At 66.8% G+C, this 112,118-nt stretch carries 109 protein-coding genes (2 of these 109 cut by a window edge); 66 read left to right on the top strand and 43 right to left on the bottom strand.

Features of this window, described 5'->3' with window-relative positions:
• The 3 genes from BLV60_RS05235 to BLV60_RS05225 all read right to left on the bottom strand — a co-directional run.
• Nucleotides 1–1,285 carry the 5' portion of a SulP family inorganic anion transporter gene (locus tag BLV60_RS05235; RefSeq protein ID WP_093051015.1) on the bottom strand. The gene continues 437 nt to the left of window position 1, outside the view, so the window shows 1,285 of its 1,722 coding nt (coding positions 1–1,285); its start codon is at nt 1,283–1,285; its stop codon lies off the left edge, out of view.
• Nucleotides 1,286–1,367: 82 nt separating this feature from the next.
• Nucleotides 1,368–1,820: a DUF2501 domain-containing protein gene (locus tag BLV60_RS05230; RefSeq protein WP_256216807.1), complete on the bottom strand. Its 453-nt coding sequence runs from the start codon at nt 1,818–1,820 to the stop codon at nt 1,368–1,370.
• Between the two features lie 95 nt (nt 1,821–1,915).
• Nucleotides 1,916–3,271: a M20/M25/M40 family metallo-hydrolase gene (locus BLV60_RS05225; protein ID WP_093051009.1), complete on the bottom strand. Its 1,356-nt coding sequence runs from the start codon at nt 3,269–3,271 to the stop codon at nt 1,916–1,918.
• 124 nt (nt 3,272–3,395) lie between these two features.
• Here BLV60_RS05225 and BLV60_RS05220 point away from each other — a divergent pair, with 124 nt between their 5' ends.
• Nucleotides 3,396–4,304 carry a LysR substrate-binding domain-containing protein gene (locus BLV60_RS05220; RefSeq protein ID WP_093051005.1) on the top strand — a complete coding sequence of 303 codons (909 nt, stop codon included), beginning with the start codon at nt 3,396–3,398 and terminating at the stop codon, nt 4,302–4,304.
• On the opposite strand, the gene BLV60_RS05215 is transcribed toward BLV60_RS05220, so the two are convergent.
• The 4 genes from BLV60_RS05215 to BLV60_RS05200 all read right to left on the bottom strand — a co-directional run bounded on the left by BLV60_RS05215 (nt 4,301) and on the right by BLV60_RS05200 (nt 7,525).
• Nucleotides 4,301–5,509, bottom strand: a complete 1,209-nt coding sequence (locus BLV60_RS05215) for a beta-ketoacyl-[acyl-carrier-protein] synthase family protein (RefSeq protein WP_093051002.1) — start codon at nt 5,507–5,509, stop codon at nt 4,301–4,303. The genes BLV60_RS05220 and BLV60_RS05215 overlap by 4 nt on opposite strands.
• The gene (locus BLV60_RS05210; RefSeq protein ID WP_093050999.1) at nt 5,506–5,748 is read right to left on the bottom strand and encodes an acyl carrier protein; all 243 of its coding nucleotides are present in this window, start codon (nt 5,746–5,748) and stop codon (nt 5,506–5,508) included. The genes BLV60_RS05215 and BLV60_RS05210 overlap by 4 nt, the downstream gene beginning before the upstream one ends.
• A gap of 145 nt (nt 5,749–5,893) precedes the next feature.
• Complete coding sequence (locus tag BLV60_RS05205; RefSeq protein WP_371127348.1) at nt 5,894–6,580, bottom strand: phosphatase PAP2 family protein; 687 nt, start codon at nt 6,578–6,580, stop codon at nt 5,894–5,896.
• Between the two features lie 63 nt (nt 6,581–6,643).
• Nucleotides 6,644–7,525 carry an AraC family transcriptional regulator gene (locus BLV60_RS05200; protein ID WP_093050991.1) on the bottom strand — a complete coding sequence of 294 codons (882 nt, stop codon included), beginning with the start codon at nt 7,523–7,525 and terminating at the stop codon, nt 6,644–6,646.
• An 89-nt stretch (nt 7,526–7,614) separates the two neighbouring features.
• Between BLV60_RS05200 and BLV60_RS05195 the strand changes: the two genes are divergently transcribed.
• The gene (locus tag BLV60_RS05195) at nt 7,615–8,877 is read left to right on the top strand and encodes an MFS transporter (RefSeq protein ID WP_093050988.1); all 1,263 of its coding nucleotides are present in this window, start codon (nt 7,615–7,617) and stop codon (nt 8,875–8,877) included.
• A gap of 43 nt (nt 8,878–8,920) precedes the next feature.
• Complete coding sequence (locus tag BLV60_RS05190; protein ID WP_093050985.1) at nt 8,921–9,670, top strand: sulfite exporter TauE/SafE family protein; 750 nt, start codon at nt 8,921–8,923, stop codon at nt 9,668–9,670.
• Nucleotides 9,671–10,178: 508 nt separating this feature from the next.
• Here BLV60_RS05190 and BLV60_RS05180 read toward each other — a convergent pair.
• Nucleotides 10,179–11,096 carry an AEC family transporter gene (locus tag BLV60_RS05180; protein WP_176928722.1) on the bottom strand — a complete coding sequence of 306 codons (918 nt, stop codon included), beginning with the start codon at nt 11,094–11,096 and terminating at the stop codon, nt 10,179–10,181.
• Nucleotides 11,097–11,203: 107 nt separating this feature from the next.
• Here BLV60_RS05180 and BLV60_RS05175 point away from each other — a divergent pair, with 107 nt between their 5' ends.
• From BLV60_RS05175 to BLV60_RS05150, 6 genes are all read left to right on the top strand, one after another.
• Nucleotides 11,204–12,178 (top strand): tripartite tricarboxylate transporter substrate binding protein BugE, encoded by a 975-nt coding sequence (locus BLV60_RS05175; protein WP_093050982.1) that lies wholly within the window; start codon nt 11,204–11,206, stop codon nt 12,176–12,178.
• 70 nt (nt 12,179–12,248) lie between these two features.
• Nucleotides 12,249–13,157 carry a site-specific tyrosine recombinase XerD gene (gene xerD / locus BLV60_RS05170; protein WP_093050979.1) on the top strand — a complete coding sequence of 303 codons (909 nt, stop codon included), beginning with the start codon at nt 12,249–12,251 and terminating at the stop codon, nt 13,155–13,157.
• A gap of 50 nt (nt 13,158–13,207) precedes the next feature.
• The gene (locus tag BLV60_RS05165) at nt 13,208–14,200 is read left to right on the top strand and encodes a Bug family tripartite tricarboxylate transporter substrate binding protein (protein WP_093050976.1); all 993 of its coding nucleotides are present in this window, start codon (nt 13,208–13,210) and stop codon (nt 14,198–14,200) included.
• Between the two features lie 55 nt (nt 14,201–14,255).
• Nucleotides 14,256–14,831, top strand: coding sequence for a TetR/AcrR family transcriptional regulator (locus BLV60_RS05160; RefSeq protein ID WP_093050973.1), 576 nt, complete (start codon nt 14,256–14,258; stop codon nt 14,829–14,831).
• A gap of 94 nt (nt 14,832–14,925) precedes the next feature.
• Nucleotides 14,926–16,059, top strand: a complete 1,134-nt coding sequence (locus tag BLV60_RS05155; RefSeq protein WP_093050970.1) for a thiolase family protein — start codon at nt 14,926–14,928, stop codon at nt 16,057–16,059.
• A gap of 38 nt (nt 16,060–16,097) precedes the next feature.
• On the top strand, nt 16,098–16,577 hold the full coding sequence (locus tag BLV60_RS05150; RefSeq protein WP_093050967.1) for a MaoC family dehydratase: 480 nt from the start codon (nt 16,098–16,100) through the stop codon (nt 16,575–16,577).
• Between the two features lie 2 nt (nt 16,578–16,579).
• Here BLV60_RS05150 and BLV60_RS05145 read toward each other — a convergent pair whose 3' ends face one another.
• Nucleotides 16,580–17,266, bottom strand: a complete 687-nt coding sequence (locus BLV60_RS05145; RefSeq protein WP_093050964.1) for a pentapeptide repeat-containing protein — start codon at nt 17,264–17,266, stop codon at nt 16,580–16,582.
• Complete coding sequence (locus tag BLV60_RS05140; RefSeq protein ID WP_093050961.1) at nt 17,263–18,075, bottom strand: ferritin-like domain-containing protein; 813 nt, start codon at nt 18,073–18,075, stop codon at nt 17,263–17,265. Before BLV60_RS05140 ends, BLV60_RS05145 begins: the two co-directional genes overlap by 4 nt.
• A gap of 41 nt (nt 18,076–18,116) precedes the next feature.
• Here BLV60_RS05140 and BLV60_RS05135 point away from each other — a divergent pair, with 41 nt between their 5' ends.
• Both BLV60_RS05135 and BLV60_RS05130 read left to right on the top strand, forming a co-directional pair.
• Nucleotides 18,117–18,641, top strand: coding sequence for a gamma carbonic anhydrase family protein (locus BLV60_RS05135; RefSeq protein ID WP_093050958.1), 525 nt, complete (start codon nt 18,117–18,119; stop codon nt 18,639–18,641).
• Between the two features lie 37 nt (nt 18,642–18,678).
• Entirely contained in the window at nt 18,679–19,677 is a 999-nt protein-coding gene (locus BLV60_RS05130) for an Hsp33 family molecular chaperone HslO (RefSeq protein WP_093050955.1), read from the top strand.
• 25 nt (nt 19,678–19,702) lie between these two features.
• Here BLV60_RS05130 and BLV60_RS05125 read toward each other — a convergent pair whose 3' ends face one another.
• From BLV60_RS05125 to BLV60_RS05095, 7 genes are all read right to left on the bottom strand, one after another.
• Nucleotides 19,703–20,677: a hypothetical protein gene (locus tag BLV60_RS05125; protein ID WP_093050952.1), complete on the bottom strand. Its 975-nt coding sequence runs from the start codon at nt 20,675–20,677 to the stop codon at nt 19,703–19,705.
• 30 nt (nt 20,678–20,707) lie between these two features.
• Nucleotides 20,708–21,379 carry an AAA family ATPase gene (locus BLV60_RS05120; protein WP_093051829.1) on the bottom strand — a complete coding sequence of 224 codons (672 nt, stop codon included), beginning with the start codon at nt 21,377–21,379 and terminating at the stop codon, nt 20,708–20,710.
• A complete protein-coding gene (gene pnuC / locus BLV60_RS05115) occupies nt 21,376–21,969 on the bottom strand; it encodes a nicotinamide riboside transporter PnuC (RefSeq protein ID WP_371127352.1) in 594 nt (197 codons plus the stop codon). The genes BLV60_RS05120 and pnuC overlap by 4 nt, the downstream gene beginning before the upstream one ends.
• Nucleotides 21,970–22,134: 165 nt before the next feature.
• The gene (gene ftsB, locus BLV60_RS05110; RefSeq protein ID WP_093050946.1) at nt 22,135–22,413 is read right to left on the bottom strand and encodes a cell division protein FtsB; all 279 of its coding nucleotides are present in this window, start codon (nt 22,411–22,413) and stop codon (nt 22,135–22,137) included.
• Nucleotides 22,414–22,432: 19 nt separating this feature from the next.
• Nucleotides 22,433–23,716, bottom strand: a complete 1,284-nt coding sequence (gene eno / locus BLV60_RS05105; protein WP_093050943.1) for a phosphopyruvate hydratase — start codon at nt 23,714–23,716, stop codon at nt 22,433–22,435.
• A gap of 48 nt (nt 23,717–23,764) precedes the next feature.
• The gene (locus tag BLV60_RS05100; protein WP_093050941.1) at nt 23,765–24,055 is read right to left on the bottom strand and encodes a DUF1330 domain-containing protein; all 291 of its coding nucleotides are present in this window, start codon (nt 24,053–24,055) and stop codon (nt 23,765–23,767) included.
• A gap of 61 nt (nt 24,056–24,116) precedes the next feature.
• The gene (locus BLV60_RS05095) at nt 24,117–25,799 is read right to left on the bottom strand and encodes a CTP synthase (protein ID WP_093050939.1); all 1,683 of its coding nucleotides are present in this window, start codon (nt 25,797–25,799) and stop codon (nt 24,117–24,119) included.
• 122 nt (nt 25,800–25,921) lie between these two features.
• Between BLV60_RS05095 and coaBC the strand changes: the two genes are divergently transcribed.
• From coaBC to BLV60_RS05075, 4 genes are all read left to right on the top strand, one after another.
• Nucleotides 25,922–27,145: a bifunctional phosphopantothenoylcysteine decarboxylase/phosphopantothenate--cysteine ligase CoaBC gene (gene coaBC / locus BLV60_RS05090; protein ID WP_093050936.1), complete on the top strand. Its 1,224-nt coding sequence runs from the start codon at nt 25,922–25,924 to the stop codon at nt 27,143–27,145.
• Entirely contained in the window at nt 27,145–27,612 is a 468-nt protein-coding gene (locus tag BLV60_RS05085; RefSeq protein ID WP_256328867.1) for a hypothetical protein, read from the top strand. The genes coaBC and BLV60_RS05085 overlap by 1 nt, the downstream gene beginning before the upstream one ends.
• The gene (gene dut, locus BLV60_RS05080) at nt 27,613–28,059 is read left to right on the top strand and encodes a dUTP diphosphatase (protein WP_007835673.1); all 447 of its coding nucleotides are present in this window, start codon (nt 27,613–27,615) and stop codon (nt 28,057–28,059) included.
• Nucleotides 28,060–28,243: 184 nt separating this feature from the next.
• Nucleotides 28,244–28,744: a glycine zipper 2TM domain-containing protein gene (locus BLV60_RS05075; RefSeq protein ID WP_093050932.1), complete on the top strand. Its 501-nt coding sequence runs from the start codon at nt 28,244–28,246 to the stop codon at nt 28,742–28,744.
• Between the two features lie 77 nt (nt 28,745–28,821).
• On the opposite strand, the gene BLV60_RS05070 is transcribed toward BLV60_RS05075, so the two are convergent.
• Nucleotides 28,822–29,346: an FKBP-type peptidyl-prolyl cis-trans isomerase gene (locus BLV60_RS05070; protein WP_093050929.1), complete on the bottom strand. Its 525-nt coding sequence runs from the start codon at nt 29,344–29,346 to the stop codon at nt 28,822–28,824.
• Between the two features lie 14 nt (nt 29,347–29,360).
• Here BLV60_RS05070 and BLV60_RS05065 point away from each other — a divergent pair, with 14 nt between their 5' ends.
• The 3 genes from BLV60_RS05065 to BLV60_RS05055 all read left to right on the top strand — a co-directional run bounded on the left by BLV60_RS05065 (nt 29,361) and on the right by BLV60_RS05055 (nt 31,347).
• The gene (locus BLV60_RS05065; RefSeq protein WP_093050926.1) at nt 29,361–30,503 is read left to right on the top strand and encodes a JmjC domain-containing protein; all 1,143 of its coding nucleotides are present in this window, start codon (nt 29,361–29,363) and stop codon (nt 30,501–30,503) included.
• Complete coding sequence (locus tag BLV60_RS05060) at nt 30,493–30,999, top strand: hypothetical protein (RefSeq protein WP_093050923.1); 507 nt, start codon at nt 30,493–30,495, stop codon at nt 30,997–30,999. Before BLV60_RS05065 ends, BLV60_RS05060 begins: the two co-directional genes overlap by 11 nt.
• Before the next feature lie 93 nt (nt 31,000–31,092).
• Nucleotides 31,093–31,347, top strand: coding sequence for a hypothetical protein (locus tag BLV60_RS05055; protein ID WP_093050920.1), 255 nt, complete (start codon nt 31,093–31,095; stop codon nt 31,345–31,347).
• 79 nt (nt 31,348–31,426) lie between these two features.
• Here BLV60_RS05055 and BLV60_RS05050 read toward each other — a convergent pair whose 3' ends face one another.
• From BLV60_RS05050 to BLV60_RS05030, 6 genes are all read right to left on the bottom strand, one after another.
• Nucleotides 31,427–32,203 (bottom strand): MBL fold metallo-hydrolase, encoded by a 777-nt coding sequence (locus BLV60_RS05050; RefSeq protein WP_093050917.1) that lies wholly within the window; start codon nt 32,201–32,203, stop codon nt 31,427–31,429.
• Between the two features lie 5 nt (nt 32,204–32,208).
• Nucleotides 32,209–33,288 (bottom strand): outer membrane protein assembly factor BamC, encoded by a 1,080-nt coding sequence (gene bamC, locus BLV60_RS05045; protein WP_093050915.1) that lies wholly within the window; start codon nt 33,286–33,288, stop codon nt 32,209–32,211.
• A 140-nt stretch (nt 33,289–33,428) separates the two neighbouring features.
• The gene (gene dapA, locus BLV60_RS05040; protein WP_371127351.1) at nt 33,429–34,355 is read right to left on the bottom strand and encodes a 4-hydroxy-tetrahydrodipicolinate synthase; all 927 of its coding nucleotides are present in this window, start codon (nt 34,353–34,355) and stop codon (nt 33,429–33,431) included.
• Nucleotides 34,356–34,398: 43 nt separating this feature from the next.
• Nucleotides 34,399–34,968, bottom strand: a complete 570-nt coding sequence (locus BLV60_RS05035) for a class I SAM-dependent methyltransferase (protein WP_093050910.1) — start codon at nt 34,966–34,968, stop codon at nt 34,399–34,401.
• 13 nt (nt 34,969–34,981) lie between these two features.
• The gene (locus BLV60_RS34300; protein WP_176928714.1) at nt 34,982–35,122 is read right to left on the bottom strand and encodes a hypothetical protein; all 141 of its coding nucleotides are present in this window, start codon (nt 35,120–35,122) and stop codon (nt 34,982–34,984) included.
• A 24-nt stretch (nt 35,123–35,146) separates the two neighbouring features.
• A complete protein-coding gene (locus BLV60_RS05030) occupies nt 35,147–36,376 on the bottom strand; it encodes an MFS transporter (RefSeq protein WP_093050907.1) in 1,230 nt (409 codons plus the stop codon).
• Between the two features lie 179 nt (nt 36,377–36,555).
• Here BLV60_RS05030 and BLV60_RS05025 point away from each other — a divergent pair, with 179 nt between their 5' ends.
• The 8 genes from BLV60_RS05025 (at nt 36,556) to BLV60_RS04990 (ending at nt 44,876) form a co-directional block, all read left to right on the top strand.
• A complete protein-coding gene (locus BLV60_RS05025) occupies nt 36,556–37,011 on the top strand; it encodes a DUF2846 domain-containing protein (RefSeq protein ID WP_093050905.1) in 456 nt (151 codons plus the stop codon).
• 90 nt (nt 37,012–37,101) lie between these two features.
• Nucleotides 37,102–39,099, top strand: a complete 1,998-nt coding sequence (locus tag BLV60_RS05020; RefSeq protein ID WP_093050902.1) for a DNA topoisomerase IV subunit B — start codon at nt 37,102–37,104, stop codon at nt 39,097–39,099.
• 30 nt (nt 39,100–39,129) lie between these two features.
• Nucleotides 39,130–39,588, top strand: a complete 459-nt coding sequence (locus tag BLV60_RS05015) for a hypothetical protein (protein WP_093050899.1) — start codon at nt 39,130–39,132, stop codon at nt 39,586–39,588.
• A gap of 19 nt (nt 39,589–39,607) precedes the next feature.
• Nucleotides 39,608–40,516, top strand: coding sequence for a lytic transglycosylase domain-containing protein (locus BLV60_RS05010; protein ID WP_093050896.1), 909 nt, complete (start codon nt 39,608–39,610; stop codon nt 40,514–40,516).
• A gap of 14 nt (nt 40,517–40,530) precedes the next feature.
• Entirely contained in the window at nt 40,531–41,652 is a 1,122-nt protein-coding gene (locus BLV60_RS05005; RefSeq protein ID WP_093051823.1) for a Kelch repeat-containing protein, read from the top strand.
• Between the two features lie 55 nt (nt 41,653–41,707).
• Nucleotides 41,708–44,116: a DNA topoisomerase IV subunit A gene (parC, locus tag BLV60_RS05000; RefSeq protein WP_093050892.1), complete on the top strand. Its 2,409-nt coding sequence runs from the start codon at nt 41,708–41,710 to the stop codon at nt 44,114–44,116.
• A complete protein-coding gene (locus tag BLV60_RS04995; RefSeq protein ID WP_093050889.1) occupies nt 44,116–44,307 on the top strand; it encodes a hypothetical protein in 192 nt (63 codons plus the stop codon). Before parC ends, BLV60_RS04995 begins: the two co-directional genes overlap by 1 nt.
• 47 nt (nt 44,308–44,354) lie before the next feature.
• Nucleotides 44,355–44,876: a hypothetical protein gene (locus tag BLV60_RS04990; protein WP_093050886.1), complete on the top strand. Its 522-nt coding sequence runs from the start codon at nt 44,355–44,357 to the stop codon at nt 44,874–44,876.
• Here BLV60_RS04990 and BLV60_RS04985 read toward each other — a convergent pair.
• The gene (locus tag BLV60_RS04985; protein ID WP_093050883.1) at nt 44,873–45,994 is read right to left on the bottom strand and encodes an MBL fold metallo-hydrolase; all 1,122 of its coding nucleotides are present in this window, start codon (nt 45,992–45,994) and stop codon (nt 44,873–44,875) included. The genes BLV60_RS04990 and BLV60_RS04985 overlap by 4 nt on opposite strands.
• A gap of 220 nt (nt 45,995–46,214) precedes the next feature.
• On the opposite strand from BLV60_RS04985, the gene BLV60_RS04980 reads away from it, so the two are divergent.
• Both BLV60_RS04980 and BLV60_RS04975 read left to right on the top strand, forming a co-directional pair.
• Nucleotides 46,215–47,807 carry an esterase/lipase family protein gene (locus BLV60_RS04980; RefSeq protein WP_093050881.1) on the top strand — a complete coding sequence of 531 codons (1,593 nt, stop codon included), beginning with the start codon at nt 46,215–46,217 and terminating at the stop codon, nt 47,805–47,807.
• A 62-nt stretch (nt 47,808–47,869) separates the two neighbouring features.
• Nucleotides 47,870–48,406 (top strand): cysteine hydrolase family protein, encoded by a 537-nt coding sequence (locus BLV60_RS04975; protein ID WP_093050878.1) that lies wholly within the window; start codon nt 47,870–47,872, stop codon nt 48,404–48,406.
• Between the two features lie 80 nt (nt 48,407–48,486).
• On the opposite strand, the gene BLV60_RS04970 is transcribed toward BLV60_RS04975, so the two are convergent.
• Nucleotides 48,487–48,978, bottom strand: a complete 492-nt coding sequence (locus BLV60_RS04970; RefSeq protein ID WP_093050875.1) for a MarR family winged helix-turn-helix transcriptional regulator — start codon at nt 48,976–48,978, stop codon at nt 48,487–48,489.
• Between the two features lie 298 nt (nt 48,979–49,276).
• Here BLV60_RS04970 and BLV60_RS04965 point away from each other — a divergent pair, with 298 nt between their 5' ends.
• The gene (locus BLV60_RS04965) at nt 49,277–50,920 is read left to right on the top strand and encodes a tannase/feruloyl esterase family alpha/beta hydrolase (RefSeq protein WP_256328881.1); all 1,644 of its coding nucleotides are present in this window, start codon (nt 49,277–49,279) and stop codon (nt 50,918–50,920) included.
• Nucleotides 50,921–51,224: 304 nt separating this feature from the next.
• Nucleotides 51,225–51,566 (top strand): hypothetical protein, encoded by a 342-nt coding sequence (locus BLV60_RS34620; protein WP_256328864.1) that lies wholly within the window; start codon nt 51,225–51,227, stop codon nt 51,564–51,566.
• A 21-nt stretch (nt 51,567–51,587) separates the two neighbouring features.
• Here the strand turns inward: BLV60_RS34620 and BLV60_RS04955 are convergent, their stop codons facing one another.
• Nucleotides 51,588–53,282 carry a CorA family divalent cation transporter gene (locus tag BLV60_RS04955; RefSeq protein WP_256328863.1) on the bottom strand — a complete coding sequence of 565 codons (1,695 nt, stop codon included), beginning with the start codon at nt 53,280–53,282 and terminating at the stop codon, nt 51,588–51,590.
• A gap of 144 nt (nt 53,283–53,426) precedes the next feature.
• Between BLV60_RS04955 and BLV60_RS04950 the strand changes: the two genes are divergently transcribed.
• From BLV60_RS04950 to BLV60_RS04915, 8 genes are all read left to right on the top strand, one after another.
• The gene (locus BLV60_RS04950) at nt 53,427–54,098 is read left to right on the top strand and encodes an amino acid ABC transporter permease (RefSeq protein ID WP_093050872.1); all 672 of its coding nucleotides are present in this window, start codon (nt 53,427–53,429) and stop codon (nt 54,096–54,098) included.
• Nucleotides 54,099–54,122: 24 nt separating this feature from the next.
• Nucleotides 54,123–54,776 (top strand): amino acid ABC transporter permease, encoded by a 654-nt coding sequence (locus BLV60_RS04945; protein ID WP_093050869.1) that lies wholly within the window; start codon nt 54,123–54,125, stop codon nt 54,774–54,776.
• Nucleotides 54,777–54,837: 61 nt separating this feature from the next.
• Nucleotides 54,838–55,635, top strand: coding sequence for a transporter substrate-binding domain-containing protein (locus BLV60_RS04940; protein WP_093050866.1), 798 nt, complete (start codon nt 54,838–54,840; stop codon nt 55,633–55,635).
• A 29-nt stretch (nt 55,636–55,664) separates the two neighbouring features.
• Nucleotides 55,665–56,420 (top strand): amino acid ABC transporter ATP-binding protein, encoded by a 756-nt coding sequence (locus BLV60_RS04935; protein ID WP_093050863.1) that lies wholly within the window; start codon nt 55,665–55,667, stop codon nt 56,418–56,420.
• A complete protein-coding gene (locus tag BLV60_RS04930; RefSeq protein WP_093050860.1) occupies nt 56,421–57,164 on the top strand; it encodes a sugar phosphate isomerase/epimerase family protein in 744 nt (247 codons plus the stop codon).
• Between the two features lie 10 nt (nt 57,165–57,174).
• The gene (locus BLV60_RS04925; protein ID WP_093050857.1) at nt 57,175–58,128 is read left to right on the top strand and encodes a sugar kinase; all 954 of its coding nucleotides are present in this window, start codon (nt 57,175–57,177) and stop codon (nt 58,126–58,128) included.
• 5 nt (nt 58,129–58,133) lie between these two features.
• The gene (locus BLV60_RS04920; protein WP_093050854.1) at nt 58,134–59,123 is read left to right on the top strand and encodes a 2-hydroxyacid dehydrogenase; all 990 of its coding nucleotides are present in this window, start codon (nt 58,134–58,136) and stop codon (nt 59,121–59,123) included.
• 52 nt (nt 59,124–59,175) lie between these two features.
• Nucleotides 59,176–60,201 carry a LacI family DNA-binding transcriptional regulator gene (locus BLV60_RS04915; protein WP_093050851.1) on the top strand — a complete coding sequence of 342 codons (1,026 nt, stop codon included), beginning with the start codon at nt 59,176–59,178 and terminating at the stop codon, nt 60,199–60,201.
• Here BLV60_RS04915 and BLV60_RS04910 read toward each other — a convergent pair.
• Nucleotides 60,101–61,837: a GMC family oxidoreductase gene (locus tag BLV60_RS04910; protein WP_093050848.1), complete on the bottom strand. Its 1,737-nt coding sequence runs from the start codon at nt 61,835–61,837 to the stop codon at nt 60,101–60,103. The genes BLV60_RS04915 and BLV60_RS04910 overlap by 101 nt on opposite strands.
• 104 nt (nt 61,838–61,941) lie before the next feature.
• Nucleotides 61,942–63,441, bottom strand: a complete 1,500-nt coding sequence (locus BLV60_RS04905) for an FAD-dependent oxidoreductase (RefSeq protein ID WP_093051811.1) — start codon at nt 63,439–63,441, stop codon at nt 61,942–61,944.
• A gap of 79 nt (nt 63,442–63,520) precedes the next feature.
• Between BLV60_RS04905 and BLV60_RS04900 the strand changes: the two genes are divergently transcribed.
• From BLV60_RS04900 to BLV60_RS04875, 6 genes are all read left to right on the top strand, one after another.
• Nucleotides 63,521–63,976, top strand: coding sequence for a MarR family winged helix-turn-helix transcriptional regulator (locus BLV60_RS04900; RefSeq protein ID WP_256216930.1), 456 nt, complete (start codon nt 63,521–63,523; stop codon nt 63,974–63,976).
• Between the two features lie 155 nt (nt 63,977–64,131).
• The gene (locus BLV60_RS04895; RefSeq protein ID WP_093050842.1) at nt 64,132–65,694 is read left to right on the top strand and encodes a serine hydrolase domain-containing protein; all 1,563 of its coding nucleotides are present in this window, start codon (nt 64,132–64,134) and stop codon (nt 65,692–65,694) included.
• A gap of 83 nt (nt 65,695–65,777) precedes the next feature.
• Entirely contained in the window at nt 65,778–66,356 is a 579-nt protein-coding gene (locus tag BLV60_RS34295) for a hypothetical protein (protein ID WP_176928713.1), read from the top strand.
• 181 nt (nt 66,357–66,537) lie between these two features.
• On the top strand, nt 66,538–67,380 hold the full coding sequence (locus BLV60_RS04885) for a MurR/RpiR family transcriptional regulator (RefSeq protein ID WP_176928712.1): 843 nt from the start codon (nt 66,538–66,540) through the stop codon (nt 67,378–67,380).
• Between the two features lie 363 nt (nt 67,381–67,743).
• On the top strand, nt 67,744–69,198 hold the full coding sequence (locus BLV60_RS04880) for an MFS transporter (RefSeq protein ID WP_093050839.1): 1,455 nt from the start codon (nt 67,744–67,746) through the stop codon (nt 69,196–69,198).
• Nucleotides 69,199–69,219: 21 nt separating this feature from the next.
• The gene (locus BLV60_RS04875; RefSeq protein ID WP_093050836.1) at nt 69,220–69,885 is read left to right on the top strand and encodes an aspartate/glutamate racemase family protein; all 666 of its coding nucleotides are present in this window, start codon (nt 69,220–69,222) and stop codon (nt 69,883–69,885) included.
• Between the two features lie 25 nt (nt 69,886–69,910).
• On the opposite strand, the gene BLV60_RS04870 is transcribed toward BLV60_RS04875, so the two are convergent.
• The 6 genes from BLV60_RS04870 to BLV60_RS04845 all read right to left on the bottom strand — a co-directional run bounded on the left by BLV60_RS04870 (nt 69,911) and on the right by BLV60_RS04845 (nt 79,201).
• Complete coding sequence (locus BLV60_RS04870) at nt 69,911–70,507, bottom strand: nucleotidyltransferase family protein (protein WP_093051805.1); 597 nt, start codon at nt 70,505–70,507, stop codon at nt 69,911–69,913.
• 76 nt (nt 70,508–70,583) lie between these two features.
• Nucleotides 70,584–71,042 carry a RidA family protein gene (locus BLV60_RS04865; protein ID WP_093050833.1) on the bottom strand — a complete coding sequence of 153 codons (459 nt, stop codon included), beginning with the start codon at nt 71,040–71,042 and terminating at the stop codon, nt 70,584–70,586.
• Complete coding sequence (locus tag BLV60_RS04860) at nt 71,039–72,007, bottom strand: transglutaminase family protein (RefSeq protein WP_093050830.1); 969 nt, start codon at nt 72,005–72,007, stop codon at nt 71,039–71,041. The genes BLV60_RS04865 and BLV60_RS04860 overlap by 4 nt, the downstream gene beginning before the upstream one ends.
• Before the next feature lie 11 nt (nt 72,008–72,018).
• Nucleotides 72,019–72,840, bottom strand: coding sequence for a basic amino acid ABC transporter substrate-binding protein (locus BLV60_RS04855; protein ID WP_093050827.1), 822 nt, complete (start codon nt 72,838–72,840; stop codon nt 72,019–72,021).
• Between the two features lie 35 nt (nt 72,841–72,875).
• A complete protein-coding gene (locus tag BLV60_RS04850; RefSeq protein ID WP_093050824.1) occupies nt 72,876–75,626 on the bottom strand; it encodes a circularly permuted type 2 ATP-grasp protein in 2,751 nt (916 codons plus the stop codon).
• Between the two features lie 62 nt (nt 75,627–75,688).
• Nucleotides 75,689–79,201 (bottom strand): transglutaminase family protein, encoded by a 3,513-nt coding sequence (locus BLV60_RS04845; protein WP_093050822.1) that lies wholly within the window; start codon nt 79,199–79,201, stop codon nt 75,689–75,691.
• Between the two features lie 141 nt (nt 79,202–79,342).
• On the opposite strand from BLV60_RS04845, the gene BLV60_RS04840 reads away from it, so the two are divergent.
• From BLV60_RS04840 to BLV60_RS04825, 4 genes are all read left to right on the top strand, one after another.
• Nucleotides 79,343–81,790 (top strand): DNA internalization-related competence protein ComEC/Rec2, encoded by a 2,448-nt coding sequence (locus BLV60_RS04840; RefSeq protein WP_093050819.1) that lies wholly within the window; start codon nt 79,343–79,345, stop codon nt 81,788–81,790.
• Nucleotides 81,791–81,935: 145 nt separating this feature from the next.
• Nucleotides 81,936–82,784, top strand: a complete 849-nt coding sequence (locus tag BLV60_RS04835) for an oxepin-CoA hydrolase, alternative type (protein WP_093050817.1) — start codon at nt 81,936–81,938, stop codon at nt 82,782–82,784.
• Nucleotides 82,785–82,882: 98 nt separating this feature from the next.
• Complete coding sequence (locus tag BLV60_RS04830; RefSeq protein WP_093050814.1) at nt 82,883–84,379, top strand: circularly permuted type 2 ATP-grasp protein; 1,497 nt, start codon at nt 82,883–82,885, stop codon at nt 84,377–84,379.
• 14 nt (nt 84,380–84,393) lie between these two features.
• On the top strand, nt 84,394–85,350 hold the full coding sequence (locus BLV60_RS04825; protein WP_093050811.1) for an alpha-E domain-containing protein: 957 nt from the start codon (nt 84,394–84,396) through the stop codon (nt 85,348–85,350).
• A gap of 34 nt (nt 85,351–85,384) precedes the next feature.
• Here the strand turns inward: BLV60_RS04825 and BLV60_RS04820 are convergent, their stop codons facing one another.
• Nucleotides 85,385–85,807: an Lrp/AsnC family transcriptional regulator gene (locus BLV60_RS04820; RefSeq protein ID WP_093050809.1), complete on the bottom strand. Its 423-nt coding sequence runs from the start codon at nt 85,805–85,807 to the stop codon at nt 85,385–85,387.
• 146 nt (nt 85,808–85,953) lie between these two features.
• Between BLV60_RS04820 and BLV60_RS04815 the strand changes: the two genes are divergently transcribed.
• Together BLV60_RS04815 and ctlX are read left to right on the top strand one after the other, a co-directional pair.
• Nucleotides 85,954–87,003: an ornithine cyclodeaminase gene (locus tag BLV60_RS04815; protein ID WP_093050806.1), complete on the top strand. Its 1,050-nt coding sequence runs from the start codon at nt 85,954–85,956 to the stop codon at nt 87,001–87,003.
• A gap of 2 nt (nt 87,004–87,005) precedes the next feature.
• Nucleotides 87,006–87,947 (top strand): citrulline utilization hydrolase CtlX, encoded by a 942-nt coding sequence (ctlX, locus tag BLV60_RS04810; RefSeq protein WP_218132213.1) that lies wholly within the window; start codon nt 87,006–87,008, stop codon nt 87,945–87,947.
• Here the strand turns inward: ctlX and BLV60_RS04805 are convergent.
• The 3 genes from BLV60_RS04805 to BLV60_RS04795 all read right to left on the bottom strand — a co-directional run bounded on the left by BLV60_RS04805 (nt 87,944) and on the right by BLV60_RS04795 (nt 91,969).
• Complete coding sequence (locus tag BLV60_RS04805; protein ID WP_093050804.1) at nt 87,944–89,587, bottom strand: phosphoethanolamine transferase; 1,644 nt, start codon at nt 89,585–89,587, stop codon at nt 87,944–87,946. The two genes, ctlX and BLV60_RS04805, sit on opposite strands and share 4 nt — an antisense overlap.
• A gap of 95 nt (nt 89,588–89,682) precedes the next feature.
• Entirely contained in the window at nt 89,683–91,179 is a 1,497-nt protein-coding gene (gene glpK / locus BLV60_RS04800) for a glycerol kinase GlpK (RefSeq protein WP_093050801.1), read from the bottom strand.
• Nucleotides 91,180–91,198: 19 nt separating this feature from the next.
• Nucleotides 91,199–91,969: a DeoR/GlpR family DNA-binding transcription regulator gene (locus BLV60_RS04795; protein ID WP_093050798.1), complete on the bottom strand. Its 771-nt coding sequence runs from the start codon at nt 91,967–91,969 to the stop codon at nt 91,199–91,201.
• 122 nt (nt 91,970–92,091) lie between these two features.
• Between BLV60_RS04795 and glpD the strand changes: the two genes are divergently transcribed.
• From glpD to BLV60_RS04715, 16 genes are all read left to right on the top strand, one after another.
• Nucleotides 92,092–93,750: a glycerol-3-phosphate dehydrogenase gene (gene glpD, locus BLV60_RS04790; RefSeq protein WP_093050795.1), complete on the top strand. Its 1,659-nt coding sequence runs from the start codon at nt 92,092–92,094 to the stop codon at nt 93,748–93,750.
• Nucleotides 93,751–93,775: 25 nt separating this feature from the next.
• Nucleotides 93,776–94,849 (top strand): ABC transporter ATP-binding protein, encoded by a 1,074-nt coding sequence (locus BLV60_RS04785; protein WP_093050792.1) that lies wholly within the window; start codon nt 93,776–93,778, stop codon nt 94,847–94,849.
• Nucleotides 94,850–94,851: 2 nt separating this feature from the next.
• Complete coding sequence (locus tag BLV60_RS04780) at nt 94,852–95,922, top strand: ABC transporter ATP-binding protein (RefSeq protein ID WP_093050789.1); 1,071 nt, start codon at nt 94,852–94,854, stop codon at nt 95,920–95,922.
• On the top strand, nt 95,919–96,809 hold the full coding sequence (locus BLV60_RS04775; protein ID WP_093050786.1) for a carbohydrate ABC transporter permease: 891 nt from the start codon (nt 95,919–95,921) through the stop codon (nt 96,807–96,809). Before BLV60_RS04780 ends, BLV60_RS04775 begins: the two co-directional genes overlap by 4 nt.
• Nucleotides 96,806–97,618 carry a carbohydrate ABC transporter permease gene (locus BLV60_RS04770; protein ID WP_019656045.1) on the top strand — a complete coding sequence of 271 codons (813 nt, stop codon included), beginning with the start codon at nt 96,806–96,808 and terminating at the stop codon, nt 97,616–97,618. The genes BLV60_RS04775 and BLV60_RS04770 overlap by 4 nt, the downstream gene beginning before the upstream one ends.
• Before the next feature lie 12 nt (nt 97,619–97,630).
• Complete coding sequence (locus tag BLV60_RS04765; RefSeq protein ID WP_093050783.1) at nt 97,631–97,939, top strand: DUF2160 domain-containing protein; 309 nt, start codon at nt 97,631–97,633, stop codon at nt 97,937–97,939.
• 113 nt (nt 97,940–98,052) lie between these two features.
• Nucleotides 98,053–99,786: an ABC transporter substrate-binding protein gene (locus BLV60_RS04760; protein ID WP_093050780.1), complete on the top strand. Its 1,734-nt coding sequence runs from the start codon at nt 98,053–98,055 to the stop codon at nt 99,784–99,786.
• A 184-nt stretch (nt 99,787–99,970) separates the two neighbouring features.
• Entirely contained in the window at nt 99,971–100,951 is a 981-nt protein-coding gene (locus BLV60_RS04755) for a hypothetical protein (RefSeq protein WP_093050775.1), read from the top strand.
• Nucleotides 100,941–102,074 carry a beta-ketoacyl-ACP synthase III gene (locus tag BLV60_RS04750; protein WP_093050772.1) on the top strand — a complete coding sequence of 378 codons (1,134 nt, stop codon included), beginning with the start codon at nt 100,941–100,943 and terminating at the stop codon, nt 102,072–102,074. The genes BLV60_RS04755 and BLV60_RS04750 overlap by 11 nt, the downstream gene beginning before the upstream one ends.
• A gap of 2 nt (nt 102,075–102,076) precedes the next feature.
• Nucleotides 102,077–102,472 (top strand): DarG family dialkylresorcinol biosynthesis protein, encoded by a 396-nt coding sequence (locus BLV60_RS04745; RefSeq protein WP_093050769.1) that lies wholly within the window; start codon nt 102,077–102,079, stop codon nt 102,470–102,472.
• Nucleotides 102,469–103,449, top strand: coding sequence for a BtrH-related acyltransferase DarH (locus tag BLV60_RS04740; protein ID WP_093050766.1), 981 nt, complete (start codon nt 102,469–102,471; stop codon nt 103,447–103,449). The genes BLV60_RS04745 and BLV60_RS04740 overlap by 4 nt, the downstream gene beginning before the upstream one ends.
• Nucleotides 103,449–104,357: an ABC transporter ATP-binding protein gene (locus tag BLV60_RS04735; RefSeq protein ID WP_093050763.1), complete on the top strand. Its 909-nt coding sequence runs from the start codon at nt 103,449–103,451 to the stop codon at nt 104,355–104,357. Before BLV60_RS04740 ends, BLV60_RS04735 begins: the two co-directional genes overlap by 1 nt.
• A 5-nt stretch (nt 104,358–104,362) precedes the next feature.
• Nucleotides 104,363–105,520 (top strand): ABC transporter permease, encoded by a 1,158-nt coding sequence (locus tag BLV60_RS04730; protein WP_093050760.1) that lies wholly within the window; start codon nt 104,363–104,365, stop codon nt 105,518–105,520.
• Complete coding sequence (locus tag BLV60_RS04725; protein WP_256328860.1) at nt 105,517–105,792, top strand: acyl carrier protein; 276 nt, start codon at nt 105,517–105,519, stop codon at nt 105,790–105,792. Before BLV60_RS04730 ends, BLV60_RS04725 begins: the two co-directional genes overlap by 4 nt.
• Nucleotides 105,789–106,868 carry a beta-ketoacyl synthase N-terminal-like domain-containing protein gene (locus tag BLV60_RS04720; RefSeq protein WP_093050757.1) on the top strand — a complete coding sequence of 360 codons (1,080 nt, stop codon included), beginning with the start codon at nt 105,789–105,791 and terminating at the stop codon, nt 106,866–106,868. Before BLV60_RS04725 ends, BLV60_RS04720 begins: the two co-directional genes overlap by 4 nt.
• Nucleotides 106,865–107,353: a hypothetical protein gene (locus BLV60_RS04715; RefSeq protein ID WP_093050754.1), complete on the top strand. Its 489-nt coding sequence runs from the start codon at nt 106,865–106,867 to the stop codon at nt 107,351–107,353. Before BLV60_RS04720 ends, BLV60_RS04715 begins: the two co-directional genes overlap by 4 nt.
• Before the next feature lie 13 nt (nt 107,354–107,366).
• On the opposite strand, the gene BLV60_RS04710 is transcribed toward BLV60_RS04715, so the two are convergent.
• The 4 genes in view from BLV60_RS04710 to BLV60_RS04695 are tightly spaced (at most 53 nt apart) and all read right to left on the bottom strand, a layout consistent with a single transcriptional unit that may run on beyond the window.
• The gene (locus tag BLV60_RS04710) at nt 107,367–107,987 is read right to left on the bottom strand and encodes an HD domain-containing protein (protein ID WP_093050752.1); all 621 of its coding nucleotides are present in this window, start codon (nt 107,985–107,987) and stop codon (nt 107,367–107,369) included.
• 5 nt (nt 107,988–107,992) lie between these two features.
• Nucleotides 107,993–109,105 (bottom strand): lytic murein transglycosylase B, encoded by a 1,113-nt coding sequence (mltB, locus tag BLV60_RS04705; protein ID WP_093050749.1) that lies wholly within the window; start codon nt 109,103–109,105, stop codon nt 107,993–107,995.
• Nucleotides 109,106–109,158: 53 nt separating this feature from the next.
• Nucleotides 109,159–111,180: a transglutaminase TgpA family protein gene (locus BLV60_RS04700; protein WP_093050746.1), complete on the bottom strand. Its 2,022-nt coding sequence runs from the start codon at nt 111,178–111,180 to the stop codon at nt 109,159–109,161.
• 13 nt (nt 111,181–111,193) lie between these two features.
• Nucleotides 111,194–112,118, bottom strand: partial view of a DUF58 domain-containing protein gene (locus tag BLV60_RS04695; RefSeq protein WP_093050743.1) — the 3' portion only. 53 nt of this gene lie beyond the right edge of the window; the window shows 925 of its 978 coding nt (coding positions 54–978); its start codon lies beyond the right edge, outside the window — the gene reads right to left on this strand; its stop codon occupies nt 111,194–111,196.

Genomic DNA, 112,118 nt, shown 5'->3' with positions numbered 1-112,118 from the left:
TGATGCGCGGGTGCAGGTGCCGGTACATGTAGTGCGCCAGGGCGGCCAGCAGCCCGCCGAGCACGCCCCAGTAGATGCTGGGCGCGGTCGCGATGGTCAGCACGAAGGTACCGAAGGCAATGCCCGCCTCGATGCGCGAGATGCGCCACAGCGCGGTGAAGCTCGCCGGCTTCACCAGCCCGAGGATGGCCGTGACCACCACCGCAGCCAGCACCGCCTGCGGCACGTGATACAGCAGCGGCATCAGCCACAGCAGTGCGCCGGCCACGACGACCACGCTGAACAGCGTGGCCCAGCCGGTCTGCGCGCCCGCATAGAGCGTGATGGCCGAGCGCGAGAAAGACGAGCTGGTGGGAAACGCACCCGTGAAGCCCGAGGCCAGCTTGGCCAGGCCCTGGCCGATGAGGTCCTGGTTTTCGTTCCACAGCGTGCCGGCACGCGCGTTGTCGACCTTGGCGCTCGATGCGGTTTCAAGAAAGCTCACCAGCGTGATCATCAGCGCCGGCAGCACCAGCGCGCTGAAGGTGCTCACCGGCAGCAGGCCGGGCCAATAGAACGAGGGCAGGCCCGAAGGCAGGCTGCCCACCACCGCGCCGCCGCGCAACGCGTAGTCGATGACCCAGCTGATGGCGGCAGCGCCGGCCACCAACGCCATCGTGGTCGGAAAGCGCGGCAGCATGCGCTTGCCCAGCCACAGCACCGCGATGCTGCCGAGCCCGAAGGCAATGGCCACGAGGTCGGGCAGCGGGCCGCCCTGCAGTACCTGCGGAATGGTACGCCCCGTGAAGCCGAGCAGCGCGGGCAATTGCGAGATGGCGATCAGCACCGCCGCGCCCTGCGTGAAGCCGATGAGCACCGGCGAATTGACCAGCCGCAGCAGCCAGCCGAAGCGCCCCGCGCCCAGCACGATCTGGATCGTGCCCGACATCAGCGTGAGCCACACCGCCATTGCCACCCACTCGGCACTGCCCGCCACCGCCAGCGGCGCGAGCGAGGCGCCGACCAGCAGGCTGGTGAGCGCCGTGGGCCCGACCGACAGCCGCTGCGACGAGCTGAACATCACTGCGATCAGCGCCGGGAACAGCGCCGCGTACACGCCCGTGACCAGCGGCATGCCCGCCAGTGCCGCATACGCCACGCCTTGCGGAATGACCATCAGCGCCACGGTGATGCCAGCCATCGCCTCGTTGCGCAGCAGCGCGGCGGAAGGGCGCGGCCAGGCGAGACAGGGAACCCAGCGCGCGAGGCGCTGGCGCAGGGAGGGAGAGGGGGCAGCCGGGGTCATGGAGATTTGCGGGCGCACTGGGGAAAACTGCAAACGCATGCGCGGTGCGCCGCGCGGGAGCGATGTGGAATGCGGGTCGGGATCAGATCAGCGAACTCGCGTTCTTCAGAACGTAGTCGCAAGCCTTTTCCTTCACCTTCGACGACAGGCCCTTGAAGTTCAGCGACTTGCCGTCGCCGCCCTGCAGCAGGCCCTTGGCGCCGCTGGCGAAGCCGGTTTCCTGCTTCTTCTGCCCGGTGATCCTGGCGAGCAGCTTGTCTTTCACCGAGGCCGCGTCGCCGCCCAGGTAGTTGTTCTTCACGCAGTACTGCAGCACGCCGGCTGCGTTGCCCATGGTGCTGGAGCCGATGGCGGGCATCTTGAAGCCCAGGTTGCTGCCGAGGCTGCCGAGCGCAGATCCGCCTGCGCTGCCTTGCGAGTTGGAGGTAGCCGCTTCGCCGGCCTTTTCCTTCAATTGGTCGAGCAGGTCGTTGGCTTGCGCCGAGGCGCCTGCCGCAAGCAGAGCCAGGGCGATGAGGGTGGAACGGGCGTGCATGGTGTCCTCCTGTCGGTCAGCGTGATGGAAAGCGGCCACCAGCATACCGGAGACTTCCATGGGCGCACCCCCTCGGTGCACGCCCGCTTGCCTGCTTACTTCGTGCGGGGCGGGCGCTTCTCGAGCAAGGGCGTGCTGGTGCCCTGCACGCCGACCAAGCCGAGCACCGTCACCAGCGAGTTCTGCGCACCCTTCCAGCCGTCGGTCACGTCGATCCACTCGGACAGCGCATGGAAGCCGCCGGTCTTGCCGCCGCCGCCGATGATGATCGCCGGGATGCCCAGCGACATCGGCACATTGGCGTCGGTGCTCGCGCCCGTCAGCAGCGTCTTGTGGCCGAAGGCGCTGTTCGCGCGCGTGGCGGCTTCGACGATGACGGTGTCTGATTGCGTGCGGCCACCCGGACGGTCGCCGATGAGCTTGGTGCTCACGCTCAGCGTGCTCACGTTCCAGCGCTTGTTTTCTTCGACCACTGCTTCGTCGATGGCGGCCAGGATCTTCTTTTCGGTTTCGAGCAGCGGCGCCATTTCGTCGGAGCGGATGTCGACCGCCATGCGGGCATCCGGCGCGATGGTGTTGACCGAAGTGCCACCGCCCACGGTGCCGACGGTGAACGTCGTCTTCGGGAAACTCGGCGTGCGGATATCGGCGATCTTGGCGATGGCGCGGCCCATGCCGTGGATGGCGCTGGGCACCTGGCCGAAGGCACCGTAGCTGTGGCCGCCCGGGCCCTTGAAAGTCACTTCGTAGCGGTGGCTGCCCGTGCCCAGCATCAGCACCGAGCCGTCTGGTGCGGGCTCCAGGCCGACCATGCCGTCGATGTCGAGGTTGTCGCGAAAGATCGCCTTGATGCCGCGCAGGTTGCCGAGCTCTTCCTCGCCGACGTTGCCTACGAACAGCAGGTCGCCCACCGTCTGGATCTTGTTGTCGTTGAGCACCTTGAGCCACGACAGCAGCACCGACAGGCCGCGCGTGTCGTCGGAGATGCCGGGGGCGTAGAGCTTGCCGTCGCGCTCCTTCACCTTCACGTCGGTGCCGGCGGGGAACACGGTGTCGAGGTGGGCCGAGATCAGCAGCTTCGGGCCGTTGCCCGTGCCCTTGCGCAGGCCGACGACGTTGCCTTCGGCGTCGATCTTCGCGTCCGTCAGGCCCAGGGCCTTCATGCGGGCGAGAAAGGCTTCGGCGCGCTTCTGTTCCTTGAAGGGGGGCGCCTCGATCTCGGTCAGCATCTTCAGGTCTTCGACCGAGCGATCGTGGTCGGCCTTGACCGCGTCGAGCAGCTTCTGGATGGCGGGTGAGGCCATCAGCTGTGTGTAGGCCTTGTCCACATCGGGCCGCACCTGCGTGGGCGTGGCCGCGACGCTGCCGCTCTGGGCGTGTACGAGGCCGGCGACCGCGGAGGCCAGGGCAATAACGAGCGGGGCGAGACGAAGCGACACGAGGCGGGGCATGGTGCGGGGATGTCCTTGTAGGCGAGCAACGCCGACGCGGCGTCTTCAGCGATTCTTACGGCTGCGTTAGCCGAGCGCTCTGGTTTAATCTTCGGCGTCGTCAGTTTTTCTAACAAAGCCCGCCATGCGCCGCCACATCCCCAGCACCCGCGCGCTGCTGATCTTCGACGCCGTGGCCCGCCACCATGGCGTGGGCAAGGCCGCGGAGGAGCTGTGCCTCACTCACAGCGCGGTGAGCCAGCAGCTGCGGCTGCTGGAGACGCAGATCGGCGTGCGGCTGGTGCAGCGCACGGCGCGCGGCACCGAGCTCACCGAAGCCGGGCGGCGCTACCACGGGCAGATTTCAGGCGACCTGCTGCGGTTGCAGAACCACACGCTCGAAGCCATGGCACAGCGCACCGACGGCCTGCGCCTGCTGGTAGGTGCGGTGCCGGTGCTGGCCGAGGGCTGGCTGACGCCGCGGCTGCCGGAATTCATCGCGCGGCACCCGGGCTGCAGCCTGCATCTACAGGTGTTCCCGACGCACCTCTACATGGAAGACATGTCCTTCGACGTGGGCGTGCAGTACGACGATGCGGTGTGGCCCGGCGCGAATGCGCTGCCGTTGATGGGCGAGTCCTGCGTGGTGGTGTGCTCGCCACAGGCAAAGGGGCGAGCGGCCATGGCGCGGGGCGATTTCCGCGCAGCGTCGCTGCTGCAACTGCGCACGCGTGTGGGTGCCTGGGAAGAGTGGTTTGAGCAGACGGCACATGCGCAGCGGCCCGAAAACCTGGTGACGGGGCACCGCTTCGACCTGTTCTCGTCGCTGGTCGCGGCAGTGCGTGCCGACCTGGGCGTGGGGCTGGTGCCCGAGTACTTCGTCGAGCGCGAGTTGCGTTCGGGCGAGCTGGTGCTGGCCTGCCCGCATCGGGCGCCGTCGAGCCGGGGCTACAGCGTGTTCGTGGCGCCGAGCCGCACGGACGATCCGTTGGTCAGCGCTTTCGTGGCATGGCTGTGCGCGGCGGCCGCACTGCCAGAAACTTTGCCTGCCTAGGCGCGGCGGAAGAGAAGCACCGAGTTCGTGCCGCCGAAGGCGAACGAGTTGCTGATGGCGGCTTCGAGCGACGGCACCGCCGTGTCGTCCTGCGTCACCAGGTTCAGCCTGCAGTCCGCATCGATCTCGCGGCAGTTGGCGTTGGGCGGCAGTTGCCGCTGGTGCAGCGCCAGCACGGTGATGAGCGCTTCGAGCGCGCCCGCCGCGCCCAGCAGGTGGCCATGCAGTGCCTTGGTCGAACTCACGCGCAGCGTGTCGAGCTCGTCGCCCCACACATCGGCCAGCGCATTGCGCTCGACCACGTCGCCGATGCGCGTGGCCGTGCCGTGGGCGTTGCAATAGCCCACGTCGCGCGGCTGCAGGCCGGCCTGGCGCAGGGCGGTGCGCAGCGCTCGGGCCTGGCCCGGTGCATCGGGCTTGGTGAGGTGGGTGGCGTCGCTGCTCAGGCCCCAGCCGGCCAGCGTGGCGTAGCTGCGGGCGCCGCGTGCGCGTGCCCGCTCGGCGGATTCGAGGATCAGGAATGCCGCGCCTTCGCCGAGCGCAAAGCCGCTGCGGTCGGTTGCGAAGGGCCGCACCGCGCCGGCCGCTTCGCCGGACTGGAAGGTAGCCAGCGTCTGCATGGCCTGCCAGGCCACGATCACGCCAGGCACGATCAGCGCTTCGCTGCCGCCGGCAATGGCGATGTCGACCTCGCCGCGCTGCACGGCCTTGGCCGCTTCGGCAATCGCGGCCGAAGAAGAAGCGCAGGCGACCGAGTAGGTGAGCACCGGGCCCTGAACACCCTGGCGCATTGCCACATGGGCGGCTGGCGCGTTGGGCATGAAGGCGGGAATGGTGAGCGGCGACACGCGGCCGTTGCCGCGGTAGGCCGCTTCGAGCGCCGCCGCGCCACCCATGCCGCAGCCGGCAAAGACGCCCACGCGCTCCGGGTCGGCGTCGGCAACGGCCAGACCCGCGTCGCGCATCGCCATGTCGGCGGCGGCCACGGCCAGCTGGCTCACGCGGTCGACACCCGCCAGCTGCAGCTTGGTGAACCAGCGGGTTTCATCGAAGGCCACGGTGGCTGCGGCGGCCGGCTTGGGCAGATCCGCAAAGATGGGCTGGATGGCCGATCGGCCCTGCAGCAGGGCCTGGAACAACGCGTCGGGCTCGCCGCCGTGCGGCGCCATGACGCCCAGTCCGGTGACTGCGACCTCGTGGTTCACGCGACTTTCGCGGCTCGTACCTTGTCGACCAGCAGCGCGAGTTCGGCCAGGGTGTCGATGCTCGCGTCCTCGTCGGGCATGGTGATGCCGAAGTGGTCTTCGATGGCGAACAGAAACTCGGCGAGGGCCAGCGAATCGAGTCCGCCGGTTTCCCGCATCGAGGCGTGGGGGTCGAGCTTCGACGGTTCGATGCCGTACTTCTCGTGGATCAGGTCCTGCAATTCCTTCAGCGAACTCATCGTGCAATGCCTGTCGTCATGTGCCGTTGATCGATTGCCACCGTGTGGTGGTTGCCATTGAATCGATCCCTTCCTCGTCGGCCAGTGGTGAGTGTGGTCAGTGATTGCAGATGATATCCGCTCCGACCCGAGGGGCATCCCCTCGCTAACGCGCCCCCGGGCGCCAGCGCAACGAGGGTAGTGCGAAGGCCATACCCAGCAGCGCGCCGGCCACCACGTCCAGCACCACGTGCTGCTTGACCGCCAGCGTCGAATAGGCGATGGCGGCGAACCAGGCCCAGTTCAGCACGCGCCACAGGGCCGGCGTGCGCGCCTCGCGCAGCACGTGTTCGACGCGGATGGCGGTGAAGATGGCCACGGCCACGTGCATCGAGGGGCAGGCGTTGCCCGCCGCGTCCACGCCCTGCAGCATCGCGAAACCGGGGTAGCCGGTGCCGTCGATGGCCATAGGGGGTATCTGGGTCGGCCAGAAGTAGAAGAGGCTCAGGCCGGTGATGCACAGCCCGCCGATCCACAGCCCGTAGACCACCAGTTCTCGGAACGTGAGCTGCAGCCCCGGCGCGATGCCCACGTACACCCAGAGCGAGAGGTACGCGCCCAGCGTGTAGGGCTGGAACGGAATCAGGTGGTCCAGCGGCGTCAGCGGCATCACCGCCACCGGAAAGGCCGGGTTGCGCAGCAGGTGGAAGTAGCCGATGAAGAACAGCCACGTGAAGACGGTGGTGCCGACCGCCTTCAGCAGGAAATGGCGGCGCACGCGCAACCAGATCTCGGCGGTCCACGTGGGGGGCCGGGCGTCGGGCGCCATGTGCAGGGGGATCGGTGAGTGCATGGTGTTGTCGGTCGCCGATCTTGCCAGAGCACCATGAAGCATCCCCCGCGATGCCCCGCTGCATCAGGGGGTGGTGGGCCGCTTGCGGTGCTGGAACGAAGTGGGTGAGCGGCCCGTGGCGGCCTTGAACATCGCACAGAACGCGCTGTCGGTGGCATAGCCGCTGGCGGCCGCCACCTGGCTCACGGCCATGCCGCGCGCCAGCAGCGGCAGCGCATGTGCCATCACGGCTTGCTGGCGCCACTGCTGCCAGCTCATGCCGAGCTGGTCGCGGAACAGGCGCGCCACCGTGCGCTCGCTGGCGCCGATGGTGGCGGCGCGCTCGGCCAGCGTGGCGCGGTCGGCCGGGTTTCGCAGCAGCGCCTCGCACAGCTGGCGCAGGCGCTTGTCGGTGGGCAGCGGCACATCGATGCGGATCTGCGTGGCGCGCTCCACCTCGTCGACCAGCAGCGGCGCGATCATGCGTTCGCGCTGCGGTGCGTGCGGATCGGTCGGCGGCAGGCCATCGGGCGTGGTGTCGAGAGCCAGCATCAGCGCGCGCAGCAGCGGGCTGATTTCCAGCACTTCGCACTTTTCCCAGGTGGGCGCGATCCAGGCGTGCAGGTAGACGGTACGCAGTTCGGCGTCTTCGATCAGCGTGATGCTGTGCGGCATGTTGGCCGGCACCCAGAGCGCGCGCGAGGGCGGCACGATGTAGCTGCCGTCCTGCGTGCTCAGGCGGATCACGCCGCGTGTGGAAAAAGTGAGCTGCGGCCACGGGTGCTCGTGCAGTTCGACCAGCGTGTCCGCGCTCAGGAAATGCTCCTTGGCGCGCAGCGGACGCACCGCGTCGGGGGCGTAGAGGTGCGGCGTGAGAGAGGCAACGCTGGTGATCGGGGCGGGGAGCGCGCCGCGCGGCCTGGCGGGCGCGGCGCTCCTGGAGGTGGGTGAGGCGGCGCTTGGCATAGTTTCGACAAATGTTGTCGCTGTATCGCCATTCTGCCGCGTCCCCGGCGCATAGCATCGATGCCTGCCCCGTTTTTTTGTAGCAATCCATGTCTTCCACTTCGTCCGCGAGCGCTGGTTCTCCTCCTCACAACAACACCTTGCGCACCGACGCCAAGCTGATCGGGCTGGTCGGCCTGGCCCATGCGGTCAGCCATTTCAGCCAGCTCATCCTGGCGCCGCTGTTCCCGTGGCTGAAGGACGCGTTCAACGTGAGCTATGTGGAGCTGGGCGCGGTGCTCACGGTGTTCTTCGTGGTCTCGTGCATCGTGCAGGCGGCCTCGGGCTTCATCGTCGACAAGCTGGGGCCGCGGCCGGTGCTGTTCGTCGGGCTCGGGGCGCTGGGGCTGGCGGCTTTCGGCTACGCCGCGGCGCAGAGCTACTGGATGCTGCTGTTGTGCGCGGTGGTCGGCGGCATCGGCAACGGCGTGTTCCATCCGGTGGACTACACGCTGTTCAACCGCAAGGTCGCGCCGACGCGGCTGGGCCATGCCTACAGCGTGCACGGCATCACCGGCAGCCTGGGCTGGGCGCTGGCGCCGGCCTTCGTGGTGCCGATCGCCATCGCCTTCTCGTGGCGCGTGGCACTGGCTTCGGCCGGCGTGGTGGCTCTCGTGGTGCTGCTGGTGCTGTGGGCGTATCGCAGCGTGCTGTCGCTCGACGCGGCGGCCGTGCACAAGGCCACGGGGCAGGGCGAGCCCGCGCCGGTTGGCGGCGAGTTCGACTTCCTGCGCATTCCGGCCGTGTGGATGTGCTTCGGTTTCTTCTTCTTCTATGCCGCGGTGATCAGCGTGGTGCAGACCTTCGCGCCGGTGGCCGCGGGACACCTGCATGCGGTGCCGGTGGCGCTGGTGGCGGTGTGCCTCACGGTCTACATGGTGGCGAGCGCCGCGGGGATGGTGGTGGGTGGCTTCCTGGCCTCCGATCCGACGCGCTGCGAGCGCATCGTGGGCGCGGGCTTCGGCATTGCGGCCGCGCTGGCGCTGGTGCTGGCGTTCGCGAGCTTTCCGCCGGTGGTGGTGCCGGTGCTGTTCGGGGCCATGGGTTTCGTCTCGGGTGTCGCCGGGCCGTCGCGCGACCTGCTGGTGAAGAAGTCGACGCCGCCCAATGCGACCGGGCGCGTCTACGGCGTGGTGTATGCCGGGCTCGACATCGGACAGGCCCTGGCGCCGCTGGTGTTCGGGCGGCTGATGGACCATGGGCAGTACACGAGCGTGATCGTGGGGCTGGCGCTGGTGCAGGGTGTCCTGATCGCCAGCGCGTTCAACGTGCGCCGTGTGCGGCGCACGGCGCTGGTGCCTGCCTCGGCCTGAGTCCCTTCTTTTTGATCGAAGTGCGGTCGATATCATCGGCCGCATGCAAGCCTTGTATGTCTATGTGATCGCCGGTGCTGTACTGGCGGGTTTCGTGCAGGGCCTGTCGGGCTTTGCGTTCGGGCTGGTAGCCATGTCAGTCTGGGCGTGGACACTGGAGCCGCAACTCGCGGCGGTGCTTGCTCTCTTTGGCGCGTTGACGGGGCAGGTGATCGCGGCGGTCACGGTGCGGCGGTCTTTCGACAAGAGTGTTCTCTGGCCCTTTGTGCTCGGTGGGCTGGTCGGGGTGCCGTTCGGTGTCTGGCTGCTGCCGCACCTCGATCTTGTCGTCTTCAAGCTGTGTCTTGGCGTGCTGCTGGTGCTGTGGTGCCCGGCGATGCTGATGTCGCAGCATCTGCCGAAGGTTTCGTTCGGTGGGCGTTGGGCTGATGGCGTGGTGGGTGCCATGGGTGGCGCGATGGCGGGCATCGGCGGGTTCTCGGGGACTCTTCCTACGCTCTGGTGCACCTTGCGCGGTTTTCAGCGTGATACGCAGCGGGCTGTGATCCAGAACTTCAATCTTTCGATGTTGATGGTGGCGTTTGCCATTCATGTTTTCAGCGGGAGCATCGGGCGAGCTGTGGTGCCTCTGCTGGGGCTCGTTGCGCTGGCTGTTGCTGTGCCTGTGTTGCTGGGGGCTCGGCTTTATATCGGGATCAGTGAGGTGGCGTTTCGGAAGCTGGTGTTGGGGTTGTTGACTGCTTCTGGGGTGGCTTTGTTGGCTTCTGCAGTGCCTGCTTTGTTGCGGCGCTGAAGTTCTTTTTGAGTGGTGATGAGGGGTTGTTTCCCGGGGCCGGGACTCGCCCCGGCGGGCGACCTACTTTTCTTTGCTTCGCCAAAGAAAAGTAGGCAAAAGAAAGGCGACCCCACTGTCTGCGACCCCTTCGCTGTGCGAAGGGGCAACCTGCGGTGCTCGCGTTTCGCGGGGTCTCGCCCAAACTCGCTTCGCTCAGACAAGGGCGAGCCCTGATCCGCGAAACGCTGCGCTCCTCGGCGCAGCCAGAGGGGAGGGGAGACGGAACGGGCCTTTGCTTCGCTCGGCTTGGTAGCGGCTGTTCAGAGGCCGAGCGCAGCTATGGCCTGTTGGGCTCCCCCAATCCCTTCTGGCTGCGTCGAGCACCGCAGGTTGCCCGTAGCGAAGCGAAGGGACGCAGACAGCAGGGTCGCCTTTTCTTTGCTTACTTTCTTTTGGCGACGCAAAAGAAAGTGAGTCGGCCGCCGGGCCGAGACCCGGCCCCGGAACGCACTAAACCAGCAAGGCTTCACCGAGGCAGCGCCAAGGCAAACGGCAAACTAACAACCCCCAGCAAGGTAGACAACGTCACCAACCCCGCCACATAAGGCCCGTTGTACCCCATCCGAGCAGCCAGCACATAAGCACTGGAAGCCGTAGGCACAGCAGAAAAAGCCATCAACACGGCAGCATGCGTCGCATCCAGCCGCAACCAAAGCGCCAACCCCCATGCGACCAGCGGCAAGAACAGATGCCGTATCGCCAGTACCGAAACAGCCAGCACCTTCCCCGCCCCCAGCGTGGAGAACTTCATCCCAGCCCCCGCAGCGAGCAACCCCAACGCCAGCGACGCAGCCCCGATACGCGTCAACGTAGGCGTCGCCCAGGCAGGCACAGCCAAGCCCAGCACATTCGCCAGCAGCCCTGCCACCGTCGCGACGATCAGCGGGTTGCGCACCAGTTGCCGCACGAACCCGGTCTGCGCATGCCGCGTCATCGGCCACACGGCCGCGATGTTGAAGATGGGCACGCACACGCCGATCAGCACCGCGATCAGCAGCAGGCCCTCGGCCCCGGCCAGCCGCTCCGCCAACGCCAAGCAGATGAAAGAGTTGAAGCGGAACGCGACCTGCGCACTGGCCGCGTGGTCGCGCCGGTCGATGTGCGTGCGCAGGCCCGGAATGAAGGGCAGGGCATAGGCCATCGCGATGCCGCAGGCACCGACGCCGACGCCCGCCGTGAGCAGGCTCGATGTCGCACCGAAGTCGAGCGGGCTGCGCACGATCGAATGGAACAGCAGTACGGGAAAAAGAAAGTAGTAAACGAGGCTCTCGACCTGATCCCACACGCGGCGGTCGAGCGCGGTGTAGCGGCACAGGAGCCAGCCGATGGCGATGAGGGAGAAGTCGGGGAAAAGCAGCTGAGCGTAATTCACCGCTTCGAGGATAAACCCGCTTGACCATGGGTAATCCACAGCACGGAGAGCGCTCCTGAACCGCTAGCATCCGGGCTTCGTTTTTCGACATCATTCATTCAAATACCAAGGAGTTTTCGATGCAACGTCGTCAATGGAGCGCGCTGGTGGGAGGCGCCGCACTGGTCGCCATCGCGGGTCAGAGCTTTGCGCAGGGGTACCCCAACAAGCCCGTCGAGTTGAGCGTGCCCTTTGCACCGGGCGGCACGACTGACATCGTGGCGCGCGTGATCTCCGATCCGCTGGGCAAGGTGCTGGGCCAGCCCGTGGTGGTGATCAACCGCGCCGGCGGCGGCGGCATCGTGGGCGCGGCCGAAACGGCACGCGCCACGCCCGACGGCTACAAGCTCGGCATTGCCACCGTGTCGAGCACGGCGGCCAACCCGGCCATCAACCCGAAGACGCCGTACGACCCGATCAACGACTTCACGCCGATCATCAACATCGCGGCCACGCCGAACATCATTGCGGTCAACCCGAGCTTCCCGGCCAAGAACTACGCCGAGTTCGTGGCCGAGCTGAAGAAGAACCCCGGCAAGTATTCGTACGCCTCGTCGGGCACGGGCGGCATCGGCCACCTGCTGATGGAGCTCTACAAGAGCCTGACCAACACCTTCGTCACGCACATCCCCTACCGCGGCGCGGGCCCGGCGCTGAACGACGTGGTGGCCGGCCAGGTGCCGATCATGTTCGACAACATTCCCTCGGCCATGCCCTTCATCACCAGTGGCCGGCTGATCCCCATCGTGGTGTCGGCGCCGCAGCGCCTGGCCGCGCTGCCCAACGTGCCGACCTTCAAGGAAGTGGGCCTGGAGCCGGTGAACCGCATGGCCTACTACGGCATCCTCGGCCCCAAGGGCCTGCCGAAGGAAGTAGTCGAAAAGATCAGCGCGGGCGTGAAGAAGGCCGTGGAAGAACCGGCAGTGCGCAAGCGCATCGAGGACACGGGCTCGCTGATCGTGGCCAACTCGCCCGAGCAGTTCGCTGCGCAGATCAAGGCCGAGTACGAGGTCTACAAGCAGGTCGTGAAGAAGCAGAACCTGAAGCTCGACTGATAACTCTTCTTCGCACGAAAGAAAGCCGCCCGCATGCCGGGCGGCTTTTTCTTTTGTTATCTTGCAAGGCATGACCGAGGCAGCCACGCAGACACCCGACATCGACGACTTCATCGACGCTCTCTGGCTCGAAGACGGGCTGTCGAAGAACACGCTGGCCGCCTACCGCCGCGACCTCGCGCTGTTTGCGCAGTGGCTGCACGCGCAGCGCAGCGGCGCCGGGCTCGATGCCGCGAAGGAGTCCGACCTGCAGGCCTACATGGGCGCGCGCCTGTCCACCAAGGGCAAGGCCACTTCGGCCAACCGCCGCCTCACCGTGTTCAAGCGCTACTACCGCTGGGCGCTGCGCGAACGCCGTGTCGTGGCCGACCCGAGCATCCGGCTCGCGCCCGCGCGGCAGATGCCGCGCGCCATCAAGACGCTGTCGGAAAAGCAGGTCGACGACTTGCTGGCCGCGCCCGACGTCGAGTCGCCGCTCGGCCTGCGCGACCGCGCGATGCTGGAGCTGATGTATGCGAGCGGCCTGCGCGTGAGCGAGCTGGTGGCGCTCAAGGCCATCGACATGAGCCTGAACGACGGTGTGCTGCGCGTGCTGGGCAAGGGCAACAAGGAGCGGCTCGTGCCCTTCGGCGGCGAAGCGCGGCGCTGGATCGAGCGCTACCTGGAGGAGTCGCGACCCGCCATCCTCGATGGGCAGCAGACGCCCGACCTGTTCGTGACCGCACGCGGTGCGGGCATGACGCGCGTGATGTTCTGGATCATCGTGAAGAAGCACGCCACCGCGGCCGGCATCCACGTGCCGCTGTCGCCGCACACGCTGCGCCATGCCTTCGCCACGCACCTGCTGAACCACGGGGTCGACCTGCGCGCGGTGCAGCTGCTGCTGGGGCATGCCGACATCTCGACGACGACGATCTACACGCATGTGGCGCGCGAGCGCCTGAAGCAGCTGCATGCGCAGCACCATCCGCGTGGATGAAGGCGGACAATGAGAAGCGACGCAACCCTCGCAGACGAACGACAGACACCATGAATTTCCTTGCTTCCTCGAAGCCCTCGCACCGCATGGCGACCCGCCTTCTTGCCGCCGCCGCGCTGTGCGCCGCTTCCGGCGCGCACGCGCAGGCCGTGCCCAAGACGGTTCGGCTCATCGTCGCCTATCCGGCGGGCGGCGTCAGTGACGTGGTCGCGCGCGCACTGGGTGACCGGCTCGCCGCGCAGATGGGCATCACGGTGATCGTGGACAACCGCGCCGGCGCGAGCGGTGCCATCGGCATGGACGCTGTCGCCAAGGCCGCGCCCGACGGCGCAACGCTGGGCTTCTCGGCCATCAGCCCGCTGGTGCTGAGCCCGCACCTGGGCAAGCTGCCCTTCGACCCGCTGAAAGACGTGGCACCGGTGGCGAGCGTGATGTATTCGCCGGTGCTGCTGATTGCCACGCCGGCCAGCAAGGCGAAGGATTTCCGCGCGCTGATCGACGACGCCAAGGCGCATCCGGGTGCGGTGCGCTGGGCCACGTCGGGGCCGGCTTCGCTCGGGCACATCGTGCTGGAGCAGCTGCGTGCGGCGGTGGGCGTCGACATCACGCACGTGCCCTACAAGGGCGGCGGCCAGCAGCTCAACGATGCGATCGGCGGGCAGTTCGAGATCCTGTCGACCAACGCGAGCCCGACGCTGTCGTCGCACATCCAGTCGGGCAAGCTGCGTCCGCTGGCGGTGGGCGCGCCCGCGCGCCTCGAGAGCCTGCCCCAGGTGCCCACGCTGGGCGAGCTGGGCTACAAGGCGGCCAACATCAATTCACTGTTCGGCGTGTTCGCGCCCGCAGCCACGCCGAGCGCTCTGGTTGCGAAGTACAACGCCGAGATCAACAAGGCGCTGGCCAGCCCCGAGCTGCGCGCCAAGCTCACGGCCACCGACAACGTGCCGACCGGTGGCAACGCGGCCGCGTTTGCGAAAGAGATCGCCAGCGAGTTCGAAAGCAACGGCCGCATCGTGAAGGCCGCGGGCATCAAGGCCGACTGACGCCTGAATGACACCTCGGCTTGTGGTTTGATTTTCCCTACCTTATAGTAGGTAGATGACCAGCGCCACAGCCCTTGCCACCGGCAGCACCCGCGAGCAGATCCTCGCGGTGGCGCGCGGGTTCATCGAAACGCGCTCCTACCTGGGCTTCAGCTTCCAGGACGTGGCCGACGCGGTCGGCGTGCGCAAGGCCAGCCTGTACCACCACTTCCCGACCAAGGAGGCGCTGGGCGTCGCGGTGATCCGCGCGGCCACGCAGGGCTTCAAGGACTGGGACGCCGCCCGGGCGCGCGAGCCGAAGGACGCGCTCGAATCGTATTTCCGCATGTACCGCAACACGCTGAGGGCTGGCTCGGGTATGTGTCCCGCCGGGGCGCTGGCGCCCGGCTGGGGCGTCATCAACGACGAATTGCGCCAGGCCGTGCAGGAGTTGCGCAATACGCAGGTGACCTGGCTCACCGGTGTGCTCGGCGCGCTGATGCCGGCGCGGAAGAAGGGCACTTCAGTCGCTTCGCTGGCCGCCTATGTGTTTTCGGTCTGCCAAGGCGCGCTGCTGTCGGCGCGCATGACAGGGCGCGTGGACGACTTCGACGAAGCCGTCGCGCAACTCAGGAGTTCTCTGCCCGGCTGACCGCCAGGCCTGATGCAGGTACGTTTCGGCGTGCCTATTTTTTGACCTCGTAGCCTACCGATTGGATGGTAGACAAACCTGTTGGAGCACACCCATGAAAGCCGTCATTTCCGCCTACGCCCGTTCCCCCTTCCACTTCTCGAAGAAAGGCGCGCTTGCCGAAGTGCGGCCCGACACGCTCGCTGCGGGCGTAGTGCGTGGCCTGCTGCAGCGCACCGACCTCGACCCTGCGCTGCTCGAAGACGTCATCCTGGGTTGCGCGTACCCCGAAGCCTCGCAGGGCAACAACCTCGCGCGCATCGTCGGGCTGCTGGCCGGCCTGCCGCATGAGGTGGGCGGCATGACGGTGAACCGCTTCTGCGGCTCGTCGATGCAGGCCGTGCACATCGCCGCCGCGCAGATCGAGGCGGGCATGGGCGACGCCTTCCTGTGCGTCGGCGTGGAGTCGATGACGATGGTGCCGCAGGGCGGCTTCAACTTCTCGCCGAACCCCGAGCTGAAGGAGAACACCGACGCCTACATCTCGATGGGCGAGACGGCCGAGAACGTGGCGCAGCGCTGGAACGTGAGCCGCGCCGACCAGGAGGCCTTTGCGGTCGAGTCGCACCGCAAGGCGGCCGAGGCGCGCACGCAGGGGCGCCTGGCAGGCGAGATCGTGCCCGTGCGCCTGGCATCGGGCGACATCGTCGATGCCGACGGCTGCATCCGGCCCACGACTTCGGCCGAGGCACTGGCGAACCTCAAGCCCGCATTTCGCCCCGATGGTGTCGTGACGGCCGGCACCTCGTCGCCGCTGACCGACGGCGCGGCCGTGGTGCTCGTTACCAGCGATGCCTTCGCTGCCAAGCACGGCCTGCAGGCGCTGGCGCGCATCAGGTCGTTCGCGACCGTGGGCGTCGACCCGGCGATTATGGGCATCGGCCCGATTCCCGCGACCCGCAAGGCGCTGGCGCGCGCCGGCCTGAGCGCGGCCGACCTTGATGTGATCGAGATCAACGAGGCCTTCTCCTCGCAAGCGCTGGCTTGCATCCGCGACCTCGGGCTCGACCCGGCGAAGATCAACCTCGATGGCGGCGGGCTTTCGATCGGCCATCCGCTGGGCGCGACGGGTGCGCGTATCACCGGCAAGGCTGCATCGCTGTTGGCGCGCGAGAAGGGCCGCTATGCGCTGGCCACGCAATGCATCGGGGGCGGGCAGGGCATTGCGACGATTCTCGAGCGGGTCTGAACGCCTGAGAATGCGGGCAGGAAGCACAAGGAGACCCGATGACTGCAAGCACTGAGGCCGGCGCGAAGCGCAAGCTGTATCTCGAAGACCTGGCGGTCGGCGACCGCTTCACCAGCGGCGAGCACGCGCTGGATGTGGCGCAGATCAAGGCCTTCGCGCAGCAGTTCGATCCGCAGCCTTTCCACACCGACGAAGAGGCCGCCAAAGCCACCTTCTTTGGCGGCCTTGCCGCGAGCGGCTGGCACACGGCCGCGCTCACGATGAAGCTGCTGGTCGACAGCGGCATCCCCCTGGCCGATGGCATCATCGGTTCGGGCGGCGAACTCCAATGGCCCAGGCCGACGCGCCCCGGCGACGTGCTGCACGTGGTGAGCGAGGTGGTCGAGATCATGCCCTCGCGCTCCAAGCCCGGCCGCGCGATGGTGACGATGCACTGCCAGACGCTCAACCAGCGCGGCGAAGTGCTTCAATCCTTCACGCCGAAGCTGGTGGTGCACAGCAGGCCAGCATCGGCCTGAGTTCAGACCACGCGCAGGCCCAGTTCCTCGACCAGCGAGGCGGCCTGCCGGTGTGAGATGGTGGCGCCCTTGAACTGGGCCGCGTTCGCGAGCCGCAGCCCGCCGAGATCGACCTCGCGCAAGTCCGCGCCTTCGAAGCGCGCAAGCTTCAGGTGCGCGTTGCGCAGGCTGCCACCCTCGAACACGGCCTCGCGGAAATCGCAGCCCGACAGGTCGGCCTCGGAGAAGTCGAGTTGTTCGAGCTTCTGCTTGCGGAACGACATGCCGCGCAGGTGCGCATCCACCAGCAGCGAATCCTTGAAGCCGATGCCCAGCGCTGAGACTTCACCGAAGTGCGCGCCCGTGAGCTTCACGCCGGTGAAGAACGCCGAAGCCAGCTTGGCGCGCGTCCATTGCGTGTTGTTCAGGTCGCAGTCCTGGAAGCGCGCGTTCGTCAGGTCTGCCAGGCCGAAGTCGGCCTGGCGTGCCCTGCATCCGGCCCAGCGCGTCTCCGACAGCAGCGCGCGGTCGAACGAGGTTTCGGCGAAGTTGCAGAGCGTGAACTGCGCACCGCGCAAGTCGAGTCGCGACAGGTCGGCTTCATCGAAATTGCAGCGCTCGAAATGCAGCGGCTCGGCGCCCTTGCGGTCTTGCAGGCAGGCCAGCAGGTCGGGGCGTGACCAGGCCTGGTCGGAAATCACGTTGCTCATTCGGGGCGGGAGTCGGTCAGCGCACGCAATTCTTCGGGGCTGAAGCCCGCCCGGCTGCGTGCCTCGAGGTTGAAAGGCGGCTTGTGGCGCGGTGCGTCATAGCGCGCCACAAGCGCGGGGTAGGTCGCCTCCGCATCGAGGCCCGCGCCATCGCACAGCCAGCGGTACCAGTGGTTGCCGATGGCCACGTGGCCCACTTCGTCGCGCAGGATGATGTCGAGGATCTCCACCGCGCGCAGCGCATCGGGCGTGTTCACGCGCTTGAGCTTGCCCTGGATGAGCGGCGTGGCGTCGAGGCCGCGTGCCTCCAGCGTGCGCGGCACCAGCGCCATGCGGGCGAGCACGTCGTCCTTCGTTTTCTCGCACATGTTCCACAGGCCGTCGTGGCCGGGGAAGTCGCCATATCGCCATCCCATGTCCTGCAGGTGCGTGTGCAGCAGGGTGAAGTGCAGAGCTTCTTCGTCGGCCACGCGCAGCCAGTCGCGGTAGTAGGCCTCGGGCATGCCGTCGTAGCGCCACACGGCGTCGAGCGCGAGGTTGATCGCGTTGAACTCGATGTGGCAGATCGAATGGATCAGCGCGGCACGGCCTTCGGTGGTGAAGGGCGAGCGCTTTTGCACGGCGGTAGCGGCCACGCGCAGCGGTCGTTCCGGGCGGCCCGGCACGCCAACATCGTCGCCGGCGGTGCGGATCGGGTCGGTTGCTATGGAATCGGTAGCGCCGGACAAAGATATGGCGCGCGTTGCAGCCACCTTTTCGTCGGGGTCTGTCAGGCGTAGCGCGGCGAGCGCGCTCAATCGGGGGTGCATCCCTACAATTCTAGTTTTTGACCTTCCATGGACTGAAAGCAATGGCGCTCTACGAACTCGACGGCGTGGCCCCCCAGATGGGCGAAGGAGCATGGGTGGCCGACAGCGCTGAGGTCATGGGCAACGTCAAGCTGGCGGACAACGCCAACGTGTGGTTTGGCGCCGTGCTGCGCGGCGACACCGAGCTGCTGACCGTCGGGCGCAACAGCAACATCCAGGACCTGTCGGTGCTGCACGCCGACATCGGCTGCCCGCTGACCGTCGGCGACAACGTGACCATCGGCCACCAGGTGATGCTGCACGGCTGCACCATCGGCGACAACACGCTGATCGGCATCCAGGCCGTGGTCTTGAATAACGCGAGGATCGGCCGCAATTCGATCGTTGGCGCCGGCAGCGTCGTGACCGAGGGCAAGGAGTTTCCGGACAACTCGCTCATCATGGGCTCGCCGGCCAAGGTAGTGCGCACCCTCGACGACGCCGCGGCCGCCAAGCTGCGACAGGGCGCCGAGCACTATGTGTTGAACGCCCGTCGCTTCGCGAAGGGCCTGAAAAAGATCGCCTGACCGTCACGGTCGCAGGCACACAGAGAAAGAAGACGTTTTGAGCGAGCTGCACAAATTCCTGTTCGATGGCCTGCCGGTGCGCGGCATGATCGTGCGCCTGACAGATGCGTGGCAGGAGATCCTTGCGCGGCGCGCCTCCAACACCGCCACCGGCGCCTATCCGCCGCCCGTGGCCGAATTGCTCGGCGAGATGACGGCTGCGGCCACGCTGATGCAGGCCAACATCAAGTTCAACGGCGCGCTGATCCTGCAGATCTTCGGCGACGGTCCCGTGAAGGTCGCGGTGGCCGAGGCCAAGCCCGACCTGAGCCTGCGCGCCACCGCCAAGGTGATCGGCGACCTGCCGGCTGATGCGCGCCTGCCCGACATGGTCAACGTGAACAACAAGGGCCGCTGCGCCATCACGCTCGACCCCAAGGACAAGCTGCCGGGCGCCACCCCCTACCAGGGCGTGGTGCCGCTCTTTGGCGACGAGGGCGAGAAGCTCGGCAAGCTCAGCGACGTGCTGCAGCACTACATGCTGCAGAGCGAGCAGCTCGACACCACGCTGGTGCTCGCGGCCGATGACAAGGTGGCTGCTGGCCTGTTGATCCAGCGCCTGCCTGTGAAGGGCGAGGGCAACCTCGAAGGCACCTCCGACAAGGATCACGACCAGGCCAACGAAGACCAGATCGGCCGCAACGAGGACTACAACCGCATCTCGATCCTCGCGTCGAGCCTGACGCGCGACGAGCTGCTGACGCTCGACATCGAGACCATCCTGCGCCGCCTGTTCTGGGAAGAAAAGCTGCTGCGCTTCGAGCCGCAGGCCGGCCTGCTGGGCCCGCACTTCGCGTGCACCTGCGGCCGCGAGCGCGTGGCGCAGATGATTCGCGGGCTGGGCGTGGAGGAGGCCGAGAGCATCCTCGCCGAGCGCGGCGACATCGAGGTGGGCTGCGACTTCTGCGGCAAGCAGTACCGCTTCGACGCGGTCGATGCGGCGCAGCTGTTCAAGCCGCTGGGCGACCAGATTCCGGGTAGTCCGGTCGTTCAGTAGTCCTGGGTGCCCGGGCTGGGCAGGCTCAGCGCGCGCCGTCGTCGAATTCGCTGAAAGCTATGTCGGGCGCGCTCGTGTTGTGCTTCGACGGCAGGCTGCGGCCGAAGCGCACTTGCGTGGCCTGCAGCGTCTTCACCTCGGGCAACGGCAGCACCTGCAGCGCCGCTTGAGGCGATGCCTGCCAGCGCACTTCGCTCACGTCGGCGTTGTCGGGCGTGACGTACATCGAGCGCAGCACAGCGAAGGGCTGTGCGCCCGCGGTGGGCTTCGACAGCGTCACGTCGAGCGCGGTGCGCGCGCGGCTGATTTCGTTCACGCGCACCGCGGCGCTGCCGCCGTCGGTGAAGCGCACGTTAATGGCCAGCGGCCGCGGCACGATGCGGATCGACGCGATGTTCACCACCGGCCGCGCGGCCGCCTCGACCGGGCCGAGCAGGAACGACGAGCCGTACACGCCATCGCCGAAGCGGGCTTCGGGCAGCGGCTTGATGCGCCAGTAGCCGTCGGACGGGTAGAGCACGATCGCTTCGAGCGCCTTGCCGTTTTCCTTCTTGAACACCTGCAGCAGGTGAAAGCCGCTGTCCTTGCGCTTGCCCACCTGCACGGGCACACGCTGCGGCCGCCAGAAGGTCGGCAGCGTCATGCCGACGATGCGCCACTGGGCGTTGTCCATCAGCACCACGGTGCGCTTGCGGAAGCGGTGCGCCGGGTCGGTCGGGTGCGCGCCGCCGTCGAAATTGCAGCCCGAGAAGTCGGGCTTGGTGACGTCGTTGCCGATCTTGTCGAGATAGTCAGGCTGCAGCGCCTCGATGCGCATGTGGCGGATGCCATCCCCGCGCAGGGTCAGCGAGACGTTGTCTTCCTCGGCGCAGGCGGTGGTGGTGGTGCCGTTCTCGACGGTGGCGGTAACGGGGGCTGCGGTGGCCTGGCCAGTGGCCAGCAGCAGGGCGGCCAGAACGCCGGGAAGAAGCGTGACGCGCGCGACGGTCGAAAGGGGCATCGGGTCTCCGGTAAGAAGTGAGGCGCGCCGCTACTCGCGGCGCGCGATCAGGTCGCTGAAGAGCTTATGTTCGCATTCCGGGTCGGAGCATTTCTCGCAAGGCCACGACCACGAGGCGGGCTTCGCGTCGGACTGGACGCGCGTACGCGGACGGCCTTCGCTGCCCGCGATGGAATTGATGGCGTTCCAGGCATTGGCAAGCCGTTCGCCGCCCGTGCCGTGCACCACGGCATACGAGAGCTTCGCGCCCGTGAGCGCGGCGCGCACCAGTGTGTCGGTCGGCTGGCGAGCATGCGGGCCGTCGCGCATGTCGTCGGCCACCCAGGGCAGGTCGAGCGCGGTGAGCAGCGTGATGGCATAGCGCCGTTGCGCGGCCAGGGCGCTTTCGTAGAGCGTGGTGTCGGCGAACAGCTGCTCGCTGTAGACGGCCGTCATGAGTGCGGTTGTGTCGGCCACCACCACGCCGGTGGCGGCCGCGGCATCGATACGGCGGGTCTGCTCGTCGGCGATGGCCTGCTGCTCGTCGGGGCGTGGCGTGCGGCCTTCGCGCTCGCACCATTCGCGCAGGTATTCGCCCACCAGCGTGGTCGGCGTGCCGCGGTCCTGCAGGCGCTGCGCGATGGCGCGGGCCAGCTCGGTCTTGCCAGTGCTCTCGGCGCCCACGAGTGCGATGACACAGCCGGTCGGCAGCACTGGCGTCATGCACGCACCGCCTGCGCGGGCATGCGCTGCCGCCACGCGATGTAGCCGGCCACGCTGAGCACGGCGAATACCGCGTACAGGCCCACGGTGAGCCACAGCCCCTTGTGGATGAACAGGCCCACGCTCACGACGTTCACGGCCAGCCAGATCAGCCAGTTCTCGATGAACTTGCGCCCGAGCAGGAACTGCCCGACCAGGCTCAGGCCGGTGGCGAAGCCATCCCACCAGGGCACGTCGGTGTCGGTGAAGCGGCGCAGGAAGAGGGCGACGGCCGGCCACGCCAGTGCGCAGGCAGCAAGTGTGAGCGCGATGCCGCGCGGCGAGAGCCGGGTGACATGCAAGGCGCTGCCGTCGGCGCGATGGCCACGCAGCCATTGCGACCAGCCCCATAGCGCGACGAAAGCGAAGAAGACCTGGAGCGAGGCGTCGCCGTAGATGCGCGCCTTGGCGAATACCGCCACGTAGAGCAGTGAACTGACGATGGCCAGCGGCCATCCCCAGTGAATCTCGCGCATGTTGCAGCCGACCATGGCGAGCGCCAGGAGCGAGGCCACGAGCTCGAGCCAGCTGACAGGAGAGCCCCAGAGCAGAAATGCAGGGGCCGAGAGAAGCTCGAGGATCAGGTTCTCCCCCGGAGGGCACCGTCGCAGTCTGTGCGTGGGACACCGCGGAACCGGCTTTGCCGGGCCGCTGGTGTCGCCCCCTGGAAGGGGGTTGGCGAAGCGACACGAAGTGCGCGAAGACTGGGGGTCATCCTAATGTGCGATCTGTACGAACACTTCGTTCGGCTTCACCATGCCGAGTTCCGCGCGTGCACGCTCCTCGACCATTTCTAGGCCGTCCTTGAGGTCGTTGACCTCGGAGGTCAGGCGCTCGTTGGTCAGCGCAGCCTTGGCGTTGGCTTCCTTCTGGTCGGCCAGCTTGGTGCGCAATTGCGTCACGTCGCGCACGCTGCCGCGCCCGTTCCACAGCTGCCACTGCAGGATGGCCAACAGGAGCAGCAGGACGATCGGTGGAACGAGGCGGGCGCGCATGCCGCGTGGCGTCCGGGCGTTACTTCAGGTTGTAGAACGCGCCGCGGCCGGGGTAGACGGCGATGTCGCCGAGGTCTTCTTCGATGCGCAGCAGCTGGTTGTACTTGGCGATGCGGTCCGAACGCGACAGCGAGCCGGTCTTGATCTGGCCGGCGTTGGTGCCCACGGCGATGTCGGCGATGGTGCTGTCTTCGGTTTCGCCCGAGCGGTGCGAAATGACGGCCGTGTAGCCCGCGCGCTTGGCCATCTCGATGGCAGCGAAGGTCTCGGTCAGCGTGCCGATCTGGTTGATCTTGATCAGGATCGAGTTGGCGATGCCCTTCTCGATGCCTTCCTGCAGGATCTTGGTGTTGGTGACGAACAGGTCGTCGCCCACCAGCTGCACGCGCTTGCCCAGGCGTTCGGTCAGGTGCTTCCAGCCGTCCCAGTCGCCTTCGTGCATGCCGTCTTCGATGCTGATGATCGGGTACTTGTCGACCCAGGTCGCGAGCATGTCGGTCCAGCTTTCGGCCGTGAGGGAGAGGTTTTCGCCCGACAGCACGTACTTGCCGTCCTTGTAGAACTCGCTGGCCGCGCAATCGAGGCCCAGGGCGATCTGCTCGCCGGCGGTGTAGCCGGCCTTGTCGATGGCTTCGAGGATCAGCTGGATGGCCGCTTCGTGGCTCTCGACGCTGGGGGCGAAGCCGCCTTCGTCGCCAACCGCCGTGCTGATGCCGCGGTCGCCCAGGATCTTCTTCAGTGCATGGAACACTTCGGCGCCATAGCGCACGGCCTCGCGGAAGCTCTTGGCGCCCACGGGGATGATCATGAATTCCTGCAGGTCGAGGCTGTTGTTGGCGTGCGCGCCGCCGTTGATGACGTTCATCATCGGCACCGGCATCTGCATGCCGCCCATGCCGCCGAAGTAGCGGTACAGCGGCAGGCCCGACTCTTCGGCTGCTGCGCGGGCCACGGCCATCGAGACGGCGAGGGTGGCGTTGGCGCCCAGGCGGCCCTTGTTGTCGGTGCCGTCGAGGTCGATCATCGTGCGATCGAGGAAGGCCTGTTCGCTGGCGTCGAGGCCGAGCACGGCTTCCGAGATCTCGGTGTTGATGTTCTCCACGGCCTTGAGCACGCCCTTGCCGAGATAGCGGCTCTTGTCGCCGTCGCGCAGCTCGATGGCTTCGCGCGAACCGGTCGATGCGCCCGAAGGCACGGCCGCGCGGCCCATGGTGCCCGATTCGAGCAGCACGTCGCATTCGACGGTGGGGTTGCCTCGGCTGTCGAGAATTTCGCGGCCGACGATGTCAACGATTGCACTCATCTTTTGTCTTTCTCTTTCTGGTCTCTTTGGCGGATGAACAAATTGGGATCAGAGGCCTTCGACGGCGATCATGTTCATGATTGCCGCGCCGGCACGCGCTTCGCGTGCCTTGAGGTACTCGGGTGTCTCGTAGAAGGCCTTGGCCTTCTCGAAGCTGGCGAACTTGAGGATGACGATGCGCGTGGGCTTCCAGTCGCCTTCGAGCGGTTGAATCTGGCCGCCCCGCACGCACACTTCGGCGCCGTGCGCCTGCATGGCGACGGTCGACCACTTCTTGTATTCCTCGTACTGCGTCGGGTTGGTCACCTCGACGTGGGCGATGACGTAGCCGCTGCTCATTCGAATACCTCCGTGCTCCGCACTGCGGCGCGAGCTTGCTTGGGGCGGCCCGGCGCGGCGCTCATGCGACCGCCTTCAGTGTCTTGTTGGTGCTGCCGGCGCCCTTGTCCTTGTGCTCGAGCGCAGCCTTGATGAAGGCGTTGAACAGCGGGTGGCCGCCCCACGGGGTCGACTTGAACTCGGGGTGGAACTGCACGCCGATGAACCACGGGTGCACGTCCTGCGGCAGCTCGACGATCTCGGTCAGGTGCTCGCGCTGCGTGAGCGCGGAGATCACGAGGCCGGCGTTGCGCAGCTCGTCGAGGTAGTTCACGTTGGCTTCGTAGCGGTGGCGGTGGCGCTCCGTGACCACGTCGCCGTAGATGCTGTGCGCCAGCGTGCCGGGAGCCACGTCGGAGCTTTGCGCGCCCAGGCGCATCGTGCCGCCGAGGTCGGACTTCTCGTCGCGCGTCTTCACCGTGCCGTCGCGGTCCTTCCACTCGGTGATCAGCGCGATCACGGGGGTAGGCGTCTCGGGGTCGAACTCGGTGCTGTTGGCGTTCTTCAGGCCGGCCACGTGGCGGGCGTATTCGATGGTGGCGACCTGCATGCCCAGGCAGATGCCGAGGTAGGGCACCTTGCCTTCGCGGGCGAAGCGGGCAGCCGAGATCTTGCCCTCGACGCCGCGCTGGCCGAAGCCGCCGGGCACCAGGATGGCGTCGTACTTGGCCAGGCGCGACACGTCTTGTGCCGAGATGGTCTCGGAGTCGATGTAGTCGATCTTCACGCGGGCATGGTTCTTCATGCCGGCGTGGCGCAGTGCTTCGTTCAGCGACTTGTAGCTGTCCGACAGGTCGACGTACTTGCCGACCATGGCAATCGACACTTCCTTTTGCGGATGCTCGACTTCGTACACCAGATCGTCCCAGCGCTGCAGCTTGGCGGGCGGGGTGTTGATGCGCAGCTTGTCGCAGATCAGGCCGTCCAGGCCCTGTTCGTGCAGCATGCGGGGCACCTTGTAGATGGTGTCCACGTCCCACATCGAGATGACGCCCCATTCGGGCACGTTCGAGAACAGCGAGATTTTGGCGCGCTCGTCGTCGGGAATCGGGCGGTCGGCGCGGCACAGCAGGGCGTCGGCCTGGATGCCGATGGCGCGCAGTTCCTTGGCGGTGTGCTGCGTGGGCTTGGTCTTGAGCTCGCCGGCGGCGGCGATCCAGGGCACGTAGCTCAGGTGCACGAAGGCCGAGTTGTTCGGGCCCATGCGCAGACTCATCTGGCGCACGGCTTCGAGGAAGGGCAGCGACTCGATGTCGCCCACGGTGCCGCCGATTTCGACGATGGCCACGTCCACCTCGTGCGCCGTGCCGATGCCGGCGCCGCGCTTGATGTATTCCTGGATTTCGTTGGTGATGTGCGGAATCACCTGCACCGTCTTGCCGAGGTAGTCGCCGCGGCGCTCTTTTTCGAGCACGGTCTTGTAGATCTGGCCAGTCGTGAAGTTGTTGGCCTTGCGCATCCGCGTGTTGATGAAGCGCTCGTAGTGGCCGAGGTCGAGGTCGGTCTCGGCGCCGTCATCGGTGACGAACACTTCACCATGCTGGAAGGGCGACATCGTGCCGGGGTCGACATTGATGTACGGATCGAGCTTGATGAGGGTGACTTGGAGGCCGCGCGATTCGAGGATCGCGGCGAGCGAGGCGGAGGCGATTCCCTTGCCAAGGGAAGAAACGACACCACCGGTGACGAAGACAAATTTGGTCATGCCAGTTCCGGACCATAGATCCGGGCAGTGGGAAATTGCGATTATAGGTGTGCCCTTCGCGACACCTTTCGCCAAGGGCTTGTTGCCGCTTGTTCGATGGCATGTGAGCAACAATACGCCCCATGCAAGATCTCGCCGGCAAACACATCGTCCTGGGCCTCACAGGGGGCATCGCCTGCTACAAGTCGGCCGAGCTGTGCCGCCTGTTCGTCAAGGCGGGCGCGACCGTCCAGGTCGTCATGACCGAGGCGGCGGAGCAGTTCATCACTCCCGTGACCATGCAGGCGCTCTCCGGGCGCACCGTCTACACCTCGCAGTGGGACACGCGTGAGCCCAACAACATGCCGCACATCAACCTGAGCCGCGAGGCCGATGCGATCGTGCTGGCGCCCTGCAGCGCAGACTTCATCGCGCGGCTGGTGCAGGGCCGCTCCGACGACCTTCTGAGCCTGATGTGCCTGGCCCGCCCCATGGACCGCGTCCCGCTGCTGATCGCGCCGGCCATGAACCGCGAGATGTGGGTCCATCCCGCCACGCAGCGCAACCTGATGCAGGTGTCGGCCGATGGCGCGACCGTGCTGGGCGTGGGCAATGGCTGGCAGGCCTGCGGCGAAACCGGCGACGGCCGCATGCTGGAGCCGGCGCAGCTGCTCGAGGACATCACCGCCTTCTTCAGCCCCAAGCTGTTGGCGGGGCAGAAGGTGCTGGTCACGGCCGGCCCGACCTTCGAGGCGCTGGACCCGATCCGCGGCATCACCAACCATTCGTCCGGCAAGATGGGCTTTGCCATTGCCCGTGCGGCCCGCGAGGCGGGCGCCGAGGTCACGCTGGTGGCCGGCCCGGTGCACCTGCCGACCCCGCGCGGCGTGACGCGCGTCGACGTGCTGTCGGCGCAAGACATGCTCGAAGCGACCACCCGTGCTGCGCAGTCTGCTAGCATTTTTGTAGCTACAGCCGCCGTGGCCGACTGGCGGCCCGCAACGCACAGCGACCAGAAGATCAAGAAGGACGGCAGTGGCAAGACACCGGTGCTGAATTTCGTGGAGAACGCCGACATCCTCCTCACGGTCGCCAAGAGCGAGCGGGCCCAGTCGAAGAAGCTCTTCTGCGTTGGCTTCGCGGCCGAGAGCGAGAACCTCGCCGAGCACGCCAAGGCCAAGCGTGAGCGCAAGGGCATTCCGCTGCTGGTCGGCAACATCGGCCCACTGACCTTCGGGCAGGACGACAACGCGCTGCTGCTGGTGGACGCCAACGGCGTGCGTGAGCTTCCGCGCGCGCCCAAGCTCACGCTGGCGCGCGAACTGATGACCGAAATTGCAGCCCGGCTTACCGACTGGAGGGTCTGATGAACCTGAATCCCCAATGGAACACGCCGCCGAACGGCGACTTCGCTCGCTATGTCGAGCGGCTGTCGGCGCAGGCCGCGTTGCCGAAGAGGGCAGCGCAGCCCGGCGAGCCCGGGCTCGATGTCGGCATCACGACGGCACCCGGGCAGCAGGGCGGCCCCGTGACTGCCGCCATGCAGCAACGCAACGAGGCAGCGTCGAACGGCGAAGTGCCGAAGTCACAGCCCGGGTCGTTCGACCCCCTGACCCTCAAGGTGCTGGGCGTCGGCGGCGCACTGGCGTTCCTCGTGCTGTGGGCGGCCGGCGTGCCGTTCGGCGTGCTGGTCCTGCTGGCGGGCCTGGCCGTCTGGTTCGGCAAGAAATTGAAGGGCGTGAAGCTCACCCCCGGCGTCGCCAAATGGCAGCAGGTGCTAGAGGAAGCCGCCCGCAAGCAAAAAGAACAGCAACAGAAGCAAGGCAGCAAGTAAGTGAAAGTCGACGTTCGTATCCTCGATCCGCGCATGGTGGATCAATTGCCCGCGTATGCCACTCCCGGAAGCGCCGGCCTCGATCTGCGGGCCTGCCTCGATGCCCCCATCACGCTGGAGCCCAATGGCTGGCAGCTCGTGGGCACCGGCATTGCCATCCACCTGGCCGACCCGGCCTATGCGGCGCTGATCCTTCCGCGCTCCGGGCTGGGCCACAAGCACGGCATCGTGCTGGGCAACCTCGTCGGCCTGATCGACAGCGACTACCAGGGCGAGCTGAAGATCAGCGCCTGGAACCGCAGCGACACGCCTTTCGTGCTGCAGCCGATGGAACGGCTCGCGCAACTGGTGATCGTGCCGGTGGTGCAGGCGCAGTTTCGGGTGGTCACAGACTTTGCACCTTCGCAACGGGGCGAGGGCGGCTACGGCTCCACGGGCAAGCACTGAGCCGATCTGGGAGGGAAGTTGGGTTTCCGAGCGGTAAAGAGCGGAACCGGCAAAGGCCGGCCGGCCTCGAAGGTATCAGTGTGTGTTCTGACGTCATCGCAGCGGGCGCTGCGGCGTTAGTCAGGCAGACACAAGCCGATGCATGCATTCTTCATGCATCGTTCTATTCGAGGAGCCTCCCAACATGAAGATCTCAATGCGCTTTGTTTCCGTCACCGCTTCCGTGCTGGCCGTGGTCACGCTTACGGCATGCGTGGCACCGGCGCCGGTCTACCAGACCTCGCGCTATCCGTACCAGGCGCCCCCGCAGGCCATTCAGTACCGCGAAGCTTCCTACGTCGAGTATGGCCACGTGGCCAACATCGAGGTGCTGCGCAGCGAAACCGCTGGCACCGGCACCACGGGCGGCGGCGCTGTCGCCGGCGGCGTCATCGGTGGGGTGGTGGGCAACCAGTTCGGGCGCGGCAATGGCCGTGCCGCAGCCACCGCGCTGGGCATCGTGGGCGGCGCCTTGCTGGGCAACACCATCGAGGCCCAGCAGAACGGCCCGCGCGCCTATGAAACCTATCGCGTGTCGGTGCAGACCGACCGTGGCGGCTTCCGCGCCTTCGACGTGCAGAGCCCGGGCGACCTGCGCATCGGCGACCGCGTGCGCATCGACAACGGTCAGATCTCGCGCATGTAAGTCGCTTCGTCCTTCGGGGCGTGAAAAAGCCGGGCGCCGCCCGGCTTTTTTGTGGGCACTCGCTGGCGGCCCTTTGGTCAGTGCAGCGTCTGGTTGCTTGGCGCCATCGGCGACACCTTGAAGAAGCCCGTGCCCGCCGAACCGCGGCCGACTTCCTCTTCGGTGGCCTCGCGCACCGAACGCACCGTGATGTCGAGCCGGATCGCGATGCCGGCCAGCGGATGGTTGCCGTCGAGCACCAGGTGATCGGGATAGATCTCGGCCACGGTGTAGATCGCGTCTTTTGGAATGTTGCTGTTCACGCCCTTGGGCAGGGCGGAGCCGTCGAAGGTCATGCCTTCTTCCGTGCCTTCGGGAAAGAGCGAGCGGGGTTCCAGAAAGAGCAGCTGGTCGTTGAAGTCGCCGAAGCCCTGTTCGGGTTCAATTTGCAGCTGCACCCGGGCGCCGGGCTCATGGCCTTGCAGGGCCGCTTCGATCACGTCGAAGAGATCGTCGCCGCCGACCATGAATTCCACCGGCTCGTCGAGCACATCCAGCACGTCGCCGAGCGTGTCTTTCATGGTCCAGGTCAAGCCGACCACGCATTGTTCAGAGATTTCCATTGCAGAATTCTCCCATGGAGATTAACCAACCGCTGCCGTTGCTCGGCGGCCTGAGCGCCGCGCAGTTCATGCGGCGGTACTGGCAGAAAAAACCTTTGCTCGTCCGCCAGGCGATACCCGCGATGGTGCCACCGATCGAGCGTACTGAGCTGTTCGCCCTGGCCGAGCGTGAGGACGTCGAATCGCGCTTGATCCGCCACGGCAAGGCTGGCTGGTCGCTCAAGCATGGGCCGCTGGCCCGGCGCGCCCTGCCGCCGTTGAAGCAGCCGGCCTGGACGCTGCTGGTGCAGGGCGTCGACCTGCATCACGAGGGTGTGCACGAACTGTTGCGGCAGTTTCGCTTTCTACCTGACGCCCGCCTCGACGACCTGATGATCAGCTACGCGAGCGACACCGGCGGCGTGGGCGCGCATTTCGACAGCTACGACGTTTTCTTGCTGCAGGCACAGGGACGCCGCCGCTGGTCCATCGGCAAGCAGAGCGATCTGCGCCTGCAGCCGGGCGTGCCGCTCAAGATTCTCGAGAACTTCGAGCCTGAGCAGACCTTCGTGCTCGAGCCCGGCGACATGTTGTATCTGCCTCCGCGCTATGCCCACGACGGCGTGGCCGTGGGCGACGATTGCATGACTTGCTCCATCGGCCTGCGTTCGTCGGCCCTGGGCGAGCTCGGCGCAGACCTGCTGGCGCGCATGGCGCAGGCGTACGCGGAAGACCTGGAAGATGCAGGCCCGGCCGAGCTGGCGCGCTACCGCGATCCGGCACAGCCCGCGGTCGATGCGCCGGCCGCAATGCCTGCCGCGCTCCAGGGCTTCGCGCGCAAGGCCATCGAGGCCGCACTGCGCGACCCTGACGCCGTCGATCGCGCACTGGGCGAGTCACTCACCGAGCCCAAGGCCAACGTCTGGTTCGGCGAAGGCGGCGAGGCGCCCGATGCGATGCAGCACGTGGCGCTCGACCGCCGCACGCGCATGCTCTACGACACGCGGCACATCTACATCAACGGCGAGAGCTTTCGCGCGGGCGGTGCCGACGCGACGCTGATGCGCCGTCTGGCCGACCAGCGCGCGCTCGGCGCACGCGAACTGGCGCGCGCGAGCGAAGGCGCACTCGCGTTGCTGGGCGAGTGGTGCGAGGCAGGGTGGCTTCATGCCGAATGACGACGCGCCCGGCCTATCGTTGCCCGAAGGGCGCTTCGATGGCCGCGAGGCCTTCGATGCACTCCTGCGCGGCGCGCTGTCGGTCGCGGCGCAGCAGGGCTGGAAAGAGGTCGTCTTCAGCGACCCCGACTTTGCCGACTGGCCCCTGGGCGAGCGCGCGACCATCGAAGCACTGCAGGCCTGGTCGGCCAGCGGCCGCCGCCTGATGTTGCTCGCGCAGCGCTTCGATGTTCTCGAACGAGGCCACGCGCGCTTCGTGCCGTGGCGCCGCATGTGGGACCACATCATCGAATGCCGCGCCACCGGCAAGGCCGCGGGCTCCGAAGTGCCGAGCGCCATCTGGACGCCCACGTGGTTCGTGCACCGCATCGACCCCGAGCGCAGCAGGGGCGTGAGCGGTGACGACGCGCGTGCGCGCCGTGCGTTGCGCGAGGCCATCGACGAGTGCTGGCGCCTTGCGCGGCCCGCCTTTCCGGCATCGACACTCGGCTTGTAAGCCAATGCCGCGAATGCGGCCGCGAGACATATTCGGGCGGGTATGCAGGTCTAGAATTTTTTCGTCCAGACCTTCATTGCCAAAGGAGATTCCATGAAGAAGTCATCGTCCGTCCTGATTGCCTCGCTGATTGCCGCTGCCGCGCTCGTCGCCTGCGGAAAGAAGGAGGATGCAGCGCCGGCTGTCGTGACGCCGCCTCCTGCGCCCGTGACCGAACCTGCGCCCGCTCCGGCCCCTGCGCCTGCCACCGATCCCGCCGCAGCGCCTGCACCCGGTGCTTCGTCGGCACTCGATGCCGCGAACGCAGCTACCGAGGCCGCGAAGAAGAATGAAGCGCCGAAGCAATAAGCAAGGCCTCGGCATTCGCCATGCAAAAAGCCGCCATGAGGCGGCTTTTTTTCTTAGGAGAGAGTGAGGACGCTTCGGCTCACACGTCGAGCCAGGGCGAGCCCTCTGATGCGGTGGCGGTAAGCATCTCGGCTTCATTACCGCCGAGCGCTTCGGCCATCAGGCGCCGCACGATCTCGGGCCGATTGTTCTGCTCGCTCAAGTGCGCCGCGACCACATGGCGCAGGCCGTCGTGCAGCACCGCGCGCGCGATCTCGGCCGCGGCCGTGTTCGACAAGTGCCCGTAGTTGCCGCCAACGCGGTGCTTGAGAAAAGGCGGATAAGCCGAGTTGGCCAGCAGATCGCTGTCGTGGTTGAACTCCAGCAACAGCGCATGCACACCGCTCAGGCGGGCCAGCACGTGGGCCGTGGCGTGGCCCAGATCGGTCAGCACGCCCAGCGTGCGGTTGCCGTCGGTGCAGCGCAGTTGCAGCGGCTCGCGTGCATCATGGGGAACGGTGAAGGGCTGCACGCAGATGTCGCCGACCGCAAACTCCGCATCGTCGCGCGCCAGGTTCAGCAGGCCCTCGAAATCGCGGCCGCCGGTGGCGAGCCACGTGCCTTCGCTCATCCAGACTGGAATGCGGTTGCGCCGCGACAGCGAATGGGCGCAGCCGATGTGGTCGCCGTGCTCATGGGTCACGAAGACCGCATCGATGTCGCCGGCGGCAAGGCCCGCCTGGGCCAACCGCAGATCGAGCTGCTTGAGGCCGAAGCCGCAGTCGATCAGGAGGCGGGAGGTGCGGCCGCCGCTGGTCGCTTCGACCAGCGCGGCGTTGCCCGTGCTGCCGCTGCCGAGACTTCGGAAGCGGAGCATGCGGGTTACTTCAGGTCGTCGGCGATGACCTTGACGATGCGCTCGGCATTCGCCGAGGTTTCGGGCGCACCGGTTTCGTTGAGCACCGACACCGTGGTGGCTTCGCCCTGGCCCTTGACCGAGATGCGGAACTTGAGCGGCGCTTCGGTCTTGCTCGAGCCGCTGAACAGCTTGCCGAAGAAGCCGGGCTCCTTCTTGTCGGGATCGGGCGTCACGTAGCGCACGTAGTACAGGCCGGCGCTGCGATCGCGGTCTTCCACGGTGAAGCCGGTGCGGTCGAGCGCGAGGCCCACGCGGCGCCATGCGCGGTCGAAGCCTTCGCTGATCTGCACGACCGGCTGGTTGCCGACCTTGGCGATGGTGGCGGTCTTGGTCGGCGCGGTGGTGGCGGCCAGGATCTTCGACTGCTCTTGCGAGACGCCGAGCTTGACCATCAGGCGGCGCAGGAATTCGGTCTCGAGTTCAGGATCGCTGGGGCGGGGCTGCCACACGGTCTGGTCCTGGCGCGAGTTGTTGTAGACCTCTTGCATGCCGCGGTGGCTGATGAAGATCTCGGTACCGGTCGGCGTGCGCTCCAGGCGGGTGCGGAAGCGGTCGAGTTCGCCGGTCGAGTAGACCGAATCGACCAGCTTGCCCAGCGTGCCGCGGATGATGTCCTGCGGGAGCTTGGCGCGGTTTTCGGCCCAGTCGGTTTCCATGATGCCCAGGTTGCGCTGGTCGGTGGTCAGCAGGAAGCCGCTTTCCTGCCAGAAGTCTTTCACCGGGTCCCAGAGCTGGTCAGGCGTGCGGTTGACGATGATCCAGCGCTGCGTGCCCGAGCGCTCCATGCGCACGTCGCCGATGTTGCTCACGGCGGTGGGGATGCCGGGGGCGTTGGCGATGCCGGCCTGGTAGGCATTGGCAGTCACGGCGCCGCCGGGAATGGCATAGCGGTTGTCGCGCGAGAGTTGGGAGAGATCGGGTGGGACTTCGAGCGTCGGGGCCTTGCCTGCGCTCTTGTAGTCGATCTTGTCGCTCTCGAGGACGGAGCAGGCGGCGAGGCTGGCAACGAGGGCCAGCAGTGCAAGTCGCGAAAGGTTCTTCAACGTCGTCTTCCTTGTTGGAATGGTTCGGTCTATCTATGGGCCGCAGTGCCCGCCATCTCAGAGCACGGTTCGGGCAAAAGGTTGCTTAACCTTGCTGCGACCAGGGAAAAGGCAGTTCCGGAATGTAGGGGGAGGGGTGCTCAGCCCTTCAGCAGGCCGGTGGCGCGCAGGGCGCCTTCGACTGCGGGGCGGCTCGCTTCGCCGAGTTCGGTGAGCGGCAGGCGCAGCGCGCCGCCACAAAGGCCGAGCCGGGCCATGGCCCACTTCAGCGGAATCGGGTTGGGCTCGACGAAGAGGTTGCGGTGCAGCGGCATGAGCTCGAACTGGATCTGCATGGCGCGCTTGACGTCGCCTGCCAGCGCCGCCACGCACAGCTCGTGCATCTTGCGCGGCGCAATGTTGGCCGTGACGCTGATGTTGCCCTGGCCGCCGCAGAGCATGAGCGCGACCGCGGTCGGGTCGTCGCCGGAGTAGACGGCAAAGTTCTTCGGCAGGTCGCGGATGAGCCACTGGGCCCGCTCGATGTTGCCGGTGGCTTCCTTGATGCCGATGATGCCGGGCACCTGCGCCAGGCGCAGCACGGTGTCGTGCGCCATATCGGCAACGGTACGGCCGGGCACGTTGTAAAGCACGATGGGCAGGTCACCCACGGCCTCGGCAATGGCCTTGAAGTGCTGGTACTGGCCCTCTTGCGTGGGCTTGTTGTAGTACGGCACGACCTGGAGCTGCGAATCGGCGCCAACGCCCTTGGCGAACTTGGCGAGCTCGATGGCTTCCTTGGTCGAATTCGCGCCGCAGCCGGCCATCACGGGCACGCGGCCCTTGGCCTGCTCGACCGAGACACGGATGATTTCGCAGTGCTCTTCGACATCGACCGTCGGCGATTCGCCGGTGGTGCCGACCACGCCAAGGCAGTCGGTGCCTTCTTCGATGTGCCAGTCGATGAGCCGCCGCAGGGCGGGGTAGTCGACACTGCCGTCGTCGTGCATCGGCGTGACGAGCGCGACGATGCTGCCTGTCAGTTGCTCCAAGGGGGAATCTCTTTGTCGGTGGACGAAAGCGCCGATTCTACTTACTCCGGCGCCCCGCAAGACAGCCGCTCCGGCCCCCTCAGTTTCCCTTAAGGAGGTGGCGGGCCGGCTGGCCGGCGTCGGGTGCGGCCGGGCGTATGGCCGCGATTCGCTGCACGAAGCGCGCCGGTTCGGGGATGAAGCCGTCTTCGTAGGCCACCACCCGCAGGCCGGCACAGGCCGCCAGCAACTCGCCGGGCTGCAGCAGGAAGTCGGGGCGCGAGGGCTTGCCGACGGTCTCGTTGCCCGCGGCAAAGGTTTCGTAGAGCAGCACGCCGCCCGGCGCCACAGCGCCCACGATGTCGGCCATGCGCGGGCGCCAGAGGTAGTTGGTGACGACGACAGCGCCGAAGGCCTGGCCGGTGAAGGGCCAGGGGCCGGATTCGATGTCCGCCTCGACGGTGCGGCCGAAGGCGCCGGCTGCCTCGATGGCTTCGGGCGAGCGGTCGACACCGGTGACCGGGTGCCCGCGGCCCGCGAACCACTGCATGTGCCGCCCGGCGCCGCAGGCCACGTCGAGCACCGTGGCGCCAGGCGCGAGCAGGTGCGACCAGCGGACGATCCATTCGGAAGGCGCGGACAGGCCGTGCATGGGTGCTACGTCTTTCATGGCCGGCCCGGCCTCAGAAGCAGGACCAGATCTGATCGACCAGCGTCACCAGAAAGTCCGGGTGCACGTAAAGCGCGAATACGCCACCCAGCACAGCCAGCGCGGCGGCCAGCCAGCCCGCGTGGATGATGTGGTGGCGCATTTGCGGAGTCATGGCCCTGGTTTATACGCAATCCCGTCAGCCTGCGACACCGGCAGGCTGCGGCGACGAGCGCGCAATGGCGCTTTCCTTCACCGGCAGGTTGATCAGCGCCGCGAACACGCCCAGCGCGATCGCGATGTACCAGACGATGTCGTAGCTACCGGTGGTGTCGTACAGGTAGCCACCGAGCCACACGCCCAGGAACGAGCCGACCTGGTGGCTCAGGAACACGAAGCCGCTGAGCATCGATAGATGCGCCACGCCGAAGATGCCCGCCACGATCGCATTGGTCGCGGGCACGGTGGACAGCCACAGGAAGCCCATTGCCGCCGAGAACACATACACGCTGAGCGGCGAGATCGGCGCCATCAGGAACAGCGCGATCGACACGGCCCGTGCGAAGTAGATCGCCGCGAGGATCTTGCGCTTGGCCAGCTTCTGCCCCAGCAGCCCCACCGTATACGTGCCGAACACGTTGAACAGCCCGATCAGCGCCAGCGCGTAGCCTGCCACCTCGGCCGGCAGCGCGCGGTCGCGCAGGTAGGTCGGCATGTGGATGCCGATGAACGCCAGCTGGAAGCCGCAGACGAAGTAGCCCGCCATCAGCAGCCCGAAGCTCGGGTAGCGGAAGGCTTCGCCCACCGCCTGCAGCACCGACTGTTCGCGGTGCCCGGCCAGCGCTGCCGTCTTCGGTTCGCGCAGGCCGAAGGCCAGCGGGATGATCACCAGCACCAGCACCGCCACAACGGCCAGCGCTGTCTGCCAGCCCAGGTGGCCGATCAGCCGCCCCTCGATGGGCGCCATCAGGAATTGGCCGAACGAGCCGGCCGCCGCCGCCACGCCCATGGCCCACGATCGCCGCTCGGCCGGAATCTGCCGCCCGATCACGCCGTAGATCACCGCATAGGTCGAACCTGCCTGCGCCGCGCCGATCAGCACGCCCGCACTCAGTGTGAAGAGCAGCGGCGTCGGCGAATGCGCCATGCCGAACAGCCCCAGCGCATAGAACACCGAGCCGCCGATCAACACCCGGAACGCGCCGAACCTGTCAGCCAGCATGCCCGCGAACACGCCGAAGATGCCCCACGAGAGGTTCTGGATGGCCAGCGCGAACGAGAAGGTCTGCCGGCTCCAGTCCTGCGCCTGCGTGATCGGCTGCAGCCAGAGCCCGAAGCCGTGGCGGATGCCCATCGAGAGAGTGACGATCATTGCCCCGCAGAACAGGACTTGCTTGACCGAGAGAGCAGGGGCGGCGGGGGATTGCATGACTTCGAATGTAACGATTCGCCTGCTTTGGCAGGTGGCACGGCGGCCAAAGCCATTGATGATTTATCAGGGCGGCTTTGATGCAATCGGCGCATCAAGCTGACGCGGGCCTCGTAAATCCGTGTTTGTAATTCGTTACATTCATCTGCAGTGCTTTTTCCTCACGAGGAATTCAAACAATGAGAAGAACCGCCCTGAAGCTTGCCGTACTCACGGTGATGACGATCGCGACCGCGGGCTGCGCCGTTACCGGCACCAAATATCAGGACATGTCCGGCACCATTCCCAAGGTGAAGCCCGGCGAAGGCCGCATCTTTTTCTTCCGCGCTGCAACCCCCTACGGCTCGGCATTGCAGCCGCTCATTCGCCTCGACAAGGTGGTGGTGGGAGCTTCGAAGTCCGGTGGCTTCTTCTATGTCGACCGTCCCGCCGGCACCTACCAGGCTGCGACCATGAGCGACCTGAGGAAGACGCTCGGCATTTCCCTCGAAGCCGGCGAAACGAAGTACGTGCGCATGTCGCCGTCGTTCGGCCTGGTGACCGGGGGCATCGTTCTGGACATGGAACCGGCTGAAAAGGCCAGGCCCGAGCTTGCCTCGCTGGCTTACACCGGTCAGGTCATCATCGACAAGTAGGCCCGGCCATCATGCAAACCTCCGGCTGCGGCCGGAGGCTCCTGTATGGGTATCCAGTCATTTGGCGGCGACTGACTACAATCCGCCCCCATGGCGACTCCCCCCAAGACTCCCCCCAATTCACCGTCCGCATCCTCCGGCTACTCGGAAGGCTCCATCCGCGTGCTCAAGGGCCTTGAGCCCGTCAAGCAGCGCCCGGGCATGTACACCCGCACCGACAACCCGCTGCACATCATCCAGGAAGTGCTCGACAACGCGGCCGACGAGGCGCTCGCGGGCTACGGCAAGAAGATCAAGGTCACCCTGCACACCGACGGCTCGGTCAGCGTCGAAGACGACGGCCGAGGCATTCCCTTCGGCCTGCACCCTGAAGAAAAGGCCCCCGTGATCGAACTCGTGTACACCCGGCTGCATGCGGGCGGCAAGTTCGACAAGGGCTCGGGCGGCGCCTACAGCTTCTCGGGCGGCCTGCACGGAGTGGGCGTGTCGGTGACCAATGCGCTGTCGAAGCGGCTCGAAGTCACCTCGCACCGGGAGGGCTCGGCCGCCAAGCTGGCCTTCAGTGCCGGCGATGTGATCGAGGCGCTCGAAATCCGCAAGCTCGAAGCGGGCGAGCGCAAGCAGGGCACCACCGTGCGCGCCTGGCCCGACGCCAAGTACTTCGAAACCGCCGTGCTGCCCATGGGCGAGCTCACGCACCTGCTGCGCAGCAAGGCCGTGCTGATGCCCGGCGTGAGCGTCACGCTCACGAACGAGAAGACCAAGGAAACACAGCAGTGGCTCTACAAGGGCGGCCTGAGCGACTACCTGATGCAGACGCTCAACGGCGACCCCGTCATCCCGCTGTTCGAAGGCAGCGGCCATGCCGACAAGAACGCCGACAACTTCGCCGAAGGCGAGGGCGCCGACTGGTGCGTGGCCTTCACCGAAGACGGCCAGCCAGTGCGTGAGAGCTACGTCAACCTGATTCCCACCAGCGCCGGCGGCACGCACGAAAGCGGCCTGCGCGACGGCCTCTTCACCGCGGTGAAGGGCTTCATCGAACTGCACTCGCTGCTGCCGAAGGGCGTGAAGCTGCTGCCCGAAGACGTGTTTGCGCGCGCTTCGTACGTGCTGAGCGCCAAGGTGCTCGATCCGCAGTTCCAGGGCCAGATCAAGGAACGCCTGAACTCGCGCGATGCCGTGCGCCTGGTGTCGAGCTTCGTGCGTCCCGCGCTCGAGCTATGGCTCAACCAGCATGTCGACTACGGCAAGAAGCTGGCTGAGTTGGCCATCAAGGCCGCGCAGACGCGCCAGCGCGCCGGCCAGAAGGTCGAGAAGCGCAAGGGCTCCGGCGTGGCCGTGCTGCCCGGCAAGCTCACTGATTGCGAGAGCAAGGACATCAGCCACAACGAAGTCTTCCTGGTCGAGGGCGACTCCGCTGGCGGCAGCGCCAAGATGGGCCGCGACAAGGAAAGCCAGGCGATCCTGCCCCTGCGCGGCAAGGTGCTCAACACCTGGGAAGTGGAGCGCGACCGGCTGTTCGCCAACACCGAAATCCACGACATCTCGGTCGCCGTGGGGGTCGATCCGCACGGCCCCAACGACACGCCCGACATGAGCGGCCTGCGCTACGGCAAGGTCTGCATCCTGAGCGATGCCGACGTGGACGGCTCGCACATCCAGGTGCTGCTGCTCACGCTGTTCTTCCGTCACTTCCCGAAACTCATCGAAGCCGGCCACGTGTATGTCGCAAAGCCGCCATTGTTCCGGGTCGATGCGCCCGCGCGCGGCAAGAAGCCGGCCTCCAAGGTCTATGCGCTGGACGAGGGCGAACTGACCGCCACGCTCGACAAATTGCGTAAAGATGGCGTGCGCGAAGGCGCCTGGAGCATCAGCCGCTTCAAGGGCCTGGGCGAAATGAGCGCGGAACAATTGTGGGAAACCACGCTCAATCCTGACACCCGGCGCCTGATGCAGGTCCAATTGGGCCGGTTCGACTTCACGTCCACCCAGGGCGAGATCACCAAGCTCATGGGCAAGGGCGAAGCGGCAGCCCGGCGCGAACTCATGGAGTTGCGCGCCGACGATGTCGACATCGACGTCTGATTCCGACCGGAATATTCCTCACGACAGGGCATGAACGGGCACAAGATCATTTGCGGTTCGCTGGCAGGGGCTTGCGTTGCAGGCGCGATTGCCATGCTGGCGCGCGCCCATCCGGCCATCGCACCGCCGGACCTGTTCTTTTCCGGGCTGTTCGTGTTCTTCGTGTTCGTGTTCCTCTGGGCGGGCTGGTGGGACGAGGCGGTCAACGACAACGCCCAGCCCAGCCTGGCGGAGCGGACCGTCGCCACTGGCTGGCTGTGGATGCGCCGGCTCGTCTGCTGGGGCGGTGCGTTCGTCTGCCTCCTGATTGCCGCGTCAATGTTCGTCGAGGGTATCCAGCCCGGGCAGGTGCCAGCCGTTGTCCTCGCTGTGTCGGTTGGCGGCGTGCTGATCTGGGCCGGTCTGAAGGGCTTCGGGCGTGTGCGCGGCATGAGCGACGACGCTGCGGTTCACGCCGAGCGCCGCAAGCGCTACGGCTGGTGGTTCTGACGACAGGACACGCATTGCCATGACACGCTGGTTTCGCCCCTTCATGCTGTGTGCAGGCCTTGTGCTGTCGCTGCAGGGCGCGCACGCCGCTGACATCTACGGCTACATCGACAGCAAGGGCATCGCGCACTTCGCTTCCGAAAAGATCGACGAGCGCTACCAGATCTTCTTTCGCGGCGGCCAGAGCTTCGACACGGCGCAAGGCATTTCTCCGCTGGGCCGTGGTGGCCGCAAGCTCGACGGCAAGGTGTCACCTGCCTCGCAGAGCCTGCTCGCCATGTTCGAGGCATCGCCCGGCTACAAGACCGCCAAGACGGCGCTGCGCGACGCATCGAACAAGCATTCGATCGACTACGAACTGCTGCAGGCACTCATCGCGACCGAGTCGGGCTTCGACGCGCAGGCCGTCTCGCCCAAGGGCGCCATGGGCCTCATGCAACTGATGCCCGCGACGGCTCAGCGCTACGGCGTGTCGGCGGACAAGCGCGCGACCATCGAGAAAAAGCTGTTCGACCCGCGCATCAACATCGCTGCCGGCTCGCGCTACCTCGGCGACCTGATCGCGATGTTCCCGGGCCAGATCGAGCTGGCGCTGGCCGCCTACAACGCGGGCGAGGGGGCGGTGCAGCGCGCGGGCAACAAGATCCCGAACTACAAGGAAACGCAGAACTACGTGCAGACCGTGCTGCAGCTGTATGCGTACCTGAAGCCGTCCGTGGCAACGGGCGGTAGTGGCGGTGGTGCCGTGCGTGGTGGCAAGACGCCGGGCCGCATCCGCATGGAACTGACGGTGCCGCAGGGCGGGGCCATCGGCCGCGGCAACATGCCGTCCGACGCGCCGCGCAACATGCCGACCATGCCCGACATTCCCGAGCCTTCGGCGGTGCCGACCGGCGCGGCCGATGCGCCCGGCGCACCGCTGTCCTGATGAAGAAGTCCGGCATGCACCGTCGAAGCTTCGTTCTCGCGACCGCTGCCGGCATGGTGGCAGGCACCGTGCGTGCACAGCATCCGGCCACGCACGACACGCTGCCGACGGCGCCTTCGTCCACCGAGCCCTATGCCAAGCTGCAGGGCGGCGTGCCGCACCACATGACGCCCGACCAGGAGGCGCAGCGCTTCACCGAGAGCACCGCGCCGCCCGGCCCGCAAGGCCGCTGGGAGCCGCGCGCGGCCTTGCCGATTCCGCGCAGCGAGATGGCCTGGGCCACCGCCGCGATGGGGCGCATGCATGTGGTCGGCGGATATGGCGAGGGCAAAGTCAACCGCGACTACCACCACATCTACGACCCGAAGGCCGACCGCTGGCTCGACGGCGCGCCCCTGCCGCGCGGCGCCAACCATGTCGCGGTGACGGCCGAGGGTGGCCGCGTCTATGCGCTCGGCGGTTTCGTCGAGCAGAACCGCCGCTCCGACACGAACGCCTACGTCTACGACATCGCCGCCAACCGCTGGACTGCCATCGCGCCGCTGCCGCGACCGCGCGGCGCGGCGGCTGCGGTAATGCTCGACGGCGCGCTTCACCTGATCGGCGGAGCGTCGGAGCCTGCTGCCGAACGCGCGAGCGTCAGCTGGCACGAGGTCTACGACCCCAAGGCCGATCGCTGGTCCACCGCCAAGCCGCTGCCCGGCGCACGCGACCACGTCGGCTGCGTGTCGCATGGCGGCCAGATCCACGTGATCGGCGGACGCTTCAACACCTTCGAATACAACACCGACCTGCATCACGTCTACCTGCCCGCACGCGACACCTGGGAGCTGCGCTCGCCGCTGCCTACCGCGCGCTCGGGCCATGGCCTCGTGGTGTATCGAGGCCGCTTCTTCGCCATGGGCGGGGAGGGCGGCATTCTCGTCAGCGGCGTACCGCGCCAGGCCAAGGTGTTCGGCCAGATGGAAAGCTACAACCCCGTGGACGACACCTGGCAACGCCACGCTCCCATGGCCACGCCGCGCCACGCCGTGGGCGCGGCCGTCATCGGCGACTGGATCTACGTCGCGGGCGGCGGCGCGGTGCTCGGCGGGGCCGTGCAGTCCGCGGTGCACGAGGCATTCACACTGGGCTGATCGCGACTACCCTCGCGCACGGCCCGCAGCAACTGTTTTTCTCACCTTCTCTTTCATGGATTCCCAACCTCCGCTCGATCTCCAGGGTCCTACCGACGGCGACACGACCCTGACCCTCGCCGACTACGCCCAGACTGCCTACCTCGAATACGCGCTCAGCGTGGTCAAGGGCCGCGCGCTGCCCGATGTGTCCGACGGCCAGAAGCCGGTGCAGCGCCGCATCCTGTACTCGATGTCGCGCATGGGCCTGGGCTTCGGCGGCACCAACGGCACTGTGGGCGCCAAGCCCGTGAAGAGCGCGCGCGTGGTCGGCGACGTGCTCGGCCGCTTCCACCCGCACAGCGACCAGGCCGCGTACGACGCGCTGGTGCGCATGGCGCAAGATTTTTCGCAGCGCTATCCGTTGGTCGATGGCCAGGGCAACTTCGGCAGCCGCGACGGCGACGGTGCCGCGGCCATGCGCTACACCGAAGCTCGCCTGGCGCGCATCACCAGCCTGCTGCTCGACGAGATCGACGAAGGCACGGTCGATTTCATTCCCAACTACGACGGCAGCACCGAGGAGCCGCGCCTGCTGCCCGCGCGGCTGCCGTTCACGCTGCTCAATGGCGCGAGCGGCATTGCCGTGGGCCTGGCCACCGAAATCCCGAGTCACAACCTGCGCGAGATTGCCGATGCCTGCGTGGCGCTGATCAAGTCGAACGGCAAGCTCAGCGAAGAAGAGCTCTTCGCCATCGTGCCCGGCCCCGACTACCCGGGTGGCGCGCAGATCATCAGCAGTGCGAGCGACATCGCCGACGCCTATCGCACCGGCCGCGGCTCGCTCAAGGTGCGCGCGCGCTGGAAGATCGAGGACCTGGCGCGCGGGCAATGGCAATTGGTGGTCAACGAGCTGCCGCCGGGCGTCAGCACGCAGAAGGTGCTCGAGGAAATCGAGGAAATCACCAACCCGAAGGTCAAGACCGGCAAGAAGGCGCTCTCCGCCGAGCAGACCCAGTTGAAGGCCGCGATGCTGTCGGTGCTCGACGTAGTGCGCGACGAGTCCAGCAAGGACGCTGCCGTGCGCCTGGTGTTCGAGCCCAAGACCTCGCGCATCAGCCAGGACGACTTCATCACCACGCTGCTCGCGCAGACCTCGCTCGAAACCTCGTCGCCGATCAACCTCACGATGGTCGGTATCGACGGCAAGCCCACGCAGAAGTCGCTGCGCCAGATGCTCAACGAGTGGATCGCGTTCCGCGAGATCACCGTCGAGAAGCGTTCGCGGTTCCGGCTCAGCAAGGTGATGGACCGCATCCACATCCTCGAAGGCCGGCAGCTGGTGCTGCTGAACATCGACGAGGTGATCGCGATCATCCGCGCGGCGGAAGACCCGAAGGCGGCGCTCATCGCGCGCTTCAATCTCAGCGAAGTGCAGGCGGAGGACATCCTCGAAATCCGGTTGCGCCAGCTTGCGCGGCTCGAAGCCATCAAGATCGAGCAGCAGCTCAAGGAACTGCGCGAGGACCAGAAGAAGCTCGAGGACATCCTCGGCAGCCCGGCCGCGCTGCGCCGCCTGCTGGTGAAGGAAATCGAGTCCGACGCCAAGACTTTTGAAGACGCGCGCCGCACGCTGATCCAGGCCGAGAAGCGCGCAGTGGCCGAAGTGAAGGTGGTCGACGAGCCCGTCACCGTCATCGTGTCGCAGAAGGGCTGGGTCCGTGCGCAGAAGGGCTGGGCCAGCGAGAAGGCCGCGGGCAACGGTGCGAATGGAGAAAAGGGCGCAACGCCCGAATACAGCTTCAAGTCGGGCGACTCGCTCTACGGCGCCTTCGAGTGCCGCAGCGTCGACACGCTGCTGGTGTTCGGCAGCGCCAAGGACAAGAGCGTGCGCGTCTACACCGTGCCCGTGGCCTCGCTGCCCGGCGCACGTGGTGACGGCCAGCCCGTCACCACGCTCATCGAGCTCGATGCCGGCACGCACGTCACGCATTTCTTCGCGGGCCCGGTGGGCGCCAGCGTGCTGCTGGCCAACACCGGCGGCTACGGCTTCATCGCCACGGTCGAGAACATGATGTCGCGCCAGCGCGGCGGCAAGGCCTTCATCGACGTGGGCGAGGGCGAGCAGCTGTGCCGTCCGTCGCTGGTGGGTGGCGCAAGTGGCGCTGAGCCGATGCTCCCGGCCACGCATGTGGCCTGCGCCTCGACCGGCGGCCGCATCCTGACCTTCGACATCACCGAGCTCAAGAGCCTGCCGAAGGGCGGCCGTGGCCTCACGCTGATCGACCTCGAGGCCAAGGACACCCTGGCCGGAGCCGCTGCCTACACGCGCAGCGTGAAGATCGAAGGCATCGGCCGCGGTGCCAAGGAGCGAGAAGAGACGCTGGAAATCCGCACCCTCAACAACGCGCGCGGCAGCCGCGCGCGCAAGGGCAAGGCGGCCGACCTGGGCTTCAAGCCGACGAGCATCGTGCGGGTGCTGTGATGGGCGGCATCGACATCAGCGTCATCGGGATCTTCATTGCCGTGGTCACGGGCCTTGGCAGTTATGTGCTGGGCCGTCGCATGCGCGAGAAGCGGGCGGCGAAGAAGCGCGAGAAGAACCGCATTGCGTCGCAGGCCAACGAGACGCGCCAGGTGCGGCGCGCGCGGGAGCGCAAGGAGCGCGGCGAGTAAACATGGCCGCTTGCGCTTGGAGTCGAACAGCAGGAGGAGAGAGCGTTATGGCAGTAGCTGAGGGACTGCTCGGTTGCGTTCGCTATATCGCGTTCGCAGGCGCAGCGGCTGTGTTGTCGGGGTGTGCGAGCGTCGAATACAAGGACGCGACGGGCGACAGGACTGCAAGGCTGCGTGTTGTCCAGAATGCGTCGGCCCGGGTGATCTCTTACTCCTTCGCGGTGCGCGAGAGTTGCCGCAGGGAGGGACCCAAGGGCGGTGTGCTCTTCAACGAGCGATCGGAGTCCAGGAGGGTAGGCATGGCGCCCCGTCTGAGTACCGACTTCATGAGCTCTGAGCGGATCATTCCGGCGGACGTTGAAGTGGTGCTGCTGGCTGGCGGCAGCACCGTGTGGTCGAATTGCGTGGGAACCGTTCGCTTCGTCCCTCGCAGTGGTGAACAGTACGAAGCGATTTTTCTCTGGCCTGCATCGGCGCCTCGTTGCACCATTCAGTTGCGCAGGATTGCTCTGGCCGGAAACGGCGAGGTTTCACGTATCGAGGAGCCCAGCGCCTCGCGTTGCGACTAGCGCAACCCTTGCCACCACCGCGTGTTGGTCCGCGCCTGCCCCACCGTCACCACTTCGCCGATCACCGGCGTCGCCAGCTCGATCTTCTTCGCCTCCGCCAGGTCAGCGATGCGGTCCAGCGGGTCGTGCCAGGTGTGGAACGCCAGGTCGAAGGTGCTGTTGTGCACCGAGAAGAACACCTTGCCGCGCAGGTCTTCGAAGGCCTGCACGCTCTGCTCGGGCGTCATGTGCACGGCGGGCCACATGGTGTCGTAGGCGCCGTTTTCCATCAGCGCGATGTCGAAGCCGCCGAAGCGTTCGCCGATCTGCTTGAAGCCCGGGAAGTAGCCCGAGTCGCCGCTGTAGAAGAGGCGCTGGTCGCCGCTTTGCACCACCCATGAGGCCCACAGCGTACGGTCGCGGTCGTTCAGCGTACGGCCCGAGAAGTGCTGTGCGGGCGTGGCGGTGAGCTTCACGCCGTCGTGTTCGCCGCCTTGCCACCAGTCGAGCTCTGTCACGCGCTCTGCCGGCACGCCCATCACTATCAGCCGCGCGCGCACGCCCAGCGGCACGAAGTAGCGCTGCACGCTCTTCGAGAGGTATTCGATGGTTGCCACGTCGAGGTGGTCGTAGTGGTCATGCGAGAGGATCACGCCCTCGATGGGTGGCAGTTGTTCGAGCGTGATCGGCGGCTGGTGAAAGCGCTTCGGCCCGGCCCATTGCACGGGTGACGCGCGTTCGCTGAACACGGGGTCGATCAGCCAATACTTGCCGCGCAGCTTCAGCAGATGCGACGAATGGCCGAGGCGCACCACGTGGTTGGCTTTGACGTCGAGCGAATCGAGCGCACCGCGGTCCAGCGCCTTCACCGGAATTGCATCGACCGGCACGGTGTCGACCTTGCTGCCCACGATGAAGCGCGACCAGATGCGCCATGCGCTGGCTTGGGCGGGCAGGTCGGGGTTGGCCATGTTGTGGAAGCCGCCGTCCTTGAATTGCGGCGAGCTGTCATAGCGCGTCTCGCCGCTGCCGGCGGCACTGCAGCCCGCGACGAGGGCGCAGCCGGCCGCGGCCAGCACGGTGCCGCGGCGCAGCAGTTGGGGCAGGTAGGAGCCCTGGGAGCCCGAATCGTCAGCCATGAGAAAACCCTCTGGATCTTTGTTTGCAGGATGGCGCGAGAGTAGCCCCGGCGAACGTTTCAATGGTTTCAGCGGTAGAAACATTTGGGGCGCGGGGGTATATCGGTCTCCCCTGCGCGAATGTCCCCCGGCCTTCCTATGCCATGAGCCGTATGGCGGGCCCCTGCCAGGTTCGGCACACTGGAAAGCTTCATCGACTTTCGACGAGGCGGCAGATTCCATGAGCAGCAATCGCTATCCCATCATCTACGTGCGCGGCTACGCCATGACCGAGTCCGAGCGGGACGAAACCGCGGCCGATCCGTTCTGCGGCTTCAACATCGGCTCCACGGTGTATCGCGCCACCGTCAAGAAGGAAGCGCCGGCGCAGAAGTTTGTTTTCGAATCGCCCATGGTGCGTCTGCTGGCCGACTTCCAGTACCAGAGCGTCTACCAGAACGGCCTGGACATCCTCGACCCCGACTGGAAGCCCTCGCCGGACGAGAACGGCAGGGACGTCGACGGCATCCCCTCGGCCTCGGTCATCATCTACCGCTACTACGACTCGGGCTCCGAGCTGCTGGGCGACGGCCAGGCCAAGGACGTCAAGGTGTATGCGCAAGGCCTGAGCCAGCTGATATTGCGCGTGCGCGAGCTCGTGGCGCTGCGCGAGGGGCCGGGCTACTCGCCCGCCGACTTCCGCTGCTACCTCGTCGCGCATTCGATGGGCGGCCTGGTGGTGCGAGCCTTCCTGCAGAACGCTGTACTCGGTGATGCGGCCGCGCGTGCCTGCGTCGACAAGGTGTTCACCTATGCCACGCCGCACAACGGCATCGACATGGGCGGCATCAACGTGCCGGCCTGGCTCACGGTGAACGAGATGAACACCTTCAACCGCGAGAAGATGTCCGAGTTCCTGGCCACGCAGCCGATCAACGGCCGCATGGACTACCTGCCGGCCACGGCCTTTCCGGCCGAGCGCTTCTTCTGCATGGTCGGCACCAACCGCGGCGACTACGAGAGCGCCAAGGGCCTGTCGCGCATGTTCGCGGGCCACGGCAGCGACGGGCTCGTGCGCATCGAGAACGCCTCGCTCTGGTCCACCGATGCCGCAGGCAAGACGCAGCCGGTGGCCACTGCCTTCACCTACCGGTCGCACTCGGGCTTCTTCGGCATCGTCAATTCCGAGGAGGCTTACCAGAATCTCACGCGCTTCCTGTTCGGCGACGTGCGGGTCGACCTGTGGTTCGACATAGACGGCGTTACGCTGCCGCCCGACCTGCCGGCTGGCGCCGACGTCGATGCGCTCTACCAGGTCGAGTTGCTCGCCGCGCCGCGCGGCAAGCGCTGGTACCTGAGCAGGCGCGTGGCCGAAGAAGACTCGCCCGCCTGCCGCACGCACAAGGAGCTGACCGACCCGGCCAAGGCCGACCGCCGCTCCATCTACCTCTCGACCGTGTTCCTCGCCAACAAGGCCCGCGTGAAGCAGGACCGCCCGACGCTGGCCTATGCCATGACGCTCGGCGTGCGCGTGCCCGACTACCAGGTCAACAACAAGTTCTGGCTCGACGGCCACTACGAGGGCAGCTCGCTGTTCCGCGACACGCTGATCATCGAGATCGCGCCGCCCCAGGCCGACGACCCGGCGCAGAACTGGAACGTCAAGTACGGCTGGCAGACCGACACGGCCGGGCGGGCCTCGCTGCCGATGAGCCCGAAGCAGCTGGCCGGCGGCAAGCTGCAGTTCGTGGTGCCGCTGTCGAGCCTTGGCGCTGCACCGGCCGCGCCCGGCATCAGCGGCAAGGTGCGGCTGGAGGTGAGCGCCTGGCAGTAGGGCGCAGGTCAGGCAGCGTGGGGCACAATCGCGCCGGTCAAGAACCCGCCGATTCCGGACCCATGAAAACTGCCGTTCTCGTCATCGACGTCCAGCGTGGCCTTTGCGACGATCCGCCGCGTCCCCATCAGGCCCACGAGGTGATGCAGCGCATCAACGCGCTCACCGAACGCGCCCGCGCGGCCGGCGTGCCGGTGGCCTTCATCCAGCACGAGAACGCGATCGACCTCGAATTCGACTCCGAGCGCTGGCAGCTTGCGAGTGCGCTCAAGACCGACTCGCGCGACGCGCGCATCCGCAAGACCACGCCCGACTCCTTCCTTCGCACGCCGCTGGAAGCCTGGCTCTCCGGGCACGGCGTGAAGCGCGTGGTGGTCTGCGGCTATTCGTCGGAGTTCTGCGTCGACACGACAGTGCGCCGCGCTGCCGCCCTCGGCTACCACGTGGTGCTCGCGGCCGATGCGCACACTTCGCACGACAAGCCGCACGCCACGGGCGCGAAGATCCGCGAGCATCACAACGCCACGCTGTCGGACATCACGAGCTTCGGCGTGCCGATCCGCGCCGTGGCCAGCGCGGAAGTCGCCTTCGGCGACTGAACGCAGCCTGCACGAACCGCGCGCGGCACGGGCGTGCGCCCGCAGGCGAAAGAGCCTGCATCGAATGGATGCCTGAATGCTCACACCCTGCGTGACACGGCAACCTTGTGCAGGAGCTCGATCAAGATCAACTGCTCGCCCTTGGAGAGGTTGCCGAGCACATGCTGCTCGCCTTCGATCACCGACCGTGTAGCGCTGCTGGCAAGCGTTGCGCCGGTCGGGGTGGTTCGAAGGTACTGGGCCCTGCGATCCGTTGCATGCGGGGCGCGCTTGATCAACTCTCGCCTCTCGAGCCGTTCGAGCCATGCCGCGATGTTGGGCGCCGTGACCGCGAGTGCCTTTGCCAGGCGGGCGGCCGACACGTCGGGATTTTCGTGAATCAGGCACAGCACCGTGAACTCGACGGGGCGAAGGTCGAAAGGTGTGCCTACTCGCTCGGCGAACACTGCGTCGGTGACGATCGTCGCCTGCGCGAGCTGATAGCCGAGCACGTGATGCAGGGACGCTTCGACCAGCCGGCCGGCTGGTGTGGCATCTACCGGATTGCTTCTGTTCTTGGGCATTCCGGGCATTGTCGTTCTGCCTCCAAGTGATTCACTGCCTGATCTAACTGGCTCAGGGGATCGTCGTGGGAGTGCAAACTGCTTAATGGAAAACCATAACTGGTTATCTTTGATAGTTAAGTAGATTAACTATAGGCGCTGCATCCAGGCGTCGAAGGAGACATTCTTGAAGACCCCCGCATCCCTGATCTTTGTCGCTTCATTGCTGACCGCCTGCGGCGGAGGAAATGGTGGTGGCGGCTTCGTCGGCTCGTTCCCGACGACCGGCACGTCGACGAGCGCCCCGCCGGCCGGCAACGGCAATCCCGTGACTCCTCCCGACAATCCGCTGCCGCCTGTCGAGACACTGCCGGTGCTCGGCGCGGCCACCGGCGCGGCGCTCATCGGTTGCGCCTCGCTCGCCGGCTTCACCTTTGCCAACACGACGATCACTGCAGCCAATTCGATTGCCGCCGGCACCCTGAGCGTCGCCGGCAAGCCGGTGGGGGCGCATTGCCAGGTGCGCGGATCGATGTATCAGCGCACGAGCCCGGTCGACGGCCAGAGCTATGCGATCGGCTTCGAGATGCGCTTACCGGTGAACTGGAACGGGCGGTATTTCTATCAGGCCAACGGGGGGCTCGACGGCAGCATCGGCACAGCCACCGGGCCGGTGGGCGGAGGCGGCGTTCTGGACAACGCGCTGAACAAGGGCTTCGCCGTGATCAGCTCCGACGCGGGGCACCAGGCGCCCACGCCGTTCTTCGGCATCGATCCGCAGGCCCGCCTCGACTACGGCTACCAGGCGGTCGGCAAGCTCACGCCGATGGCGAAGGCGTTGATCGCGTCGGCCTATGGAAAGGGCCCGGACCGCTCCTATATCGGCGGCTGCTCCAACGGCGGGCGCCACACGATGGTTGCCATGTCACGCTATGCGGACGACTACGACGGCTTCCTGGTGGGCGACCCCGGCTTCCGGCTTCCCCTTGCGGCCTCCGCAAACATCGTCGGCGCCCAGAACTACAACGCCCTGGCAACCACCCCGGGCGATCCGGGCACGGGTTTCACGCTGGCCGAACGTACCTTGGTCTCCAATGCAGTCCTCGCCAAGTGCGACGCCCTCGATGGCACGATCGACGGCATCGTCCAGTACACCGGCGCATGCCAGGCGGCTTTCTCGCTCGACCGCGACGTTCCCACCTGCAGCGGCTCGCGCGATGGCACATGCCTCTCGGCCGACCAGAAGCTTCGCATTGCGCAACTCTTCGCGGGTGCGCTCGACGGCAGTGGAAAGAAGATCTACGCGAGCTTTCCCTTCGATGCGGGCCTGAACACGACCGGCTGGTCATCGTGGAAGTTCTCGAATTCATTGAACCTCGACTCGGGCGCGGTCGCCTTCGTCTGGCAGGTGCCGCCCGAGAACCCGACCGGCTTCAATGGTCCCAATTTCACGCTCACGGCCAACATCGATTCGATCCTCTCGAAGATCACGTCGACCGACGGGCTCTACACCGAGAACTCGCTTTCGTTCATGACGCCGCCGAACCCTACCGATCTGAGTCGCTTGAAGAAGCGCGGCGCCAAGGTCATGGCCTACCATGGAACGAGCGACCCCATCTTCTCGAGCGACGATACGCAGCACTGGTACGACCAGCTGACGGCGGCCAACGGCGGCGATGCGTCCAACTTCGCACGGTTCTATCGGGTGCCCGGAATGAACCACTGCGCCGGCGGCCCGACCACCGATCAGTTCGACATGCTCGCACCGCTCGTCAATTGGGTGGAGAAGGGCGAGGCCGCCGATTCCGTCGTCGCTTCGGCGCGCGGTGCGGGCAACGCAGGCGGCGTGAACGGGGATGTTCCCTCCGGCTGGTCGCCCACCCGCAGCCGGCCGCTCTGCGCCTACCCGAAGGTTGCGCGCTACAAGGGCACGGGCGATATCGAGAAGGCCGAGAGTTTCAGCTGCCAATGAAAGGCTTCGCGCCTGGTAGCACTCGGCCGCGAGCGAAGTGCGTGGCTATACTGCGCCCGTCATGCCGAACAAGGCGTGATCGGGTTTAGCAGCCCGAAGCAATCTCTGCGACGTGAGCCGCAGTTTCCCCGCAGGACCTGCGGCTTTGTCATTCGCGCTTCCAGTTTTGGCGGCTCGGATGGGAGGGCTCGCGCCCTGCCGGTTTCTCGCAAGAGGTTGCCCGGTCTGCTAACCCGTCCGAGCTGCCGCCCCGTTTAGCAGCGGGTGTGGCGGTTTCTGAAATCGCAACCTCTGGAGGTCGTCCGTGACCAAGTCTGCTCGCGTGCTCAAGCACGCGCCGAAAACCGATGCCGCCTCAACGCCGAAGTCGGCTCATCCCCATTCAAATGCCGAGTCGGTTGCCCTGCAAGCAGGCGACGACGTCAAGGGCATTCGCCAAGTGCACAGCGCCTACGTATGCCTCGAAAAGCTCGTCGTTCCGATGCAGGTGAATGAGCGCGAGGAGATCTATCCAACCCGATCCGAATTCGGCGCACTGTTCCGCCTGGTCAATGAGGAGCTGCAACGGCGGATCGACGCTGCGGACGGCACGATCGGCTCCTTGCGCGACACTTTGAGCAAGCAAGTCTGCGAACCTGATCGATGAGTGGCTCGGGGCAAGCGCCGGTCAATCCGCCCCAGGCCGCCACACTCGCGCCAGTGCGGCCATCTTGCCCCTGAATCCCAGCCGGTCGTTCGACAGCGCATCGATGAAATCCGACAGCCGCTGCGACTTCACCATCGTGTAGATCGTCAGCCACGTCGTCGCGACGAACACCACGCCGAACCACACTGCCTTGCGCCACAGCGGCGCGTCGGCCTCGGCCAGCAGGTTCATGCCGAGGAAGCCGGTGGTGATGGTGCCGATGAGGCCGAACAGCGTGACCACCGTGAGCCGCACGACAGTGCTGGCCTGCCTGCGCAGGCTGTCGGCGTCGAGATACGTGTTCATGTCGGCGATGCGTGCCTTGACTTCGTCGTAGAGCGGGTCGAGCCCGAGGTGCGTGGCGCACATGTGCGAGAGCGCGCGCACCTGCGCCTGCTCTGAAATTTCGTGGAACCAGTAGCGGTGCGTGAAGCGCAGGAAGCGCTCGAAGCTCGCTCGGATGGCGCGCTTGAACTGCTTCACGCTCGGCGTGCTGCGGATGTCCAGCCGCTTGAGCGCCTCCACCAACTGGTCGGAGAACATCAGCAGCGAGGCCTTCTGGAAATGCGCAATGAGGAACAGCAGGAAGTGCTGATGCCTGAACTGCGCGAGCACGCCGCGGTCGCGGCAGCAGAAGAATTCGGAGTTCGCATCGCCCACCACGATGAGCGCATGGCCGTTGCAGAGGTAGCGCGTGTTGGGCGCTGCGCCCGCGTTCACCCAGAAGCGGTCGTAGCAGTACTTGTGCTCGAAGTCCGCTAGGTGATGTTCCGCGTAGGGCAGGTGGGCGTCGGTGGCGCCTGCGCCGGTGACCAGCGCGAGCCGCACGAAGTCGTCGCGCGTGAGGCGGCGCGGGTCGTCCAGCGACAGGTAGGCCATGACCGGCATGCGGTAGTACTCGATCTGCCGGTAGCGCAGCACGCCAGGGTCTTCCGAATGGTCGCTTACCAGCGGCTGCATCAGGTAGGCCCAATGGGCGGAGATGCGCGGCGCGCGATGCTGCGCCACGTGCGAGAGAAAGGCCTCGCGCTGCTGCGCGTCGGAACTCGCGAGCACGTGGCCGTCGGCGGCCAGCCATTCGACGCTGGCCATGCAGTGCAGCGCCGAGCCGTCGGGTTCCCAACCTGAGGGGTAGGCGCGGCCGAAGCGGTAGAGGATGTCTTGCGCCTGCGCGAGGCCCAGGTTGTTCGCACCGACTTCGAGGTTGAGCAGCACCACGTCGATGTCGAAGAAGAAGTACAGGTCGCAATGGATCACATCGAGCGTGACCGGCGCGTCGCCCGGCTGCGCCACCATGCGCACGGCCGCAATGTCGTGGCGGCGGAAGATGCGCATCGGCGAATCGCCGTCGCCGCCCATGCCGTCGCCACGCGAGCGGCCTTCGCCGTACAGGAAGCGCTGCACGTACGGCAGGAAGCTCACGAACTCGTTGTAGTGCCGCTCGTGAAAGCGGCTGCTGTCGCCGGTGTATTCGTCGACCTCTTCGCGCCATGGCGAGGCATCACCCATCTCGCGCAGCACGTGCCAGGGCCCGTGATGGTGCGCGGGGCTGGCGTGCGGCGCAGGCATCAGCCGCAAGGGCCAGAGAAGGGCCTGGCGGAAATGCTGCACGGTGGGGGCGCCCGTGAGGGGCGTATGTGCCTCTGTGGGCATGGTGGCCGCGGGTGGGTTCAGCATGGACTTCAGTGTAGGCAGAAGGTGAGACAAAACGACCACCTAGGGGAATCCCTATATGAGCCTGAAACCGGTTTCATATAAGCTGCAAGCCTTGCTTTCGGGGCACGCACGCGCCCACCCGGCGCGCATTCGGGTCCGCCCACCATGAACTACCAGTTTCAATTCGACGCCGTCTTTGCCGCCTGGCCGCTGCTGCTCAAGGGCACGTGGATCACGGTCCAGCTCTCGCTCATTGCCACGGTGCTGGGCCTGGTGGTGGCCATCTTCTGTGCCTGGGGCAAGACCTCGGGGCCGGGCTGGCTGCGCTTTCTGGTCAATGCCTACATCGAGGTGATCCGCAACACGCCGTTCCTCGTGCAGCTGTTCTTTTTCTTCTTCGCGCTGCCGGCCATCGGGCTGCGCTGGTCGCCGCAGACGGCAGCGCTGGTGGCCATGGTGGTGAACCTGGGCGCCTACGCCACGGAAATCATCCGCGCGGGCATCGAGTCGATTCCCAAGGGGCAGATCGAGGCGGGCAGGGCGCTGAACCTCAAGCCCTGGGAAATCTTCCGCTTCGTCATCATCAAGCCCGCGCTGAAGGCCATTTACCCGGCGCTCACGAGCCAGTTCATTTTGCTGATGCTGAGCTCGGCAGTGGTGTCGGTCATCTCAGCCGACGACCTGACCTCGGTGGCCGCCAACCTGCAGTCGCAGACTTTCCGCAGCTTCGAGATCTACATCGTCGTGGCCGCCATCTATCTCGCGCTGGCGCTGGCCTTCTCGGCCATGTTCAAGCTGATCTACAAGCGCACGCTCAACTACCCGGACCGCCGGTAAGAGACGACGGACGGAGACAACAACATGCGCACCTTCGGCTTTCCCGAATTCCTTTTCATCCTCGAAGCGGCCAAGTGGACGCTGGCGCTGTCGGCCATCGCCTTTGTGGGCGGCGCGATCCTGGGGCTCATCATTGCGCTGATGCGCACGTCTGAATCGACGTGGGCGCGGGCCGTATCGACCACCTTCATCCAGATCTTCCAGGGCACGCCGCTGCTGCTGCAGCTGTTCCTGGTGTTCTTCGGCGCGCCGGTGCTGGGGCTGGACATCAACCCGTGGGTTGCCGCCGGCGTTGCGCTCATCCTGAACAGCGCGGCCTTCCTCGGCGAGATCTGGCGCGGCTGCATCGAGGCCATTCCGCGCGGACAGTGGGAAGCAGCAGAGGCGCTGAGCCTGAAGTACAGCTCGCGCATGCGCGACGTGGTGCTGCCGCAGGCCTTCAAGATCGCGCTGGCGCCCACGGTGGGCTACGTGGTGCAGATCATCAAGGGCACCTCGCTCGCGGCCATCATCGGTTTTGTCGAGGTCACGCGTGCGGGGCAGATCGTCAACAACGCCACCTTCCAGCCGCTCATCGTGTTCTCGGTGGTGGCAGCCATCTACTTTGCGATCTGCTGGCCGCTTTCATTGCTGGCCGCGCGCATGGAGCGCCGCCGGGCCCGCGCTCTCGCGCGCTGACCCTTTTCGTTGTTCTTTTTCTTTCTCGTCGCTTCCTTCTTTTATTCAGGAGACACATCCAATGACCGTCATCACTTCCCGCCGCGCAGCGCTCGCAGCCCTCGGCCTCGGCGCCGCCCTCACCGTGTTCGCACCCTTCGCCTCGGCGCAGACGGTTGCCGACATCAAGAAGAAGGGCGAGATCACCATCGGCATGCTGGTCGACTTTCCACCCTACGGCACCACCGACGCGAAGAACCAGCCCGACGGCTACGACGCCGACGTGGCCAAGCTGCTGGCCAAGGACTGGGGCGTCAAGGCCAACATCGTGCCGGTGACGGGTCCGAACCGCATTCCCTTCCTGCTGACCAACAAGGTCGACCTGCTGGTGGCTTCGCTGGCCGTCACGCCCGAGCGCGCGAAGCAGGTGCAGTTCTCGCAGCCCTACGCAGCCGCCACCATCGTGCTGTACGGTGCGACCAAGACCTCCATCAAGGCGGCAGGCGACCTGAAGGGCCTGCGCGTGGGCGTGGCTCGCGCTTCGACGCAAGACGTGGCCGTGACCAAGGCCGCGCCGGAAGGCACTGAAATCCGCCGCTTCGACGACGACGCTTCTGCCATGCAGGCGCTGATCTCGGGCCAGGTCGATGCCATCGGCTGCTCGGTGACCGTGGCAGCGCAGATCGCCAAGCGCGTACCCGCCAACACCTTCGAAAACAAGTTCACGCTGGTGCAGCAGTCGATGGGCATCGCGATGCGCCCGGGCCAGGAAGAGCTGCACAAGGCGGTGAACGAATTCGTGCAGAAGAACACCGCCAACGGCGAGCTCAACAAGCTGTATCAGAAGTGGCTGCAGGCCGACCTGCCCAAAATGCAATAAGCAACCCCCGAGGCTGAAGGAATCCTGGCATGACGACGGAATCGATCATCCGCATGGAAGCGGTCAACAAGTGGTACGGTGAATTCCAGGTGTTGACCGGCATCGACCTGTCGGTGCGCCAGGGCGAGCGCATCGTGATCTGCGGGCCCTCGGGCTCGGGCAAGTCCACGCTCATCCGCTGCATCAACCGGCTCGAGACGGTGCAGAAGGGCCGCATCGTGGTCGACGGCATCGACCTCACGGCCGGCGGCAAGAACATCGACGCGGTGCGTGCCGAGGTCGGCATGGTGTTCCAGCAGTTCAACCTGTTCCCGCACCTCACCATCCTCGAGAACTGCACGCTCGCGCCGATGCGTTCGCGCGGCATGACGAAGGCGCAAGCCGAAGAGGTAGCCATGAAGTACCTCACGCGCGTGCGCATTCCGGAGCAGGCCGGCAAGTATCCGAGCCAGCTCTCGGGCGGCCAGCAGCAGCGTGTGGCGATTGCGCGCGCGCTGTGCATGACGCCCAAGATCATGCTGTTCGACGAGCCCACTTCGGCGCTCGACCCCGAGATGGTCAAGGAAGTGCTCGACACCATGATCGGCCTGGCCGAAGACGGCATGACCATGCTGTGCGTGACGCACGAAATGGGCTTTGCCCGCAGCGTCGCTGATCGCGTGATCTTCATGGCCGAAGGCAAGATCGTCGAGCAGGCGCCGCCCGAAGAGTTCTTCGGCAACCCGAAGGACGAGCGCACGCGCCAGTTCCTGGGCCAGATCCTCAGCTCCCACCAAGCACACTGAATGTCTTTCTCCGTTCTGATTTCTCTGTCGTCCTTCGGCGCGGCCGAGGTGGGGCGGCATGGCCAGCTCTGGTGTTCGCAGCTGGCACGCGCGGCAGGTGCCGATTCGGTGGAAGTGCGCGGCGAGATGTTGCGCGACGCCGATGCCGAGCTGCCCGCATTGAGCGGGCTGGCCTCCGTGTACTCCAGCCCCGAGGGCCTTTGGGCTCAGGGCGGCTGGCTCGACAGCGCCGCGCTCAAGCGCGGCATCGCCGCCGCCACGCGCGTGGGCGCGAAGCGGCTGAAGATGTCCATCGGCGACTTCCAGGCTTCTTCTCACGGCTCACTCTGGGGCCTGAAGGTGGAGCTTGCCGAAACCCGCGTCGAGCTGCTCATCGAGAACGACCAGACCGTGCGCGCTGGCACGCTGCCCGCGCTGCAGACCTTCTTCGACGTGGCCGACCGCGCCGGCGTGCCGCTGGGCATGACCTTCGACATGGGCAACTGGCACTGGCTCGGCGAGTGCCCGCTGCAGGCCGCTCAGGCGCTCGGCCACCGCGTGCGCTATGTGCATTGCAAGGGCGCGCAGCGCCTGCCGCACAAATGGGTGGCGGTGCCGCTGGGTGACTCCGTCGCGCCATGGCGCTCGGTGCTGCGTGCGCTGCCTACCGACGTGCCGCACGCCATCGAATACCCGCTCGTGGGTGACGACCTGCTGGCCGTTACCCGCGCGCAGATCGACTTCATCCGCGCCGCGCGGGCGTAGGAACAAACACATGACAGAACCAACCGCCTTCGACGTTGCACTCTTCGGCGAAGCCATGCTGCTGCTCGTGGCCGACCGGCCCGGCCCGCTGGAAAACGCAGAGGCGTTCCATAAGCGCACTGCCGGCGCCGAGACCAACGTGGCCATCGGCCTCTCGCGCCTGGGCCTCAAGGTGGGCTGGGCCAGCCGGCTCGGCACCGACTCGATGGGCCGCGCGCTGCTGGCCGCGATGCGCGCCGAAGGCATCGACTGCTCGCACGTGATCACCGACGCAACGCAGCGCACCGGCTTCCAGTTCAAGGGCCGTGTCACCGACGGCAGCGACCCGCCGATCGAATACCACCGCAAGGGCTCGGCCGCGAGCCACATGGGCCCGGCCGACGTCGACGAAGCCTGGCTGCGTTCGGCGCGTCACCTGCACGCCACCGGCGTGTTCGCCGCTATCTCCGACACCAGCCTGCAGGCTGCGCTCAAGACCATGGACGTGATGCGCGCCGCCGGTCGCACCATCTCGTTCGACACCAACCTGCGCCCCACGCTGTGGTCGTCCACCGAGACCATGCGCCACTGGATCAACGAACTCGCCTCGCGCGCCGACTGGGTGCTGCCCGGCGTCGAAGAGGGGCTGCTGCTCACCGGCCATGACAAGCCCGAAGACGTGGCGAAGTTCTATCGCGATCGCGGCGCGAAGCTGGTGGTCGTCAAGCTCGGCGCCGAGGGCGCCTACTACGACAGCGATGTGGCCGGCACCGGCCGTGTCGATGGCTTCCCGGTGAAGGAAGTGATCGACACCGTGGGCGCGGGCGACGGCTTCGCAGCCGGCGTGGTGAGCGCGCTGCTCGAAGGCAAGAGCGTGCCCGAGGCCGTGCGCCGCGGCGCATGGATCGGCGCGCGTGCAGTGCAGGTGCTGGGCGACACCGAAGGCCTGCCGACGCGGGCGCAACTCGAAGAAGCGGGGCTCTGAACACCATGACGAATGTGTCGAAGAAGAACGTGCTCGTCTTCCGGCCGTTGCCCGAAGACCAGCTGGCGCGCCTGCAAGCCGTGCACCACGTGGTCGTGGCCGATCCGCGCAAGGAACCCGAGGCCTTTGCCGCCGCGCTGCGCAGCGCGAACGGGCTGATCGGGTCGAGCCATACGGTCGATGCCGCTCTGCTCGACGGGGCGCCGCAGCTCCAGGTGATTTCGAGCGTGTCGGTCGGTGTCGACAACTATCCGCTGGCCGAGCTGCACAAGCGCGGCATCGTGCTGTGCCACACGCCCGACGTGCTCACCGAAACGGTGGCCGACACGGTGTTCGCGATCCTCATGGCCACGCAGCGCCGCGTGGTCGAACTCTCTACGCTCGTGCGCGAAGGCCGCTGGACGAAGAACATCGGCGAAGAGCTCTTCGGCACCGACGTGCATGGCAAGACGCTGGGCATTCTCGGCTTCGGCCGCATCGGGCAGGCCGTGGCGCGCCGTGGTGCGCTGGGCTTCGGCATGCCGGTGCTGTATCACGCACGTCGCCCGGTCGACCTGGCAACGCAGGCGCCCGAATTGCAAGGCCGCGCCACGCACACGCCGCTGGACGACCTGCTCGCGCGCGCCGACATCGTGCTCGCGATGCTGCCGCTGACCGACGCGACGCGCGGCATGATCGACGCCGCCTTCTTCGCGCGCATGAAGCCCGGTGCAGCCTTCATCAACGGTGGCCGTGGCGCCACCGTGAACGAAGACGCGCTGCTCTACGCACTCGACCACGGCACACTGCGCGCCGCCGGCCTCGACGTGTTCGCGAAAGAGCCGCTGCCGGCCGATTCGCCATTGCGCACCCATCCGCGCGTGACGCCGCTGCCGCACATCGGCTCGGCCACCCACGAGACGCGACACGCCATGGCCGAGCTCGCCACGACGAACCTGCTGCAGGTGCTGGCCGGAGAGAAGCCGACTGCGCCGTACGACACGGCATCCGCATGAGCACGAGCCGGTTTTTCTCCCTCCCCCGCTGGGGGAGGGCGGGAGCAAAACCATGAAGCCGACCGGCCGCGCCACCATCGCCGACGTCGCCGAAGCCGCTGGCGTCTCCAAGGCCACCGTCTCGCGCTTCCTCAATCACCGCGAGCGGCTCCTGAGCCCCGACATCGCCGCGCGCGTCGAAGTCGCCATCGCGGCGCTGGCCTATTCGCCGAGCCCGATGGCGCAGGCGCTGAGCCATGGCCGCTCGCGGCTCATCGGCCTGATCGTGGCCGACATCACCAATCCGTACTCGGTGGCGGTGCTGCGCGGCGCCGAGAAGGCCTGCCAGGACGCCGGCTACCTTGTGATGCTGTTCAACCTCGGCAACGAGAGCGAACGCGAGCGCGAGGCCATCGACGCGCTGGCGGGCTACCAGGTCGACGGCTTCATCCTCAACACGCTGGGCCGCGGCAGCAATGTGGTCGACGCGGTCACGCTGCACGGCAAGCCGGCGGTGCTGGTCGACCGCCGCCACACCGGCATGCACACCGACTTCGTCTCGCTCGACAACCACGCCGCGATGCAGGCCACCTGCGGTCATCTGGTCGAGGGCGGGTATCGCGAGCTGCTCTACGTCACTGAGCCGCAGAAGGGCGTGAGCTCGCGGCGCGAACGCACGGCCGCCTTCGGTGCCTGCGTGGCCGCGCACGAGCCGCGCGTGGCGGGCGAGGTGTTCGAGTGCGTCGAGGGCGAGAGCGATGCGCTCGACGAGGCCTTGCGCGCTCTGCGTCAGCGCGCCAAGCGCGGCCGACGGGCCGCGGTGGTCGCGGGCAATGCCGTGGTCACGCTGCGCATCGCGCAGGCCATGGCGCGGCTGGGCTGGCAGTTTGGCGCCGACCTCGGCTTTGTCGGCTTCGACGATCCCGAATGGGCCTCGCTCATCGGCCCCGGCCTGAGCACCGTGGCACAGCCTACCGACGCCATCGGCCGCACGGCCGCTACCTGCCTGATCGAGCGGCTGCGTGGGCTGGATGCTGCGCCGCGCCAGTTGCTGCTGCCTGGAGAGCTGGTGGTACGAGGCTCGTCGCAGGCGCTCTAGCATCCTGCTGCGCGCGGTCGAAGGTGATCGGCCCGCGCATCCAGTCGGCCGCGCGTTCGGCAATCATGATCGTTGGCGCGTTGGTGTTGCCGCCGATCAGCGTCGGCATGATCGAGGCATCGACCACGCGCAGGTTTTCGATGCCGTGCACGCGCAGCTTCGCGTCTACCACCGCCATAGCATCTGTGCCCATCTTGCAGGTGCCCACGGGATGGTAGATGGTGTCGGCGCGCGCGCGAATGTGCTGAACGAGTTCTTCGTCGGTGTGCGCGTCGGCCGTGTAGAGCTCGTGGTGGCGGTACTTTTCGAGCGCCGGCGCGCGCAAGATCTCGCGCATCTTCTTCACGCCCTGCAGCAGCAGCGCCATGTCCTCGGGGTCTGACAGAAAGCGCGGATCGATGCGCGGCGGCGAGCCTGGGCCGGCATCGTTCAGGCGCACGTCGCCGCGGCCCTTGGGGCGCAGCACGCACACGTGGCACGAGAAGCCGAAGCCCGCGTGCAGCTTGCGTGCATGGTCATCCGTGATCGCGATCACGAAGTGCAGTTGCAGGTCGGGCCGCCGCAGTTCGGGCGACGACTTGATGAAGGCGCCGCCCTCGGCGAACGGCGTCGCGATCATGCCCTTGCCGCTCTTGCGCCACTCGGCAATCGCCTTCACCAGGTGCAGGCCACCTACCACGCCGATGCCGAACAGGTCGGTGTGCTTCGAGGTGTAGGCGAGGATGAAGTCGGTGTGGTCCTGCAGGTTCTGGCCGACGCCCGGCAGTGCATGCTGCACGGCAATGCCGTGGCGGCCCAACTCGGCCGGGTCGCCGATGCCCGAGAGCATCAGCAACTGCGGCGAGTTGAATGCGCCGCCGCACAGCGCCACCTCGCGCCGCGCGTGAAGGGTCTCGATACTGCCGTCTTTGCGCCGCACCTCCACGCCGGTGGCGCGCCGGTCTTCGAGCACCATGCGCAGGGCCTGCGTGTCGGTCAGCACTGTGAGGTTGGGGCGCTGGTTCATCACCGGATGCAGGTAGGCGGCGGCCGCCGAGCAGCGCTCGCCGTTGCGCACGCCATCGTGGAACTGCGTGACCTGGTAGAGGCCCGCGCCTTCCTGTTCGGCGCCATTGAAGTCGTCGTTGCGCGGAATGCCGCACTCCGCAGCGGCCCGCACGAAGTCTTCGGCAATGGGGCGCGGGCTCTGTTGCTCCGAGACCTGCAGCGGCCCGTCGGCACCGTGCAGTGCGCTCGCGCCGCGCTGGTTGCCCTCGGCGCGCTTGAAGTAGGGCAGCACTGCGTCGAACGACCAGCCGGTGCAGCCCGCGCGCTCCCAGTCGTCGTAGTCGTCGCGATGGCCGCGCACGTAGAGCATGGCGTTGATCGCGCTGGAGCCGCCCAGGCAGCGTCCGCGTGGCTGGTAGCCGCGGCGTCCATTCAGGCCAGGCTGCGGCACGGTCTGGTAGGCGTAGTTGTTGATGCGCGGGCGGCCGGGCAGCATCGCCACCGTACCGGCCGGCGCCCGCACCAGGATGCCGCGGCCGTCGCCGCCGGCCTCGACCAGGCAGACCTTCACGGCGGGGTCTTCGCTCAGCCGCGAGGCCAGCGTGACGCCGCCGGAGCCGCCACCCACGATGACGTAGTCGAATTCCATGGCGCTTCTTCCTTTTGTTCTGTGCTGCCTGCGTCCGCGCGGACGGATTCGACTGTAGGAATGAACGTGCAATCAGGGCTTGGCGTTTTCCCTTGTCTCCGAAGTCAGGTCGAGGTCATGCCGAGGTCGTGCAGATACCTCTGCAGCTCTTCGATGTGGGCGGAGTCGACGATGGCGCCGACATAGCCGTCCGGGCGCACCAGCACCCAGTCGCCCGACGCGAGCCCATAGGCTTCGCGGAAATGGCCGCCATGGTCGCGCAGGTCGCCTCTTTCGCCGAAGGTGTGGATGTGCAGGCCTGGGCGCGGTGCCACGTCGCGACGCTCGACCTCGCAGCCCAGCAGCGTCCACTGCGCGCCCTTGAACAGCTCGAACAGGCGCGTCGGTTGCCCGGCGGCGCCGGTGACCGGCGCATCGGGCGCGCGGTCACCCGCACGCAGGCCGCCAACGCGTGCCGGCTTCTCCATCGCGAGGGACGATTCGGCGTACCCGAGGTCGAGCTGATGCACTTCCCGCCCACGCCGCATCTCGCCGCGCTTGGCTTCGCCGAGCAACTTCGTGGCAAGCCCGAGCATGTCCGCGGCAATCGGGCGGCGCTCTTCCTCGTAGCTGTCGAGCATGGTGCCGGGTGCACCGGCGGCAACTGCCGCCAGCTTCCAGCCAAGGTTGTAGGCGTCTTGCACGCTGGTGTTGAGCCCCTGCCCGCCGGTGGGGGGATGGACGTGTGCGGCGTCGCCGACCAGCAGCACGCGACCTGCCCGGTAGCGATCGGCCAGACGCGCGTTCATGCTGAAGGCCGAGGCCCACGAGACCGAGTGGATACGGATGTCGTCGCGGCCGGTGCGTTCGGCAACCATTGCTGCCAGCCCCTGTGCGGAGAGGTCGATGTCGCCCTCCAGCGGTATCGGTGCCTGCAGCTGGAACAGCTCCGTTCCGGCGAGCGGGCACAGGGACATCTGTGCATTCATCTCACCTTCGTTGAAGCGGTGCCATGCTTCGCGCCCCAACCCTGACAGGACGACATCGGCCACCACCGCACGCACGCCCAGCGTCTTGCCCGGAAAGCCGATGTCCAGCGAATGCCGCACGAAGCTGCGGCCACCGTCGGCGCCGACGAGAAAGCGCACGCGCAGCGTTTCTTCACCCGCCGCGCTGGCCAGCCGCGCCGTCACGCCGTCCTCGTCCTGCTCGAAGCCGATCAGTTCGCGGCCGAATGCAGGTCGATGCCCGAGCTCGGTCAGGCGCTCGCGCATCACGCCCTCGGTCAGGAACTGCGGGACCATCAAAGGAGAGCCATAGGGTTCAGAAGGTGTCGGTGCTTCGTGCGCCATCACCAGCGAATCGGCATGGCTGCCGTCAGCGCGGTATTCCCGCGAGGGCGGATACAGGCCGCCGGCCGCGACGATCCGCTCGAGGATGCCCAGATCCTCGAAGACCTCCTGCGTTCGCGGCTGGATGCCCTTGCCGCGCGAGCCCCGGAAAGGCGCGTCCATCTTCTCGATCAGGCGGAAGGAAACACCTCGCCGCGCCAGGTCGATGGCGAGCGTGAGGCCGGCTGCGCCGGCGCCGCAGATCAGGACGTCGGCGGAAAACTGCTGTGTCATGGCAAACTCCAATATGTGTAATATGCACTTAATAGGAGCGGATGCTATGCCAAAGAAAATAAATGTGCAAGATACACATATGTCCGCGCAATTGCGGGCGTTGCACGGTGCGCTGCTGACCGTGGTGAGCGTCATGAATCGCCCGCAGCGCGACGAGGCGATGGTGCGCGAAGCGGGCATCTCGCTCGACCGCGCCTTGTTTCCGCTGCTGGTGGGCATCGAACGCGTAGGACCGATCGGCGTGGTCGAGCTCGCCGACCGTGTCGGGCGCGACTACACCACGGTCAGCCGGCAGGTCGCGAAGTTGGAGAGTCTTGGCCTGGTGGAGCGCCAGGGCGGCGTTCACGACCGGCGCGTGCGCGAAGCGATCGTGACGCCGAAGGGCAAGGTCATGACCGATGCCGTGGATGCAGCAAGGGAAAGGCTGGGGCGCGCCATATTTGCCAAGTGGGAACAGCAGGATTTCGAGGAGCTGGTGCGGCTTCTGCAGAAGTTTGCGGTCGATATCGAGGCGGGCCCTGCAGGCGAGCGTTGATCGGGTTGAGGGGCGCTGCCTCGCTGACCTTTGAACACATGGCGCGCGACCGGGGCCTCATCGGGTTTCCTCTGCCGCTGCGGACAGGCGATTGACAGCCACCGGCGCGACACTGTCGAAACCGGTCCATCCCGCAAGACAAGGAAGCCAGGAACATGGAAGAGACAACAACAACGACCCCCGCCATCTCGCGCCGCGGCCTGCTGCGCCTTTCCCTTGGCGGCACCGCCATGGCCTCGCTGCCCGGCATCGGCTGGGCAGCCACCGGCGCCGCCGCGCCGGCCTTTGCCGACGGCCTGACGCGCAGCCGGCCCGAGGCGCAGGGCATCTCGTCGGCGTCGATCCTCGCCTTTCTCGACGATGCCGAGCGCGGCGCGTTCGAGCTGCACAGCTTCATGCTGTGGCGCAACGGCCATGTGGTGGCCGAGGGCTGGTGGGACCCCTACAAGCCCGAGCGCCGGCACATGACGCATTCGCTGACCAAAAGCGTCACCGTGTGCGCGGTCGGCATGGCCATTGCCGACGGCAAGTTCGGACTCGACGACAAGGTCGTGTCCTTCTTTCCCGAGCACCTGCCGCCCACGGTCAGCGCCAACCTCGCGGCAATGACCGTACGCGACCTGCTGACCATGCGCACCGGGCACGAGTCGATGGTGTCGGGCTCCGTGTGGCGGCCCATTCGCACAAGCTGGATCGCCGAGTTCTTCAAGATCCCCGTGGTCTACCCGCCGGGCAGCAAGTTCGTCTACACCAGCGCGGCTACCTACATGCTGTCGGCCATCGTGACGAAGACCACCGGGCAATCGACGGCCGACTACCTCAAGCCGCGCTTCTTCGAGCCGCTGGGCATCACCGGCTACGAGTGGGACGTGGGCCCCGAAGGCATTTCGCCCGGCGCCAACGGCCTGAGCTGGAAGACGGTCGACTCGCTCAAGCTCGGCATCCTGCATGCGCAGAACGGGCAGTGGAACGGCAAGCAGATCCTTACGAAGGCCTGGGTCGATTCGGTGCACGCGCCGCACACCAAGGACCGATACGGCTACCAGTGGTGGCTGGGCCAGCACGGCGCCTACAACGCCGATGGCCTGTTCGGGCAGTATTCAGTGGTGTTCCCCGAGCAGAACGCGGTGCTCGCGCTCAATTCCGCGCTGCCGCCCAAGGCGGGGTTCAACGCGGGCATTCTGTACAAGCACTTTCCCGCGGCATTCGGCGCTACTGCCGTGGCCAGCGAGAAGGACTACGCCGCGCTCAAGGCCCGCACGCGCACGCTGCAGCTGCTCCCACCGGTGAAGCCGACCAGCTCGCCCGTTGCCGCGAACGTGTCGGGCCAGCGCTTCGACTTTGCGGAGAACCCGGAGAAGATCAAGTCCATGCGGCTCGACTTCTCTTCCGCGGAGTCGTGCGTCTTCACCATGGAGGACGACCGCGGCACGCACAAGGTGCAGGTCGGCTTGCGCAAGCCCTTCGAGGGCGACACAACCATCACCGGCAACAAGCTGCACCACGAGTACCAGCCCGAGGTGATGCGCGTGGTGGCCAGCGGCGAGTGGCGCGACGCGCGCACCTTCGTCATGACGTGGACCTTCGTCGAGTCGGCCTTCCGCGACACCGTGGAGTGCCGCTTCTCCGGACCGTACATGCGCTTCGACCGCAGCGTGAACGTCAATTCCAGCGCAACCGACATGCCTACGCTCACAGGGACGCGCGCGAAGACTTAGCCCACACTTTTTGAGAGGCGCTTTTACCGGCGCTTCACTTCCCGGACAAATTGACGGGCGCGGTTCGTGGCTCAATGTCCGTCATGCACATGCTTTCGGACGCCACGGTCTTCACGCAGGTGCGCTTCTGGGTGCTGGTGCTGTGTTCGCTGGTGTGCCCGGCCGCGATCTTCGTCACGCTGTTCGTGCGGCGCGAGTTCTCGAAGAAGGCTGTGCTTGCCTTCGGCCTGCTGCTGATCCTGCTCGCGGGCGTGGACATCTTCGTGCTGCGAGCGCTTTCGCTGGAGGCGCAGGCCACGCCTTCGCTGGCTGACGACATCGTCTTCTCGTCAGAGCTGTCGATTGCGCTTTACATCATTCCCGCTGCGTTCGGCACCTTCGGGCTCAATATGGTTTCGCATGTGCTCATGCATTACCTGAAGCAGAAGGAAGCGCGCTTCGAGGCGCACCGGCAATCGGCGCAGCCGCTGCCCATCGTCAATGGGGCGCATCGGAATCGCCCGAGGGCGCCGGGCGGGCCGCGGATGCGGCCGACCGCCGTGGTGCGTCGTCGGCGCGAGGCGGTGCAGGTCGTCGCCAACGCGCTGCCTCGCGATCCGTCAGCGACGGAAAGACGTCGCGCAACTCCGCGAGCGGTACGCAGCCCGATTCGCGGTTCATGATGACCCACGTCGGTTCTGCCGCATGGCTCGACATTGAATGCGCTGCAACGACCAGTGCGGCCAGGGCGACGAGGGTGCGGGATGCTGCGATCAAGTCCGTGATCTCCAGGGAAGAGGAGGGACGTACATCCTGCTGCGGGAAGGGGACGGCATGGCATCATCGTGCGCCTCTCCCACTCGCATGCCCATGTCCGCAGATTCCTTTGTCCGCCGCGTCCGCAGCCAGCTCGACCAGTTGTCCGCAACCGAGCGGCAGCTTGCCGATTTCGTCCTGGAGTTTCCGGGCGAGCTGGCCAGCTATGCGGGCAACGAGCTGGCGGAACTGGCGGGGGTGTCGCCTTCGACGGTGAGCCGCTTCATCCGTCGCATCGGCTACGAGAACTACGAAGAGGCCCGGCGCCAGGTTCGCGAGGAAAAGCAGACGGGTTCGCCGCTGTTCCAGAACGCGACCGAGGCCTCGAAGCGCGGCCACCTTGTCGCCACGCATTTCCAGCAGTCGCAGGCCAACCTGGCCAGCACCTTCGACCGGCTCAACGACAGGCAGATGGCCGGCATCGTGAAGGCGATCATCGGCGCGGGGCAGGTGCTGATCTTCGGCAGCCGCAGCAGCCATGCCTTTGCCCTTTACCTGCGTTGGCAGATCGTGCAGGTGGTGCCGCGCGTCACCGCCATTCCGGGGCCCGGCGAGACGTTGGCCGAGCACCTGGCTGGCCTGACCGGGCGCGACTGCGTGATCGTCTTCGGCACGCGACGGCAGACGCGGCAGATGGACATCCTGCTCGCGGGCGCCAGCAAGGCCGGCGCGAAGATCGTCTACATCAGTGACAAGGCCTCGCCGGACTTCGCTGGGGCCACCTGGTCGCTGCAGTGCGATTGCCGGGGGCCGGGGCTTCTGGACAATCACACTGCCGTGATGGGCATCTGCGACCTGATCGCCACGATGGTGATCGAAGCCTCGGGCTCCGCCGGTCGCAAGCGTCTGGCCGCGATCGAGCTCGAGCACGAGGAAAACGGCGAGCTTTGAGCGGCAGCGGCGCTCGACTGGCCTGACCTGGTCGGAGTGCACTGAAAAGACGCACGACCGTAGTGCGCATCTGCCCATCCAAGGTGCATCCGCAGAGACTGCAACAGGTCTCGGATGCGCCCGCCTGTGACGGTCATTCCACGCTTTCCCCCTCTGAAAAGTACCCCTGCGGCACGTGGCTTACGTGCGTCACGCGCAGGCGGGCATGTCGCTTGCATAGGGATGTTTCGCATGAAATTAAGATTTCACAAAAACAAACTAGGTGAAATCGATATGTCATGCCGATGGAGTCGCCGATAGCATGCGAAGCGATTCCGGACTGCGCCGAGCAAAGCACTTCATACCTTTCTCAAGGGGTTTCCTATGGCTGGACCTGCACTCTCTTCCGGACCCGACTCGCCCCGGGTCGCCGAACTCGACAGAGCGCTCGACAAGATCGGCGTCACGCGATCGCACCACACGATCATCTTTTTGATCCTCATCGGCTGCCTGTTCGACAGCTTCGAGCAGAATGCCGTGGGTATCGTGGGACCGATGCTGCGCGAGCAGTGGGGGCTCAGCGCTTCCGACATCGGCTTGCTGAACACCGTCACCTTCGCCTGCGCGGCGGTGGGGCGGATCATCTCGGGCTTCATTGCCGACCGCTACGGCCGGCGCGTGATGCTGTCGATCGACCTGCTGCTGTTCACCCTCGGCGCAGGCATCTGCGCGATGGCGCCCAACCTGGCGGTGATGGCGCTGGGCCGCGCGGTCGTGGGTTTCGGGCTGGGCGGCGAGATCGCGATCGCCGTCACCATGCTGGCCGAGTTCTGCTCGACCAAGTTCCGCGGCACCGCTGTCGGGCTGGTGAACGTCGGCGCGGGTGGGCTCGGCAACTTCCTGGCGCCGGGCTTCGGCCTGCTGGTGTTCTGGATGTTCCCGGGCGACAACGCATGGCGCTGGCTGTTCGCCTGCCTGATGGTGCCGGCGCTACTCGGTGCTTTCTATCGCCGCTACATTCCTGAGACGCCGCGCTTCCTCATGTCGCAGGGCAAGGTGAAGGAAGTCAATGCGGTGTTGTCGCGACTGGCGTCGGGCAGGCTTTCGAAGAAGAACGTGCCGCAGCATCAGTACATCACCGACGATGGGCTGGCCGCGCCGAATGCCCGCATCAAGGTACGCGTGACCGAGATCTTTCGCGGCGCACTGGCGCGGCGGACCATTCCGCTGTGCATCACGATCTGGATGACCTACGGCGCGCAGATCTCGGTGCTCACGCTGATGCCGACCATCCTTGTTGCCCTGGGCTACAGCATGTCGAAGAGTCTGCTCTTCACGATGGTGATGCAGGGCGGGAGCCTGCTGGGGGCCATCGCAGCCTCGCTGCTGGGTTTTCACTTTCCGCGCAAGCGCGTGCTGACGGCCGGCGCCGTGTGCGCCTGCCTGGCGGCGTTGACCATCGGCTTCGTTGCCAAGAGCATCGTGGTGATCCTGATTGCCGGCGCGGTGTTCCAGTTCTTCGTGCTGCTGCTCAACACGACGATCTGGATCTTTGCGCCCGAGCTGTACCCGACCCGGGTGCGAGCCTTCGGCACGGCCTTCATTCTTGCCACTGGCACAGCGGCAGGCGCGCTGATGCCGCTGGTGGCGGGCCGGCTCTTCGATGCCTTCGGCCTGGTCGGCGTGTTCGGCCTTGCGGCCGGTATGTACGCGGTCTTCGTGGTCAGCGTGCAGAGCGTGCCCGAGACCTATGGCCAGTCGCCCGATGCGTTGCCGCTGCCGGGTGAAAGCCCCGGCGACGACGCTGCCCCGACCACGAAGATCGTGCAGCCGGGTTGAATTTTCAGAGAGTCCTCACGCATGCAAGAAATCCTGCTCATCAACCCCAACTCGTCGTCGTCGACCACCGCAATGATGGCGAAGATCGCCAGCAGCGAGGCACCTGCCGGATGCCGCGTGACAGGCATCACCGCGGCCGGCGGGCCGCCCATGATCGTCAATGAAGACGAGCTGAATGCGGCTGCGACGGAGGTGTTGAAAGCCTGGCGTTCCGTTGCCGGCGGAAGGTGGAATGGCGTGATTGTCAGCGCCTTCGGCGATCCGGGCATCGAGTTGCTGCGCCGTGAAGCAAGCGTGCCGGTGGTCGGCATCGCCGAAGCATCGATGCTCGCGGCCAGCGAGGGTCGTCGCCGCTTCGGCATTGCCACGGTCACGCCCGAACTGGTGTCGCCCATCGAGGGCAGGGCGGCCGCGCTGGGACTGCGCGCTCTCTACACCGGCATCCGCCTGACGCAAGGCGACCCGCGCGCGCTGGCAGCCGATCCGCAGGCGCTGGAAGAAGCGCTGGCAAAGGCCGTGCAGTGCTGCATCGACGAAGACGGCGCCCAGGCGGTGATCATCGGCGGCGGTCCGCTGGGGCAGGCCGCACTGGCGCTGGCCCCACGGTTCGACGTGCCGGTGATCGCGCCCATCTCGGCCGCCATGCGACTGCTGTGTTCGCGGTTCGCAGCAACCCGGGGAGCATGAGGAATGAGCACCGTGGACGTGTTCATCACAGTGTCGAACTGGAAGCGCGAGTAGCCGCTTCTGGCTGCACGATCCGCAGCCACGGCCATCGCGCCTGGTAGTCCGCCGCCTTCTTGAGGAACAACTCGCGCATCGGGAGCAGCGGGTTCATGCGCAGAATGCCCGCTGCCAGGTCGTCCAGCCCGTCGGGCGCATAGAGCGTTCCGTCGGCCAGGTCGATGCCGACGCGGGTGCATGCGATGAGGTAGCGGTCGATCCCGTCGCGCGCGGACCCGAGCCGGGGGTAGGGCGACTTGAAGCGCTGCTCATACCAGAGGTGAACGCGCGCCTGGTTCTTGACCTCCACGCTCACGCCCAGGTCGGCCACCGCTTTCTGCACGCGCTGGATCACGATGTCTTCGGCTTCCCACGACAGGTCGGTGTCGTCGAAGTAGAAGACGTCGTAGTCCTTCACGCCCCAGCCGGGCGGTTTGTCGGAAAGACGGTTCCACGTCGCCTGGAACAGGCAGCCGGCGGTCAGGAAGCCCTGGCGAAGCCCGAGGCCGGGCAGGCGTGAAAGCAGCGCGGCGTTGGCCGGGTCCTGCATGGCTTGCTCGATCAAGCCGGTGGGTGTCAATGGCATGGTGTCGACGCAATGCAAAGAGGCCTGACGACCATCGCCGTCAGGCCTCGAATCGTGGAGATGCGAAAGAAGCGGATCAGCCGACTTCAGCAATCAGCTCGATTTCCACGCAAGCCCCCATCGGCACCTGCGCCACGCCGAAGGCGCTGCGTGCATGCGCGCCCTTTTCAGGCCCGAAGACTTCGGCGAAGAACTCGCTCGCGCCGTTGGTCACCAGATGCTGTTCGGTGAAGGTGCCGACCGAGTTGACCAGGCTCATCACCTTGACTATGCGCTTGACCTTGTTGAGGTCGCCCACGGCCGCATGCAGCGTGCCGAGCAGGTCGACGGCGATGGCGCGTGCGGCCTGCTTGCCTTCTTCGGTGCTGATGTTGGCGCCGAGCTGGCCGGCCCAGACCTTGCCGTCCTTCTTCGCGATATGGCCCGAGAGAAACACGAGGTTGCCGGTCTGCACGAAGGGCACGTAGGCGGCCGCGGGGGCGGAGACCGGGGGCAGGGTGATGCCGAGGCTGGAAAGTTTGTCGTAAACGCTCATGGAGACTCCTTGTCTTGGGAAGGCGATTGTGTCCGGGTTTGCGGCAGGCCCTCGATCACTTCCCCCACTGGCTGCACGGTCACGCCGACCCGCAGCGTGTGCCTTGCGCCACCATGGAGTACGCCGCGCATCGGCGACACGTCGGAGTAGTCGCGGCCGATGGCGAGCGTGACGTAGTCTTCGCCCGGCTGGCGGCCGTTGGTGGGGTCGAAGTCGGCCCATCCGCCTTGACTGCCGACGCCCTCGGGGCCGTCGCCGGGCAGGTACACCGACACCCAGGCGTGCGAGGCGTCGGCGCCCACCAGCCGGGGCTGGCCGGGTGGCGGCTGTGTCAGCAGGTAGCCGCTCACGTAGCGCGCGGGCAGGCCCATGGTGCGGAAGCACGCGATCATGATGTGGGCGAAGTCCTGGCATACGCCCTTGCGCTGCGCGAGGGCCTCGACGGCGGGGGTGTTGATCTCGGTGCTGTCGGCGTCGTACGCGAAGTCTTCGTACATGCGCTCGGTGAGGTCCATCGCCACGTCGAAGGTGGGGCGGCCGGGCACGAAGCTGGCGCGGGCGTAGGCCGTGAAGTCGTCGTGGCGCGGCACGTAGGGCGACGGAAAGACGAACTCCGAGGCCGCGTCGAAGGTGGCGTCCTTGCGGAAGCGGAAGCGTTCGCGCACGCTCTCCCAGGGCAGCTCGCGCGCCACGGTGGCGGGCAGCACGGGCACCGAGGTTTCGACCACGCTCTCGGCCGTGACGACGAGCCGGTCGTGCGTGGCCTCGAGCGCGAAGAAGGCGCGCGTGTTGCCGTACAGGTCGGCCACTTCGCTGCGCTGCGCGGGCGCGGGCTCGATGGCGAGCTTGTGGCTCACGAGCCGCTGCGAATCGGTGGCCAGCGGCTTCAGGTGGGCGAGGTGCTGCGCCGTCTCGACCGGCGGCGCGTACTCGTAGCGCGTTTCGTGGGTGACGTGTAGCAGCATGATGGGTTGGCCTACTTCGACTCGGCGCCGAAATGCGAAGCGTAGATCTTGGCGTAGGTGCCGTCGGCCCGGATGCCTTCGAGGCCCTGGTTGATCTTGGCGAGCAGTTCGGTGTTGCCCTTCTTCACGGCAATGCCGTACTTCTCGACCGGGAAGTTCGCATCGCTCACCGTCTTGAAGCCGCCTGCAGTGTTGTTGGCGATGTAGTGCACCACCACGCCGTTGTCGGCCACCACGGCCTGCACGCCGCCGGCTTCGAGTTCCTTGAGCGCGAGCGGCGTCGATTCGAAGCGCTTGATGGCGGTGCTCGACTTGCCCAGCAGCTTGCCCACGACCTCGTCGCCCGTGGTGCCGTTCTGCACGCCGACCTTCAGGGTCTTGATGTCATCGAACTTCGTGACGGGCGAGTCGTTCTTCACGGCGATCAGCTGCCTGGCGTCGAAATACGACTGCGAGAAATCCATCGTCTGGCGGCGCTCGTCAGTGATCGTGATGGCCGACACCAGCAGGTCGCGGTCGCCCTGGTCGAGCGCGTTGAAGATGCCTTCCCATGGCGTGTTGACGAACTTCACCTCGATGCCGGCCTTCTGCGCGACCGCCTTCACCACGTCGATGTCGAAGCCCACGATCTCGCCCTTGTCGTTCTGCGATTCGAAGGGCGTGTAGGCGGCGTCGGTGCCGACCACCAGCACCCGGGCGGCGGCAGGTGGAGGCGGTGCGCTGGCTGCGGCGGGCGCGGCAGGCTCCTGCTTGCTGCAGGCCGCGATGGCGAGCGCCGCGAGCATGCCGGCGGCGGTGAGTGCGAAGCGGCGGTTGATGGCGATGCCTGACATGGATATGCCTCCTTGGAACTGTCTTTGTCTGGGAATCAGGCTCCGACCGAGCGCAGCGATTCGGATGTCAGCGTGAAGTAGCGTGTGCCGATCGCATCGGACACATGGTAGGCGGCCGTCTCGCAGTTGGCGAGCAGCTCGACGAGGGCCGGGTAGTTGGCTTCGGGCCCTGCGGCGCAGAGGTGTTCGAGCGTCCAGCCGGCCGGGTCGGGCAGTTCGTACGACAGCGCGGTCAGCTTGCCGGGCGCGCTGCCGGCCAGCCGTGCAATGCGCCCGCGCAGGGTCTGCGTGACCCATGCGAGCGAGCGCGGGTTTTCGGCGTCGAGCACCAGCAGGTCGACCATGGTGGCGACGTCGCGGCGCTGCTGGTAGCGGGCGTGGAAGGTGATGGTGCTGTCGAACAGCGCCACCATCGCCTCGAAGCCGCTCACCTCGTGCACGGCGCCGTTGTCGAAGCCGGCCTCCAGCGCATTCGACAGAAAGCCCAGTCGCTCGATGTGGCGGCCGATGGACAGCAGCCGCCAGGCGTCGTCGCGCGTCATGCGGTCGGTCTGCGCGCCGGTCATGGCGGCCAGCGCGGTGCTGGCGGACTCGAGGGCGCGCAACGCGGCACTGCTGGCAAAGCTGCCTTCGCCGGCCTGCTCGGCCGCGCGGCGCAGGAAGTCGGTCTCGGCGCGCACGATCTGGTTCCAGTTGTCCTGCGACAGGCGCTCGCGCACGGCGGCGGCCGCTTGCCGGATGCACATCAGGCTGAAACCCACGCTGCCGCCGCGCTCCACATCGCCCAGTTCGGCGATGAGCGCGCGTTCGAACACGCGGCGCGATTGCGGCGCGCTCGGCACTTCGGCCGGCACCAGTGCATTGCGCAGCGCCATGCGGTGCAGCCATTCGAGCAGCGGCCGCGAGGACTGGTCTTCGCTGCCCAGCAGGTTGAGCGTGAGGCGCGCAAGGCGCACGGCGTTTTCGGCGCGCTCGGTGTAGCGGCCGAGCCAGAACATGTTTTCCGCAGCGCGGCTGGTAACGGGCGCGCGGTGCCGCGCGAGCGATGCCGGCGTGGCGTGCGGCTGCAGCAGCGTGGTGCGGTCGACCTCGCCGTGGGTCTGCACCCACACGTCGGCGCTGCTGCCGCCGCGCTGCATCGACGCGATCTGCGCATCGGGCCCAGCGAGCCGGGCCAGGCCGCCGGGCAGCACGCGCCACGACTGCGCGCCGTCGCTCACCGCGAACACGCGCAGCAGCACGGCGCGTGGCGCGATGTGGCCCGGGCCCATGTCGTTGGCCCAGGTGGGCATCTGCGACAGCGGCTGGTAGCCCTGCACGGTGTGCACATCGCCTTCTCGCACGATGCGGCCGGCCCATTCGTCGAGCTCGCGCCGGCCGAGCTGGCTGCCGAGCACGGCGTCGAAGCTGGCGCGGCCGTCGAAGCCGGGATAGGTGGGCTTGATGGCGCAGTCGGCCAGTTGCGGCAGCACCGATTCGAGCGCGGCGCGCTCGCCGCACCACCAGGTGGGCAGCGCGGGCAGCTTGAGCTTTTCGCCGATCAGGCGGCGCGCCAGCCCCGGCAAGAAGCCGAGCAGCGCGGGCGATTCGAGGAACGCCGAGCCCGGCATGTTGGCCACCAGCACGTTGCCGGCACGAATGGCCTGCAGCAGGCCGGGCACGCCGAGCGTGGAATCGGGGCGCAGTTCCAGCGGGTCGAGGAACTGGTCGTCGAGCCGCTTGATGAGGCCGTGCACCGGGCGCAGGCCCTGCAGCGTCTTGAGGTAGAGCCGCTGGTCGCGCACCGTGAGGTCGCTGCCTTCGACCAGCGTGATGCCCAGGTAGCGCGCGAGATACGCGTGCTCGAAGTAGGTTTCGTTGTACGGGCCGGGCGTGAGCAGCGCGATGTGCGGCGGTACGCCGGCCGGGCACATGCGCTGCAGGCCTTCCATCATGGCGCTGTAGGTGGCGGCCAGGCGTTGCACGTGCAGCGCCTCGAAGGCCTGAGGAAACTGCCGCGTGATGGCGAGGCGGTTTTCGAGCAGGTAACCCAGGCCCGAAGGCGCCTGCGTGCGCTGCGAAACCACCCACCAGTTGCCGTCGGGGCCGCGCGCGAGGTCGAAGGCGGTGATGTGCAGCCAGGTGTCGCCCGGCGGCTTCACGCCGTGCAGCGCGCGCAGATAGCCGGGGTGGCCGCGCACCAGCGCCGGGGGAATGAGCCCTTCGGCCAGCAGCTGCTGCGGGCCGTAGACGTCGGCCATCACGCGGTCGAGCACGCGCACGCGCTGCAGCACGCCGGCCTCGATCTGGCTCCAGCTTTCGGGCGAGACGATCAGCGGGAACAGATCGAGCGACCACGGCCGCTGCGGGCCGTTGGCGTCGGCGTACACGTTGTAGGTGACGCCGTTGTCGCGGATCTGCCGTTCAAGGCTGGCCGCGCGCCGGGGGAGGTCGTTGAAGCCGCCCGGGCCGAGTTGTTCGAAGAAGGCGTTCCAGGCGGGCGTGAGCGGCGGTTGTTCGGCGGAAGGGCCCTGTGTCTGTGTCTGGGATTGAGACAGCGACGACTGCGATTGGGACTGCGACTGCCCGGCCGCCGGTGGTCGTTCGACCGCGGCGTCGTACAGCAGCGGGGCGGGCGCAGGGGCTGGCGCAGCCCCCGGCACTGGCCGCACAGGCGCTACCGCCGTGGCCTGCCCACGCAGTTCGTCGAAATGGCCGGGCAGGGCCGGCGGGGCGAGCGCCGACGCCAGGGCCGCTGGAAACTCCAGTGCCTGGGCGTCGAACAGGGATTCGTTCAAAGGTTCCACAGGAGGGGGATTGTCACACTGCCTTCACGGGTATCCGTTTGGGCAGCGTGCTAAATGTCCCCTTATCGCCGCAGATCCAGCGTGAACGGGAATTCGCGGCTGCCCGGCAGCTCGATGGTTGCCGGGGGCGTGCGCATGAGTCCGGGTGTATGGCCGGTGCGGGTGAAGCGCGAGTGGCGGCGGCTTTCCGCCTCGTAGGCGTTGACCGGGAAGGTGTCGTAATTGCGCCCGCCCGGGTGGGCGACGAAGTACTGGCAGCCGCCCAGGGAGCGCTTCATCCAGGTGTCGACCAGGTCGAAGGTCAGCGGCGCGTGGGCCGGGATGCTCGGGTGCAGGGCCGAAGGCGGGTTCCAGGCCTTGTAGCGCACGCCGGCCACGAACTCGCCGACCACGCCGGTGGGCTGCAGCGGCAGCACCTTGCCGTTGACGGTGATGACGTGGCGGCTCTCGTTCAGGCCGGTCACGCGCACCTCGATGCGTTCGAGCGACGAATCGACATAGCGCACCGTGCCGCCGGCCGAACCTTCTTCGCCCATCACGTGCCAGGGTTCGAGCGCGTTGCGCAGCGAGAGCTCCACGCCCATCGCCTGCATCTGGCCCACCAGCGGGAAGCGGAACTCGAAGTGCGGCGCGAACCAGTCGGCATCGAAGGCGAAGCCGGCCTGGCGCATCTCGCTGATGACGTCGTCGAAATCCATCTTGACGAAGGTCGGCAGCAGGAAGCGGTCGTGCAGCTCGGTGCCCCAGCGGGTGACGGGGGCCTTGTAGGGCTCGTCCCAGAAGCGGGCGACCAGCGCGCGAATGAGCAGCTGCTGCGCGATGCTCATGCGCGCATGCGGCGGCATTTCAAAAGCGCGCAACTCCAGCAGGCCGAGGCGGCCGGTGCTCGAGTCGGGCGAGTAGAGCTTGTCGATGCAGAACTCGCTGCGGTGCGTGTTGCCCGACACGTCGATCAGAATGTTGCGCAGCGTGCGGTCGACCAGCCAGGCCGGCATGTTCTGGCCATAGATCTCGCGGTTCTTCGCGATTTCCTTCAGGGCGATTTCCAGCTCGTAGACCTGGTCGTTGCGGGCCTCGTCCACGCGCGGCGCCTGGCTCGTCGGGCCGATGAACATGCCCGAGAACAGATAGCTCAGCGACGGATGGTTGTGCCAGTAGAGCAGCAGGCTGGCCAGCAGCTCGGGCCGGCGCAGGAAGGGGCTGTCGGCGGGCGTGGCGCCGCCCATCACGAAGTGGTTGCCGCCGCCGGTGCCGGTGTGGCGGCCGTCGGTCATGAACTTCTCGGCCGACAGGCGGGTTTCGAACGCGGCGTTGTAGAGAAACTCGGTGTGGTCGACCAGTTCCTTCCAGTTGTGGGCCGGGTGGATGTTGACTTCGATCACGCCCGGGTCGGGGGTGACGGCCAGCATCTTCAGTCGCGGGTCGCGCGGCGGCGGGTAGCCTTCCATCACGATGCGCACGCCCAGGTCGCGCGCGGTGGCTTCGACCGCCGCAACCAGGTCGAGATAGTCCTCCAGGCGCGCGAGCGGCGGCATGAAGACGTAGAGCACGCCCGAGGCACTGCCCTTCTTCTCGGCCGAGGGGCCGTTGGCGCGGCGCGGGTCGCGCACTTCGACGCACAGCGCGGTGCGCGTGACCCAGTGGGCCGATTCGCCGCGCAGCGGCTGGCGCGTGGTCGATTTGTCGTCCGCATCGTCAGTTGCTGCTGCAGCCGATGCATCGCCTTCGCCGGCACTGCCCGGCGCCTGCATGCGTAGCGAGGCGGGCACGACGGGCGGTGCGCCGAAGGCATAGGGCACTGCGCCGAGGTCGGCCCCTGTGCCGGTTGCGCCTACGGCATAGCGCGCACGGTAGTCGGCTGCGCTCGGCAGGGCGCCGCGTGGCGCGGTCGGGTCGCGTTCGATCAGGTAGGGGTAGTCGCCCTTGCTGGCCCACGGCTGCGAGTCGAGCGGCAGGCGGTAGCCCATGGGCGAGTCGCCGGGGATCAGGTAGAGCCGGTCGTCGCGCAGGAACCAGGGGCCGGTCTTCCAGGCCGGGCCGGCGAGCGCGGGGGCGTCGCCGTTCGCATTGCCGGGCTCGATGGGCAGCATGTAGCCGATCACCGCGTCGAGCTTCTGCGTGAACACGCGGCGCAGGCGCACACGTTCGAGTTCGTCGTCGAGCTTCGACTCGAAGGGATCGACGTTCACCGGCAGGCGGCGTTCGCGCCAGAGGTAGTAGTAGATGTCTTCGTAGCCTGGCTGGATGTAGCGCTCGGTCAGGCCGAGCTTGTGGGCCAGCACGGTGGTGAAGCGGCGCGCGTCTTCGCTCGTGTAGTGCGTGGGAAAGCGCTCGTCGGCAAACAGTTCGGGGTCGTGCCACAGCGTCTGGCCGTCGGCGCGCCAGAAGATCGACAGCGCCCAGCGCGGCAGTTGCTCGCCCGGGTACCACTTGCCCTGGCCGAAATGCAGGAAGCCGCCCTTGCCGTACTCGGCGCGCAGCTTGTGCACGAGCTCGGTGGCGTAGCCGCGCTTCGTAGGGCCGAGGGCGTCGGTGTTCCATTCGGGCGCGTCGCGGTCGCTGGTGGCCACGTAGGTCGGCTCGCCGCCCATGGTGAGGCGCACGTCGCCGGCCTTCAGGCGCGCGTCGACAGCGTCGCCCAGGGCCAGCACTTCGGACCACTGCTCTTCGGTGTAGGGCTTGGTGACGCGCGGCGATTCGTAGATACGCGTGACCTTCATCTCGTGGCCGAACTCGACCTCGGATTCGTCGACGCCGCCCTCGATGGGCGCCGCGCTCGAAGGCGTGGGCGTGCAGGCCAGCGGAATGTGGCCCTCGCCGGCCAGCAGGCCCGAGGTGGCGTCGAGGCCGATCCAGCCTGCGCCCGGCAGGAACACTTCGCACCAGGCGTGCAGGTCGGTGAAGTCGACCGTGGTGCCGCTCGGGCCGTCGAGCGCCTTCACGTCGGGCGTGAGCTGGATCAGGTAGCCCGAGACGAAACGCGCGGCCAGCCCGCAGTGGCGCAGCAGTTGCACCAGCAGCCAGCCCGAGTCGCGGCATGAGCCGCTGCCGCTGGTGAGCGTTTCTTCCGGCGTCTGCACACCGGGCTCCATGCGGATCAGGTAGTTGACATCTTGCTGGACCTGCTGGTTGATGCCGACCAGGAAGTCGATGGTGCGCTGCTCCTTGCGATCGATCTTGTCGAGGTAGGCCTGCAGCAGCGGCGTGGGCGCTTCGGTGACGAGGTAGGGCGCGAGCTCTTCGGCCTGCGAGGCCGTGTACTTGAACGGAAAGTTCTCGGCCTGCGGCTCGAGAAAGAAGTCGAAGGGGTTGTAGACCGCCATCTCGACCACGAGGTCGACCGTGACCTTGAACTCGCGCGTCTTCTCGGGGAACACGAGCCGCGCCTGGTAGTTGGCGAACGGGTCCTGCATCCAGTTGACGAAGTGCTCGGCCGGCTCGACCCGCAGCGAATACGAGATGACGTTGCTGCGGCAATGCGGCGCGGGACGCAAGCGCACGACCTGTGGGCCCAACTGCACCAGGCGGTCGTATTTGTAGTGGGTGACGTGGTGGAGAGCGGCGTGAATGGACATGCGTTTTTGTGTGCAGTACTGCGAGATTGCATCGAAAAGATGTCTCTTGTGAGACGCATACTAGCCCAGATGCCAAGCAATTAACGCGCCACTGAGCGTGACTTTGGGGAGGGTTTGCATCATGGGTTCGGGAGTTTTTCGTTGACGCCGTTTCGTGCGTCTGGCGGTGCCGTGGGTGGAGCGGGGGCGTTCGTAGCGCTGGGTGGCTCGCTGCTGGGAGCCGTCTTGCAACTGCAGCAGGCGGTGCTTTGGCCCGCGTGGGCGTACGCCGGATTGCTGTTCGCGGCCGCAGGCGGCCTGTGGTGGCGACGCATGCCGGGCAGGGGCCTGATGCTCATCGCCTTGCTATGCGGCGCGATGGCCGGCGCAGGGCTCGCGGGATGGCGCGCGGCGGTCTATGCGAACGGCGCGCTCGACCCGGCGCTCGAAGGGCGCGACCTGCATGTCACGGGCGTCGTATCGGAGATGCCCCAGCGAAACGAAGCTGGAACGCAGTTCCGTCTGGATGTCGAGTCCGCGGGTTGGGCTGATCCGGATGCGCAGGGGCGGCCCGCGGTGCCCGATCGCATTGCACTCGGCTGGTATGCCGAAGGCTCGAGCCTGTGGAGCCGTGCTTCCGAAAGCCGCACGCCCTTGGCCAGCACAGTCGGCTCCCTGCACGCCGGCGAGCGATGGCGGCTGACGGTGCGTCTGAAGGCGCCGCACGGCAGCCGCAATCCCCATGGCTTCGACAGCGAACTCTGGATGTGGGAGCAGGGCCTACATGCCAGCGGCTATGTGCGAACCGGCGCGCGCGATGCGGCGCCAATGCTGGTGGCAAGCACGTGGTGGCATCCCATCGAACGCGCACGCGAAGCCGTACGCGACGGCGTCTTCGAGCGCGTGCCCGACCGCGCCCAGGCCGGCGTGATCGCGGCCCTGGTCACCGGCGACCAGAGCGCCATCGACCGCTCGGGCTGGGACGTGTTCCGCGCCACGGGCGTGGCACACCTGATGTCGATCTCCGGTCTCCACGTCACGATGTTTGCCTGGCTGGCCGCGCACATCGTCGGCCTGCTCTGGCGGCGCAGCGCGCGGCTGATGCTGCGCTTGCCGGCGCAGCAGGCAGCGTTGATAGGCGGCGTGCTGCTGGCCACGCTCTACGCGCTCTTCAGCGGCTGGGGTGTGCCCTCGCAGCGCACTGTGTGGATGCTGGCGACGGTCGCGCTGCTGCGCCTCACGGGCCGGCGCTGGCCTTGGCCGCATGTGTGGCTGCTGACGGCGGCCGTGGTGGTCGCGCTTGATCCGTGGGCCTTGATGCAGGCCGGCTTCTGGCTGAGCTTCGTGGCGGTGGGCGTGTTGTTTGCCACGGACGCCGCGGTGCCGGGCGAGCGGAAGACCGGCGCCGCTTCCCGCCTGTTGCTGTTCTTTCGCGAGCAATGGGTCATCACGCTGGCAATCACGCCGCTGAGCCTGCTGCTGTTCCAGCAGGTGTCGCTGATCGGCTTGGTGGCCAATGCGGTGGCGATCCCCTGGGTCACGCTCGTGATCACGCCGTTGGCCATGCTGGGCGTGGCCGTGGCGCCGCTGTGGGACCTTGCAGCCCGGGCCGTGCAGATGCTGGCGCTGCTGCTGCAATGGCTGGCCGGGCTGCCGTATGCGACGCTGTCGATGGCCGCGCCGCCTTTGTGGATGGCCGCTTGCGGCGTGGCCGGCGGTGCATTGCTGGCCATGCGGCTATCTTGGTCGCTGCGCGCCCTCGGCATTCCGCTGCTGCTGCCAGTGTTGCTGTGGCAGGCGCCCCGGCCGGCGGCCGGCGAATTCGAGTTGCTCGCCGCCGACATCGGCCAAGGCAACGCGGTGCTCGTGCGCACCGCCACGCACAGCCTGCTCTATGACGCCGGCCCGCGCTACAGCCTTGAAAGCGATGCCGGCCATCGCGTGCTCGTGCCGCTGCTGCGGGCCTACGGCGAGCGCCTCGACATGCTGGTGCTGAGCCACCGCGACACCGATCACACCGGCGGTGCGCCCGCGGTGCTCGCGATGCAGCCGCGGGCCGAGCTGCTGAGTTCCCTCGAAGCCACGCATCCGCTGCAGGCGACGCTGGCGGCACGGCGTTGCGAGGCGGGGCAGGCCTGGACCTGGGACGGCGTGCGCTTCGAGGTGCTGCATCCGTTCGACACCGACTACCGCGGCTTCATCAAGCCCAATGCCGTCTCGTGCGTGCTGCGCATCGGCAACGGGCGCGCGGCGGCGCTGCTGGCCGGCGACATCGAGCGGCTGCAGGAGGCCGCGCTCGTCGTGCGCACGCCGGAACAGCTGCGGGCCGACGTGCTGCTGGCGCCGCACCACGGCAGCAAGACTTCGTCGAGCCCGGCTTTCCTCGATGCGGTGCAGCCGGGCATTGCCTTTGTCCAGGCGGGGTATCGCAACCGCTTCGGCCATCCGGCGCAGGAGGTGGCGGCGCGCTACCGGGACCGCGGCGTGCGGCTGGTCGAAAACACCCGCTGCGGCGCCGCGCACTGGACCAGCACACGCCCCGCCGACGTGGCCTGCGAGCGCGAGCGCCATGCGCGGTACTGGCAGCACAGCCCTGAAATCGTGAACTAATTGTCAAAAGTAGACCGAAAGGCCACTTGTCAGCGTGCTCGTACTGGCGTCCCATGCGTTGTATCGTTTGGCTACAACTCAGAAGAGGGGACAGCATGAACAACCGTCAAGGCCTTCGGTGGGACCTGTTTTCCGGGCATACGCCGTGACGGCCGCTGTTCCGGCCATCACCAGCACGAGCGCCGCGGCCGCACCCGGCGCGCGGCTCAAGATGCACCGCGAAGGCCCGGTGCTGGTGCTGACGCTGAGCAACCCCGCGGCGCGCAATGCGCTCAATCCGTCGGTCTACCGCGCGGCCGCCAAGGCGATGCGCGCCACCTCGGGTTTTCGCACCGTGCGTGCCATCGTGCTGTGCGGGGAGGGCGATCATTTCAGCGGCGGCGGCGACCTGCGGCGCCTGGCCCGGCAACGCAAGCTGCCGGCCGCCGAGCAGCATGGCCATATCGATGCGCTGCACGAATGGATCATGGCGATCCAGGAGGCTCCCCAGCCCGTTATTGCCGCTGTCGAGGGCGCTGCCATGGGCGGCGGCTTTTCGCTGTGCCTGGCCTGCGACCTGATCGTGGCCGCGGAAGACGCGAAGTTCGCCATGTCCTATGTGAATGTGGGCCTCACGCCCGACGGCGGCGGCACCGATTCGCTGGTGCGCGCGTTGCCGCCGCAGGCCGCCCTCGAAATGCTGCTCGACGGCACGCCCAGCACCGCGAAGCGGCTGCACGAACTGGGCGTGGTCAACAAGGTCGTGCCGCATGGGGAGGCCGGCGCCACCGCGCTCGCCTGGGCGCAACAGCTCGCGCGTGGCCCGTTCGAGGTGCAGGCGCGCATCAAGCAGCTCGTGTATTCGGCGCGTGGGCGCAGCCGGCGTGAGCAGCTCGACGCCGAGCGCGAATCCTTCCTGGCCAGCCTCTACAGCGACGAGAGCGGGGAGCGCATCAAGGGATTTCTCTCGCCCCGCAAGAAGCTGACGGCCAGCGAGGAAGGGCCTGAGCGCTGAGCGAAGAAAAAGTCTTCCGGCCCGTCTCCGGCCTTGGCATAAGGGGTTCTACTGGCCCTGAACTTGCTAAGCTATAGCTCAAGGAGATTGGTCGTTCCATGCACAAATTTGACGAGATGTATGAGCAGTTGCCCTATGCGGGGGCTGCAATCCGACAGCACTACAAGCGCTACGACCAATGGCTCGCGAAGCAACCCGGTGAGGTGATGCGTTCGCGGCGCGAAGAGGCGGAATTGATTTTCCGCCGGGTCGGTATCACCTTCGCGGTGTATGGCGCCAAGGACGAGGACGGCTCCGGCACCGAGCGGCTCATCCCGTTCGACCTGCTGCCTCGCATCATTCCCGCTCACGAGTGGGACAGCATGGAAAAAGGGCTGGTGCAGCGCGTCACGGCGCTCAACCGCTTTCTTCACGATGTCTACCATGACCAGGAAATCATCAAGGCCGGCATCATTCCGGCCGAGCAGATCCTGAACAACGCCCAGTTCCGCCCCGAGATGATGGGCGTGAACGTGCCGCACAACGTCTACTCGAACATCTCGGGCATCGACATTGTTCGTGCCCCCGATGCCGACGGCAACGGCGAGTACTACGTGCTCGAAGACAACCTGCGCGTGCCCAGCGGCGTGAGCTACATGCTCGAAAACCGCAAGATGATGATGCGGCTCTTCCCCGAGCTGTTCAACCAGAACCGCATCGCACCGGTCGCGCACTACCCCGACCTGCTGCTCGAAACCCTGCGCGCCAGTGCGCCGCCGGCCACGGCCGAGCCCACGGTGGTGGTGCTCACGCCCGGCATGTACAACAGCGCCTACTTCGAGCATGCCTTCCTCGCCCAGCAGATGGGCGTGGAACTGGTCGAGGGCCAGGACCTGTTCGTCAAGGACAACTTCGTCTACATGCGCACTACGCGCGGACCGCGCCGCGTCGACGTGATCTACCGCCGCGTGGACGACGACTTCCTCGACCCCGAGGTGTTCCGCCCCACGTCCACGCTCGGTACAGCCGGCCTGATGCGCGCCTACCGCGAAGGCAACGTCGTCATCTGCAATGCAGTGGGCACCGGCGTGGCCGACGACAAGTCGATCTACCCCTACGTGCCGAAGATGGTCGAGTTCTACCTCGGCGAAAAGCCGATCCTGAAGAACGTGCCCACCTACATGTGCCGCAACAAGGACGAGCTGCAATACACGCTCGACAACATGAAGGACCTGGTCGTCAAGGAAGTGCACGGCGCCGGCGGCTACGGCATGCTGATCGGCCCGGCCGCCACGCAGGCCGAGATCGAAGACTTCAAGAAGGCCGTGATCGCCAAGCCCGACGGCTACATCGCCCAGCCCACCCTGAGCCTGTCGACCTCGCCCACCTTCGTCGACGCCGGCATCGCGCCGCGCCACATCGACCTGCGCCCCTTCGTGCTCTCGGGCAGCGAGGTGCAGATGGTGCCCGGCGGCCTCACGCGCGTGGCGCTGAAGGAAGGCTCGCTGGTGGTCAACTCGTCGCAGGGCGGCGGCACCAAGGACACCTGGATTCTCGAAGCCGACCGCGCACCCAAGCCCAAGGCGGCGCCCGCGCAGTCGCAAAGCCAATCGTAGTAGGAGCACAACCGATGCTGTCTCGCACCGCCGACCATCTCTACTGGATGTCCCGCTACACCGAGCGCGCCGAGAACACGGCGCGCATGCTGGACGTCAACTACCAGACCTCCCTGCTGCCGCAGTCCGCCGAAGTGGCCAAGTACGGCTGGCAGGGTGTGCTCTCCATCAGCGAGCTGCTGCCCTGGTACAACAAGAAGTACGACCAGATCACGCCACACGACGTGATGGAGTTCATGGTCAAGGACGAGAGCAACGCCTCTTCGATCGTCTCCTGCCTGAAGGCCGCTCGCGAGAACGCGCGTGCCGTGCGCGGCGCGCTCACCACTGAAGCCTGGGAAACGCAGAACACCACCTGGCTCGAAGTCAACCGCATGCTGCGCGCAGGCGATTTCGAGCGCGACCCTGGCCAGTTCTTCGAATGGGTCAAGTTCCGCTCGCACCTGTCGCGCGGCGTCACGCTGGGCACCATGCTGCAGGACGAGGCCTTCTACTTCTCGCGCCTGGGCACCTTCCTGGAACGCGCCGACAACACCGCGCGGCTGGTGGACGTGAAGTTCCATGCGCTCAACAGCGAGTTCTTCGGCGCCGCCACCGAGGAAGACCAAGAGTACGACTTCTATCACTGGAGCGCGATCCTGCGCAGCGTTTCGGCCTTCGAGGTCTACCGCAAGGTGTACCGCGACGTGATCAAGCCCGAGCGCGTGGCCGAGCTGTTGATTCTTCGTGCCGACATGCCGCGCTCGCTGCACGCGAGCCTGGTCGAGGTGGTGAACAACCTCGCGAAGGTGCAGAACGAGCAGAGCGCCGAAACCCAGCGTCGCGCCGGCAAGCTGCTGGCCGACCTGCAATACGCGCGGGTCGACGAGATCCTTGCGACCGGCCTGCATGCCTACCTCACGCAGTTCCTCGACCGCGTGAACGAGCTGGGCGGGCGCATCAGCCAGGACTTCCTGGTTCCCGCGCACTGAGCGGTAGAGAGCCGGTGCGCCGCTGGTGCCCGGCTCAGAGCTTGTGCGTCGACAGCAGGATGCTCGTCTCGGTGCTCGAGATGCCTTCGATCTGCCGGATGGCATTGAGCACTTTGTCGAAGGCTTCGAGCGAGTCGGCGCGCAGATCGGCCATCAGGTCCCAGCGGCCGTTGGTCGAGTGCAGGGCCACGACGTTGGGATGACCGCGCAGAACTTGGCTCACGCGCTCGGCGCGGTGCCCTTCGATCTCGATGCTCATGATCGCGCGGATGCGGTGCGCCTCCGCTTCGGGCTTCAGCCGCACGGTGTAGCCGACGATGGTTCCGTCGTTCTCCAGTTTTGCAATCCGGTTCTGCACGGTCGCCCGCGCCACGCGGAGCTTCTGGGCCAGGGCCACCACCGGCATGCGCGCGTCGTCGCGCAACAGGGCAATGAGTTGTCGGTCGATGTCGTCCATTGCCATTTGTCAAATTGCTAATCAGATCGAGCGAAATGTAAGGTTCAAGGGCTAACTTGACAAGTTGAAGGGTTCAGTCTGGCACGTCTCCCCGGAACAATCGAAAGACGGCTGCGCGATGCGGCCGGACCGTTCAGGAGACCCCCATGACCCGCTTCATCGACGTTCCCGCCATGTCCCGCCTCGTGCAGGAGATTGGCGTGGCCCCCTTCATCGGCGCATTGGCCGACACCATCCGGGAAGACTTCATCCGCTGGCCTGATTTCGACAAATCGGCCCGTGTGGCAAATCACTCGGACATCGGCGTCATCGAGCTGATGCCTGTGTCGAACGCCTCGCGCTACGCCTTCAAGTACGTCAACGGCCACCCGGCCAACACCAGCCGCGGCCTCTACACGGTGATGGCCTTCGGCGTGCTCGCCGATGTCGAAACCGGCTACCCCGTGCTGTTGTCTGAACTGACCCTTGCCACTGCGCTTCGCACGAGCGCGACCTCGCTGATGGCGGCGCGCGCATTGGCTCGGCCCGGTGCGCGGCGCATGGCGCTCATCGGCAACGGCGCGCAGAGCGAGTTCCAGGCATTGGCCTTTCACTGCCACTTGGGCATCGAGGAAATCGCTGTGTACGACATCGACGCCCGGGCCACCGACAAGCTGGTGCGCAACCTCTCGGCCTTTCCGTCGCTCAAGATCATTCGTGCCGACTCCACGGCGCAGGCCGTGCGCGGCGCCGACATCGTGACGACCGTGACTGCCGACAAGGCCTGCGCCACCATCATCACGCCGGACATGATCGAGCCGGGCATGCACCTGAACGCCGTCGGCGGCGATTGCCCCGGCAAGACCGAACTGCATGCCGACGTGCTGCGCGGCGCGCGCGTGTTCGTCGAGTACGAGCCGCAGACGCGCATCGAGGGCGACATCCAGCAGTTGCCCAAAGACTCCCCCGTGGTCGACCTGTGGCGCGTGCTGGCCGGCACGGCAACGGGGCGCGAAAGCGCTGAACAAGTCACGGTGTTCGATTCGGTCGGCTTCGCGCTCGAGGACTACGCCACCTTGCGCTATGTGCACGAACAGGCCGAGCGTCGCAACCTCGGCGTGGACGTCGAGCTGGTGCCCCGGGCCGATGACCCGAAGGACCTGTTCCGCCACACTCGCAGCGGCGCCTCGCGTGCTGTCATCCGAAGGGTGGCTTGATGATGCCGGCCGCGATCCGCTCCGTTCAGGCGCCGGCCGCCGTGGTCATGGTCCGTCCGCACAGGTTCATGCCGAACCCGGAGACTGCTGCCGACAACGCGTTCCAGACCGTGGCCGCCAAGGAGGCCGCGCAAGCCGTGGCCGACGCTGCCTATCGCGAGGTAACGGCAGCCGTCGAGCAGCTCGAAGCCGAAGGCGTGCGCGTGCATCTGTTCGAAGACCGGGGCGAGCACGACACGCCGGACTCGGTCTTTCCCAACAACTGGTTCTCCACCCACCCGGGCGGGCACGTTGCCATCTACCCGATGCATTCGCCGAGCCGCCGCCGCGAGCGGCGCAGCGACGTGATCGAGATGCTCAAGGCCAACTACCGGGTGCAGGACGTCATCGACTATTCCGGCCTCGAGCACGACGGCCTGTTTCTCGAAGGCACCGGTGCGATGGTGCTCGACCACCTGGCGCGTGTGGCTTACACCGCTCGCTCCAACCGGGCCGATCCGGTGGCGCTGGAGCGCTTCAGCACGCACTTCAATTTCGAGCCGATGCTGGTGGACACGGCCGATGAAGCCGGCCGGCCGATCTATCACACCAATGTGCTGATGTGCGTGGCCACGGCCTTCGCGTTGGTCGGCTTCGACATGATCCCGGATGCGCGTCGCGCGGCCGAGGTGCGCGCCCGGCTGGAGGAATCGGGGCGCGAGGTCATTGCACTCACCGCAGGGCAGATCGCCGAGTTCGCAGGCAATGCAATCGAGCTGTCAGGCCGCGATGGCCGCGTGCTCGCGCTGTCGCAGCGCGCCTGCAACAGCCTGAGCAGCCAGCAGAAGGCTGTCATCGAACGGTCCGCGCGGCTGGTTCCGCTGCCGGTTCCGACGATCGAGATGGCGGGCGGATCGGTGCGCTGCATGATCGCCGGCATTCATCTGTCGCCCCGGCACGGCTAGCGCGAAAACGATTCGACCGCCACCGGAATCGTGGGCGCCTGCCAGCGGTAGGCATCCTGCAGCACATCGCGTTCCGGCTTCTGCCCGTTCCACTGGATGTGGAGCAGGTCCATCAGCGTCCAGCCCGACCAGTCTGCGCGAAACGGGTGCTGCTGCGCCGCGGCCGACGGCAGCGGTTGCTGGTTGCGCCACACGACGGCCGGAATGCGATAGCCCGAAGCAGTCGCCGGGCTGTGTCCCGCGCGGTCGCTCACGTGGCCTACCTCCTGGCCATGGTCCGACAGGTACATCCACGCACGGTAGTCGCCCGGCTTGCCCGCGCTGCGCGTCTGCTGCAGCAGCTCGGACACCACGAAGTCGTGATACAGCAGCGCGGCGTCGTATTCCTGGCGGAAGCGGCGCACCCAGGCCGAGCGGCCGTCTTTCACGAGGCCGTTCTCGACCGCATCCACATCGTCGTCGAAGGGGTTGGCGTTGGCCGGAAAGCGCAGGCTGTAGTGCGGATGCGCGCCCATCAGATGGACCACGATCAGCTTGCGGTCGGTGCTCGTGTCGGCCAGCGCCTCCTGCACGCAGTCGAGGATCTCGCCGTCCAGCGAGGCGCTGGCGCGGCCGGGCGTGCGGTTGACCATGTCGACCACGTCGGCGAGGCGCGCATGCTGCTGCTCGATGGCGAGGTCGTCATGGTTGCTGATCCACCAGACCTTGTAGCCGGCGGCGCGTGCCAGCGCCAGCAGGTGCGGCGGGTTCTCGCTCTCGGGCAGGCCGAAGTGGAACATGTTGCGCAGCGCGGGCAGGGTGCTGGCGTCGACGGACCAGGCGTTCTTCAGCACCGCCATCTGATTACCGGTCTGCGCCTTGTGCGCCAGCAGGCGGGGCGTGGTCGGGCGGCCGTAGCCGTACAGCGCCATGTTGTCGCGGTTGATGCTGTCGGTGATGACCAGCACCACCGTGGAAGGGCCGGTCTGCGAAATCACGGGTGCGATGCCTTTGGCTTGCGCCATCAGGCGGTCGCGCTGCTTCTGCTGGTCGGCCCAGGCGGTGCGCAGCGTGTGAACGGAATTCGCCCACTGCGTCCAGAAGACCGCGGGATGCAGCCGGCGCCAGGGCTTGCTCGCATAGGCCACGCATGCGACGAGAAGCAGCAGCGCGACAAGCGCCACGACCCATCGAGCAGGCCGGGCTGATGTAGTCGCCGCATCGGCTGCAGCGCCGCGCCGCGCGAACATGCCCACGAGCACACCCGCCACGACCAGCGCGGCACACCACACCGCAGCCGAGCGCCAATGCATCCACAGGTATTCGGAGCCCTCGCGCGCATTGGTGTTGGCCGCTGCGCCCAGCACCATGGCACCGTCGGGCGCGGCCTGGTAGGCGTCGAGCAGATAGGCGCGCACCGCGCCGTCGAGTGCGAACCCCATGGCCCAGAGCCAGACCAGCAGCGTGCGTATGCGCCGCATCCGCGCGCTGCGCAGCGGCCACGCAAGCCACAGCACCATCGGCATTGCCAGCACCGCGAGCTGCGCCATGCGGCGGCCGTCATGGCCGAGCGCGATGAGCGCCAGCAGCGTCGCGCCCACCACGCCGCAGGCGAGCAGCGCGTTGCGCGACGGAGAGACTTCGTTGGTTGGAGTGGTCAAGCAGGCAGCGCGGCAAGTCGGGGGCGGCCGAATTCTGCCCCGGGGCTCGTGCAGCGGACCTCAGTGCCCCGATGGTGGCGAGGTCTTTTGGATCATCAGGTCGCAGTGGCCTGGCGCACCGCGCGCTCCCAGCGCGCCATCGATTCCTCGGCCTGCGCGCGGCCCATGGTCGGCATGAAGCGGCGCTCGATCTTCCACAGCTTCGAGAGTTGGCGCGCGTCGGTGTAGACCCCGGTCGACAAGCCTGCGAGGTACGCAGCGCCCAGCGCGGTGGTCTCGATCACTTCGGGCCGTACCACCGGAATGCCCAGCAGGTCGGCCTGGAACTGCATGAGCAGGTCGTTCACGCTCGCGCCGCCGTCCACGCGCAGCTCGGCCACGGGCTTGCCGCCGGCGGCCACTGCGTCGCGGCTCATGGCCTGCAGCAGCGCGGCGCTCTGGTAGGCGATGCTTTCCAACGCGGCGCGCGCAATGTGCGCAACCGTGGTGCCGCGCGTGAGGCCGGTGATGGTGCCTCGCGCATCAGCATCCCAGTAGGGCGCACCGAGGCCGGTGAAGGCCGGCACCATCATCACGCCGCCGGCATCGGGCACGCTCTCGGCCAGCGACTGCACTTCGGCGCTGCCCTTGATGGCCTTGAGCCCGTCGCGCAGCCACTGCACCACGGCACCGCCGACGAACACGCTGCCTTCCATGGCGTACTGCGGCGTTGCATCGGTCTGCGCGGCGCTGGTCACGAGCAGGCCGTTGTGCGAGGGCTGGAACGCGCCGCCGGTGTGCATCAACAGGAAGCAGCCGGTGCCGTAGGTGTTCTTGGCCATGCCGGCTTCGAAGCAGGCCTGGCCGAAAAGGGCGCTCTGCTGGTCGCCGGCCACGCCGCCGATGGGCAGCGTGTGGCCCAGCAGCGCCGCATCGGTGTCTGCGAAGTGCGAGCTCGAGGGCTGCACCTTGGGCATCAGCGCGGCGGGAATGTCGAGTGCCTTCAGCAGGTCGGCATCCCACTCGTTGCTGTGCACGTTGAAGAGCATGGTGCGCGAGGCGTTGCTCACGTCGGTCACGTGCACCTTGCCGCCGGTGAGCTGCCACATGAGCCAGCTGTCGACCGTGCCGAAGGCGAGTTCGCCGCGCTCGGCCTGCGCACGCGCGCCGGGCACGTTGTCGAGCAGCCAGCGCAGCTTGGTGCCGGAGAAGTACGCGTCGATCACCAGACCGGTTTTCTCGCGGATGGTGTCGGTCATGCCCTCGTCGCGCAGCCTGGCGCACAAGGGCTCGGCGCGGCGGTCCTGCCAGACGATGGCGTGGTGCACTGGCTGGCCCGTGGCGCGGTTCCACAGCACGGTGGTTTCGCGCTGGTTGGTGATGCCGATGGCGTGGATGTCTGTGGGCTTGAGCTTCGCCTTGGCGAGCACTTCGCGCGCGGTGGCGAGCTGGCTGCGCCAGATTTCCATCGGGTCATGCTCGACCCAGCCCGGCTGCGGGTAGATCTGCGTCAGCTCTTTCTGCGCGATGGCGACGATGTGGCCTTCGCGGTCGAACACGATGCTGCGGGAGCTCGAGGTGCCCTGGTCGAGGGCGAGCAGGTAGGTGGTCATTCGTTCGTGTTCTTTCTTGTCAGTTCTCGCGCGCGATCTCGAGGCGCACCTGGGCGGTGTGCAGCAGGTCGGCGAATGGCGCCGGCGGCTCGGCATCGGTGAATAGCCGGTCGATCTGCGAGAGCGTGCCCAGCTGAATCATTGCCGGCCGGTTGAACTTGCTCGCATCCGCCGCCAGCCACACCTCGCGCGCCTGCGCGATGATGGTCTGCGCCACCTTCACCTCGCGCAGGTCGAAGTCGCGCAGCGACCCGTCGGCCTCGATGCTCGACACGCCAATCAGCGCGATGTCGACCTTGAACTGGCGGATGAAGTCGATGGTTGCCTCGCCCACGATGGCGCGGTCGCGTTGGCGCACCGAGCCGCCCGCCACGATCACTTCGCACGAGGTGTTGCCGCTCAGGATGGTGGCCACGTTCAGGTTGTTGGTGATCACGCGCAGGCCCGTGTGGCGCAGCAGCGCCTTGGCGATGGCCTCGGTGGTGGTGCCGATGTTGAGGATCAGCGAGCAGTCGTTGGGCACCAGCTCCGCCACGCGGCGGGCGATGCGCGCCTTGCCTTCGGCGTGCAGGGTCTCGCGCTGCTGGTAGCCGATGTTTTCCGTGGTCGAGCTGGGCACGCGCACGCCGCCGTGAAAGCGCGTGAGCAGGCCTTCGTCAGCCAGCCGCTGCACGTCGCGCCGCACGGTCTGCAGGGTGACGCCGAGCATGTCGGCCAGTTGCTCGACGGTGACGGAGCCGCGCGCGCGCACGGTGTCCAGGAGGTTGATCTGGCGCGGGTTGGAGTTCACAGGGGCGTCGTGGAAAGCAGGAAGACTGCGACCGAGGGTACAGAGCGCGCCACTTTAAAGCGAAAGAAAACGAAGCCATCTAAGGGAAAACTCGTAGGAAAATCGCGCCAAAAGGAATCCAAATGAAAAGACGCGAAAATACAATGGCCGCCGTTAGTGACCAAAGTCACGCTTCAACGGACCCAATTTCTGTGAGCGATTTCTCTTCCATTTCGCCCGCGCCGGCCACCGACTGCGACGTGCTCATCGTCGGCGGCGGCATCAACGGCTGCGGCATCGCGCGCGACCTCGCGGGCCGCGGCTGGCGCGTGGTGCTGTGCGAAAAGGACGATCTCGCCTCGCACACATCGTCTTCCTCCACCAAGCTGATCCACGGCGGGCTGCGTTACCTCGAGTACTACGAGTTCTCGCTGGTGCGCAAGGCGCTGCAGGAGCGCGAGGTGCTGCTCAAGAGCGCGCCGCACATCATGTGGCCGCTGCGCTTCGTCATGCCGCACGACCCGTCGATGCGCCCGGCCTGGATGATCCGCATCGGCCTGTTCATGTATGACCACCTTGCCAAACGCGAGGTGCTGCCGGCTTCGCACAGCGTCGATCTGCGCCGCCACGCCGCGGGCAAGCCGCTGAAGGACCAGTACAAGCGCGGCTTCATCTATTCGGACGGCTGGGTCGACGATGCGCGCCTCGTGGTGCTCAACGCGCTCGACGCGCAGGCGCGCGGCGCCGAGGTGCTGACCCGCACGCGCTGCGTGCACGCCCAGCGAGACGCCGACGGATGGACTGCCACGCTGCAAGGCGCCGACGGCAACAAGCGCACACTGCGCGCCCGGGCGGTGGTCAATGCCGCGGGGCCGTGGGCCGAATCATTCCTGCGCGGCGTCGCGCAGTCGGCCAAGGGCGAGGCGCTGGCCACCAAGAGCCTGCGGCTCGTGAAGGGCAGCCACATCGTGGTGCCGCGCCTGTTCGAGCACGACCACGCCTACATCTTCCAGAACCCCGACAAGCGGATCATCTTCGCCATTCCCTACCAGGGCGAGTTCACGCTGATCGGCACCACCGACATCGAGCTCACCGGCGACGACCCCGGCGCCGCGCGCATCGCGCAGGAAGAAATCGACTACCTCTGCACCCAGGCCAGCCGCTACTTCGAGAAGCCCATCGTGCCGGCCGACGTGGTGTGGACCTACTCGGGCGTGCGCCCGCTGCTGGATGACGACTCGGGCGACCCATCGGCCGTCACGCGCGACTACATGCTCGAGTCGAACACCACCGCAGCGCCGCTGCTGTCGGTGTGGGGCGGCAAGATCACCACATTCCGCAAGCTGGCCGAGGACGCGGCCGACGAGGTGGGCAGGATGCTGGGCCAGTCGAGCGCGCAGCGCCCAGCCTGGACCGACGGCGCCTTTCTCGCGGGCGGCGACCTGTCGGCATGGATCGGCGCGGCGAAGCGGCCCGACGACGATTTCGAACGCTTCGTGTCGGCCGTGCAAACCAGGTATCCGTGGCTCTACGGCCACCTGGCGCGCCGCCTCGCGCGGGGCTACGGCGCCCGCATCACGGAGTTGCTGGGCGAAGCGAAGTCCTTTGCCGACCTGGGCGACGAAGTGGCGCCCGGCCTGTACGAGCGCGAACTGCGCTTCCTGCAGGACCGCGAATGGGCCGTGAGCGCGGAAGACGTGCTCTGGCGGCGTTCCAAGCTGGGGCTGCACTACACGCCGGAAGAGCGCGAGCAGGTCGCGCGCTGGCTGCTGCAGCAGCAGGTCCGCGTCAAAAACAACTAGACCGAACACAAGGGAAAGAGCGCCAATGCAATTGACACTGGAGCGCGTCACCAAGAAGGTGGGTGCGCAGACATGGCTCTACGAGCAGAGCATCGCGCCCAGAAGCGGCGCGGTCACCGTGCTACTGGGCGCAACGCAGGCCGGCAAGACCAGCCTCATGCGGCTGATGGCGGGGCTGGACACGCCCACCGAAGGCAAGGTGCTGGTCGACGGCAAGGACGTGACCGGCATGCCCGTGCGCGAACGCAATGTCGCGATGGTCTACCAGCAGTTCATCAACTATCCGTCGCTCAAGGTGTCGGACAACATTGCCTCGCCGCTCAAGCTGCGCGGTGAGTCGAACATCGATGCACGCGTAAAGGCGCTGGCCGACAAGCTGCACATCGGCATGTTCCTCGACCGCTATCCGGCCGAACTCTCGGGCGGCCAGCAGCAGCGCGTGGCGCTGGCGCGCGCGCTCGCCAAGAACGCACCGCTGATGCTGCTCGACGAGCCGCTGGTCAATCTCGACTACAAGCTGCGCGAAGGCCTGCGCGAAGAGCTCACGCAACTCTTCGCCACTGGCGATTCGACCGTGATCTACGCGACCACCGAGCCCGGCGAAGCATTGCTGCTTGGCGGCTACACGGCCGTGATGGATGCCGGCGAGCTGCTGCAGTACGGCCCGACGGCCGAAGTGTTCCACGCGCCGCAGTCGCTGCGAGTGGCACGGGCCTTCAGCGATCCGCCGATGAACCTGCTGGCCGGCACCGCGACCGCCGGCAAGGTGCAACTGGCTGGTGGTCCCGCGCTGGCTCTGGCTGTGCCTGAAAGCGTTGCAGGCGCCGTCACGGTCGGCCTGCGCGCGAGCGCACTGAACGTGGATGCGGGGCAGGGCGACATCGCCTTGCCCGGCAAGGTGGAGCTGGCCGAAATCTCGGGCTCCGATACCTTCGTGCACGTCGAGACGGCGGTGGGCGAACTGGTGGCGCAGCTCACCGGTGTGCACCGCTTCGAGCTGGGCGCCTCGATCACGCTGTACTTCAGCGCGTCGCAAGCCTATGTGTTCGATGCCAGCGAAAAGCTGGCGCTGGCGCCGGCATGGCGCAAAGGAAACTAGTCATGGCACGCATCGACCTCGACCTGGCCCACGCCTATCGCCCCAACCCGACGCAGGACAGCGACTATGCGCTGCTGCCGCTGAAGATGAGCTTTCGCGACGGCGGGGCATATGCCTTGCTCGGCCCTTCGGGCTGCGGCAAGACGACCATGCTGAACATCATCTCGGGCCTGCTCGTGCCCTCGCAGGGCACGGTCACCTTCGATGGCCGCGACATGACGCGCGCCACGCCGCAGGAGCGCAACATCGCGCAGGTGTTCCAGTTTCCGGTGATCTACGACACCATGACCGTGGCCGAGAACCTCGCGTTTCCGCTGCGCAACCGCAAGGTGCCGGCCGACCAGATCAAGAAGCGCGTGGGCGAGATTGCCGAGATACTCGACATGAGCGGGCAACTCAACCAGCGCGCCGCCGGCCTCGCTGCCGACGCCAAGCAGAAGATCTCCCTCGGGCGCGGGCTGGTGCGCAGCGACGTGTCGGCGGTGCTGTTCGACGAGCCGCTCACTGTGATCGACCCGCACCTGAAGTGGCAGCTGCGCCGCAAGCTCAAGCAGATCCATCGCGAGCTGAAGCTCACGCTGATCTACGTGACGCACGACCAGGTCGAGGCGCTCACCTTCGCCGAAGAGGTGGTGGTGATGACGCGCGGCAAGGCCGTGCAGGTGGGCAGCGCCGAAGCGCTGTTCGAGCGGCCAGCCCACACCTTCGTCGGGCATTTCATCGGCTCGCCGGGCATGAACTTCCTGTCCGCGAAGAGCGCGAACGGCACCATCGAGGTTGCGGGAACGCCATTGGTACCCACGCGCGAGTTGCCGCAGGGGCCTCTGAAGATCGGCATCCGCCCCGAGTACCTGCGCCTGTCCAACGCGGGCGCCGCCGGTGCGGTGCCGGCCGTGGTGAAGCAGGTGCAGGACGTGGGCACGCACGTGATGCTGAGCGTGGAGGCCGACGGCAGCGTGCTGAAGGTGCGGCTGCACTCTGACGACCAGCCGCCAGCAGCGGGAGACACGGTGTGGGTGCGAGTGTTGGATACGCACACCTGCTATTACAAAGACGAGGAACTGGTCGCATGAACGCAACCAACAAACCGATCAACCAGAAGGCGTGGTGGCTGGTGCTGCCAGTGCTCATCTGCGTTGCGTTCTCGGCCATCGTGCCGCTCATGACGGTGGTCAACTACTCGGTGCAGGACATCATCTCGCCCGAGCGCCGAGTCTTCGTCGGCACCGAGTGGTTCGCCTCGGTGATGCGCGACGACGAGCTGCACGAGGCGCTGTGGCGCCAGCTGGGCTTCTCGCTGTCGGTGCTCCTGGTCGAGATTCCGCTGGGCATCGGCCTGGCGCTGTCGATGCCGGCCAAGGGCTGGAAGTCTTCAGCGGTGCTGGTGGTGGTGGCGCTGTCGCTGCTGATTCCATGGAACGTGGTCGGCACCATCTGGCAGATCTACGGCCGCGCCGACATCGGCCTGCTGGGCCATGCGCTGCAGACGATGGGCATCGAATACAACTACACCGGCAGCGCCACAGACGCGTGGCTCACCGTGCTGGTGATGGATGTGTGGCACTGGACGCCGCTGGTGGCGCTGCTGTGCTACGCGGGCCTGCGCTCGATTCCCGACGCCTACTACCAGGCCGCGCGCATCGACGGCGCGAGCAAGTTCGCGGTGTTCCGCTTCATCCAGCTGCCCAAGATGCGCGGCGTGCTGATGATCGCGGTGCTGCTGCGATTCATGGACAGCTTCATGATCTACACCGAGCCCTTCGTGCTGACGGGCGGTGGGCCGGGCAACGCAACCACCTTCCTGAGCCAATACCTCACGCAGAAGGCAGTGGGGCAGTTCGACCTGGGGCCTGCAGCGGCGTTCTCGCTGATCTATTTCCTCATCATCCTGCTGTTCTGCTTCGTGCTCTACAACTGGATGCAGCGGGTCGGTACGCAGGAAGCGGAGGTGGAGAAATGAACGAGAAGAGATTTCACAAGCGCAGCATCTTCCTGGTGCTGTACATCCTGTTCGCGCTGTTGCCCATCTACTGGATGATCAACATGAGCTTCAAGACGAACGAGGAGATCCTGTCGAGCTTCTCGTTCTTTCCGCAGCAGCTCACCTGGGCCAACTACGCGCGCATCTTCACCGACGAGTCGTGGTACTCGGGCTACATCAACAGCCTGATCTACGTGGCCATCAACACGGTGATCTCGCTCACCGTGGCGCTGCCAGCGGCCTATGCGTTCTCGCGCTATTCGTTCCTGGGCGACAAGCACGTGTTCTTCTGGCTGCTGACCAACCGCATGACGCCGCCCGCGGTGTTCCTGCTGCCGTTCTTCCAGCTGTACAGTACGGTCGGCCTGATGGACACGCACCTGGGCGTGGCGCTCGCGCATCTGCTGTTCAACGTGCCGCTGGCGGTGTGGATCCTGGAAGGTTTCATGAGCGGCATTCCGCGCGAGATCGACGAGACGGCGTACATCGACGGCTATTCGTTCCCGCGCTTCTTCCTCACCATCTTCCTGCCGCTCATCAAGGCTGGCGTGGGCGTGGCGGCGTTCTTCTGCTTCATGTTCAGCTGGGTCGAGCTGCTGCTGGCGCGCACGCTCACGAGCGTGAACGCCAAGCCCATCGTGGCGACGATGACGCGCACGGTGAGCGCCTCGGGCATGGACTGGGCAACGCTGGCTGCGGCTGGCGTGCTGACCATCGTTCCGGGCGCCATCGTCATCTGGTTCGTGCGCCATTACATCGCGAAGGGTTTCGCGATGGGTCGTGTTTAAGGAGGCCGAGAGATGTTCGACTGGATGGTCTGGACCACCCCCGTGGCCGTGTTCTTCATCTGCATCGCGCTCATGCTGGTCGGCATGACGGTGTGGGAATTCAAGTCACCCACCACGCTGCGGCGCGGCTGGCTGCCGATGGCCACCACGCGTGGCGACCGGCTCTTCATCGGGCTGCTGTCGGCGGCGTACCTGAACCTGGTTTTCATCGGCTTGGCCGGAAAGTTCCAGGAGTGGTTCAGCCTGGAGGCCGAGCCTTCGATCTGGATCAGCTTCGTGCTGTCGATGGGCCTGCTTGCGCTCGTGATGCGCAAGGGCTGAGCGGGCACTGCCTTTCGCCTTATTCGTTCAACCAAATGCGTTCCGGCTCTCCGCCTCCCCGGAGCCGTGATCGAACACAACACCGGGGAAGCAACAACCGAGGAGACAACTTCATGAAGATGCGCTACACGGCATTGGCACTGGCAGCGGCGATGTTCGCCGCGCACGGTGCGGCAACGGCCGGCGAGGCTGAAGCCAAGAAATGGATCGACAGCGAGTTCCAGCCATCTACCTTGTCGAAGGACAAGCAGATGGAGGAAATGAAATGGTTCATCGATGCGGCCAAGAAGCTGCAGGCCAAGGGCGTGAAGGAGGTGTCCGTCGTCTCCGAAACCCTGACCACCCACGAGTACGAATCGAAGACGCTGGCCAAGGCCTTCGAGGAAATCACCGGCATCAAGGTCAAGCACGACCTGATCCAGGAAGGCGACGTGGTCGAGAAGCTGCAGACCTCGATGCAGTCGGGCAAGTCGATCTATGACGGCTGGGTGTCCGACTCCGACCTGATCGGCACGCACTACCGCTACGGCAAGATCATGTCGCTGACCGAGTACATGGGCGGCGCGGGCAAGGAGTTCACCAACCCCGGCCTCGACCTGAAGGACTTCATCGGCACCAGCTTCACCACTGCTCCCGACGGCCAGCTCTACCAGCTGCCCGACCAGCAGTTCGCCAACCTGTACTGGTTCCGCGCCGACCTGTTCGCACGCAAGGATCTGCAGGACAAGTTCAAGGCCAAGTACGGCTACAACCTGGGCGTGCCGCTCAACTGGAGCGCCTACGAAGACATCGCCGAGTTCTTCAGCGTCGACGTGAAGACCATCGACGGCAAGCCGATCTACGGCCACATGGACTACGGCAAGAAGGACCCGTCGCTGGGCTGGCGCTTCACCGATGCGTGGCTGTCGATGGCCGGCTCCGCCGACAAGGGCATTCCCAACGGCATGCCGATCGACGAATGGGGCATTCGCGTGGCCGCCGACAAGTGCACGCCCACCGGCGCCTCGGTGTCGCGTGGCGGCGCCACCAACTCGCCGGCCGCCGTGTACGCGCTCACCAAGTACATCGACTGGATGAAGAAGTACGCGCCCAAGGAAGCCATGGGCATGACCTTCGGCGAATCCGGCCCGGTGCCGGCGCAGGGCCAGATCGCCCAGCAGATCTTCTGGTACACGGCCTTCACCGCCGACATGACCAAGAAGGGCCTGCCCGTGGTGAATGACGACGGCTCGCCGAAGTGGCGCATGGCCCCCGGCCCGAACGGCCCGTACTGGAAGCAGGGCATGCAGAACGGCTACCAGGACGTGGGTTCGTGGACCTTCTTCAAGGGCCATGACGCCAACAAGACGGCAGCAGCCTGGCTCTACGCGCAGTTCATCACTGCCAAGACCACCTCGCTGAAGAAGTCGATCACCGGCCTGACCTTCATCCGCGACAGCGACATCCGCTCGGACTACTTCACGCAGAACGCCAACAAGTACGGCGGCCTGATCGAGTTCTACCGCAGCCCGGCGCGCGTGGCCTGGACCCCGACCGGCACCAACGTGCCCGACTATCCGAAGCTCGCGCAGCTCTGGTGGAAGAACGTGGCCGAGGCCGTCACGGGCGAGAAGACCCCGCAGAAGGCAATGGACAACCTGGCCGACGAGATGGACAACGTGATGGCCCGCCTCGAGCGCGCCGGCATGGCCCATTGCGCGCCCAAGCTCAACCCCAAGGGCGACCCGGCCAAGTACCTGAGCGACGACCACGCCCCGTGGAAGAAGCTGGCCAACGAGAAGCCGAAGGGCGAGACCATCGACTACAACAAGCTGCTGACCGCCTGGAAGGAAGGCAAGGTGCGCTGAGCTTCCCTCGCGCACCACGACAGGGGCCGTGCCGCAAGGTGCGGCCCTTTTTTCTTGTTCTTTTTCCGTATCGCCGGCCATTTGACCGATTCGACCGTCTGATTGCCGCGACGCCATGACCATTGGCAGATGCGCTCGCTACAGGCATCGCGTACATTCGACGGCCCCCGAAACGCCACCGCCAGTGACTTCCAGCCCCTCCAGCCCCCCTCGAAGCGTCAAGCGCGTCCTCGTTCTTCGCTATTCGCAATCCGGTCAGCTCGACGAGGTTGCAGACCGGATCGTGGCGCCGCTGCGCGCCGACCCGTCGATCGAGGTGCACGAGGAAACGCTGCGCCCACTTGCGCCGTACCCCTTTCCCTGGCCCTTCCTGAGCTTCTTCGACGCCTTTCCGGAGTCGGCCCACATGAAGCCGCAGCCGCTGGCGCCGCTGTCGCTCACGGGCCAGGAAGACTTCGACCTCGTCATCCTCCCGTACCAGGTGTGGTTCCTGGCGCCTTCACAGCCCGTGGCGGCCTTCCTCAAGCACCCGGTGGCGGCGCGGCTGCTCAAGGGCAAGCCGGTGGTCACGGTCATCGCCTGCCGCAACATGTGGCTTCTGGCCCACGAAAAACTCAAGGGCATGCTCGACGACGTCGGCGCGAGGCTGATCGACAACGTGGTGCTGACCGACCCCGGCCCCACGCTCGCCACCTTCTTTACCACGCCGGCCTGGCTGATCTGGGGCCGCAAGCGCGGCTTCTGGGGCATGCCCGATGCGGGACTCAGTACCGAACAGATCGAAGGTACAGGCCGCTTCGGCCGTGCCCTGCGCGATGCCCTGCACAACGACCTGGAGCGCGGCACGCAGCCGCTGCTGGCCGGCCTCGGGGCGGTGCAGGCCAATGCCAGGCTGCTCATCAGCGAGAAGGCCGGCACGCGCAGCTTCTACCTCTGGGGCAAGCTGATCATGGCCGCCGGCGGGCCCGGCGCGTGGCAGCGCAAGCCGCTGCTGCTGCTGTACGTGCTGTTTCTGCTGGTACTGATCATTACGGTGGTGCCCGTGAGCCTGAGCCTGCAGGCACTCTTGCGACCTTTGTTCAGAGGGTGGCTGACTAAAATGACAGCCCAATTCGAGTGCCCGTCGGGCTCTGCCACGGACCGCACCCCCCTCTATGACGACTGATGTCTTCCTGACCCGCACCGCCGCCTTTCTGCCCTTTTCCCCGGTCAGCAATGAAGACATCGAAGACGTCCTCGGTCGCATCGGCGGCAAGGCGTCCCGCGCGCGGCGGCTGATTCTGCGCAGCAACGGCATCCAGTCGCGCCACTACGCCATCGACCGCGCCACGGGCGAACTGGCGATGACCAACGCGCAGCTCACTGCATCCGCGATCCGCGCGCTGGGCGACGTAGGGCCGGTCGACTGCCTCGTCACCGGCACCTCGCTGCCCGACCAGCTCATGCCCAACCACGCGGTAATGGTGCACGGCGAACTTGGCTGGCCGCGGCTCGAAGTAGTGGCCTGCGCGGGCATCTGCCTGGCCGGTGCCACCGCGTTGAAGCATGCATGGCTCTCGGTGCGCGCGGGCGATGCCCGGCGCGCGGTGGCCACGGGTTCGGAGCTCGCCTCGGCCGTGATGCGCGGCTCGCGCTTCGAGGCCGAGCTCGAGCACAAGCTCGAAGCATTGGAGGCGCGGCCCGAACTGGCCTTCGAGAAAGACTTTCTGCGCTGGATGCTGTCCGACGGCGCGGGTGCAGTGCTGCTGGAGCGCGAGCCACGCGGGCCGCTGTCGCTGCGCATCGACTGGATCGACCTGTCGTCCGCCGCGCACGAGCTGCCGGTGTGCATGTACGCCGGCGCCGAGAAGAATGCCGAAGGCGGCCTCGACGGCTGGGGACGCAAGTCGCCCGAAGACTGGCAGCGCGAGTCGACCTTCGCCGTCAAGCAGGACGTGCGCCTGCTCAACGACAACATCGTGCGCGCCACGCTAGGCGAGCCGCTGGCGGCCATCATCGAGCGGCGCGGGCTGAAGACGGCGGACATCGACTGGTTCCTGCCGCACCTGTCGTCGCAGTACTTCGTCGAGCCGGTGAGCCAGTGCCTCGAATCGCTGGGCCTGCCGATTCCGCGCGAGCGCTGGTTCAGCAATCTTGCGAGCAAGGGCAATACGGGTTCGGCGTCGCCTTACATCATGCTCGACGAGCTGTTCCGCTCGGGCCGCATCAAGCCCGGCCAGAAGCTGCTGATGTTCGTGCCCGAAAGTGGCCGCTTCTCCAGCGGCTTCATCTATATGGAAGCGGTGTAGCCATGGATCTCGACGCGGTACCGCAGGAGGGCAATGCGACCCTCGACGGCCACTCCAAGCTGATGTACGCCCGCGATGCGCAGGGCCGCGTCGTCACCACCACTTCGCGCGGCTGGGAGGCGGAAGAGATCGTCACCAGCCACGCGGTCGACGTGCTCGTCGAGCAGGCGCAGGCCGCAAAGGAGCGCGTGAAAGCGGGGCAGGCCTCGCCGCTCGAATACTGGATGTACGAGCGCCGCATGGACGTGGCGCTGCTCTCGCAGACCAGCGGCTTCTGGCAGTGGCGCGTGCGGCGCCACCTGCAGCCGCGCCATTTCGCCGCGCTGTCGCCGGCGCAACTCGCACGCTACAGCGAAGCGCTGGGCCTGCCCGTTTCCACCTTGCAAGGCCTGCCGTGAACTTTCAACACCAACAGGCGGCGCATTGCGAAAGCGGCGTCATCTCCAGCCTGATGCGCCACCACGGCGCGCCGATGAGCGAGAGCATGGCGCTGGGCCTGTCGTCCGCGATTTCGTTCGCGTACCTTCCCTTCATCAAGCTGTCGGGCCTGCCGCTGATCTCGTACCGCATGCCGCCCAAGGCCATCATCAAGGGCCTGCTGGCGCCGATGGCCGCGCGCTTCCGCTTCGAGACCTTCCGCAGCGCCGAGGCGGGGCAGCAGAGGCTCGACGCGCTGCTGGCCGATGGCCAGCTGGTGGGGTTGCAAACGTCGGTGTACTGGCTGCCGTACTTTCCGCCGAACATGCGCTTTCACTTCAATGCGCACAACCTGCTGGTGTACGGCAAGGACGGCGACGACTACCTGATCAGCGACCCGGTGTTCGAGGAGCCCGTGCGTTGCGCGAGCAGCGACCTGGCACGTGCCCGCTTCGCCAAGGGCGTGCTGGCCCCGAAGGGACTCATGTACTACCCGCAGGCCATCGACCGCAAGGTCGTCGATGCGGCCTCGGTGGTCAAGGCCATCCGCAAGACAGTGCGCAACATGCTCGCGCCCATTCCCATCGTCGGTGTGCGCGGCATGCACACGCTGGCCAAGCGCATGCAGAAGCTGTCGCCGGCCGATCCGCGCAGCGTCGACTTCATCGGCCACGTGGTGCGCATGCAGGAAGAAATCGGCACGGGCGGGGCGGGCTTTCGCTTCATCTATGCGGGCTTTCTGCAGGAGGCGGCCCAGCTGCTCGACAAGCCGCAGCTGCAGCAGATGTCGGAGCGGCTCATCGCCATCGGCGACGGCTGGCGTGCGTTCGCGCTCAAAGCCGCGCGCATGGTGAAGGGGCGCGAGGCGGTCGACCCGGCTGCGCTGGCTGCGAAGCTGCGTGAGCAGGCGCGGCAGGAAGAAAGCTTTTTCCGCGACCTGAAGGCAGCCGTCGCCTGATGTTAGAGCTGTGCCAGCTCAGCTACCGCTACCCGCATGCCGACGCGCCCGCGCTGGCCGACGTATCGCTCGCGGTGCCAAGGGGCTGCGTACTGGGTTTGCTGGGACCGAACGGCGCAGGCAAGACCACGCTGATCTCGCACCTGTCGGGCGCGCTGGCCGTGCAGTCGGGCGAGATCCGCATCGACGACCAGCCGCTGCAGCAGGTGCGTGCGAAGACACCTACGCGCATTGCCGTGGCGCCACAGGAGCAGGCTTTCTATCCAATGCTGACCGTGGCCGAGAACCTTGCCTGCTTTGCCGCGGCTGGAGGCCTGTCGGGTGCGCGCAAGAAGGAGCGCATCGCGGCCTGTACGCAGTTTGCGCAGCTGGAGCAGTTCGCTGGCGTGCGCGCCGAGCGGCTGTCGGGCGGACTCAAGCGCCGGCTCAACCTGGCCATTGCCCTGCTGCCCGAACCCGAGCTGATGCTGTTCGACGAGCCCACCGTGGGCGTCGATCCGCAATCGCGCGCCTTCATCCTCGACGCCATCAAGAGCCTCGCGCAGCAGGGCGCGGCGGTGATCTACGCCTCGCACTACATGGAAGAGATCGAGGCGATCGCTGACCGTGTCGCCATCCTCGACCGCGGCCATGTGCTGCGCGAAGGCTCGCTCGACGAACTGCTGTCGAAGAACGCGATGCTGCTCACGCTGGCTGCTGACGGGCTAGATGCCGACATGCTCTCGCGCTTCGGCACGGTGGAGCAGGGGGGAGTGCACTGGCGTATTCACCTGAACGCCGGCAGCGGCCCGGGGCCTGTGCTGGCCGCGCTCGAAGCTGCGGGCATCGAAGTGCGCCATGCCGAGTTCGGCCGCCATGACCTCGAGCAGCTTTTCATGGCGCTCACCCATCGCTCGCTGCGCGACTGAACCCCATGCTCCTCGCGCTCATCAAGAAAGAACTGCTCGCCCTCGTGCGCGACATGCATGGCCTTGCCGCGCTGTTCCTGATGCCGATGGTCTTCATTGTGCTGATGTCGCTCACGCTGAAGGATATCTATCGCCCGCCACTGGCCGAGCTGACTTATGCCATCGACATGCGCGACACGGCCACGCCGGCCAAATGGCTGCAGCAGCTCTGGCAGCGCAGCCATGGTGCACCGCAGCCGCTGGGCAGCGACTGGCAGGCGCGGCTGCGCAACGGCTCGCTCAAGTACGTGATCGTGATGGAGCCGGGCCTGTCTGAAGAACTGGAATCTGCCGCGCTGTCGACGCAGGCGCGCATCCATCTGCTGACCGAGCCCGGCATCGACGCCAACCTGTTCAATGCGCTGCGTGCCGAACTCATCGGCGCGTCGGGCGAACTCAAGGCGCGCCTTGCGCTGGCGGTGCCCGGCACAGCCAGCCCTGCGCCAGAGGCCTCCATCGAGGCGATGGTGCGTGCCGAGCGCTTCTCCACCGCCGGCCCGCGGCCGACCTCGGTGCAGCAGAACGTGCCGGCATGGCTGGTGTTCGGCATGTTCTTCGTAGTGGCCTCGCTCTCCAGCCTGTTCGTGCAAGAGCGCAGCTCGGGCGCGCTCGGCCGGCTGCAGAGCCTGGGCGTGTCGCGCACCATGCTGCTCGCGTCGAAGGCGTTGCCGTACCTGGGCGTGAACGCGCTGCAGGCTGTGCTGATGCTCGCGGCCGGTATCTGGTTCATGCCGCTGATCGGCGGTGATGCGCTGTCGCTCGCGGGCATCCATTGGGGGGCGCTGCTGCTGTCGCTGGGGGCAGTGAGCATGGCGGCGGTGAGCCTGTCGCTCGCGCTGGCTTGCCTGGTGCGCAGCCATGCGCAGGCCGCCACCATCGGGCCGATGGTCAACGTGCTGATGGCGGCGGCGGGCGGCATCATGGTGCCCAAGTTCGTCATGCCGGGCTTCATGCAGCGGCTGGTCGAGATCTCTCCGATGAACTGGGGACTCGAGGCGCTGCTGACCGTGCTGCTGCGCGGCGGCGGCGTGGCCGATACCCTGCCGCAGATCGGCCGGCTGGTCGTGTTCGCGGCGCTGATGTTTCTTCTGGCCGTTTTCCTGTTTCGCAGGCGCGCACCGTGAGCACCACCGTCACCCCTGAATTCATTGCCAGCCTCAAGGCGATGGTGCTCGAAGCCGTCGAGAAAGATGCGCCCCCGGGTGGCCTCGGCGACGACGAGCCGCTGTTCGGCCCCGAGGCCCGGCTCGACCTCGATTCGCTCGACGCCCTGCAGGTGTCGATGACGATCCAGCAGCGCTTTGGCGTGCGCATGCCCGACAGCAAGGAAACGCGCCGGGCGATGACTTCCATCGCCCATCTCGCGGAGCATCTGGCGCAAGCGGGCAAGGCATGAACGATGTCTACCTGGCCGGCATGGGCCTGGCCTGTGTGCTGGGTGACGACATGCCGTCCGTGCTGGCCTCATTGCGACATGGTGGCGTGCCCCCGACGCCGGTGGCCGTGGCGGACGGAATCAGCTGGCCGGTCTACGCGCTGGCGTCGAGAGAAGGCGACTGGACGCAGCGCCTGTGCAGCACCGTGCGCAGCGTGGTTGCGCAGACTGACAAGACCGGTGATTTGGGACCACGCACCGCGCCGCTGTTCGTGGCCTCGTCGTCGCTCGACATCGGCTTCATGGAATACGAGAAACAGGATCTGCGGCTAGGCGGTGATCTGCAGGACTTTGCCGGTGTCGTGGCCCGCGCGCTGGACTGGCAGGGGCCAGTGTTCACCGTCTCGACCGCCTGCACCTCGGCGCTGAACGCCGTGCTGGCCGCCGCCGACCTGATCCGAAGCGCGGAGGCCGACGAAGCGCTGGTGATCGGCGTCGAGATGGACAACCGCTTCACCGTGGCCGGCTTCGGCGCGATGCAACTACTGGCGCCAGACAGCGCGCAGCCCTTCGGTGCGCAGCGCAAGGGGCTGGTGCTCGGCGAAGCGGTGGCTGCATTGCGCCTGACATCGCAGCCCGCGCGATGGCAGATCACGGGTGGCGCCAATGTGGTCGATGGGCGCAACCCCTCGGGCACCGAAGCCTCGGCCGTGCTCGCGATGTGTCGCGGCGCGCTGACGCAGAGCGGCCTGCAGCCCGGCGACATTGACCTGATCAAGGTGCAGGCGGCTGGCAGCCCCGTCAACGATGCCATCGAGGTGGAAGCGCTGAAGCAGGTGTTCGATCCGCTGCCGCCGCTGGTGTCGCTCAAGTCGGCGATCGGCCACACGCTGGGCGCGGCGGGGGCGGCGGAATTGGCCCTGCTGGTTGGCTGCATCGAAGGTAGCGTCTGGCCCACCGTGGACTATCCGCTCGACGCCTCGCTCGGCATTGCGCTGAGCAAGCAGGCGCCGCAGAGGCTGCGCAACATCCTGCTCAACGTGGTCGGCTTCGGCGGCGGGCATGCCTCGCTGGTGTTGAAGGATGTCGGCTCATGAGCACCTGGCGCACCGCAGCGCATTTCGTCGCGCATCCGCCGCCCGCCGACTGGCGCGACGACCTGGCCCGCCGCATCGGCCGCCGGCCGCGCCGCGTCGGCCTGTGGACCGAACTGGCGATGTACGGCGCGCGCTGCTGCCTCGACGCCGCTGGCGAGGCAGCGCTGCCGGCCGGCGCGCGCATCCGCGTTGCCAGCATGCGCGGCGCATGGGGCGCCACGCATGCGGGGCTGACCCAGCTCGATGCGGGCCTGCCGATGCCCTTCACCTTCATGCAGAGTCAGCCTGCGCTGATGCTGGCCGAAGTCGGCCGGTGTCTCGAATGGCAGGGCGACGCCAGCTTCGCGCTGTGCCGCGATGCGGCGCGCACGCTACAACTGGCGAAGATGGGTGCGTCGCGTGATGGACTGCTGTTCGGCATCGTTGAAGAGGAGCGCAACGGCGAACTGCCGCGCTCCGAGTGGTGGCGGCTGATGCCCGACTGACGGGCAAGGCCAGTCAGCCGGCGATGGAGCGTTGCAGGTTGGCGCGCGCCTGTGCTTCGAGCTGCGCGTGCATCCGCGGCGTGGCGTAGATGGCCTGGCGGTCGAGAAAGCGCTGAAGGATCGCGCGGCGGCGCGGCAGGCGCACTTCATCCGGAACGAAGGCGTACTCGGCATGCACCTGGCGCTCGTACTCGTCGAAGCGCGTGCGTTCGGCGCCGAGGATCGACAGGTCGATGTCGATCAGCAGTTCGGCATCGCGGCCTTCGGGCACCGCGTCGTGGCGCGTGGCCATGACGAGCGCGTGAACCCGTTCGGCTGCTGCTTCGTCCACGCCGGCTTCGAGCAGGGCCTGGCGCGCCCAGTCGGCGCTGCGAGCTTCGTTGTCGTGGGCGTGCACGTCGTAGATCGCGTCATGGAACCACAGCGCAAGCGCCACTTCGCCAGGGCGCTCGGCCGATGTCTTCTCGCGCTCGAACCACGCGAGGCATTCGCCCAGGTGCTGCATCGTGTGGTAGTGGCGCTGCGGCTCGCCGTAGCGGCGCTGCAGTTCGGTGCACAGCGCTTCGCCGGGCGACTCGACGCCCAGCGCACGCCATGCGTCGGTCCAGTTCGCGTGCAGCGCCTCGGGTGTCATGGTGCCTATTGCTCCATCGCCGCCTTGACCTCTTGCCCGAGGTCGAGCACGGACATGGCGTAGTAGCTGCTCCAGTTGTAGCGCGTGATCACGTAGAAGTTGCGCGTGCCCGCCACGTAGGTCGGCGGTGCATCGGCACCGTTCTGCAGCTCGATCAATGCGAGCAGGCCCTTGTGCTTGATGCCTTCGCCCTCGGGCACTGCACCGGCGGCCACGAAGCTGTCGGCGCTGAAGGTCGGCAGGATGTCGGGCGCCAGCAGCAGCGCCTTCTGCAGCCGCGCTTCCTCGAAATGCACGGGGTAGATGGCCGGCATGCCGGGTGTCCAGCCGAAGGACTTGAAGTAGTTGGCGACCGAGCCGATCACGTCGGCGGGGTTGTTGACGAGGTCGATGCGGCTGTCGCCGTCGAAGTCGACCGCGTACTTGGCCATGCTGCTGGGCATGAACTGCGGCATGCCCATGGCGCCGGCATAGCTGCCCAGGGGCGTGAGCGGATCGTCGGCGGTGCGGCTCTCGGTGCTCAGGAAGCTTTCGAGTTCGCCGCGGAAGAAGGCCTGGCGCTCGGCGGCGCGTGGGTGGCCGTCGGGGAAGTCGAATGAGAGCGTGGCCAGCGCGTCGATCACGCGGAAGTTGCCCATGTTGCGGCCGTAGATGGTTTCCACGCCGATGATGCCGACGATGATTTCCGGCGGCACGCCGTACACCTGCTCGGCGCGCGCCAGCGTGTCGGCGTTGGCGCGCCAGAAGCGCACGCCGGCCGCGATGCGCACCGGGTCGATGAAGCGGCTGCGGTACGTTTGCCAGTTCTTCACGGTGCCGACCGGGCCCGGCAGCATCAGGCGCGGCACGTTGGGCAGGAAGCGCGCGCTGCCGATGGTGGCGCGCACCCAGTCGCGGTCGAGTCCTCGGCGCTCGGCCACGTCGTCGGCGAATTTCATCGCGTCGTCGCGCGTGGCGTAGGGCGTGCTGCCGCGCACCGGGCTGGCGGCTGCATTCCGGCCATTGGAAGGGCCGTTGGAAGATTTCTGGGCCATGGCCCCCGTGGACCAGGCGCAGCATGCGGCGAGAAGAGCGGCTGCCGCAGCGGCGCGAGAAGGCGTAGGGAGAAAAAATCGCATCGGCCGATTGTGCCGTCCGCCCGCGCTGCCCCTCTTCAGGGACACATGTGGTTTCAGCCGCGTGCGTTGGCGCTGGGCCAGGCGAGGTGGCGGAACTCCGAGCGCAGGGTGGAGAGCGAGTCTGGCGTGGCCGGCGCGTAGCGCTGCGCTTCGAGTTTCAGCAGCCAGTCGCGCACGGCCTGCGCGGCAGGGCCGAAACGCGCGTCGGCTGCCTGCGCCATCTGGCGGGGCGGGGCGGTGTTGGGCAGCTGCAGGCCGGCCTTGGCGAGCCGTACGCGCGCCTGGCCCAGCAGGCGCAGCCACGGATCGTGCCGGCTGCGCTCCCACAGCGTCCAGGCGGCACCGGCCAGGCTCGCGCCCACCAGCAGGTAGAGCAGCACGTAGGCCAGGTCTTCGAGGCTCGGCGCTTCGAAGCCGATGTTCTTCAGCAGGTTGAGCTGGCGGCTCTGCGTGTAGTTGAGCACCCACTGGTTCCAGCCGTTGTTCACGGCCTCCCAGGCGGCGCGGATGTTCTGTGCGAGCGTGGGGCTCATCGAGCCGATGGCGCCGGCGAACAGGCCCGGTTGCGGCACGAGCCGTTGCGTCTGGCCGATGCGCCCCGGGGCGACGGAGCCTGTCGGGTCCACGCGCGTCCAGCCGGTGCCTTCTTGCCAGATCTCGGCCCACGCGTGGGCATCGCTCTGTCGCACGATCCAGTAGTTGTCGACGCCGTTGAGTTCTCCGCCCTGATAGCCCGTCACGATGCGTGCCGGAATGCCGAGGTTGCGCATCAGCACCACAAAGGCCGAGGCGATGTGCTCGCAGAAGCCTTCCTTGCGATCGAACCAGAACTCGTCGGCGGTGTTGTCGCCATAAACGCCCGGCTCCAGCGTGTAGGTGTAGCCGCCGGTGCGAAGGCGCCGCAGGGCGGCCTGCACGAATGCCTGTGCATTGGCGTTGGCCAGCGCGGGATCGGCACGCATCTCGGCGGCGAGGGCGGCGGTGCGCGGGTTGGTGCCAGGCGGCAGGGCCAGATAGGCCTGGAGCTGGCTGCCCGTGCGCTTCACCGGGCCGCTCTGGAACTGCGTGTAGCTCTCGGCGCGGTAGCGCACCAGATCGGTGACGGGGCGGTTAGCGAGCCATTGCAGGTCGGGCGTGCCGGTGACTTCGAATCCGGGAGCCTCGGGAGGGCGCTGCGAGGCGTCGAGGGTCAGCAGCCAGGGGCGGTTGTTGGCTTCGAGCGTGATTTCGTAGCGCACAGGCTCGCCGCTCACGCGCAGGTTGGCGGACCATTGCGCGCCACGTGCCCATGACGGGAGCGCGGTCCATTCGCGGCCGTCGAACTGCGCCAGCACTGGCCCGCGAAAGTAGAGCTGGCTTTGTGGCGGCGCGCGGTCGCCATCGAACTTGATGCGCGCGGCGATGCTGTCGTCAAGCGCCAGTTCGGCGATGGTGCCGACGCGCATGGTGTTCGACAGGCCGGTGCGGCCCGCCATGGCGTCGCTGGGCGTGCCCCACAGCGGTGCGAAGCGCGGGAACAGCAGGAACAGCGCGAGCATGATCGGTGCGCCCGCAAGCGCCATCCATCCCGCGGTGCGCGCGGCCTGCATCAGCGGAGGCCGGCCCACGGGCATGTGCGCGTTGACCAGTGCCGTCAGCAGGCCCAGCAGCGCCAGCAGCATGGTGAAGGCGGTCAGCAGCGATTGCGAATAGAAGAAGTTCGTGAGCATCGTGAAGAAGCCCAGGAAGAAGACGACGAAGGCGTCTCGCCGCGCGCGTAGTTCCAGCGTCTTGAGTGCAAGCAGGCTGACGATCAGCGTGACGCCCGCGTCCCGGCCCAGCAGCGTGCGGTGGGTGGCGTAGGTGGCGCCGATCGTCAGCATCAGCAGCGCAAGGCGCCACCACTTGCTGGGAAGGGGGCGTGCCTGCACGGCCAGCGAGGCACGCCAGAGCAGCACCATTGCCGTGATGGCCGTGCACCACCAGGGCAGGTTCTCGACCTGCGGCAAGAGGATCAGGCCGATGACGCAGAGAAGGAAAAGGGTGTCCCTCGCGTCGCGGGGAAGCGAGGCGAGTTCGCGTGCAACTCTGTTCATTCGACGGTCTCGTTCAGCACAGGGCCAAGGCCTCCAGGCAGGCCCGCCGGTGGGCTTCGCCCTGGGACGGCTTCACGACCCGGCCGGCCACCCGCACGCCGTAGTCCACGCCCAGCCGGTCTGACATCAGCACCCAGGCACACAAGCGCGAGATGCGGGCCTCGGTGTCCGCGAGGCCGGTGGCCTGCGCATCGAGCCAGAGTTCTTCGCGCTGGGTCTGCTGCGTGTCTCGGCTGACGAGGTCTTCCGACCCGGCTGCCTGCGCCCGCGCGGCCTTCTTCCAGACCACGAGCTTCAGCGGATCGCCGCGCCGGTAGGCCCGCACGCCGTCGTATTCGCCGGCGTTGTGCGCCCGCAGCGCGGCGGACACTGCCGCTGGCCCCGACAGGGGCTCGCCCGGCGGGAGCGGCGGCGGATGCGCTTCTGGCGTGGGGTACACCAGCATCTGCGCGGCCGGCCGCCAGACCGTCCACACGCGGAACGTGCCGAGCGGGAAGCGCGTTTCCGCCGTCAGCGGCGGCACTGGATGCAGCCCGCGCCGCTCGGGCTTGAATGCGATCTCGACGGTCGACGTGCCCTCGGCCGGCACATCGGTCCAGGCCCATTGCCCGCTGCCGCGCACGGCCATGCCGATGCCGTAGCGCACGCTGCGTCGCGTGTTGTGCAGCACCACCCGGAAGACGGCGGCGGCGCCCGCATAGTGCGCGTCGGGCGCCACCATGTGCATGGCCAGTCCGCGCAGCGTGCCGTGGCAAACGTGCATGCCCACGGCCACGCTGCCGGCGAGCAGGAAGGTCAGCAGGTAGCCCAGGTTGAGCTGGTAGTTGATCGAGGCGATCAGCAGCACCAGCAGCGTTGCCGCCAGCGTCCATCCAGCCCGCGTGGGCACGATGTAGACATTGCGCTGCGTCAGCTCCAGCGTGTCCGACGGCGGACGG

It is taken from the genome of Variovorax sp. YR634, from assembly GCF_900106655.1.
GTDB lineage: Bacteria > Pseudomonadota > Gammaproteobacteria > Burkholderiales > Burkholderiaceae_C > Variovorax.
This window is presented reverse-complemented; position numbering and strand designations above follow the sequence as displayed.

Coding starts and splice junctions, on each gene's coding strand:
- BLV60_RS04780 (WP_093050789.1), top strand. CDS start 94,852: ATGGCACGCATCGACCTCGACCTGGCCCACGCCTATCGCCCCAACCCG.
- BLV60_RS04885 (WP_176928712.1), top strand. CDS start 66,538: ATGCCCATGTCCGCAGATTCCTTTGTCCGCCGCGTCCGCAGCCAGCTC.
- BLV60_RS04865 (WP_093050833.1), bottom strand. CDS start 71,042: ATGAGCGTTTACGACAAACTTTCCAGCCTCGGCATCACCCTGCCCCCG.
- BLV60_RS04910 (WP_093050848.1), bottom strand. CDS start 61,837: ATGGAATTCGACTACGTCATCGTGGGTGGCGGCTCCGGCGGCGTCACG.
- BLV60_RS05065 (WP_093050926.1), top strand. CDS start 29,361: ATGGAGATTAACCAACCGCTGCCGTTGCTCGGCGGCCTGAGCGCCGCG.
- eno (WP_093050943.1), bottom strand. CDS start 23,716: ATGAGTGCAATCGTTGACATCGTCGGCCGCGAAATTCTCGACAGCCGA.
- BLV60_RS05165 (WP_093050976.1), top strand. CDS start 13,208: ATGAATTTCCTTGCTTCCTCGAAGCCCTCGCACCGCATGGCGACCCGC.
- BLV60_RS04940 (WP_093050866.1), top strand. CDS start 54,838: ATGACCGTCATCACTTCCCGCCGCGCAGCGCTCGCAGCCCTCGGCCTC.
- BLV60_RS04735 (WP_093050763.1), top strand. CDS start 103,449: ATGTTAGAGCTGTGCCAGCTCAGCTACCGCTACCCGCATGCCGACGCG.
- BLV60_RS04700 (WP_093050746.1), bottom strand. CDS start 111,180: ATGAACAGAGTTGCACGCGAACTCGCCTCGCTTCCCCGCGACGCGAGG.
- ctlX (WP_218132213.1), top strand. CDS start 87,006: ATGCCGGCCGCGATCCGCTCCGTTCAGGCGCCGGCCGCCGTGGTCATG.
- BLV60_RS04975 (WP_093050878.1), top strand. CDS start 47,870: ATGAAAACTGCCGTTCTCGTCATCGACGTCCAGCGTGGCCTTTGCGAC.
- BLV60_RS05205 (WP_371127348.1), bottom strand. CDS start 6,580: ATGCACTCACCGATCCCCCTGCACATGGCGCCCGACGCCCGGCCCCCC.
- BLV60_RS04935 (WP_093050863.1), top strand. CDS start 55,665: ATGACGACGGAATCGATCATCCGCATGGAAGCGGTCAACAAGTGGTAC.
- BLV60_RS04905 (WP_093051811.1), bottom strand. CDS start 63,441: ATGACACAGCAGTTTTCCGCCGACGTCCTGATCTGCGGCGCCGGCGCA.
- BLV60_RS05030 (WP_093050907.1), bottom strand. CDS start 36,376: ATGCAATCCCCCGCCGCCCCTGCTCTCTCGGTCAAGCAAGTCCTGTTC.
- BLV60_RS05010 (WP_093050896.1), top strand. CDS start 39,608: ATGACACGCTGGTTTCGCCCCTTCATGCTGTGTGCAGGCCTTGTGCTG.
- BLV60_RS05230 (WP_256216807.1), bottom strand. CDS start 1,820: ATGCACGCCCGTTCCACCCTCATCGCCCTGGCTCTGCTTGCGGCAGGC.
- BLV60_RS04825 (WP_093050811.1), top strand. CDS start 84,394: ATGCTGTCTCGCACCGCCGACCATCTCTACTGGATGTCCCGCTACACC.
- BLV60_RS04860 (WP_093050830.1), bottom strand. CDS start 72,007: ATGCTGCTACACGTCACCCACGAAACGCGCTACGAGTACGCGCCGCCG.
- BLV60_RS04950 (WP_093050872.1), top strand. CDS start 53,427: ATGAACTACCAGTTTCAATTCGACGCCGTCTTTGCCGCCTGGCCGCTG.
- BLV60_RS05100 (WP_093050941.1), bottom strand. CDS start 24,055: ATGAGCAGCGGCTACGTCATCGCCCACGTCGAGGTGACCAACCCGACG.
- BLV60_RS04980 (WP_093050881.1), top strand. CDS start 46,215: ATGAGCAGCAATCGCTATCCCATCATCTACGTGCGCGGCTACGCCATG.
- BLV60_RS04925 (WP_093050857.1), top strand. CDS start 57,175: ATGACAGAACCAACCGCCTTCGACGTTGCACTCTTCGGCGAAGCCATG.
- BLV60_RS04970 (WP_093050875.1), bottom strand. CDS start 48,978: ATGCCCGGAATGCCCAAGAACAGAAGCAATCCGGTAGATGCCACACCA.
- mltB (WP_093050749.1), bottom strand. CDS start 109,105: ATGCGATTTTTTCTCCCTACGCCTTCTCGCGCCGCTGCGGCAGCCGCT.
- BLV60_RS04715 (WP_093050754.1), top strand. CDS start 106,865: ATGAGCACCTGGCGCACCGCAGCGCATTTCGTCGCGCATCCGCCGCCC.
- BLV60_RS04765 (WP_093050783.1), top strand. CDS start 97,631: ATGTTCGACTGGATGGTCTGGACCACCCCCGTGGCCGTGTTCTTCATC.
- BLV60_RS05190 (WP_093050985.1), top strand. CDS start 8,921: ATGCAAGCCTTGTATGTCTATGTGATCGCCGGTGCTGTACTGGCGGGT.
- BLV60_RS34295 (WP_176928713.1), top strand. CDS start 65,778: ATGCACATGCTTTCGGACGCCACGGTCTTCACGCAGGTGCGCTTCTGG.
- BLV60_RS05060 (WP_093050923.1), top strand. CDS start 30,493: ATGCCGAATGACGACGCGCCCGGCCTATCGTTGCCCGAAGGGCGCTTC.
- BLV60_RS04760 (WP_093050780.1), top strand. CDS start 98,053: ATGAAGATGCGCTACACGGCATTGGCACTGGCAGCGGCGATGTTCGCC.
- BLV60_RS05070 (WP_093050929.1), bottom strand. CDS start 29,346: ATGGAAATCTCTGAACAATGCGTGGTCGGCTTGACCTGGACCATGAAA.
- BLV60_RS05050 (WP_093050917.1), bottom strand. CDS start 32,203: ATGCTCCGCTTCCGAAGTCTCGGCAGCGGCAGCACGGGCAACGCCGCG.
- parC (WP_093050892.1), top strand. CDS start 41,708: ATGGATTCCCAACCTCCGCTCGATCTCCAGGGTCCTACCGACGGCGAC.
- BLV60_RS04745 (WP_093050769.1), top strand. CDS start 102,077: ATGGATCTCGACGCGGTACCGCAGGAGGGCAATGCGACCCTCGACGGC.
- BLV60_RS05135 (WP_093050958.1), top strand. CDS start 18,117: ATGGCGCTCTACGAACTCGACGGCGTGGCCCCCCAGATGGGCGAAGGA.
- BLV60_RS04775 (WP_093050786.1), top strand. CDS start 95,919: ATGAACGCAACCAACAAACCGATCAACCAGAAGGCGTGGTGGCTGGTG.
- BLV60_RS04955 (WP_256328863.1), bottom strand. CDS start 53,282: ATGCTGAACCCACCCGCGGCCACCATGCCCACAGAGGCACATACGCCC.
- BLV60_RS05145 (WP_093050964.1), bottom strand. CDS start 17,266: ATGAGCAACGTGATTTCCGACCAGGCCTGGTCACGCCCCGACCTGCTG.
- BLV60_RS04770 (WP_019656045.1), top strand. CDS start 96,806: ATGAACGAGAAGAGATTTCACAAGCGCAGCATCTTCCTGGTGCTGTAC.
- BLV60_RS05125 (WP_093050952.1), bottom strand. CDS start 20,677: ATGCCCCTTTCGACCGTCGCGCGCGTCACGCTTCTTCCCGGCGTTCTG.
- BLV60_RS05160 (WP_093050973.1), top strand. CDS start 14,256: ATGACCAGCGCCACAGCCCTTGCCACCGGCAGCACCCGCGAGCAGATC.
- BLV60_RS05150 (WP_093050967.1), top strand. CDS start 16,098: ATGACTGCAAGCACTGAGGCCGGCGCGAAGCGCAAGCTGTATCTCGAA.
- BLV60_RS04750 (WP_093050772.1), top strand. CDS start 100,941: ATGACGACTGATGTCTTCCTGACCCGCACCGCCGCCTTTCTGCCCTTT.
- BLV60_RS04785 (WP_093050792.1), top strand. CDS start 93,776: ATGCAATTGACACTGGAGCGCGTCACCAAGAAGGTGGGTGCGCAGACA.
- glpD (WP_093050795.1), top strand. CDS start 92,092: ATGAAAAGACGCGAAAATACAATGGCCGCCGTTAGTGACCAAAGTCAC.
- BLV60_RS04995 (WP_093050889.1), top strand. CDS start 44,116: ATGGGCGGCATCGACATCAGCGTCATCGGGATCTTCATTGCCGTGGTC.
- BLV60_RS34300 (WP_176928714.1), bottom strand. CDS start 35,122: ATGACTCCGCAAATGCGCCACCACATCATCCACGCGGGCTGGCTGGCC.
- BLV60_RS04830 (WP_093050814.1), top strand. CDS start 82,883: ATGCACAAATTTGACGAGATGTATGAGCAGTTGCCCTATGCGGGGGCT.
- BLV60_RS04920 (WP_093050854.1), top strand. CDS start 58,134: ATGACGAATGTGTCGAAGAAGAACGTGCTCGTCTTCCGGCCGTTGCCC.
- BLV60_RS05075 (WP_093050932.1), top strand. CDS start 28,244: ATGAAGATCTCAATGCGCTTTGTTTCCGTCACCGCTTCCGTGCTGGCC.
- BLV60_RS04870 (WP_093051805.1), bottom strand. CDS start 70,507: ATGCCATTGACACCCACCGGCTTGATCGAGCAAGCCATGCAGGACCCG.
- BLV60_RS04900 (WP_256216930.1), top strand. CDS start 63,521: ATGTCCGCGCAATTGCGGGCGTTGCACGGTGCGCTGCTGACCGTGGTG.
- BLV60_RS04880 (WP_093050839.1), top strand. CDS start 67,744: ATGGCTGGACCTGCACTCTCTTCCGGACCCGACTCGCCCCGGGTCGCC.
- glpK (WP_093050801.1), bottom strand. CDS start 91,179: ATGACCACCTACCTGCTCGCCCTCGACCAGGGCACCTCGAGCTCCCGC.
- BLV60_RS04855 (WP_093050827.1), bottom strand. CDS start 72,840: ATGTCAGGCATCGCCATCAACCGCCGCTTCGCACTCACCGCCGCCGGC.
- BLV60_RS04985 (WP_093050883.1), bottom strand. CDS start 45,994: ATGGCTGACGATTCGGGCTCCCAGGGCTCCTACCTGCCCCAACTGCTG.
- BLV60_RS05025 (WP_093050905.1), top strand. CDS start 36,556: ATGAGAAGAACCGCCCTGAAGCTTGCCGTACTCACGGTGATGACGATC.
- BLV60_RS04720 (WP_093050757.1), top strand. CDS start 105,789: ATGAACGATGTCTACCTGGCCGGCATGGGCCTGGCCTGTGTGCTGGGT.
- BLV60_RS05220 (WP_093051005.1), top strand. CDS start 3,396: ATGCGCCGCCACATCCCCAGCACCCGCGCGCTGCTGATCTTCGACGCC.
- BLV60_RS04945 (WP_093050869.1), top strand. CDS start 54,123: ATGCGCACCTTCGGCTTTCCCGAATTCCTTTTCATCCTCGAAGCGGCC.
- BLV60_RS05085 (WP_256328867.1), top strand. CDS start 27,145: ATGAACCTGAATCCCCAATGGAACACGCCGCCGAACGGCGACTTCGCT.
- coaBC (WP_093050936.1), top strand. CDS start 25,922: ATGCAAGATCTCGCCGGCAAACACATCGTCCTGGGCCTCACAGGGGGC.
- BLV60_RS04845 (WP_093050822.1), bottom strand. CDS start 79,201: ATGTCCATTCACGCCGCTCTCCACCACGTCACCCACTACAAATACGAC.
- BLV60_RS05020 (WP_093050902.1), top strand. CDS start 37,102: ATGGCGACTCCCCCCAAGACTCCCCCCAATTCACCGTCCGCATCCTCC.
- BLV60_RS05005 (WP_093051823.1), top strand. CDS start 40,531: ATGCACCGTCGAAGCTTCGTTCTCGCGACCGCTGCCGGCATGGTGGCA.
- BLV60_RS04710 (WP_093050752.1), bottom strand. CDS start 107,987: ATGACACCCGAGGCGCTGCACGCGAACTGGACCGACGCATGGCGTGCG.
- BLV60_RS04915 (WP_093050851.1), top strand. CDS start 59,176: ATGAAGCCGACCGGCCGCGCCACCATCGCCGACGTCGCCGAAGCCGCT.
- xerD (WP_093050979.1), top strand. CDS start 12,249: ATGACCGAGGCAGCCACGCAGACACCCGACATCGACGACTTCATCGAC.
- BLV60_RS04895 (WP_093050842.1), top strand. CDS start 64,132: ATGGAAGAGACAACAACAACGACCCCCGCCATCTCGCGCCGCGGCCTG.
- BLV60_RS05095 (WP_093050939.1), bottom strand. CDS start 25,799: ATGACCAAATTTGTCTTCGTCACCGGTGGTGTCGTTTCTTCCCTTGGC.
- BLV60_RS04730 (WP_093050760.1), top strand. CDS start 104,363: ATGCTCCTCGCGCTCATCAAGAAAGAACTGCTCGCCCTCGTGCGCGAC.
- BLV60_RS05200 (WP_093050991.1), bottom strand. CDS start 7,525: ATGCCAAGCGCCGCCTCACCCACCTCCAGGAGCGCCGCGCCCGCCAGG.
- ftsB (WP_093050946.1), bottom strand. CDS start 22,413: ATGCGCGCCCGCCTCGTTCCACCGATCGTCCTGCTGCTCCTGTTGGCC.
- BLV60_RS05195 (WP_093050988.1), top strand. CDS start 7,615: ATGTCTTCCACTTCGTCCGCGAGCGCTGGTTCTCCTCCTCACAACAAC.
- BLV60_RS05140 (WP_093050961.1), bottom strand. CDS start 18,075: ATGCACCCCCGATTGAGCGCGCTCGCCGCGCTACGCCTGACAGACCCC.
- BLV60_RS05120 (WP_093051829.1), bottom strand. CDS start 21,379: ATGACGCCAGTGCTGCCGACCGGCTGTGTCATCGCACTCGTGGGCGCC.
- BLV60_RS04820 (WP_093050809.1), bottom strand. CDS start 85,807: ATGGACGACATCGACCGACAACTCATTGCCCTGTTGCGCGACGACGCG.
- BLV60_RS04815 (WP_093050806.1), top strand. CDS start 85,954: ATGACCCGCTTCATCGACGTTCCCGCCATGTCCCGCCTCGTGCAGGAG.
- BLV60_RS05155 (WP_093050970.1), top strand. CDS start 14,926: ATGAAAGCCGTCATTTCCGCCTACGCCCGTTCCCCCTTCCACTTCTCG.
- BLV60_RS05225 (WP_093051009.1), bottom strand. CDS start 3,271: ATGCCCCGCCTCGTGTCGCTTCGTCTCGCCCCGCTCGTTATTGCCCTG.
- BLV60_RS05035 (WP_093050910.1), bottom strand. CDS start 34,968: ATGAAAGACGTAGCACCCATGCACGGCCTGTCCGCGCCTTCCGAATGG.
- BLV60_RS04930 (WP_093050860.1), top strand. CDS start 56,421: ATGTCTTTCTCCGTTCTGATTTCTCTGTCGTCCTTCGGCGCGGCCGAG.
- BLV60_RS05055 (WP_093050920.1), top strand. CDS start 31,093: ATGAAGAAGTCATCGTCCGTCCTGATTGCCTCGCTGATTGCCGCTGCC.
- BLV60_RS05175 (WP_093050982.1), top strand. CDS start 11,204: ATGCAACGTCGTCAATGGAGCGCGCTGGTGGGAGGCGCCGCACTGGTC.
- BLV60_RS05015 (WP_093050899.1), top strand. CDS start 39,130: ATGAACGGGCACAAGATCATTTGCGGTTCGCTGGCAGGGGCTTGCGTT.
- BLV60_RS04990 (WP_093050886.1), top strand. CDS start 44,355: ATGGCAGTAGCTGAGGGACTGCTCGGTTGCGTTCGCTATATCGCGTTC.
- BLV60_RS05210 (WP_093050999.1), bottom strand. CDS start 5,748: ATGAGTTCGCTGAAGGAATTGCAGGACCTGATCCACGAGAAGTACGGC.
- BLV60_RS04875 (WP_093050836.1), top strand. CDS start 69,220: ATGCAAGAAATCCTGCTCATCAACCCCAACTCGTCGTCGTCGACCACC.